Here is a 115,343-nt window from a genome sequence, read left to right as displayed (position 1 = left end):
CATTATTTTATGCACTGCACTTGCTTCTAATGCACCAAAACTCATTGCTCCAGCGATGAATACCAATATGCTTAATGCTCCACAAACACGAGAGAATCTTGCAAAACTCCAAACATTGGGCTTTAACATTATCGAGCCTAGAGATTCTCTCCTAGCGTGTGGGGAATATGGCAAGGGAGCATTAGCTAAACATGATGACATAATCTTTGCTCTAGCCCAACTTTTTGTAGAAATGGGAATGTTTCATAATACGGGCTTTTGGCATGGCAAAGAAGTAATTATCACAGGAGGAGGTAGCAAAGAAAATATCGATAGTGTGCGTGTGTTAAGCAATCTATCAAGTGGCAAGCAAGCCTATTTTCTCGCTCTAGCACTATATGTTTTGGGCGCAAAAGTCTTTTTGATAAGCTCAAGTGTGCCTACCATACTTCCACAAGACTTGCATTTTACCGAAGTCTCAAACTCACTTCAATATTATCAAGCCATCATAGAATCTAAAAAAATGTGCAAGGATAAGCCTATCTTATTTATGGCAGCAGCCATAGCAGACTTCATACCAGAAGTAGTGAGCCAAACCAAAATCAAAAAAGATTCACTAAAAAAACTACAACTCACACTAGAAAAAAATATGGACATCTTAAGCAAACTTCCTACCAGTGAGTTTATCAAAGTCGGATTCAAAGCCGAAGATGATTATCAAAGCGCACTACAAAATGTCAAAGAAATGCTACACAAAAAAGAATGCAAGGTAGTATGCCTCAATGTCTTAGATTCGCTAAAAAACACCTTTGGTGCGGATACCAATCAAATGACACTCATTAGTGCTGATGCGACCCAAGAAACGCCTCTTCTTGATAAATTTAGCTTAAGTTTTGAAATCCTTGCCTTCACACAGCAAGTCCTTCTTAATGATGATCACACGCATTAGTGCCCTACAAAAACTTCTTTTAAAGTCAGATTCTAAAGCCTTGCGCTTTAATGCGAATCTCCCTGTATCACTCAAGGTTTTACAAAAACTTGATATGAGCACATATCTCTTGCAAGTAGGCACAAAAACACTCAAAACAACGAGCTACAAACCGCTGCATATAGGGCAAAAATATTGGGCGCAAATGACAAGCACAAAAGATGGAAATATCGTGCTAAATAACCTTATAGAGCGACCTAAAGTGCTAGATTTTGTCGCACAAAGCCCATTAAAATTCTCTCCAGATACACTCCAAGAAGCCCTAAAAGACTTGCATGGAGAATTCCCCAAAGAAATGGCACAATTTAGTGCAGAGCAAATGGCACAAGCCAAGGATAAATCAGAGTTTGAATATTTTGGTTTTGTGCTTATGGGACTAAAACACGGGGTGCTAAACCTGTGTGTCTCTGATAGAAATTCACAAGATGGGCTTTTACAGCTTACAGGAAGCAAACATCAAATCACCTTTTGTGCAATTATGCCAAATTTGGGGATTATCAAAGGGATAATCACACTACGAGATAACGCGTTACATCTTACACTTACGACAAATTTTGAAAATACGCTAAAGCTTTTGCAATCTTATGCACACAAGCTTGAAGGCTTTCAATCCATAAACTTCGAAAAAGTTGCACAACTCCAGCCACTTTTTACACAAAACACAGAATATTTGCTCAATATCACAGGTTAGGGTTTGTGTTTAAGCCAAAATGACATATAATGCGCAACTTAAAACTTTAAACCTACTCCAAAGGAGCATAGTATGATACTCAAAGGCAAAAAAGGTCTCATCGTAGGTGTAGCAAACAACCGATCTATCGCGTATGGCATAGCAAAAGCTTGTAGAGAGCAAGGCGCAGAGCTTGCTTTTACATTTCTAAATAGTGCGCTTGAAAAGCGTGTGCGTCCAATCGCTGAAGAGCTAGGGGCAAAAGATCGCGTTTATGAGCTTGATGTGAGCAAACCAGAGCATTTCTGTGCACTCGTAGAAAGCCTCAAAAACGATTTTGGAAATCTCGATTTTGTGGTGCATTCTGTGGCATTTGCACCAAAAGATGCGCTTGAGGGTGCATTTGTCGATACAACCAAAGAAGCATTTAACACTGCTATGGAAATTTCTGTGTATTCTTTTATTGAGCTTAGCCGCTATGTCTTGCCACTGCTTAATACCGGCGGATCGATCCTTACGCTTACCTACCTTGGAAGTGTCAAATATGTGACCAATTATAATGTGATGGGTGTTGCCAAAGCAGCGTTAGAATCTAGTGTGCGCTACCTTGCTTATGATTTGGGTAAAAAACATATCCGCGTCAATGCAATCTCTGCGGGTCCTATCAAAACTCTAGCAGCAAGTGGCATAGGCGATTTTAATATTATGCTTAAATGGAATGAGGCAAATGCTCCATTACAAGAAAATGTTAGTATCGAGCAGGTAGGAAATTCTGCAATGTATCTTTTGAGTGATCTTGCAAGTGGCGTTACAGGAGAGGTGCATTATGTGGATTGTGGATACAACATCATGGGTATGTGCGCTACAGAAGAAGTCGATGGCAAGCTTGTGCCACGATGGGATAGCGTGAAAAATAGCTAATGTCCAAGCAACTCCATCTCATCTCACTAGGCTGCACCAAGAATCTTGTAGATTCTGAAGTGATGCTTGGCAAACTCGCCAATTATCAGATCACACAAGATGTGGACAAGGCTGATGTGATTATCATAAATACCTGTGGCTTTATAGAATCTGCCAAACAAGAGAGTATTGCCACAATCCTACAAGCAAGTGCAAATCGTAAAGATGGCGCTTTGCTCGTGGTAAGTGGGTGCTTGAGCGAGCGTTATTATGACGAACTCAAAGAGCAAATCCCAGAGATTGATATTATCACGGGCGTGGGAGATTATGACAAAATAGATTCTATGATTGAATCTAGACAAAGCCGACATTCACGCAAGGTATTTCTTGCTGATGAATATAATGAGCGCGTGATTACTAATTCTTCATTTCATAGCTATATCAAGTTAAGCGAGGGGTGCAACCAAAAATGTAGCTTTTGTGCAATCCCTTCTTTTAAGGGCAAACTCCACTCGCGCACGCTAGATTCTGTCATCAAAGAGCTAGAGATTCTTTATAATAAGGGGTTTAGGGATTTTAGTTTTATCGCCCAAGACTCTAGCTCATTTCTGCGTGATCAAGGTCTCAAAAATGGACTTATTGAGCTTATACATCGCATAGATTCCCTGAAGCTTCCAATAACAGCGCGTATTCTTTATCTCTATCCTAGCACCACAAGCATAGAACTTATAAACACCATAGCCAACTCACGCACATTTTTGCCATATTTTGATATGCCAATCCAACATATCAGCGACTCTATGCTAAAGATTATGAATCGCGGTGCAAATCGTGCCACACACGAAAACCTCATAAACGCTATGAATACAATCCAAGGTCGGTTTATGCGCACAAGTCTTATTATCGGACACCCTGGCGAGAGCGAGGAGGATTTTATGGAGCTTTGTGCGTTTGTCGAGCAAAGCCCATTTGATAGGATTAATATCTTTGAATACTCGCCACAAGAAGATACAAAAAGCTTCACGCTTCCAACAATAGAATCTAAGATAATCACCAAACGCATTAACACAATAAACAAGATTCTACAAAAAAAGCAAAGAGCGTTATTGCGTGCAATGGTAGGACAAACAATCGAAGTGATAGTGGAGGGCGTGAGCGATGTAAGTGAGTATTTTTATAGCGCACGACCAAGGCTTTGGGCAAGAGAAATAGATGGGGAGATTCTCATCAATGATATAGAAGATGGCTTGGGGGAGATTAAGCAAGGTGCGTATGTATGCCAAATCACTCAAGTGCAAGATGATTTTGTCTTTGGCAAACTTTTGGCACTAGCGTGAGATATAATATTTCTATAATCAGCCTTAAGAGTATCTGCAACGCACTGTATGCTACCCTCTGGTGGAAAATAGAAACACTCTTTTAGGATTTTTTCTCGTCTACATAATAATGGCGCTAGAGTTCCATGAAAGTCATTTTGCAACTCAACAATAAGCTCTCTCATAGAATCTAATGCATCAACTATAAAGCAACCTTGCAAAATTTTTACAGCCCAACCATTAAGCTCTCCTCCAACAAGATTTTGCGTATATATCACGGGCTTATTCGCTAAAAATGCATATACGATGGTAGAACTAGCATCAGAAATTATGACATCAGCTTTTTGAAATGAATCATGATAACTTGGATTAGTATCAAGATACAGATTGGAAGCTTCAAATCGTGCTACAAAATCTCGCCACTGAGTTTCATCTAAAATATTATGATTGCCTAACTCGGTATCATACATGTTGGGATGTGGACGATAAATAAAATTAATTTTATCTTCATTGGCAAGCTGAATAAAATACTCAATAAATGTAAAAAAAGTGCCATATGGATCGCCTTTGGCATATCTAGAAGTGTAAAATAAAGTCAATTTTTCGGTATGGGGCTTGGAGAAATCCCCTTGCCTAAAAGTCTCTAGTCTGGGTGATCCTGTTACAATAAAATTTGTATAGGCACTCTTATCTTTGCATGACACCATAATATCCCTATGAAAAGTATCTGGTAGGAATAAAAAATCATAATATCTGTTTGTTCTATGATACCATGGTGCACTTGGATCATCATATAGAAAACCAAGATGTAAGGCCATAAAAAACATACCATATTCCACCCTACACAACTTCATACGTTCAGCAATATCAGCATTGCTCCACCCATGTGGGCGTAGTGAATCATAAGGTCTAGTGGTAAAGCAATAATGTGCTTGTATTGTCTCTGGATAAAGCGTTACCTGCATTTGAGAATCAAAACCCACAATGCATTGCACTCTAGCATTTACATCTAATGTATAGGTAATAGGTGTATGAATTTTTTTAGAAAATTCTTGCAGTGCTTTTGTGGCACCTAGATCATAAAAGTTTCCACTCTGCACCAAAGTAGGCATTGCCAATACTATGACCTCAAAATTTTCATTCTTACTCAGAGCCAAAGCTAATGGCTCCAAAGCTTCCCAACTACCACCCCAATCATTATAAAAAAGAACCTTGATTTTTGATGTTTGCTCAAGATTAGTAAAGTTTTTGATAGCTCGGCTACACCCGACTTTGCGAGTTTGGCAAACCTTTTTAAATCGCTGATCTTCAAGATAGTCATAAATCTTACGTCTTATCCTAAACAAAAATGAAGGAATAAAAGGTTTAATGATTTTTTTCACTCTCTTAAGACTCGATAACTTCTGCACTTAGTATCCTTTTCAAACATATAAGATTTCATATTTTACCTTATTATTTTTTGTTAAAATCTTACAAAATATAAATTTCTGGGGGGATCATGCACACACGCAACGCACTATACCTTATGCTTTTGCAATGTTATATCTTGTTTGCTGAAATCCCTCAAGCGCCAAATGCTCTAGGCGTAGGCTATATCAATTCATTTATGGAAAACAAAGATTTTTGGATACTCTCGCAAGGCATAAGCCTTCAGTATGCACACAAAAATGAGCATTATGGTAGCCTCTATCAGCTAAACCTCTCGCACACCTATCTATCACATACCAACAATACGACACAGCAATCCGATAACATCGGCTTTATGAGTATCTATGACTTCGCGGCACACAAAACATCTCGCGGTTTTCATCTCTTTGGGCTGGAGTTTGGGTTAGGATCTGGCATACCAAGGCAAAAGCATAACCAATTTGATGAAAGCAATTTCTTGCTTAACCTCGATTATGGCTATGTGTTTGACGTTGGCACTATCGCAGTGTATCCATATATGCGTCTTGAACAATATGTCTTTTTCCCACACAAAAGTGGCACTGATCCTAACGATTATGGATTAAATATCTTTGTAGGAATGAAGCTTATACAAGATCGGAGTATATGGCAGTGGTGGGTGAATCTAGGGGTATTTAGTGATTGCAATCTTTCGGGCAATGGGATAGGTGTGCTTGGTGATAATTCCATAGTCTATGATCGTGATGGACTATCTAATGGTGTGCTTGGTGAAGGTGGAATCTGGATCTTCACACACGATACTCTAAGTGTGCAAGCTCGATTTTCCGCATCATACGCACTCTCATATTATGAGATCAATCTCAAAAGTTCACTAGTTGGAATTTGGCATTTTTAACCCAAATACCACTCCATAATGCGCCAAAAAACTCTCGCGCCACACAGAATCTAGCTGCATAAAAAACTCCACTCTTACACCATAATGCCCCAAAGTTTCTAGGCATTGTATATCAAGAGATTCTAAACATTCCTGTGTGCCTATTAGCACAAGTTTTAACACACGCTTATTACTCACGCATTGTTTATGTGCAAACTCTAGGATACTTGCACAATCCCTATCATAACCCACAATCACATAGGGATTATTCCTATAGTGCGCAAAGATACTATCACGCACTTGATCCAACATTGAAATATACTCACAACGCTTCATTGCGTATCATCACTTTTTATCAATAAATCACTAAGCACAAGCGGTATCGATGCTTTGATAGTATCGCCATGCCCTCCATGAAAATACTGAGCATATATATGAGTATTTGGGCATTTCGCATATAAGGCTTTTACAAAATCTGAAAATAAAATGCCACCTTTGTGGGGTTCTTGTGTCCCCTTGGTAAATACTATCTTGCTCTCACATGTATCTAGTGCATCGATATTTATGCCACCCCACCATAAAGAGGGTGAGGCAATCATATAGTAGGTAAACATTTCCTGATGATGTAAAAACACATAAAGACCAAATAATCCTCCAAAGGAATGCCCAAAAAATGCTATATCCGTTGGTTTTGCGCAAGGAGATTCTACTATGCTATCAAGAGTGCTACTAGATTCTGTGCAATAGGCTTGTTGTATAAGTGGCATTATTTGTGTTTGCAAGACTTCATAAAATGCCTTGGCTCCTCCACCCTTTGTATCGCGCACTATAGGAGTGTAGTCGCGCGTCCGCCTTGGCACATCATATGCCAAATCCCCATCATACCCAATGCCCGCGATAAAAAGTGGTTCTTGTGTGGGAGTGTATTGGTGCATAATGTATTGATTAATCACAAAAGGAAAATGGGCATTGCCATCTAAAACAACCAAAATAGGATAAGGCTTAGCGTGTGTAGTCTTTGGTTTGGCAAGAAAAAGTTTATATTCCCCTATGGTTTTTGTCTCTATGACAAAATACGATTGTGCTAGAGGACTTAGAGATTCTATGTCTTGGCTTGGTTCTGTGTGCAATGCCCCACAAAACACCGCACATAACACAACGCTACGAAAAATATTTCTCATCAATAATGGCTTTTATCTCATCTTTGTGTAATCGCTCCTGTTCTAAAAGACTATGGGAGAGTTTTTGGAGCAGTGGTTTAGCGTTGGTGAGAAATTCTTGCATTTCCTTTTTGCACTGCTCCAAAATCTCTGCTACATCGCTAGAATCTGCTATAAGCCTTTTGCCCATACCATAATCTTCACACATTTGCAATGCTATTTGTTTTGCTTTGGCAATGTCGTCCTTAGCATTGCTAAAAACTTGATGATAGAGCATTTCCACCGCGATACTGCCGGCAAGGTGAATTTTTATTTTATTACTCATTTCTGTCTTGCTTACAAGCTCCTTGTCTATCTCTTTAAAACTCTCGCTAATAAGAGAAATTTTATCAAAGTCAATGTCTAGCCAATACGCGCTAAGGGCTTTAGCACTCTGATATGTTGCCATAATCTGTTTTTCTTCCTCGCTAAAACTTAGCATTTTCTTCTTGCCTAAAAGCACCTTGTCTTTGGTATTGAGTATGTCTTCTTTTTGGATTACATTGCTTTGTCGCCTAAGCGCACTAAGCGCTGCTTCATTCACAAGTGAGGCTATGGCTGCCCCACTAAATCCCACACATAATCTTGCAACCTCGCTAATGCTAAAATCATAATGCTTATCGCGCAAATACACCTCAAAGATTTTCTCGCGCTCACTTAAATCTGGTAAATCCACATAGATTCTGCGATCAAATCTCCCACTACGCAAAAGTGCTTCATCTAATACATCGATTTTATTTGTCGCTCCAATCACAATCACACCGCTAGAATCTTCAAACCCGTCCATTTCTGTAAGGAGCTGGTTAAGCGTTGCTTCACGCTCATCATTGCGTGTGCCTCCCCTTGCTTTGCCCACCGCATCAATCTCATCGATAAAAATAATACTTGGACTCTTTGCCTTTGCGCGTAAAAAAAGCTCCCTCACGCGTTTTGCACCCATTCCGACATAGATTTGCACAAAGCTTGAGCCACTTTGATAAAAAAATGGCACTCCTGCTTCCCCTGCAACTGCTTTGGCAATCATTGTTTTACCCACACCCGGAGGTCCTACAAGCAACACGCCCTTAGGAAGTCGAATGCCCAAATCCTGATATTTTTTAGTATTTTTTAGATAATCAATAATTTCAAGCAATTCCTCTTTGACTTCGGTAATTCCAGCGACATCTTTGAAAGTGATAGCACTTTGTAAATGTGGCTCAAACTTCTCTGTTTGTTCAAATGGAAGTGTTATTCCCTGCTGTGTTCGCGCAATAGTGCCACTAAGATTTTGGGCATTGATATCTAAGCCCTTTGGTTGTGGTTTTGGAGATGAAAAAAGCAAAGAAACTGCCTTAATTAGCACCGCTACACCAATAAAAACAATAACAAAAAGCCCAATTTCATCTAGCCAATTGCTACTCTTTTGCTCCACCACCACAGCAATATGAGGATCTAGCTCACTCACATTTATAGAATCTCGCGCTACCTTGTATGTTTGATGATTGGCACTAAAAAAAATTTCATTATCCTTTAGCACAATGCTTTGGGGCTTAGATTCTAAAAGCTTTTTGTGAAATTCATAAGGACTTAGTAAAATACTATTATCACGCAACAACATAAAGACAATAAGCAATCCAGCGATACCTAGCGCTATGAGTGAAAAAACAAGACCCTTAGATTTTGGCATGGTTTCCCTCTTTTTGTATTTGGTATTGTGCTATTTCTAGCCATTGCCCACTTTGGATTGGCGTAGAACTTTGGATAGTAATTTTATTAAAAAATTCATCTAAGCCATGATACACATTAGGCATATGAGAATCTACAGATTCTACTAAAACATGCAGAGGCCTAAGATGAGCTTTACGCATATGATAGTTTTTTTCTTGCGTAAGTGCCTTTAGTGTGTGGAGGCGTTTTTTTGCAACATCGCCTTTTGTGGTATTTTTTAGCTTAGCCGAAGGTGTGCCATTGCGTGGCGAATAGATAAATGGATGCAAATGCGTGATAGGGAATTGCGCAAAAGTTTCCAAAGTTTGCTCCCAAACCTCTTCGCTCTCTCCAGGGTGTCCGACGATAAAATCTGTGCCAAGAAAAAATCCCTGATTATGCAAGCGTGTAAAAAGCTCCAAATCCTTTTGCACACGATTTTGACGATTCATAATCTCTAACATCGTATCGTGTGTATGTTGGAGGGCAATATGAAGGTGCTTTTCAAATAACGAATCTTGGATAAGACCCAAAAACTCTTCGCTTATTTGACTAGGCTCCAAGCTTCCTACACGCAAACGCTTTAAGCCCTGAAGCTTAAAAAGAGATTCTATAAGTGTCGCAATACTCTCGCCCTCCAAATCTTTGCCATAACTCCCAACATTTGTCCCTGTAAGGATAAGCTCACTCACGCCAGAATCCAAAAGTGCTTGGGCTTGGGCGAGAATCTTATCCTTAGGAAAACTCCTTGCTCCACCGCGCACAGAGGGGATAATGCAATAACTACACGCAAAATCACAACCCTCTTGAATCTTGATAAATGCGCGAGTTTTGCCCACAAATTCGCTTACAATCGTGCTATCAATATGCAATGGCTCTTCTTCTGCATAAAAAAATCTCTGCTCTTTTTGCAATAATTCTGTAATCTCTTCTTTGCGGCTATGCGGAAAAACACCAAACGCAAGATTTTTTTCGTAATTTTCCTTACCCTTAGAGCTAGCACCACACCCTGTAAAATAAATTTTTTTTCTAGAATCTTTAAAACGATTGATATAGCCCTGCACACCAGAATCTGCTCCGTTTGTCACGGTGCAAGAATTCACAATAATAATGTCTGCTAGATTCTCATCATTCACAATCTCATAACCTTTGAGATTTGCCATCATCACTTGTGTATCAAAAAGATTGCTTCGACACCCAAAAGTTTTAAAAAATACGCGCATCACATAACTCCAAAATTACCATGATCAAGATCTTTATTATCGGCAAATGGCACATCAGATCCGCCTCGTGGGCGTGTAGGATTTGTGGGTGAGGCAACATTTGAGGGGGTGCTAGGATCTGGCTTATTGCCCCTACCATCACCGCCTGTTGGGACAACTTTGGTTGTTGGGTAGGCAATATATATGTCATCTTCACGCAAAAAGGCTTCAATAAGCTCACCTGAAATCGTGCTACGCAATGCCATAATCGTATAAGAATTGGCATGATACCACAAAGAGATTCTAATCCCATTTGGCTCAAGCATACAAAAAGCGCGTGTCTCAAGATTAATATTGCGGAGTGAAAAGCGATCTTTTAGTCGCTCCATACGCTTACGAGTAAGTTCTGTATAGCCCTTAGAATAGCGCTTACCAATTTCAGTGGCAATGCTAAGAGCCTTTTTGTAGTTGCTATCAAAGGTAATGCTAATATCTATGCCATCCCACACGGTTTGTAATCCAGCGTGTGTGTAGTTTGCCAAAAGCGTCGTAAAAATGTAGTTATTTGGAATAAAAATAATCCTTCCCGCACGCCTATTTTCTGCATATGAAGTAAATGTAATGTCTTCATAAATAGTCATACGCAACACCGAAATATCTAGCACATCTCCTACATATGTCGCACCATCTTTTACAACACGCACTCTATCACCCACATGCACGCTACCACCAAGCACGATGACAAACCACCCAAGCACGCTCATAAACAAGTCTTTCATCGCAATAGCCAAACCTGCCGAAGCAAAACCCACGATTGCCACTAGATAGCTCACATTTTCCAAATACGCAAAAAGCAAGATAATCACAATAAGCGTGATATTAAAAATATTAATGATTTTATTTGCTGTATATACGCGATTGCTATCCAAAATGTATTTACGCAATGCTGTTTTTATAAAAAGTCCGATGACAAAAATCGCACCAAAAGCCACAAGAATGGAAATCATTTTGACAACTTGCGCTTTGATTTCTGATTCTAAAGAAGTGATAATGCTCTCTATTTCTTTGCTATACACATCATAAGAGGTTTGCAAAATCTGTTGGGCAGATTCTAGACTTTGCACCATTTGCAATGCCTCAAGAGTTTGATTCTGATATTCCTTAATCTTTGGGGTATTGTTTTCATCGACATAATAATCATTTAGAATCTGGGCAATTTCATAACATTGCTTTGCCATATCAAGAATTTCTTGTAAGCTTTTGGCATTGCTCTCGATATTGTGCTGACTTTCTTGCAAGGTTTTGATAAAAGAATAACCACTAATAATAAGAATTGGGTTGCTCACATTTGGTATATCTTTGATTTCTGGAAGCTCAAGAAGCTGGGAGTAATTTTTGGCATAAGATTCTAAAATATCGCGCTGTCTTTGGAGTGTTTGCAATGTATTTTTGTATTGCAAAATCTGTGAAGAAACTCGCGAACTTTTCTCCTCAATAGCCTCTAGGCGTTCAAGCTCTTTTTCTGCATATCGTATTTCTTGGAGTAGATTCTCATATGCTTTGATATTGATATATTGCTTATACCACGGATTATTGCTTTGGGCGATAGCTTTGGTTAATGTGGCGAGTTTAGATTCTAAGCTTGGTGCATCTATAGTCTCTGTGGCTCCAAATATACTAGCACATAGCAAGAATACACCTACTATTACTCGCCTCATACCCTTCCTTTTATTTGCTATATTGCTCTAAGACTTGCATGATAGTTTCTTGGGGAATGTCATCACGCATACATACATCACCGATGTGATTAGGCAATATAAATGTGATCTTAGAATCTTTGCTTTTTTTATCTAAAAAAAACTTTTCCCAAAACTCTCTAACATCGGCTATTTTGTAGTAAGTTGGTAAATTATATCGACTCAAAAGGTGCTTGATACATTCTACTTCTTCTTGTGTCATCAACCCAAGTTTATACGCCAAATCATTTGCCATGCACATACCTATTGCCACACATTCTCCATGCAAGTAACCCGTATAATGCGTAAGATTCTCTATCACATGTCCAAAAGTATGTCCATAATTAAGTGCAGCACGCAATCCCTTTTCTTTTTCATCTTGACTAACAACACGCGCTTTTATCTCAATGCTTTTAGCAATCACATACTCAAGAATCTGCCTATCATCTAGTGTGGCATTTTGTAAATATATAAAAAACTCTTTATCAAAGCACACAGCCATTTTAATAATCTCTGCTACACCTGCACTAAATTCCCGAGAATCTAAAGTAACAAGCAAATCTAAGTTTGCATACACGGCTTTTGGCTGATGAAATAATCCAATGAGATTCTTACCAAAGGCATTGTTAATGCCTGTTTTACCACCCACACTTGAATCTACTTGTGCCAAAAGTGTCGTGGGTATTTGGATAAACTCCACACCGCGTTGGTAGATTCCACTCACAAACCCTACAATATCGCCCACAACGCCTCCACCAAGCGCTACAAAGAGCGAATTTCTATCTAGCCGATGTGTAAAGGCACACTCAAGGATATACTCCACGCTTTTAAAATCCTTGTATGCCTCGCCATCTGGTATGATACATACATACACTTCTTTTGCCATAATTTTAGCAATGATTTTGGAGAGGTGAAGTCCTGCAACTTTTGGGTTAGACACTATAAGCACCTTGCCATTATGCACAATAGGTTCAAGATTATGTGTCTCATCAATAAAGACCGAATACTCTTTTGTGGGGGTATGAATGATAATTTCTCTCATAGCAATCCTTTAGTAAGGGATAAAAATTTGAGGGTTTGTATCAAGCCCAAGCGAGAGCTTTTTGGGATCCATTGAGCCCAAAGTCAAAAAGCGTATCGTCGTAAGACTACTATCAAAAGGCACAAACTGCAAATACACATCATGTGAGCGTTGCAAAAATAAAATAGGATTATAAGAATTTGAATATGTGACTTCTGGTTGTTGCGAAAAAATCTTGGCAAGATTCTCGATATTATTTAGTAATGTGCGTTGATATTCTGAATCTGGATTAAAGTCATAGAATCTCGCAGCGATATTAAGCTGCTTAGAAATATCAAACATAACTGAAGCGATATTTTCACCCTTTTGCAATCCCTCATCAACAATCAAAAAGCTTTTTTGCACTTCTTTAAGGCGTTTGTATCCTGTCTTTAATACAGGAGTATTGATCTTATGCAATGCTTGGCGGTTTTTACGCGAGATAAATAACTCATGATTAACCATAATAAGCCCTGGACGCTTTTTGTGATCACTATCAATTTGCGCGCAAAAATCGGTATTATCATACACAAAGTGTATATGCACCTTTGGGGCTTGATGAGAGCGGATAGATTCTAAAAGGGCAAAGTTGCTAGGATTTAGCACAATGATATGAAGCGTGTCAGACTTGATATGTGTATGCAAAAAAAGCGCATCTTGTATGTCATCTAAAATAGCTTGGACGCTTAGGCGCGTAGGATCGACATATAAAAAAATATCCTTACCAAATGGGGCAGGAAATTGACCGATGTCGCTTTTGGCACTCCGATATATTTCACTAAGCACGACATTATCACCAGCCACAAGCATAACATCATTTGGCTGAAGCACAAGCGTATGTGTCGCAAGAATAAATTCTGCACGGCGATAAATCCCCACAATGCGCCATTTTTTTTGTTGGATAGAACCAATATGGCGATATGTAAAAATACTACCCGGAGGAATAGCAATCTCCATAAGCTCACCCTGCTCTAACCCAAACCCACGCGGTATCAGTGGGACATTAGCAAGTCGTTGCGTAAGACGATTTGCCACAAGATGTTCAGAATCTATCACAACAAGATTGGTATCCACCATATCCTTTAAGCGCAAATCCTCACGCAACATCACAACATTATTGCTACCTTCTGTGGTGTGTGTGGTGAATTCGTGGTTATTATATAGCACGATACGCACCTTGGCATTAAAGCCTCGGATAAGCTCATACAGGACAAAACGCTCCTTTGGATCCTCAATCACAATAAACACATCTTGAATATCTCTGCTACATAGAGATTCTAAACGAAATGCTGAAGTATAATCAAAGCAATATGTTTGGATAGAATTTGGAATTTGCTCTGGAAGTATCGTTGCATCTTTGCATACAATGGCATAGGCGTTGTTGCTAAAATATTGCGTGATAATTTTTTGGATAAAAATTTTTGCTACAATGCCATCGGCAAAAACAAGGGTTTTTTTCAAAAATATCCTTCAAATACACAAGGTAAAATTTGGCATATTATAAAGAGCCAAGACTAAAGAGCCTCTGAAATCAGCAATAATTTTATAACTTTATGTTCGTAAGGAGAAAGTATGCAAGTATGTATTGATGCAACAGATCTCCAAGCTAGAGCGCTAACGCTTAAGCTTGCACATGGCGAGATTCAAACGCCTATCTTTATGCCTGTAGGCACACAAGGTTGCATTAAAGCACTAGATAGCTATGATGTTAGCACTCATCTGCGCGCACCTATAATCCTTGCAAACACATACCATATGTATTTGCGTTGTGGCATACAAAAGCTAAAAACTTTTGGCGGTATTCACAAATTTGCAAACTTTGGGGGTAATTATCTTAGTGATAGCGGTGGGTTTCAAGCCTTTAGCTTGGGAAGTAATGTAAAACTCCTAGAAAATGGCGTGGAATTTAAATCCCATATAGATGGGAGCAAGCATATGTTTACTCCACAAAAAGTGCTAGATATTCAATACGCGCTTAATAGCGATATTATGATGGTGCTTGATGATCTTGTAGGGCTTCCCGCACCAAAAGAGAGAATTATAGAATCTATCAAGCGCACGAGTCTTTGGGCAAAACAAAGTCTTACATATCATTTGCACCAAAAATCATTGGGCAATGCAAAAACAAATCATCTCTTTGCAATCGTGCAAGGAGGCACCGATATACAATTACGCAAAGAATCTGCGTTAAGTCTTACGGATATGCAGGATTTTGATGGGTATGCCATAGGCGGATTAGCCGTGGGTGAAAGCGCTCAAGAAATGTATGAGACAATAGAATCTACAACCTCATATTTACCACAAAACAAACCACGATACCTTATGGGTGTGGGAACGCCGCAAAATATCCTTGAATCCATAGAGCGTGGAGTAGATATGTTTGATTGTGTGATGCCTACACGCAATGCACGCAATGCCACGCTATTTACAAACTTTGGCAAGATTCATATCAAAAACACGCGCTTTGGGCTAGATTCTGCACCGCTAGATCCAGAATGCAATTGCTACACCTGCCAAAACTACTCACGCGCCTATCTTCATCATCTCTATAAAAGTGGAGAGATGAGCTATTATCGCTTAGCCTCTATCCACAATCTGCATTTTTATCTAACGCTTGTGCGAGAATCTAGAGAGGCGATTTTAGGCAAAAACTTCCATACTTACAAAGCCAAAAAACTAGAAGCTATGCAAAGAGGTTGCTAGTATCAAAAATGTTTTTGCGCTCGGACACCCACCACGCAATGTGAAAAAATTTGGGGTTTTGCAATATGAAAATCAATGCTTGTAATCATCGCAAATCGCGTATGCAATTCCTCACACACGCCCTCTATGAGATCCTCTAATAAACCATATGCTCTAGTGCGTATGGTTTCTTGGATACAAGATACTACCGATACATAATCCAAATACGCGCTTGTGTATTCATAAAAAATTTTTGCATTCACGCACACTTCTTGCTCATTTGTGCGTTCGGATTCTAAAATGCCTACGATACTAGAAAATCGTAGATTCTCAATCTCCAAACAATATTGCACGCTTTAAAGCACCTTGCCTTCTTGACCGCTTAATAAACGCTTGATATTAGGAATGTGTGTATAAAGAATAAGAAGTCCTATAAGCACTACAGGTGTGTGAGTATGCACTTGTGCAAGGATATTAATTGAATCTGGAATAGGCAACACAAGCGGAATAATAAAAGTCAAGATAATACCGCTTAGCACGCCAAAGAGCGAAGAGAGTGAAGAAATCTTTAGCACCTTACCTACAAAGCCCCAAACGACAAGCCCCAAAGCTCCTTCGATAGGTATAAGCAAAATAGTGGATCCAATCGCAGTTGCTACACCCTTGCCTCCATGAAAGCCTAAAAATGGACTATAGCAATGCCCCAAAATAGAAAGCAACGCAATAAGCCATTGTGCATCAAAGCTCAATCCATAAAGCTTGGCAGCAAGCACAACAAACATTCCCTTGCACGCATCAAGGATAATAGTGCTTAAAGCAAGGATTTTGGCACTTTTGGGATTAATCTCTTTAATAGCGCGATAGACATTTGTAGCGCCTATGCTTCCAGATCCAATAGTGCGTATATCTATTTTATAAAATACCTTTGTCAAAAAAAGCCCAAAAGGTATGCCACCCACAAGATAGGCGATGATATAAAACACGACATTACTATTTGTTAGAATCTCTCCCAATGCCACAAAAAATCCACTCATACACACTCCTTGATGTTATGACTTAGATTCTAAGCATTGACACTATCTAAAAGTGTCACAGCCTGTTGTGAATCTTGCTCAAGTTGTTGTAGGTTTTGGACAATTATACTAGAGGTTTCTTGCGTAACTTCTTGTGTGAGAACCCCAAGCGCAGCCTTCGCACTTGCCTTGAGCTTAGATTCTATGTTTTGAATCTTATCTGTATCTAGCGTTTTAATCTTTTTAATAAGATTTGCATCATCAAGATATTTAGAAATAGGATTAAGTGTATCAAAATCACATACTTCTTGTTTTTTATTGAAGCTCAAATATAGCGAGGATTTGTATAAAATATGATCAAGCTTAGATACGCTAAGCAAGAGACCTTGCGAAAGTCTTTCAAAAACACTAAAGAGATCTTGTGTTGTCGCACTAAGTCCTGCAAAAATCTCATTAAAATGCCCCACATTTTTGTGTGCGGAGCTTGCCACTTGCGTAACACGCGAAGAGTTTTCCAAAATCGTATTGACTTCTTGCTGCATTGTTTGCACAACAATAGCAATATCACTTGTAGCTTTGTGTGTTTTTTCAGCAAGTTTTCGCACCTCATCTGCCACCACTGCAAACCCTCTTCCATGTTCTCCAGCGCGCGCAGCTTCAATAGAAGCATTAAGTGCTAAAAGATTTGTTTGATCCGCAATATCGCGAATAATGCCAATCACAGAACCTATATCTTGAGATTTTTGTGCAAAACTTTCTATCATATTGTTGTTATCATCAATAATCACGATCAAATCATCAATAGATGAAGTAATTTGTGCCACATCAGATTGGGATTGTTGAGAAACTTGGGCAATAGAAGAAACTTGGGAATCTGCTGTATCCATACGCTCCAAATCCGATCCCAAATCCTTAGAAACCTTGCTTAAATCAGTATTTTGATTTTGCAAGCTCATATTCATAAGCTCTTTTGCAAGGGCATTTGAAATATTTTCCTTAGCACCTTCCTCTACTTTATCAAGCGCAGAATTTATAGTCTCAATACTAGTAGCCAAAGATCCTTTGAGTCCTTGTGCCATAGCCTTGCGATAAAATTTGCCTTCTTGTGTGCATTTAACAGCAGTGGCTATCTCACGCATAAATGCTTCAATGTTATCAATTAAGATATTTATATTATTTGCCAAATTATGCAAATCCGCATCACCTTGTATAAATAATACTCTCTCTTCGAATTCCCCTCGTTTGTATTTTTCAGAAACCTTGAGAATCCTCTCAATAAGCTTGGCACGTAAGCCCATCTTGTATTGTGCTATCCCAAGCACTATAACCAAAAGTGCTACAACAACTACACTTGGAGAAAAACCCTGCCATACTAGATCTGTTATAATGCCTACCAATCCAAGAACTATCGCCATCCATAGCAAAATTTTCATCGATATCCTCCTACTTTCCCTTGCTCTTGCAAAGAAACCATAAATTCATTCCAAGTTTGCTTACGCTCTTTAAGAAGCCCAATAATGTAGTCCTGTGCAGCTTGCATACCTGAAGTAGTCTCAATATCAAGGCACTTTTTATAAATCATACTTAGTGCTTCTACACCTGCCTTACTTGCTCGTCTTCTCACAGAATAGTAGCCACAAATCTTACCATTAACATCATAAGATGGGGTAATATTAGCAAAAACCCAATAAAGATCATTAGTTTTTACAGATCTGTTGCATGCAAAAGCAAAAAATTCCTCTCCACTCTTAACCGTATCCCATAAAAGTTTGAAAGCAACCTTTGGCATTGATGGGTGGCGTATAATATTGTGTGGTTTGTTGATAAACTCTTTTTCATCTTTGAATCCACCAAAATGACAAAAATCTTCATTGCCATAAAGAAGTCTTCCTGATGTATCTGTTTTAGAAGTAATAAGTGTATCATCTTGTAAAAATAATTCCATTTTTCCTCCATATGTTATAAAAATGCGCGGAATTGTATCAAAAAAAAAAAAAAGACTCTTAATAAAATATAAGACTACAAAATCTGCCCAATGATTTCAGAAAACACCTCTTGGCTTAGCTTCAAAAATATTGGCGCAAAATCTTGCATATTGAGTATTTCTTTTTCACGCACAATCACGCCATTTTTCAATACCCCTGCATCTTTGGCGCTTAAAAGATCATAATGTATGCTTAATGTGGCATAATCCTTCCCATCTCTTTGAATAATAAGAATCTTATCAATATGAAGCTTTAAAATCTTATCTACCTTCACACTCCCAAATGGCGGCTTAATGAGATTTAGCCCCTGCTCACTCATCATACCACTCAAAGTCGCGATAAGCATTTCTTTTGGTTTGCTTACCCATTGAACATTTGGGATAATGCGCGTGCGAAGACTTTGCAAATCTAGCTTGTATATGTCTGTGCTATCATAGGGCATTGCCGCGCTTATGATCGTGCCATAGCTATGTTTGGGATTTTTGAGAATCTTTTGGGTATGCAAAGAAATGTCATAAAAACTTACATCTGGTATCTCTGTTTTTATATCTACACTCACGCATCCTGCATATAACGCCACAATACAACCTATAACAATATACCTTAGCTTCATATCCACTCCTTATATGTTTGGGGATTACACATTATTCATCACTGCTGCGTTTTTTACCAAAAAGACTATCGTATGGATTTTTTTCAATCTTATCCACCAAATGCGTGGCTTTAGAAAAGAAATGATCAGCTTGCAAAAGTGTTTCTTGAAGTTGCAAAAGACTAGGATTAAGCATAGAGCGAAAATCATATTGACCAGATTGAAGGTTTGTGTCAATATTTGCGGTAATAGAATCTAAGCGCTTCATGATATGCGCCATATCTTGGCTCATTTGAGAGAGATACAAAAGGGTTTTTTGGAGATTCTCAATTGTCTGTGGGCTAGTAAGCTCACTTACACCACTTAGCACACTAAGTCCCTTATCTCCTATGGCTTCGACTTTTTGAAGCAAAATATCAAGTCCGCCTTTTTTGAATTCTATGATATGTGAAGTATTGAGTTGCGGGCTTTGTCCCTGATAAAATGCAAGATAATTTGCTCCGGCAAGACCGCTTGAGGCAATGCTAATATATGAATCTTCACGCACTTCCAAATTAGAATCTATAGACAATGTAATCTTGATGACACCTTGCGCGAGATCCTCAAAGCTTACACTATCGATTTTTCCCACTGCTATGCCCTTAAATTTCACAGGCGTATTTACTCCGACTGCTGAAGTTTCATCTTGTGTCAAAATATAATATGTCTTGTATTTACTCACACCAAAATCAAATCGCCCCAACCACAAGACAAAAACACAAAACCCTATCACAATCCCAAGAAAAACAATACCTATACTGACATATTTGACATTGCGTTCCATTAGATCCAACCTAAACTAAAAAATAATAATTATAAAACCTGTAGATAATGATACCAAAAACTAAGAGAAGCATAGCTTATGTGAAGATGTAAGTGAGAAATGGTGTGCTCGGAGGGATTCAAACCCCCGACCTACAGGACCGCAACCTGTTGCTCTATTCAGCTGAGCTACGAGCACATACAAACATAAAAGGCGGTATTGTATCCAAGTATTCCTTAATATTTGTTTTAGTTTTTTTGCCATACAATGTCGGCTTCATTTTATAAAAGAAAGTGGGTGATGTATATGCCAGGTATCAAGGTGCGTGAAAATGAAAGCTTCGATGAAGCTTACAGAAAATTCAAAAAACAAACTGATAGAAATCTTGTGGTTACAGAAACAAGAGCTAGAAGATTTTTCGAACCACAAACAGAACGCCGTAAAAAGCAAAAGATAAACGCTAAGAAAAAATTACTCAAGCGCTTATATATGCTTCGTCGCTACGAGTCTAGACTCTAAATTTTTTAGTGTCTCCAATATTTTGGAGACATCACACAAAATCTCCTATTACTATTTCATTTTATTCTAGTGTAAAAAATGCCTTGTATGTGTAAAATACATCGCTATACCAAACTCATCACATGCCGCTATTACTTCATCATCGCGTATGCTGCCACCTGGTTGAATCACTGCCGACACACCAACACTATGTGCCATATCGATACTATCTCGGAATGGGAAAAAGGCTTCTGAAGCCAACACACACCCTTGCAAATCTAAGCCCATATCTTGCGCCTTTGCAATAGCCGCTCTAGAAGCATCAACTCTGCTTGTCATACCCATACCAATAGCAACCACAGCACCATCTTTGACATACACAACACAATTAGACTTTGTTAAACTTGCTACCTTATATGCAATCTCTAAATCCTTAAATTGCGAAGGCGTGGCGACTTGTTTTGTCATACATGTTGCTTGTGCCACTTCGTGAGCGCCTACGCTATCGCTTTGCTGATACAAAAATCCACCTTGGATATGCTTGAAATCATAAGAATCTCGCGGTAAATGTAACACATTTTGTCCCTGCAAAGCATAGGTAAAAATCTTTGTGCGTTTTTTAGATTCAAAAACCTTCAATGCTGCATCACTGATACCTGCGCACACAATCACTTCAATAAAAATTTCATTCATTTTTCGCGCCAATGTTTCATCAATAACACCATTAAGCGCTACCACACCTCCATACGCACTCACACTATCACACATAAGCGCACTCACATACGAATCTAGCAAATTCTCTTTGATAGCAAAGCCACAAGGATTCCCGTGTTTTACTATACACACGGCACTACATTCACCAAACGCACTCGCGATACTAATAGCTGCATTAATATCTGTGAGGTTATTAAAACTTGGCTCACCCTTTTTTATACACAAATGTTGGCTAAAAAACTCACTAAACTCATAGAGTGCACCTTTTTGATGAGGGTTTTCCCCATAACGTGTATCAAACACTTTTTTGCCCACGATAAATTGCTTATCACCAAAACCTTGTTTAAATCGCTTATTCATATAATTAGCAATCATAGAATCATAACTTGCTGTATGCTCATAAGCCTTTATCATAAGCTCGGTGCGAAACTCTAGCGTATTGTTTTGGTGTTTTAGATTCTCTATCACGCGCGTATAATCATTGGGATCGGTTACAATAAGCACACTATGAAAATTCTTTGCTGCCGAACGCACCATAGCAGGACCACCAATATCAATATTTTCAATAATCTCGCCAAAATCATCTGTGCGCTCGATTGTCTGCTTAAAAGGATAGAGATTCACACACACAAGACTAATAGAATCTATATTGTATTCTTGAGCGCTTTTTATATGTGCCTCATCATCTCGACGATACAAAATCCCTCCATGAATCTTAGGGTGCAATGTTTTTACCCTACCATCAAACATTTCTGGGCTTTGCGTATAGTTACTTACTTCCTCCGCACACACACCCGATTCTTGCAAAGCTTTTAGCGTGCCGCCTGTGCTTAAAATCTTGTATCCAAGATTCACTAATTCCTTGCCAAATTCTACAATTCCACTTTTATCGCTTACACTAAGCAATGCATACATTTTGTTTCCTTTTATGCGAACTTTGCTACAATAATAAAACTTCGATTGTATCCTATCTCGCGTATAAGGAGGCTTAAATGATTTGTGTCCTTGATATAGAAACTATTCCTGATACCTATTTACTTGCGCAAAATTTTGGTTTTGATGGCGATGAGCTTGCAATATGCACACAAGCATTCGCACACCAAGCCCAAAAAAGCGGATCAGAGTTTTTGCCTATCCCCTTTCATCGTATCATTAGCATTTCAAGTGTGCTATGTGATGATTTTGGGCATTTCATAAAAGTCGGAAACTTCGGACTTAAAGCAAGTGAAGCATATATGCAAAGCACGAGAGACTTACAAGCCCTAAATAATCTAGAATCTGGGATTTTGCGAGATTTTTGGGAATGGTTTAATGCCAAACAACCAAGTATTGTAAGTTTTAATGGTAGGGGATTTGATATGGTGGCTCTTACATTACGCGCTATGCGGTATCATATCCAAGCTGGTGCGTATTTTGAAATCAATAATCCCCAATACAACAAAAATAAATGGGAAAATTACCGCCAACGCTATGCCGAAAATTTTCACACAGACTTACTAGATAGTCTTGGTGGATTTGGTGCTGTGCGCGGACTTACCTTAGATTCTGTGTGCAAAATGTGTGGCATTGTAGGAAAATATGATGTGAGTGGTTCTCAAGTGCATGAGATATTTTTTGACCCACATCTCACAAACAAAGAGGCGCTAGAAAAGATACAAGAATATTGCCAAAGCGATGTGCTAAATACCTATTGGTTATACCTCAAATATTTAGTGCTAAAAGGTGAGCTTTTAGAAAGTGATTATGTGTTAATTCTCCAAGAATTTCAAGCAAAACTACCACAAAATCAGGGCTATTTTGAATCTTTTCATACACAAATCGCACAAGAATTAGCCACATTTACCATATAAGGACAGATATGCAAACTCCACATACGACCAAAAATGGCGAGATAACAACAAAAGGTGCATTGATTGATGAAATCCAAAATCTTCTCAATGCCCTAAGTGTTACATCTCATGAAACAATATTAAGCGCAGAAGTAATGGGTGCGCTTACATGCCAAGACTTAGAATCTCTACGCGATAATCTACTCCAAAAAGATCATATAACACAACATAGCCAATGGCTAAAGGGCTTAAGCACAGCGGACTAAACAACATGCTACAATGCGTGTAATTTTGCATACAAAGGATAAACATATGAAAAAAACAATGCTTGTCGCACCAAGCTTATTGTCAGCAGATTTTTTGAATCTAGGAAAAGAAGTGGAAGCTATTTGCGCAACTACATGTGATTATTTGCACATTGATGTAATGGACGGACATTTTGTGCCAAATCTCACCATAGGACCACTTGTTGTAGAAAAAATTGCCAAAATTGCTACAAAACCACTTGATATTCACCTAATGACACGCAATAGTGAATTTTTTGTCAAACTTTTTGCGCCTCTTAAACCCGCATTTTTGAGTGTGCATATCGAAGAAGTATGTCATCTTGATAGGCTAATAGAAGAGATTAAATCACAGGGTATCAAAGCTGGTGTAGTGCTAAACCCACACACAAGCCTTGAAAATCTCCGCTATATATTGCCAAAAATTGATTTGGTGCTACTTATGAGTGTGAATCCGGGCTTTGGGGGACAAAAATTTATCCCCTATACGCTCCAAAAGCTTCGTGATTTACGAATCTTACGTGATGAACTCAATCCTCAATGCCTTATTGAAATTGATGGCGGTATCAGCGCACAAAATATTGTTTTAGTCAAAGAAAATGGTGCGGATATGGTAGTGGCAGGAAGCTATATCTTTGGCGCAAAAGATTATTATGAGGCTGTAGAAAGTCTAAGGATCTAAACACACTAGAATCTGCCCAACAGATTCTAGTGGATAATGGACTTATTTTGCGATTTCTTGGTGTTTTTGCAAGTAAGTTTGAATTGTTTCTTGACTTGGGTATGTAAAGTTTGTTTTGCGTTTAGCAAAAATGCGATCCTTATCATCAATTGCAAACGAGCGCAACACGATTGGATAGATACTATCACCCCTATCACTTCGAGAAAGATTCTCTCTTGCCCTTATGGTGATCATTTGTGTAATCTTTTGCCCTGCTTTGACAACAAAAGGCTCTTTTGGTTTGATAATCTCAAGTCTTGATGCAATATCAAAATCTTTATTAGGGCTTACAATTTCTACAGAAAATTCATGATCTACACTATCTGTATTATGAAAGACTGCCCTAAAGGTATTATCAACAACCTCTTGTGTGCGAATCTTATACAATTCAGAAGTCGTGTTGATATTCAAAAGCATACCTTCTTTTTTGGTGCTTACCACCAATAATGTAACAAACACGACACTAAGCACAACAATATATGCAATAGTTTTGAATCTAAAATATTGAACTTTTTTGCTATGCTCCATAGCTGTAGGAGAAGTCCAAGAAACAAGTGAAGGCTTATTAAGCTTGCCCATTACACCTGTGCAAGCATCAACACATTCAAGGCAGTTAATACATTCTAATTGCATACCCTTGCGTATATCGATATGTGTAGGACACACCTTGACGCATTGTTCACATTCTATGCATTCAGCATTTGGATCAATAAATTTTAGCTTTTGGGTAATTTTTGTGCCGTGCTTATCATATACAAATCCTCCACGATTGTAATTATAAGTAGGCATAAGCGTATCATTATCATACAACACAGATTGCACACGGCAATATGGGCAGATATAAATACAAAAATTCTCTTGAATAAAGGTAATATCAAAAATAAAAAATATCCCAAAGCCTAACCAAAACACCATAAGCACAGGGTGATCTAAAGGATTTGTAATATATGAGAAAAAATCTTCCGGTGGGACAAAAAACCACATAAGGTTTGCTGCAGCAACAAGGCACAAAAATGCGATAATCACAAAAGCAAGGGTAGCCTTTAGTTTATCAGCAAAACTTTCAAGGCGCATAGGTTGTTGTTTGTTGGAAATTTTTTTACGCAAACCAAAAATAGTAGTTTGTAATAAATCACGATAAATGACACGGAAAATGGTTTGTGGGCACGCCCAGCCACACCAAAGACGACCTGCCAATGTCGTGAGAAAAAAGATTCCCACAAAAAGCAAAATAAGCAAAAATGGCATTAAATACAATTCTTGCATATTAAATCGCGTGCCTAATAAATGTAGCTCTCCATGTTCAAAAGAGAGTAAAAAAAGATGTGTGCCATCAATAGTGATAAAAGGGAAGCTTAGTAATACCACCGCCGCGATAGCATAAACAAGATAGCGTTTTTTGCGATAAAACACCTGCTTTTGTGTAGTGGGTTGCATACAAAATCCTTATGTTGTGATGAGTAAATAATTATACAACTTTTTGCTTCAAAAGATTACATCAAACCTAAGGTTTTGTAGCAAATTTCACAGAGCATAATACGCGTGTTTTAGAACTTCTTCCTCTCCACATCAGCTAATATCTCATCAGCTATAGTATTTACCTTTTGAGTAATCTCATTAGTATTATTAGCTACTTCTACATTCTCTTGAGTAACTCCTTCTAATTGAGCAATAGCCTCATTAATCTGTGATAAACCTTCTGTTTGCTCTCGTATAGATTCACTCATTTCATTGACAGATTGCACTAAGATATTGACATTAGCCTCTATCTCTCCTAGTGATTTAGTCGTTCTCTCTGCTAGCTTTCTTACTTCATCTGCTACTACTGCAAAGCCTCTACCATGCTCTCCTGCTCTTGCTGCTTCTATAGCAGCATTTAAAGCTAAGAGATTGGTTTGGTCTGCTATGTCTTTTATCACTCCTACGATGTTTTTAATATCCTCTGCTTGTTTGGTAGCTTCTATGGTCTTATCACTGACATTTTGCATTGATGAGCTTATCTCTTCTACTGCTGCTGCAGATTGTTCTAGTGAGCTAGCTTGAGATTGAGATCCTTCTGTGAGTTTTTGCATAGAGGTTTTTAACTCTTCACTTTGGGCTGCTAAGTCTTTGGCGAAGTTTGAGGAAGCTTGTAGCATTTGTCTAATTTCTTCACCTAATGTATTAGTAACAACTTCTACTCTACCTTGTGCGTCTTTGACTTGTGTGGAGAAGTCAAGCTTAACAAAGCTATCAAAGACACGATTAAGCTCTGGTAAGTCATTACCAATAGCAGAGGAGAGTAAGTCTAGGAGTTGATTAACAGAATCTTTTAGGGTGTTTAGCTGGGGATTAGCACCTTTTAGTGTAATGCGTCTATCAGCATGACCTTCGCGTGTATAATTAATCACATCAAGAGATTCATTGACAAGAGCGGAGTCTTGGTCTAAGTCTGATTTGGCTTTCTCTATATTTTCATTGATGGCTCTGCCCATAGCTCCTAGTTCATCATTTGCCCTAATGATGATGGGTTTGACCTCTACCTTTTCGTGATTGAGGAGTCTAAAGAAGTTTAGGAGGGTGTTTAGGATAATAGGTAGCCTTGCGCCCACGATTTTCCTCACACAATACCACACGACTATCATCACGACAAGCAAAAACACAACAGCCAACATCGCAATGTGAATCTGCAACGCATACAAAGGCTTTAACACTTCTTTTTTGGGTGCGGTTACGAGGATTGACCAGTGGCTTGTGTCATTGATCGTGCTAAAAGATTCCACACTTGCATAGCTTGCATCGCCCGTAGTCGCGACATAGTCATCAAACACACCGCTGGTGCGTGTCGCGATGGCATTGAGCGTGTTTTTGGCTTCTGGGCGCGGATTGGCTTTGCCCATATTTTCTAAGATCAGTTTGGGGTTGTTGTGAATGGCGATGATACCCGTATCTGTCATAAGGATTCTAAGATTGCCCGCGTATAAGTCTAATTTAGGATCAGTGAGCTTATTAGAAATATCCACTAGGCTAAAGGTATAGCCGACAATCCCCAAAAGCTTCTTGCTTGAATCAAATATAGGATACACAATGTTCAGCCCCAAAAACTCGCCGCTACCGAAGTTTAACATCGCTGGCTGTCCCACATAAGCCTTTTGCTCGCCTTTTTGGGCTTCATCTAGCACTCGGCGGATCACCGGGATATTTACCACTCCATCGCGTGCCTGCTCTAGCTGGGTGCTCTCTCGCTCCTCGCTTAGGCTATGATAGAGGATAGCAAACTTCCCACTCTCTGTAAAATAGCGACTATCAAAGCTCGTCGCATTTGCCGGACGATCTAAGAGATATAAGAAACTATAAGTCGCGTGGCTATTATCAAGCATATTTTTGATGATGCTTGAGACACTCTCGAGATTGACTTGCTCTCTTGGAGTTTTGCGATAGATTTCATTGAGCGCAGAGCCCACGCCTCGTGCAAGCGTGATCGTCTCATCAAAGAGCCCCTTCATCGTCGTGGCGTAGTTTTTAGAAGCCTGCGTGATCGTGTTTTTGGTATTTGCCACGATATCATCACTCACCTCTCTCACGATCGAAGTCGCTAAGATCACAATCCCAAGCACCATAATCACAGCCACAGAAAACAAAAGCTTTGTCGCAATGCGCAAAGAGCTAAACCATTTTTTCATCATTTCCCCCCTTACCTTAAATGACATATATTTCACATTCGTAAAATTTATGGATTCTATCGCAAAAAAAAAAAAACGCATAAATTGCCATAAAATATTAAACAAAAAATCAAAAAAGGGCAAAAAAGTAAAAGTTTTTGAATCTAGATTCAAGAAATGTAAGAAAATTGTGTATGAGGGTTTTTTGGATTTGAGATCTTAGGCATAGCATAAGCCGAGTTCTGTCGTGGGTGGCTATTTATCTAGGTGCGGCATCGCTACCGCACTCTTGCGAAGAGCTAAGAGATTTAAGACTTCTAACCTACTCTTCTTGCTACGGATTGGGTTTGCACGGCACAATGTATTGCTACAATGTCGGTGGGCTCTTACCCCGCCTTTTCACCCTTACCATTTTCTTACGCTGGCGGTTGTTTTCTGTTGCACTTTCCCTTGATTTACATCAGCCATTTGTTAAATGGAATCCTGTCTTAATGTAGCTCGGACTTTCCTCTTTTAGATTCTAAAAGCAACCACCTGCTATGCCCAAGCTGGCATTATACCCCCACTAAGCAAAACAAAAGCTTATAGGGCTTACAATGCCTCAAATTTCACACAAAGGTATTCGTGATGCAAGATTCACAGATGTTAAAAGCCCAAGATCTCGCCCATATTTGGCACCCCTGCACGCAAATGCACGATCACGAGGCGACTTACCCACTCATACCGATAAAGAGCGGCAAAGGCGTGTATGTCTATGATTTTGACGACAAAGCCTATATTGATTGTGTTTCGAGCTGGTGGGTCAATCTCTTTGGGCATTGCAATCCTTATATCAACCAAAAACTTTGCGCCCAAATTGAGAATCTCGAGCATATTATCCTAGCGGGATTCTCACACGAGCCTATCATCACGCTTTCTTCTCGCCTGTGTGGGATTCTCCCTGCGCCACTTAGCAAGTGTTTTTTTGCCGATAATGGCTCAAGCGCCATCGAAGTTGCGCTCAAAATGGCTTACCACGCCAAAGCCATAGAATCTAACACGACTTTTTATGATACTTTTCTTTCACTCCAAAACGCCTATCACGGAGAAACAATTGGTGCGCTTAGCGTAGGTGATGTAGGCTTGTATAAGCAAGTGTATGATCCAATCTTGCTAAAAACACTCACAAGCACCGCACCCACACTCCATAACACAGAACAAGCCCTAAAAGACTTAGAATCTACGCTAGATTCACACCCAAATATCGTGGCATTTATCCTCGAACCACTTGTGCAATGTGCAGGAAATATGGCAATGCACACTCCAGAATTTGTCGCCAAAGCGACAAAAATGTGCCAAGATCGCGGAATCTTTGTTATTTTTGATGAAATTGCAGTGGGGTTTGGGCGTAGTGGCAGTATGTTTGCCTTTGAACAATGTGGAGTAATCCCAGACTTTTTATGCCTTAGCAAAGGGCTAAGTGGTGGATATTTGCCACTATCAGTGGTGGTAACAAGCGATGCAATCTATGAGTATTTTTATGCACCTTATGAAACACATAAGGCATTTTTGCATTCACATTCTTATACCGGAAATCCTCTAGCGTGTGCATGTGCAAACGCGGTGCTTGATATTTTTGACAAAGAAAATGTTATAGAATCTAACAAGCTTTTAAGTGCATATATTTGGGAACAAGCACAATCTCTTAGAGAATTTGGCTTTGTGCAAAATATGCGCCAAAGAGGTATGATACTCGCATTTGATCTCGTAGGATTTGAAGGGCAAAGAAAAGGCATAGAAGTATATAACAAGGCATTGCAAAAAGGCTTACTTTTGCGCCCTTTGGGAAATACAATCTATTTTATGCCACCTTATGTCATCACAAAACAAGAGGTGGCGTATGTCTTTGGCAATCTCAAAGAGATTCTAGCCTCGCTTAGATAAAATTATTGCGCACTCTGAATCTCTCTACCATTGAGTGGTTGGGTATTGCGTGCGTTAGTATGCATAATAGTATGTAGTGAATCTATTTGTGATTTAGAAGCACTAATGGTTTGTCCCAAAACAACCCATTGCACATTTTGGCTACAAGGTGGTGTTGTCAAACTACCGCTAAAGGCATAATAAGAAAGCTTATTAGGAAGAATATTGGCTGGATTTAAGCCCTCAAAATCTCTCACTACACCACTTTGTTCAGGAGCAGCTTCTACAATCTTTTGTAGCTCTGTATTTGCCTCGCCCTCAGTAAATAGCACACCAATCACAAGCAATTTTCCATCTAAACTGCTATGCACAAGATGCATTTCTAAAGGATAGCTTTTGCCATCAATGGTGTTTTCAGATGGGGTATGAAAATGCAATTGCACAAGTGCATATTCTTGACCGCCATATGTTATGGTATTGTTTTTTGCAAAATTAACTTGCACAGAATGCCCGTTGTTGATGATATTTTGAGAATCTGCCTTATACTCTATAGCAAGTGCATTAGCAACAGAAGCTGTATCCTTGCTTACGATATTAATGGGAGATTGCTCCATACCATTACATTCTGGATAATCTTGCCCCCAAGTGCTTGGTCCATTGTCCTCTTCATATCCCCAATGCGCTGCACCTACACTCCCTAAACTTAATAAGCCTACCAATACAACACTATGAAAAAGCCTCATAATAACTCCTCGTATAAAATCTTGAAATAAAACGCAATTCTACACCCCAAAAGATAAATGCACGCTTGTTTTGTATTTGGTAATAATTAATTTGATTGGGTTTGCTCTAGCAATTGTCTATGCGCCTCCTCAAAAACTGCATTAACAGATTCTTCTATCCATTTAGGATTTTCCCATTCAAAGACATTGACAGCATGACCTTGCACAAGCATTTCTAAATGCAAATGATCGCCAAATGCCCAACCACTAGAACCTGTATAACCGATAATATCACCAATGTGCACCCTGTCGCCTACCTTTAGCGTAGAATCTGACATATGCGCATACAAACTCGCAAGACCAAATCCGTGATAGATAATAGCGCTATTGCCGTGAATCCCCAAATATTGTCGCAAAACTACCACACCACCATTACTCGCAATGATAGGTGCATTACGCACACTCGCGTAATCTACGCCCATATGATACGCTATGCCCACAAGCTCTTTATTCAAATAATAGCTACGCTCATCACCAAAATACCCTACAACCATAGCTTTTTGCAATCCTGAAAAAGGCATAACACCATTAGTCATATAGCTCACATTAGAGATCGTAGTGCCTGTGGCTTCTAAAATTTGCTGTGTATCCCGTAATCGCACTTCTTCATTAATAAATACAAACCGCTCCTTATCATCTGCAAAACTTTCATATTCTGCAGAACCCACTTCTTCAAAGAGTGAGCGTAGTTTGGATTCTAAAAATTCTGGTTTTAAGCGCAGATTAGATTTACGAATAGGCGCACTAAGATTTTTTTGGAAATTAAGGGGAATGTTTGTGGTATTGGCTGCCTTATCACGAGCCTTGATACTCCCTTCAAAAAGCTTATTTTCTAAGGGCCATGCGATGATTGCACCATACACTGCCTCATCAGGTGGCAGTGTAACATCATTAAAGGTATGTTTAAAAGCACGAAATTCATTCTTGCCATTACTAAGCACCACAGAATCTAGGGCAAAATCTTTGACTTTAAAGAGAACAAAGGCACTACCAGAGCGCGATATTTTTGGGGATCGTGCAAGAATTTGGATTTGTGGGGCACTCACATCAATGATTAGAGGCAAATTAATACAAGTTTGGTTGCCAGAAAAAAAGTTCGTATTACTCCAATCACGCACACAAATCTTATACTGCAATGTCGTGCCATCTTTGAGCTCTGTAAGAGGTTTTGGGAGTGAAAGCTGAAATTTTTTGGGTTTGTTTAGCACAATTTCTTCATCGCTAAATAGCACTTGAGAATCTAGGCTTACTTCCACGCTATACTTGCGTATGCCACTCTCATCACTAAATGATAAGACTAAGTCATCTTGCAAATTCCAATGAGTGGGTAATGCGGATTGTGATTGAAGAATGGGCTCTTCTCTATCAAAAACAAAAACATTAAAGACTACATACACGATTATAGCTACACACAACGCCATAAAACCAATGACAATATTTTTCACTGCGACCTCTTAAATACCCAAAATACTGAACACACAAAATCGTGGTTTTTTTACAAAAATTAAATACAAGAGAGTTTTTATCATTTTTATGTTAGCATTGCAGATTTTTATCTTGAATTGACAATGATGGTTGTTATAAAAATGTCCAAAAAATCTAAAAAGGTGGCTTAATGAAATCGTATATACTTATATTTTGTATCTCCTTGCAGTGCATTTTTGGCGCGGTAGTAAATAATCAAACTTGGGAGAGTGGTAGCACACTTTTTGGCTTTTTCCAAAAATACAATATTCCTGCGAGTGTGTATTATGACTTACCAGCAGAAGATAGAGAACTCACTAGCGAAATTTATGCAGGAGTGCGATATTACACTGCTCTTGATGATGATAATAACCTCTTACAAGCCCTCATTCCTATCGGTGATGGTATGCAGATTCACATTTTTCGCTACAAAAATGGCTACAAAATGGACTTCACACCCGTTACATATTTTGAAAACGAACAACGCCTTGTAATCTCTGTCCAACGCTCTATCTATCAAGATCTCATGGAAGTTACTGATGATCAAGGACTTGTTAATGAATTGCTTAATGCCTACAAAAATAGCATAAGCTTTAATCGCACGGTGCTAAAAGGGGATAAGGTCGCCCTTATTTATAATCGCAAATATCGCTTAGGCAAACCTCTAGGCAATGCCCAAATTAAAGCGGCTATGGTAGAAACAAACAAAAAACCAAACTATCTTTTTGCATACAATGGACGCTATTACGACATCAAAGGTAAAGAAATCGAGGGATTCTTGCTCTCTTTGCCAATTTCAGGTGCGCGCATTAGCTCAAAATTCTCGCTAGGTCGTAAGCACCCAATCCTTGGATTTGTGCGACCACATTATGGCGTGGATTATGCAGCCCCTAAGGGGACGATTGTGAGTGCGGCAGGAAGCGGAACAATTGTCTTTGCAGGGCAAAAAGGTGGTTATGGAAATGTCATAGAAGTGCGTCATGAAAATGGTATAAAAACCGTATATGCGCACCTCAACTCATTTGCTCCGGGCATGAAAACAGGCAAGTATGTCAAAAAAGGGCAATATATAGCAAAAGTCGGTAGCACAGGTCTTAGCACAGGTCCGCATTTACATTTTGGCGTGTATAAAAATAACCAACCAGTCAATCCTCTTGGCAACATAAAAGCAGCGACAAAAGAACTTGATAAAGAACACAAAGAACAATTTGCAAACCTTAGCGATGATCTCAAGGGACAAATAGGAACAATCCTAGCCCAAGTCCAAGAAGAGCAAAAAGAATCTATTATTGTAAGCCTCCCAATAGATGGATTCACAAAAGGTATGCAATAAATGAAAACCGATATACGCGATATTCAAATCACCCAATGCGTAGATTCTCCCTATATCAAACCCCAAAGAATGCTGTATACAGAAAATGGCTATAAAAAAGCATGGGATTTTGTCCAAAGCCTTGATAGTGTGGCGATTATCCTCCATAGGATTGATGAAGATGCACTAGTGGTCGTAAGACAATTTCGCCCTCCGGTATTTTTGAAAAATAACGATGGCTATACCTACGAACTCTGTGCAGGATTGTTAGACAAAGAAGGCAAAAGCATTCGCCAGATCGCAGTAGAAGAGGTATTAGAGGAATGCGGATATGCGCTAGATTCACAAGATCTACAAGAAGTAGCGGTATTTCATACATCTGTGGGAACAAGTGGCGCAAAACAATATCTCTTTTATGCGCAAGTTACACAAGAACACAAACACACAGAGGGTGGTGGTGTCGATGGGGAAGTGATAGAGAGTATGCTTTTGCCACGAGCAGAGCTAGAAACATTTTTATACGATGATAGTATCGTAAAAACTCCTGGACTTGGATTTGGTATTTTGTGGTTTTTGCGCCACACCAAAGGAATGTGTGCATGAAATGGATTATATGCATAGCGCTTATGCTAAGTTGCGTGTTTGGGATTGATACAAAGGTTATAAAAACGACTATAGATTCTGTGCAAAAAGATATCGTAGTTTTTGATGCATATGATTTGCAAGTGGGTGAAAGTGGCGTGATACTTACCAAAAACACATCACACTCTATCATTATTGCTAAAGCTACTATAGAATCTATCCAAGAAGGAAGAGCTAGTGCAAGAATAGAGCCTTTTGATACCATAGATCAGCGCTATCTCCCAACTCCCATTAACCAACCCCAAGTAGGCGATGAAGTGTTATTTAGGAGTTTTTATAATCGCGCATTTGTTATTGCGCCAAATCAAGAAAGCTATCAATTTGTGATTCGTAACAACCCAAATATTACATTTATGCATATTGATTTATTTGCTGCGTATCTTCAGCAAGAGAGCCTCAATGATCCAAAACCAAAACACTTTAAAGATTTTTGCCCAAAATATAGCATAGGCTTAGTTTTTATCGTAGATTCTCAACATACCAATATTTTTGATTGTCAGTCTTTTGCCCTGCTTGAAACACTGCCACCACCGCCTAATGAAATATTACACGCTACGACAATCACGCCATTTTTTTCACGCATAAGTAACCCAGACAAGCCACTTGGAAGTAAATTTAAATCCTATGATTCAAAAAACTACTTTTTGTATTATGATACATTGACACACGCAAAGGAGTGAGCTTAAGGAAGTCCTATGCCTGCAGATGATGAAGAAAAGACCTTAGCCCCCTCCCAACACAAACTCCAACAAGCACGAGAAGAAGGAAATGTCAGCAAAAGCATAGAGCTCGTGGGCTTTTTTGTGATGCTTAGCGGATTGGCATTGGTTTTTTTTATGATTCCATATTGGGTAGATGGGTGCAAGGGGATTTTTACCTACATAACAAGTTTTTTTACACTCCAAGAATTTAGCGCACAAGAGCTTTTGTGGCTCACACTTGGCATAGGAATTGAAATGCTAAAAATGGTGTTACCGGTATTTTTGGGGCTAATGATTATTGGTGTTGTAGCAAATGTGGGGCAATTTGGGTTTTTGCTTTCAACTAAAGTGCTACAGCCAAAACTCTCTAAAATTAATCCTATTTTGGGGATTAAAAATGTCTTTTCACTTAAAAAACTTCTTGATGGTTTTATGATTACTTTTAAAGTCTTTATCGCGTTTGTCGTGGGCTTTGTGGTGTTTGTAGGATTTTTTGGAGAACTTCCTACCATATCGCGCCTAAGGCTTTATGATCAGATTCTGTGGTTTAGAGAAAAGGCACTTATTTTAATTGGTATTTTATTGATACTATTTTTTATTATGGCAGTGGCAGATTATCTTATCAAACGCTATCAGTATATGAAAAGTTTGCGTATGAGCGTCAAAGAACTCAAAGATGAAACAAAACGCTATGAAGGGAATCCAGAAATAAAAGCGCGTATCCGCCAAACACAGCAAAAAATGGCACGAAGTCGTATGATGCAAGAAATACCAAGTGCTTCTGTCGTGATAACTAACCCCACGCACTATGCCGTGGCAATCCGCTATCAAGATGAAGATGTGGATTTGGGTATGGCGCCTAGAGTCGTGGCAAAGGGTGTCGATGAGTTGGCAATACGCATTAAGGCAGTAGCACGAGAATATGAAATACGCATCATCGAAAACCCACCATTAGCAAGAAGTTTGTATGCGATGACAGAAGTTGGGGGCTTTATCCCACACGATTTGTTTAGAGCTGTGTCAGAAGTGCTTCAGCAAGTAGCGTGGCTTGATCACTTGCAAGGCAAGGATACATTGCTTAATACAACGATCAAAGCGCGCCAAAAAGCACAAGAAGCGTATCAAAAAAGTATACAACAAAACTAATACAGAGACAAAAATAGATTTATTGCTTGATACCAAGTAGCGTTTCAATCATTCTATCAATGGTAGTGATGACTTTGGCATTTGCTGCATACCCACCTTGAAACTTGATAAGATTCACCATTTCTTCATCAACGCTTACTTGCGAAATTGCCAAATGCTCCTTTTTGACAGCAGAAAGCACAGAATCTTTGGTCTCTTTGGTGCGTTGGGTTTGTTCGGTTTGTGTCGCAACACGCCCTGTGAGAAATTGAAAAAACTCTGGAATCCGCATTTGCTTTTGAGTAAATTTATCAATACTAAAATCCACTTCATCATATTGGAGTTGCTGCATCATATTAGCGACATCAAAATTTCCATTAACTGGTGCAAGCCACGGACGTATAAGCGTTGAATCTTTGATATATTCTTGATTTAACTCTATATCCTTAGCGCTATTGCCATCAAAAAATCGATTAAGCCCAAATGCTCCAGTAAAATTGCTACCATTATCCTTGATAGAAACATACAAGCCCTTTGCGGGGTCTTTGGCTTGTATCACAAACTCTTTGGCAACATCATCATAATAAGCGCGGAAATAATCATCAACATCATTGAGCGGATTATTGTCTTTATTATCATCTGTGTTAGCATTAATCGCCTTTACGACATCATAAATTGTTGTGATTCTATCGATGTTAATCGTTTTTCGCACCATTTCTTCGCCTGTGGTGTTATACACAATGACATCAAAACTACCTTCTTTAATATTGTAATTAGAATCTAAAAGCGCATATTTACCCCAAATATCAAGCTTATCGCTTTTAACGAGATTGGTTGCACTCTGGGCATATATCGCATTTGTTGCCTCGATAAAGCCCTTGGCAAAAACATCAAGAAGATTGATATAATCTTGAATCTTGCCTACAGGTGTGCCGTCTACACCGCTACTATATAATGCTATAAGCGATCCTGCCTTGCCTTGTGTAAGCTTTTCGGTAATTTCTACACGCTTAAAATCATCGCCTTGAAAATACACACGGCAAAGATGATTGGCATTATCTTCTTTTTCTAAGACTATGGGGTGATACATCGCACCATCAACGATATTAAATCCACGACCAATATTTAGCACATATTCATCATCAAAATCCGCGCGCATAGGATGCACGGAATAATCACTCTTTAGGTGATTTTTAAACACATTTGCACCAATAAGTGTCTGAAGATTAAATTCTAGCTCATCGCGCCTATCACGCAACTCATTGGCTTGTTTAAGCTCCAAGCCATCTTCCATTTCTTTAAGTTTTTTATTAATTTCTGCAATTTCTTTAGCCGCAAGATTCACTTCCTTGACTACCACTTCTAGCTCATCACTTGCCTTGCGTTGCAAAATCTCAAGACGCCTTCTTGTTTCTTGGATATTGTTCGTAAGCGTCTTGGTATCTTTGGCAAGGTTTTGTTTTTGTGCTGGATCACTAGAATTTTTGGCAAGATCTTTCCACGCATCAAAATAGCGCTCTAAATCATTATAAATCCCCACGCCATCGACTTCAGGAAAAAAGGCACTAGCCTCGCGTAAATAGGTAAAATGCGTATCATAAAATTGTGATTCTTCATTGGCGCGCCTATATCGTGAAAAAACAAACTCATCGTGCGCTCTTGCTATTGTCTCGATACTAACGCCACGACCCAAATTATAATCTTGAAAATAAATAGGCTTCTCGGGGCGCACCACAACTTTTTGACGGCTATAAAACTCATCACTAGCATTAGAAATGTTGTTGCCTGTCACATCAACCATAACTTGATGCGCTTGCAAGCCCGTATAAGAAGTGTTAAGAGAAGAGAGAATGCCACCCATTACACAACCTCGCTAGACTTGAATCTGCACAAGATGGCTTTTTGTTTTACTAGGATTGCTATAACCACCATCTTCACAAGGGACAAGCCTACGCAATAGTGAATCATAAAACTCACTCACTGCAAATACACTCTTTGCATACGCATTATTGAGATCTTTAAGTGATTGGAGTGATTGGCGTAAATCTCCCAACCCTTTATCAATCTCTGGTTCAAGCTGCAAAATTTCTGCAAGAGGCTTATTATCGTGAGATTGTATGAGTTTTTGCATCTCTTGTTCCATAAGAGATTTTTTTTGTTCAAAAGATTTGATGAGGGAATTTTTTTGTGTATTACGAGAGAATATCGCCTCATTATTGGCGACTTGAATATCTGCTATATCTTGATTGGTAAGATCTATAAGGCTATTGACATCTGCAATAGCACCATCTAAATACTGCTGTAACATTCTTCACTCCCTAAAATACCGCCACAAAGGGCGAATGTTTTAGAGATTAAGCAAATCTGATGCCATTTTCCTAGAAGTTTTATCAATATCGATAACGTATGTGCCTTTGGCAATTCTTTCTTTAATATCACTTACTTTATCAAATGCTACTTCTTTTACCATTTCTTTATTCTCTTCATTTCCTTGTGCTTGGATACCGCCATCACGCCTCTGATTACGATTAACACCTAAGGCATTGGTGGCTACGATAGAAGAATTTACACCACTAACCATAATTTTTACACCTCTAGTTTTTTATCTATTGTATCACAAAATCGACTAAAACTTTGATGTCTTAAATCTCAATTTGCGTATTTATTAAGTTCTTTTTGAAAATCCTCAATAGTCGTTACCGAGCTATTTTGCGCACCTTCAAAAAGCGGCATTTTAGAATCTCTGTAAGCAAAAATTGCCAAGAGCACCATCACATACAAAAACAAGAAAAACGCGATACTCGGAATAAGCCAATTTTTGGTCGTAATATCCATATTATTGCCTCCTATTGCAACCACTGCATAATGGTGTGTTTGACCTTATCAACGCTCACAACTTCATTATGCACCACAGGCTTATCAAAAAGCCTTGCAATATGTGGCGTAAGCTTTTGGGTGCTATCTAAGGACAATATAAACTCGATTGCCTCTTTATCATTAAGATTCTTAGTTGCGCCCAATGCCTCTGCCACAGTTGGTGCAAATTTACTCCATTGTGCTGTTGAACAAAGCACAAATTTGGCGCCATTATCTTCTTTTGCTGCGAATTCCTTATATGCCTTTATCCCACATGCTGTGTGAGGATCCAAAAGATACCCATTTGCAAAAGATTCCGCAATCAAGTCCTTGCATTGTGCGTCATTACAAAAACTTGCTGCAAAATACCCTTGCAACGCCTCTAATTCCTTAGAATCTAGCTTATATACTCCAGTATTTTGAAGGGATTGCATACATTCTTTTGTGCGTTGCGCACCAAAAAGCTCAAACAACACTCGTTCCACATTGGAGCTTTTGATAATATCCATAGCGGGTGAAGAAGTCTTTAAAAGCTCTCTGTCGCGTATATCATAAACCCCTGTAGTAATAAAATCATACAAAATATTATTGGCATTTGAAGCACTAATAAGCTTGCCCAATGGCACACCCATTTTTTTAGCATAAAACGCGCCCAAAATATTACCGAAATTCCCACTAGGCACGATAATATTAAGAGGTTGCATATGCTCAAGCACACCATCTTTACAAAGCCGACAATACGCCCAAATATGATAGATAATCTGAAAAACCACACGCCCAATATTCACAGAATTTGCCGCAGAGAGTGCAATGCCCTTGTTATGCAAAAACTCTATAAATTCTGTATCTTGCAATAAAGATTTTAGCGTATGCTGTGCATCATCAAAATTACCCTCAATGCCAAGCACTTTGAGATTTGCAGAATCTGTGGTTACCATCTGCAGGCGTTGGACATCTGAAGTGCCATCTTTGGGATACAGACATACCACATTGATACTACAATCCTCTCCAAGATGTTCTTTGGCAAAACTCTCCAAAGTCGCAGGTCCTGTATCCCCACTTGTAGCTACTAAAATCAAATACTTTTTGCCTTTTCCAAAACTCTGAATCATACGCCCAAATGGCTGAAGTGCCATATCTTTAAACGCCCTTGTAGGTCCGTGATAAAGCTCTAATACAAACAGATTCTCATCATATTGTGCAAGATTCACAGGTGTATGTGGATCATCAAAGCTCGCATAAGTTTGCAGTGCAAAATCCAAAAGCTCATTCTCAACTCCCAAATCCAAAAGCTCAAATACGCGTTTGCAAAGCTCTATATAAGAGAGATTCTCAAATTCTTGCAACATATGTGGTGTAAAATGCGGAAGGCGCGAGAGAGTATACAATCCTCCAAAACTCGCACTTGGGTTAAGCATAGCGTCCGCAAAGCTTACATTATCTTTATCGCCCTTGCCTCTAGTTTGTGTCATCTGTGTCATACATTTCCTTATAATCGCCACCAAACTAAATATTTTGGTATAATTTATGTCCTTTAAGTTAGATAACTTAAATACCATTGTAACATAAAAGGAGATGAGATGAATACAAAAATGTGGCGTGTGATACTCGCAAATTTTAGCATTATGCTAGCTCTGTTTTTAGGTGCTTGTTCAGATTCTAATAAAGGAGAATCTAGCGCGCAAAACGGACTTGAAGTAATCAAAAATCGTGGAACATTAATTGTGGGTGTTTTTGGTGATAAACCACCATTTGGCTACATCAATACACAAGGCGAGAATGCAGGTTTTGACATTGTCATAGCCAAAAGAATTGCCAAAGATTTGCTAGGTGATGAAAACAAAATACAATTTATAAGCGTTGAAGCGGCTAATCGTGTGGAATTTTTGCGATCTAATAAAGTAGATATTATTATGGCAAACTTCACAAAAACGCCACAAAGAGAGGAAGTTGTAGATTTTGCTAAGCCTTATATGAAAGTTGCTTTGGGTGTGGTGAGTAAAGATGGCACAATCACAGATATAGCCCAACTCCAAGATAAGACACTGCTTGTCAATAAAGGGACAACAGCGGATTTTTATTTCACAAAAAACTACCCAAATATCAAACTTTTAAAATTTGAGCAAAATACCGAAACATTTGCTGCCCTCAAAGATGGTAGAGGTGATGCACTCGCACATGATAATACGCTACTTTTTGCATGGGCAAAAGAGAATCCAGAATTTAGCGTTGGTATCAAAGAGTTAGGAGATTCTGATGTTATTGCTCCAGCAGTCAAAAAAGGAAATACAGAACTTTTAGAATGGCTTAACCAAGAAATCCAAACACTCACTGAAGAAAAATTCCTCTTTGAAGCGTATGAGCAAACATTAGCTCCTATATATGGCTCAGATATTCAACCATCTGATGTCGTATTCTAAGCCAAGCGTGGGTTTCCCCACGCCCTTATGCAAAATTCAATAATCCCACCGCTGTTATTATTAAGATTATTCCAATATATCCTATGGACTTAAGACTTTGTCCAAAAAAATAATAACCTCCAGCCACAGAACCAAGCACACCTATAGCCCCCCACAGCGTATATGCAACAGGCAAAACAATATCATACCAAGATATTGCGGCAGAAAGGAGTAGGAATGCTCCATCTACAAGCACTAAAGCCAAAAATCCCCATTTTATATTTCTAAAGCCATTTGACTTTTGTAACGCAAGGTTGGCAAATACATCTAAAATCCCTGACAATACAATACAAGCAAATCCCATATTACGCCTTTATATGAGATATATCATTATGAGAAGATACGCTTGACACACTCTCCTCATCACAAGAATCCTGCATAGATTCACAATCTTCATGCTTTTCACCCATAATTACACACACAATCCCCAAAGACCCCAATACAATCCCTACATATTGGTATGTCGTGAGTTCGGGTTCAAAAAATACAAAACTAACAACTATAATCCCTACAAGCCCCAAAATTTCCCATACAGAATACGCTACGCCAAGCGCAATCCCAAGAAGTGCAAACGCCATCAATACATATGAGAGATTCACAAAAACAATCATAACAATATTGCCCACGATAGGATTAGCAATCACCTTAAGCATACTCACGCCTATGACTTCTAACATAATTGCCCCAATAAGAAAAATCCACGAAACAATTCTTTTTTGTAATATATTTTTATCATTCATATAAACCTCCACTAAAGTCCTAAACAAAGGATTTGCCATAATTTTTGCACCTGTGTGTCTTCTAGGTGCAATGTCGAAGTGTGCGTAAAAAACTCTAGAATCTGTGATTTTTCAAAGACAAATCCTTGCACACAATGAGGGTGAGCAAACAAAAAGGCTCTACCTAAAGCGATGTGAGATTCTAAGATTCCATCACAAATAAAACAACGATTTTCTTCCTGTCGCCCCAAACGCCCCTCATATTCCAACAAACTTGCATACGATTCTAAAAGCACACGAAATGGATTTTGTTTGGCGATTTTTTTGGCACTCATATCCAAAAGCCCAAAATAAAATTCCCCTACCTCATACACTTCATCTAAATGTCGCTCTAATAAACCCAAAAATCGTTGCCATACATACACACGCTCCCATTCACGCTCCCACCCAAAGGATAAATGCAAAATATGGCGGACTTGGGGCAAAAAATGTGTATTAGCTTGTTCCTCAAAATCAATCTTATACCCCAAACCTATGGTGCTATGACGCGCCCCATAAAACCGATAAAAACTCCGAAAGCTTTGTGAAGTGAGAATCTTTACGATTAAATCTTGTGTTTTAGTTGGTATGACTTTTAAGATATAGCCCTGCATAGTATAAATAGTATCTTTCTTTAAGAAAACTCTAGCATAATTATACACCATTTTTAGTGTTTCAAAAGATATAACCGATATAAACGCAAAACTATGTGTATTTATAAGGACTTTGTATGAATCCAGACATTATCAAACCACACACGCCAAATATCCAGCTCACAGAATTTCTAACCGCAAGCATACAAGCTACAAAAGAAATTATCACACTCTTAGATTCCAAAGATAACACACTTTTTGTAAAACACACGCAAGGTGTCGGTGGCGATATTAGCATAGGTGCGGATTTAGAATGCCAAAGAATCTTTATCAAACATCTATCACATCTTGCAGACATAGATTCTGAAGAAAGCGGCATGATTTTATCTCCAAAACCCACAGATTCTCTTATTATTCTTGATCCACTTGATGGAAGTGATAATTTTCTCTCACACATTCCCTATTATGGTGCTTCTGTGGCATTGTGCGATAAACAAGGAAATTGCAAAGAAGCTGTTGTAATAAATTTTTGCACCAAAACGCTCATAGCACGAAGTAATGATCTTCTTTTTACATTAGATCTCAATAACCCAAAACCCATGCCATTAATCCACACCAAAAACTCAAAATGTGGCATTTTTGAAAAAGCCTACTCAAATCCCAGCATTGCAAATCTCTTATTTGCTCATCATCTAAAATTCCGATCTTTGGGGGCAAGTGCGCTCTCTATCAGTATGGCTCACGAAGTAAGTTTTATGCTTTTTGTAGGCAAGATACGCCATTATGATAGCAAAGCAGGGCTATTTCTCGCACAAGGGCTACATATAAACCATAATGAAGATTTTTTGCTTATAAGCAAAGATAAGCAAATTTTTGATACCATTACGCAACTTCTCACACAAAGCAAGGATTAGGTTATGTCATTTAGCGATTTCTTCAAATCCAAAAAAGCTGAGCCACGCGCCCAAAAGAATGAAGCGCCTTCACATTGGGTAAAATGCCCTAATTGTAATGCGCTTATGTATTACAAAGAAGTCTTTTCTCAATCACAAGTATGCCCCAAATGCAATCACCATCTTAGAATCTCTGCACAAGAGAGAATTGAGCTTTTATGCGATACTGGAAGTTTTGAGGAGTATGATAAAGACTTGCGTCCTGTCGATCCCCTAGAGTTTGTGGATAAAAAAAGCTACAAACAACGAATCCAAGAAGGTGAGCAAAAAAGCGGTAGACCAAGCTCTACGATAGCAGGAGAAGCCTTTATTGATGGTATCAGCATACAACTTGTTGTGTTTGATTTCTCCTTTATGGGCGGTTCTTTGGGTTCTGTAGAGGGTGAAAAAATTGTGCGCGCTATCAATCGCGCTATCCAAAAACACCAAGCCCTTGTCATATGCTCTACAAGCGGTGGTGCAAGAATGCAAGAATCCACTTACTCACTTATGCAAATGGCAAAAACATCTGCTGCACTCAACAAACTTTCTGCCGCCAAGCTTCCTTTTATCTCTGTGCTTAGCGATCCGACATTTGGTGGCGTAAGTGCAAGTTTTGCATTTTTGGGAGATGTGATTATTGCCGAACCAGGTGCAATCATCGGTTTTGCTGGTCCTCGCGTTATTAAACAAACTATTGGTGCGGACTTACCACAGGGCTTTCAAACTGCCGAATTTTTGCTAGAACACGGACTTATTGATATGGTTGTTGAGCGCAAAAACTTGAAAAAAACTCTTGCGGATTTGATAAGATACCTTACAAAACATCATGAAGTACAACCTATATTGTATTAACAAGGCAGATTCAGAGACGCTTGTAGAGGATTTTGTGATGAAATGTAAGGCTTTTGGTGCGCGATTACACATACATAATATCTTTAACAATGCCATTGCCAAGGCACAAAAAATCTCTGCCCCAAAAGCACAAGAATCTTACTCTGATGCCTTTATGCCATTTCTAAAAAACACAGCTTCAAGCCTCTGTATCGCGCTACACCCACAAGCAAAAATGCTAGATTCTCATCAATTTGCCAAACTTATTGCAAATCACCAAGAAGTCAATTTTTTTATTGCGGGTGCGTATGGTTTTGAGGAAAAGTTTTTGCACTCTATGCAGAATCTAAGTCTCACACCACTAACCCTAAGTCATAAAATCGCTAAGCTTGTGCTATGTGAGCAAATATATCGAGCGCTAAGTATTATGGCAAATCACCCATATCACAAATAGCAGCCAAAAGAGGGAATATGGATTACGAATTTTTTCACGCATTATTAACACAAAGAAGGCAGACTCTAGCGGATTCTATGATGGAGAAAAAAGAGCTTATGGAGCAATGGTATAACTCTAGACTTTCTGATGATAGTGATGTCGTGGCAGCTGCATTATATGAGACAAAAGTTGCCAATATCGTAGAGCTACAAAAGGCAGAAATTGATGATATAGACTACGCACTTACAAAAATCAAAAATAAAACCTATGGAATCTGTGAAATGTGTGATGATGAAATAGATATTGAGCGTTTGAAATTCAAACCACACGCAAAATATTGCATAGATTGTCGTGAACATGTAGAAAAAACGCAGATTCTCGAGCAGAAATTAAAAACATCAAAAAACAACAAGGAGTAAGAATGCGCTTTAAATACTATATGGCTTTTGTAGTGATATTTTGTGCAGTTTTGGGGATATATGCTTACACGCTTGAGCTTGGAAATTTTACCCTCACACTCCCAAACAATCGAAACCTTGATCTCCCAGTTACACTATGGCTTATTATCATCGTGCTTATTTTTTGTCTTTGTAGCTCTTTGCTTTTTGCGTCATCTTGGGCAAACACCTTGATACAATCCTACCGCACACGCAATGATTTTAATCATCTCTTTTCACAAATAAACGAACAAGCGCTCAACAAACCCATAGAATCTCGAGTATATAAAAATGCCGATATTTCCAAGCTTTCTAAAATTTTAGCGCGCTTTTACCTCAAACCACGCTTAGATTCAAAAGAATGCTTTGAACCAAAGATTGATAAACTCTTTGAAAATTACAAAGATGTGATGAATGGTAAAAATGTGGATTTACGCACCTATAATCTTAGTAAAGAGAATAAATTTTTTATCCAAAACCTAAAAAATAAGATTCAAAGCGATAACAAATTTGCCTTTAATGCGCTTAGCGAAAATAATCCTCAAGAAATTAAAGATTTTGCACTCATTCAAATTTTAAGCAATGGATCAGCTAAAGATTTAGAACGACTCTTTAGTTTGCAAATAACCTATAATGCCTCTATGAAACCTTCACTCATACAAGCCTTTGTCGCTCATAGTGATGTGTTTGATGCACAAAACCTCTCAGATATCTGCAAACAAATGCACTTTTGCGCCCAAGATTATGTCGAACTTGCCCAACAAAGCCAAAATATACTCCAACCCGATGCGTGGTATAAACTTTTTGAATCATTAGCCAATAATGATGAGCACGCCGAAAATGCGCTATTTTATGTAATGTTTGAGCTTGAAATGATTGAAAAAGCCAAAGAACGACGCGCACTGCATGGCAAAGATGAATATCGCCTTATTGATGCTTATCTCGATCTAAAAGAAAGCGGAAAACATTATCCGCTTGATATATTCTTTAATCAATGTAATATTTAGGAGCTACTATGATCGCACCATTAGATTCTGCGCATATACGCGCACTCAAAAATATTGTCGGCGAAGAAAATTGCTATGATGACACCGCACATCGCATAGCATATTGCTATGATGCTACAAGGGAGCGTTATGAACCTCAAGCAGTGGTATATCCAAGAGATGAACGCGATGTAAGTGAAGTGCTCAAATACTGCAACACGCACAAAATAGCTATCATTCCTCGTGGTGCAGGAAGTGGCTTTACAGGTGGTGCGTTACCAGCAAATGGTGGGATTGTCCTAGCACTTGAAAAATACTTCAATCAGATTCTAGAAATTGATGAAAAAAATCTCATCGCGCGCGTGCAACCAGGGGTAGTTAACAAACATTTTCAAAATGAAGTAGAAAAACGAGGACTCTTTTATCCACCAGATCCTGCAAGCCAAGAATATAGCACCTTGGGTGGCAATGTCAGTGAAAATGCTGGTGGTATGCGCGCTGCAAAATATGGTATCACCAAAGATTATGTTATGGCACTACGCGCCGTGCTACCTAATGGCGATATTATCAAAGCCGGTAAAAAAACGATTAAAGATGTGGCGGGATATAATATCGCAGGGATTCTCATTGCTAGTGAAGGAACTCTAGCAGTCATCACAGAAATCACGCTTAAACTCATCGCCAAGCCAAAACTTCGCCAATCTGCTATGGGTGTGTTTGCTACTATCAATGACGCAATGAATGCTGTCTATAAAACAATGGCAAGTGGTATTACACCTGTGGCTATGGAATTTTTGGATAACCTGAGTATTCGTGCAGTTGAAGAACGCTTTTCTAAAGGCTTGCCTACAGACGCTGGTGCTATCCTTATTACACAAGTAGATGGGGATATGCAAGAGGTGCTAGACTATCAGCTTGCCCAACTTGAACAAAAATTTAAAGAAAATGGGTGCATAGATTTCAAAAAAGCCAAAAATACACAAGAAGAGGAAGATCTTTGGTTTGCTAGGCGCAATGCTAGTCAAAGTATCACAATTTATGGCAAAAAGAAACTTAATGAAGATATTACCGTCCCTCGTTCGCGTTTGCCAGAACTTTTGGAACATATCAACCGCTTAAGCCAACAATATAACTTCAAAATTCCGTGTTTTGGACACACAGGCGATGGCAATGTGCATACCAATGTCATGGTGCCAAACCCTGATGATCCAGAGGAATTGGCGCGTGGCTATGCATGTATAGAAGAGATTTTTAAAGTCGCTGTGGATTTAGAAGGGACATTAAGTGGTGAGCACGGCATTGGGCTAGCAAAAGCTCCATTTATGCCACTAGCATTTAGTGAGGAGGAAATGAATCTCTTTAGAGTTATCAAACACGCCTTTGATCCTAATAATATTTTAAATCCAGGAAAAATGGGGCTATAAAGCCCCACACAAACTTTTAAGACATTGTAGATTCTAAGTATTCTTCATAACTTCCGCGAAAATCAACAACCTTTGCTGCACCATTTTCTTGTGGTATAAGCTCAATAATACGATTAGCATAGGCATCAATAAGCTCTCTATCGTGACTTACGCATATCACATTCCCGCCAAATCGATATAATGCCTCGCCAAGTGCTATAATGGATTCAAGGTCAAGATGATTGGTAGGCTCATCAAGCACCAAGAAATTTCCGCCTTCAAGCATAATTTTGCTTAACACCATTCTGTGCTTTTCCCCACCACTTAGGGCGTTGATTGATTTTTCTTGCTCTTCTCCACTAAAAAGCATTCTTCCAAGCGCGTTGCGTATCTCTGTGCTTTCTTTTTTCTTATCAAAACCCCTAAGCCATTCATACAGGCTCTCCTCACCTCGTATCTCTTCGCTCACATTTTGAGGGAAATAGCTACGCTCTATAGTCGCACCCCACTTCACAACGCCAGAATCTGCAGGAAGTTCTTCAACCAAAATCTGTAATAATGTGCTTTTGCCCACACCATTTGCTCCAATGAGCGCGATCTTATCACCGGGCAAAATTTTTAGACTTAGATTTTCTAGTATTTTTTTTGTGCCATAACTTTTGGAGATATTTTCACATTCCAATGCCTCATTACCAATCGTGCGGTTTGGTTTAAAAACAATACTAGGATCGCGTCTTGAGCTTACTGCGAGATTCTGTATATCCAATTTATCAAGCTGTTTTTGGCGACTTGTGGCTTGTTTTGCCTTTGATGCGTTGGCTGAAAACCTACGGATAAAATTCTCTAATTCCTCTTTTTCTTTGAGCTTTTTGTTGCGCTCGGCTTCTTGCTGCTTGGCAATCAAAGTAGAAGCAATATACCAATCATCATAATTCCCACTAAACTCGCGCACACTTCCAAAATCCATATCCAAAATATGTGTGCAAACACTATTAAGAAAATGTCTATCGTGTGAAATCACAACCATTGTGCCCTCATGGCGTTTTAAATTTTCTTCTAGCCACGCAATTGAAGGCAAATCAAGGTTATTTGTTGGTTCATCTAAAAGTAAAATATCAGGCTTAGGAAAAAGCACTTGGGCTAAGAGAATCTTAAATTTATCCCCACCTGTTAATGTGCTCATCAAATCATCATGCATATGTGCTGGGAATCCCAAATCTTCTAGAATCTTTTGTATCACCACATCATATTCATACATAGGATCCTCTTCGGCACAAACCATTTCAAGCTCACCTAATTCATTATTTACTGCTTCATCGCTCAAATCTGCATTTTCATACAAATATTCTTTGCGTTTTATAGCATCATACAATCGCTTATTACCAATAAGCACCGCATCTTTTAGACTTAAATCCTCAAAAGCGTATTGATCCTGCCCCAAAACTCCAAGTCTAGCATTTGGTGAAATAACTACCTCTCCGCCACTAGCCTCATACATACCACTTAAAATTTTTAAAAAAGTTGATTTTCCAGCACCATTAGCCCCAATAAGCCCATAGCGCTTTCCAGAATCTAAAGTAATATTGACATTTTCAAAGAGCTTTTTTGTCGGATAACGCATTGAGAGATTAATAGTCTGTAGCATATGACACCTATATTTTGAAATGCGCTATATGTTGTTTGAGCGTTGCTGAAATTTGCTCCAAGCTCTCGCTTGCACTCGTATTTTGCTCCATAAGCTCGGCTGTTTGCTTAGAAATTTCTGCCATTTCAGAAATAGTCGTATTTACTTGTCCGATAACCTCTACTTGCTCATGTGAAGCTTTTGCCACATCTTTTGCTTTTGTGAGTGAATCTTGGGCTTGTTGGTAAATTTCATTAAGAATATTTGTCGCCTCGTGCGCAAGTTGTAAGCCTTTTTCAGCTTGTGGCACAGCCGCCTCCATAGCCTCAACGCTTGTTTGCGTTTCACTTTGGATAATTTGTATCATTGCTGCGATTTCTGAAGTTGCATCTTGGGTGCGTTCTGCAAGCTGACGCACAGAATCTGCCACCACCGCAAAACCTCTTCCATGCTCACCTGCCCTTGCTGCTTCGATTGCGGCATTGAGCGCCAAGAGGTTTGTTTGATCTGCAATATCTTTGATAAGCTGTGTGCTTGAGCTAATATCTTGTGCGTGTTTTTCGAGTGATTTAATATGCTCATTAGAACTATTTACCGTCTCGGCAATTCTCTCAATCTCACTTACGGTTTGTGTAAGCGCATCGCGACCTTTTTGAGAAAGCTCTGTTGTGCGTGAGGAGTTTTCCTCTGTTTGTGTTGCCACTTGGGCTATGTTATCTGTATTTTGTGCAATTTCATGAATCTTTTGTGCTGAATCTGATGAAGACTGCACTTGTTGGGTTGATGCCCTTGTTGCTTTGTCTGAAGATTCTGCCACACTTTGAGCTTTGAGGTTAAGCTCTTGGGCATTGCTTGTAAGCTCACGCACAATTATTTTAAGTTGCTCTTGCATTTTTGCTGTAGCATCTAGCAAACTATTTGGGACTTTTGTGCTAATGTCTTGCTGGAGGTCGCCCTGTGCAATCTTGCGCATAATCTCTGCCACCACTCTAGGTTCGCCACCAAGAGAAGACATAAGGTTTTTGATAATAAACACAGAAACAAGCACAGCAATAACAACAGCGATAATAGTAAGCCAAATAGCAGTGGTAAGATATGAAGAAACGCTTGCTTGTGCTATATCATTAGCTACCTTGTTTTTAGCTTCCTGATAATCAATAAATTGGTTAATAACTGCAAGCCATTCTACAAAATACCCTCTCACTTTAGAATCTAGCAACGCCGTAGCTTTGGCATTCTCATTAACAAGGGCAAAATCAATAAGCTGTTTTGCCAAAGGCATAGTCTTTGCCTCTACTGCTTTAATGTTATTTAGAATCTCTTTTTCCTTTTCATCTACCATATCAGCATTTTGAAAAATCTCATCAAGTTGTTTGGCATTGGTAGCATAGTTTTCCTCAAGCTTTTGGATACGTTTGTAGGTTTCTTGCATTTCTTTAGATTCTACAAACAAAATAATGTCTCTAATAGCTATAGATCGATCATGGACACTACCGCGGAAATTAATAGCATGCCTTTGTTTGACAGAATTGACTTGATTAATTTCTTCTAATGTTTGAGAAATAAAACTTACTTTCATGTATCCTACGACAACAATAACCAAAATAAGTGCGACAAGAATACCAAAACCTAGACTTAACTGCGAACGAACGGACAAATTCTTCATTAAATTCTCCTACATATGAAAATACTAACGCTATTATATTCGAATTTCTTGCATTTGAGGTAAATTACAACCTAGCATATTCGATTTTTATGCATTTATCCTGCACATTTGGGATATGAGCATCACCAAGGCGGCGTGCCACCTCATCGCTGCGTATGCCTAATTGCATCCAAAATGCCCCAACGCTCCCGTGTGGTAACAACAATATCTCTTCTGCAAGTTCCTCACAAGCCCTTGCATTACGAAAAGCTACAACAATATCAAAATGCTTTTTATCTTGCACCGCTTCGCTTAGGCTACGATACACTTTCTCCCCCAAAATTGTGTCCTCTTTTGGATAAATGGGTGTAATATCAAAATTGTGTTCTTGTAAATATTGTGCTACTTGAAAACTATCTTTTTGTGAATCTGGACTTAATCCACATATGGCTATGCTTTTTGCATTCTTAAGCAATGAAGCTATATCTTGAGTGCTAAGATTCATATCCTTTCTCCTTTAATACTTCTAAGATCTTTTAAAAGGTTTGGTAAGCCAATGATAATACCAGAAAGAATCACAAGCACCATACCAAGTGCCACGCTTATATGTGGCAGTGCATCACCAAGCATAATACCAAAAATAAGCCCAAACACAACGCGTGTATAATCAATGGGCGCAACGATACCAGCTGGTGCCAACATATAGGCTTTTGTCAAAAAATACTGCCCAAATGTCCCAAAAATCCCCATAATTAATACAATAATCCATTCACTTGGGCTAGGATTGCTCCATACTGCACTCCAAGAATGCTCCAAAAATGCTTGTGTAACCAAAATCCCTAAACTAACGACACTCATTGTAATCCCAAATACCAATACCACGACATTATCATCAAAATATCCCTTAAGATTGCGTAGGCTGATAAAAGCAAGTGCCATCATGAATCCACCAATGATCCCCACGATAATATTTAATACAGGAATTGAATTAAAATGAGGATCGCAAATAAGCACAATGCCACCAAAACCAAGTAAAGTCGCAAACAAAACCACAAACCCTACACGCTCTCTAAGAAAAATCATAGACAACAATACAACATAAATAGGCATTGTTTGTGAAAAAGTCGAAGCCACACCAAGTGAAATGTGCGTAATATTATAAAAAAGCGCAAGCATACTCAACCCACCAAAAAGCGAGCGCAAAAATAACAGCCACCAACCGCCTTGCTTTGTCTTCTTTTTTGGTGGTTTAAATGCAAAAAATACGAGCAATAACACCACCATAATAATAGATCGAAAAAAGATACTCTCAACAGCACTCATTGCAGGAGCCAAAATCTTGACACACGCATTCATCATTGCAAAAAAAAGTGCGGAAATAAACATATTGATGATACCAAGGCTAATGTGCGAATAATGTGCTACATGTAAGCGTTTCATAATACTAGATTTTTCCCTTTATATTATGTGTTGTGCGAGAAATTTCCCTTCCATCACGATAGATAATAGTGTATTCAAGCACACCACTTGGCGTATATAGCTTAGATTCTCCATTGGCTAAATCATTGGCATAATTGCCTCTCTCACGCAAAGCCCCATGTCGATAATACCACAGCGACTCTCCATTGGCATCACCATTGACAAAAAACATTTGTGTGCGAACCTGTCCATTATCATAATACCATTTTGTCCAACCATCTTGTTTGCCGTCTTTGAAGCTAATCTCCCACGCAAGAGTGCCATTATTATGATAAAGTCGCACTATGCCTGTATAGTTATAATCCACAGATTCTCCATCGCTGGGTTGCGCGACAAGGTCTTTGTAGTCAAATTTTAATCCTTGTGAATCCTTGGGTTTTTGCTCTTGGGTTGTAGTGCTATCTTGGGTGCCAATAGCATTTTGTGCTTGTGAATCTTGTGTATAAGGAGTGGGCTTTGGCGGTGTTGATTGCACATCTCTTTTGGTCTTTGGAGACTTTGTGTCATTTTTTTGTGTTGCATTATGAGAAGTTTGTGAATTATGTGAATTTGCATTAGGTTTTTGTGAATCTGTGCGCGAGACTTGCGTGCTACTTTCAAGCGCAGAATTTTGGGATATACAACTTTGCAAGCATAGCCCTATGCACAACAAGCCAACATATCCTAAAGTCCCTAAAAAACTTGATTTCAATAAAAGTCCTTATCCCTAAGCGTTCCATAAATGATATGCATAAATCGTAAAATCGTGCAAAGATTTTATCGGCTTTAAATAAATATCCCACTATAATACAAAGATTACATAATCTATCCAAAAACCTCTCTGGTAAAGGATTACTATGAGTTTTACGCACTTGCATTTGCATACAGAGTTCTCCCTTTTAGATGGGCTAAATAAAATCAAAAATCTTGCAAAGCAGATTCGCCAACAAGGTATGACTTCTGTTGCAATTACCGATCATGGCAATATGTTTGGGGCATTAGAATTTTATGTCGCAATGAAAGAAGAGGGTATAAATCCTATCATCGGTTTAGAAGCCTATATCCACAATGGCGATGAACTTAATGATAAAAATATCAAACAACGCTTTCATCTTTGCCTTTTTGCCAAAAATGAAGTTGGATACAAAAACCTTATGTATCTTAGCTCCCAATCTTTTATTAATGGATTTTATTACTATCCAAGAATCAACAAAAAACTACTGCGTGAGAGAAGCGAGGGGCTAATCTGTAGTTCAGCGTGTTTGCAAGGCGAAATAAATTGGCATCTTAATACAAAAAATGAACGCAATGTGCGTTTTGGTGCAAAAGGCTATGAAGTTGCAAAAGACATCGCGCTTGAATACAAAGATATTTTTGGGGAAGATTTCTACCTAGAAATTATGCGTCATGGAATTGGCGATCAATACTTCATCGATGAGCAGATTCTAAGACTTGGCAAAGAGCTTGGCATTAAGGTTATTGCGACAAACGACACGCACTATACTTTCCAAGAGGACGCAGATTCACAAAATATCGCCTTTCGTGTGCTTATGGGAGATTCTAAAGGTCTCAAACATATCGTCAAGGAATTTTATATCAAATCTCCAGAACAAATGCAACAACTCTTTTTGGATATTCCTGAAGTGTTGGAAAATACACAAGAGATTGCCCAAAAATGCCAACTAAACATTAGCCTAAAAAATAAAGAAATAAAAAACAAGCATACGGGTGAAATTATCCTACACAATACCCCAGCCACTCCTCCGACATTTAAAAACACACAAGAATATGCCAAAAACGAAGGGTTAGAAGACATCTTAGGTATGCCATTAGAATCTATCACAGATTCTGTGTATTTTGCTTACAAATGTCGTGAGGGCTTAGCCAAACGCCTCCAAAATGTGCCACAATCTGAGCATGATCGCTACAAAGAGCGGCTAGAGCGTGAGATAGATATTATTACTAATATGAAATTTCCGGGCTATATGCTTATCGTGTGGGATTTTGTCAATTTTGCCAAAACTAATGGAATCCCTGTCGGACCGGGAAGAGGTTCGGCGGCAGGAAGCCTTGTGGCTTATAGTCTTGCTATCACCAATATCGATCCTATCAAATATGATTTGCTTTTTGAGCGATTCTTAAATCCTGAACGCATAAGTATGCCCGATATTGATATGGACTTTTGTCAGCGTCGCCGTGGTGAAATGATCGAATATGTCACGCGTGTGTATGGCAAATACAATGTTGCACAAGTGATCACCTTTGGTTCGCTTTTGGCAAAAGGTGTGATACGCGATGTAGGGCGTGTGCTAGAAATGCCATATTCTGAAGCCGACGCGTTTGCCAAGCTTATTCCAAATGAATTAGGTATAACACTTACCAAACACACAGGCAAAGATGGCAAAGAAAAAGAGGGCGCGTGGGAAAAAGAACCAAAAATCCGCGAACTTGTGCAAACAAATCCCAAAGCAAAAGAAGTGTGGGATCGTGCCTTAGCACTTGAGGGCTTAAAGCGCAATGCCGGTATCCACGCTGCGGCTATTGTCATAGATTCTTCTCAAGAGCTTTGGCACAAAGTCCCGCTATACGCCAATGACAAAACAAAAGGTGTCGTTACGCAATACTCTATGGATTGGCTTGAGCCTGTGGATCTTATCAAGTTTGACTTTTTGGGCTTAAAAACTCTTACTATGATCGATGATGCACTCAAGCTCATAAAAAAGCGCTATGGCAAAGATATAGACTTTTCTACTATGCCTATGGAAGATCCTGCGGTCTTTGAAACAATCCAAAGTGGCAACACGCTTGGATTATTCCAAATAGAATCTGAGGGTATGCAAAACCTAAGCAAGAAGTTAAAACCTAGCACCTTTGAGGACATAATCGCGATGCTTGCGCTCTATCGACCTGGTCCTATGGAATCTGGTATGCTTGATGACTTTATCAAGCGCAAACACGGACAAGCACCTATAACATATGCTTTTGACATACTTGAGCCAATTTTGAAACCTACCTATGGAATCATCGTTTATCAAGAGCAAGTCATGCAAATTGTCCAAGCAGTGGGTGGATTCTCACTTGGCGGTGCGGATTTGGTGCGACGCGCAATGGGAAAAAAGAAAGTCGATGAAATGCTACGCCTCAAAAAAGAGTTTGCCGATGGTGCGCACAACAATGGTTTAGATAGGCAAAAAGCCGAGGATTTATGGGAGCTTATTGTCAAATTTGCAGGATATGGATTTAATAAATCTCACTCCGCAGCTTATGCGATGATTACCTACCAAACCGCCTATCTCAAAACATATTATCAACATGAATTTATGGCTGCAATGCTTACAAGCGAGACAAGCAAAGTAGAATCTGTAGCAAAATACATCAATGAAGTAAAAGCACTCAACCTTGAAGTATTGCCACCACACGTAAATTATTCCGAAAATGATTTTGGCGTAAGTGAAATTAATGGTGTGAAAAAAATTGTCTTTGGGCTTAGTGCTATCAAGGGATTGGGTGATGCACCTATTGAGGATATTATCAACGAACGAGAAAAGAATGGTGAGTTTAAAGACTTGGCTGATTTCATTAGGCGCGTGGATTTTTCCAAACTTACCAAAAGATCGCTTGAGCCCCTCATAAAAAGTGGAAGCTTGGATAATCTAGGATTCTCACGCAAAAGTATGTTTGAAAATGTCGAAAATATTTGCGAAATAGGACGGCAAAAAGACAAAGGCAATGCGCAATTTGGCACCAACTCACTCTTTGCTGAAGAAGATTTTGACACTACGAGCATAAATCTTCACATACACAATACCCCAGAATATAACTCCAATACGCTTTTGCAATATGAGTTTGAATGCCTTGGAATCTACATTGGCGGACATCCACTAGATAGATTTAAACCACAAATAGACACACTTAAGGGTGTGAGTATGATGGCAGATATTGAGGAGCTTGAAATCGGTAGCCAATGTATGCTTGTGGGGAAAATTATTGAAATCAAACGCAAGATTAGCAAAAAAGGTAAGCCCTATGGTATCGTGGGATTGCTAGATTTTGGTGGCAGCTCAAGCTTTACTATTTTTGAAAAACATTTGCTAAAACTCGAGGAGTTACAAACTATAAACTCTGATCCTGATGAACCATTTGTGTTTAAATGCAAGGTAGAGCAGATAAATGACGCAAAAGAGGTGCGTGTGCTAGAAATACTCACCCTAGAGGAAGCCAAAGAACAAAAAGTGCGACTAAAAAAACAAAAAGATGAGCTTGATAAAACACCTGCACCTATTCCGCTTGATCTACGCCCTCAAGTGATAGACACCTGCACACCGCTCACACTTATCGTGGATTGTGAAGATTCCCAATTAGATGACATCTCACACACATTTGCAAAGATTAAAGAATTTTCTCATACACATAAAGGTTCAAGGGAATTGCATATTCTCCTCAAAAACAAGCATAAACAATACACCTTTATAAGCGAGATCTTGGTAGATTCTACAATCAAAGAACACTTTGATACACTGCATTGGGTAGGCTAAATAAGCCAATCACAAATAATATTACGCTAAATCATAGGAGTTATGCAAATAACCCCTATGATACCGCATTATTACAGATACCCTGCAACCATTGCAAGCACATAACCTGCACAACAAGAAGAAAACACCCCTATAAGACCGGGTAAAATAAAGCTATGATTTATCACAAATCGCCCAATTCTTGTCGTCCCTGATCTATCAAACTGAATTGTCGCAAGATCGCTTGGATATGTTGGCAAGATATAATAGCCATAGCACGCTGCGGCAAAAGCTACGATGATACCTGGCTCCACACCAATATTAAGTGCCAATGGCACAAATGCCGCTATAGCTGCGGCTTGAGAATTCACAAATTTTGAAATAAGAAGTAACATCAACGCGTATGTCCAAGGGTAATCTTTTACTACATCGCCAAGCACGGCTTTCATCATTGGAGTATGCACCTCAAACATCGTATCTGCCATCCAAGAGATTCCAAACACTGCCACAAGAGCAATCATGCCCGATCGGAAAATCTCATTTGAGCCTATTTTTTTAACATCTGTATTCGTAAAAATAATAATCAGTGCACCCGCCAACAACATAAAGGCTTGAATCACATTGACCATTGAAATATAGTCATAACTTGGATTGCCTAACTTATCTTTTTGTGGATTTGCTACAAGCACACCAGAATCTAATGCTTCTTTGAAATTGCTTGTTTTTTCGCCATCTTGAGTAGTCTTGCTTGTTTGATCAAGTCCAAGTGTCTTAAGATCAATTGTGCCTTTATTATCACCACTAGGAACCCAAGAAATTGTGCTATCTTGTGAGATTGTATATGTATAACTCATCTTTTGTCCCCAATTTGGCTTAAGCGCATCAAATACACCAATAAGTGCAACAAGCCCTATAGCTGCCAAAAAGATCCACATCGCTACCCAATCTTTTTTTGGCAATTTGACATTAAGCAGTGTTTTTGTATCCCCATAGACATATTTTTTAAATTCTGGATCTTTGAGGTGGTTTTGGAACTCTTCATCTTTGTCAAGATCTTTGCCCCTAAACCAAGAAAAAATCCCTATACAAAGCACCCCAAAAAGTGTGCTAGGAATGGTAATTTGCAAGAGATTAATATATCCATCAAAACCTGCTAATGGATGTTTTGCATTAAGTAATAAAGCAGTAAGGCTTACAACCGCCACAGATACAGGCGAGGCAATAATCCCCATTTGCGAGGATATAGAAGAGGCTGCCATTGGTCGCTCTGGGCGTATATTGTTTTTGATAGCAATATCATAGATAATAGGCATAATTGTATACACTACATGCCCTGTCCCACAAAGAATTGTCAAAAAGCACGTTACAAAAGGCGCAAGGATTGTCAAAAATCTCGGATTTCTGCGCAAGATTCTCTCTGCAATCTGCAACATAACATCTAAACCACCACTTGCTTGCAAAGTCGCTGAAGCAACAACAACCGCAAGAATCGTAAGCATCACATCTACAGCTGGCTTACCTGGCTTAACATGAAATAGGAATATCAACATTAAAATGCCAATACCTCCTAGCAATCCTAATGCTACGCCACCCTTACGCGCACCATAAAACAGACATACAAGCACGACAACAATCTGTATAGCAAATTGCACACCCTCGCTAAGACTAGTAAAAAATTCCATACGACCCCTTTATTGATGTTTTGTGATTGCGATTATAACAAAGTCCCAAGATAAAACATATAAAACCTAAGGCTTTTGCTATAATATAAAACCCTATAAATACGGAGGCGATATGTATCTGAATTTCTCTAGGCTATGGATAATTGCTTTGCTACTTTTTGCACATCTCTATGCGTCTGAAAACGCAATAGATTATTCTCATTTGCAATATCTAGATTCCCAAGAAGATTCTTATGATGATGAATTACAACAACACCTTGAGTTATGGGAAAATTTGAAAGATGAAGATGAGGATATACTAGGCTTAGGAAAGCCCTACAAAAAATACGAATTTATACAAGACTACACCAATTATCTCTCTAAGCCACCTCTATTTTATGAACAATTTCGCAATCGCCCATATGGTCGTATGCCCACGCCATAAACCTTGTAATATGTGCCTTACTCTTGAGGGAGCGTGAATACCAATGTTACACGCAAATCCTTTGTTACCTCATAATGCAAAGGATTAAGCGCCATAATTTGGGGTGCACTGCCCTCTATCATCGCTTGACATTGCAAAAGATTCTCGTTTGTATCTAATGTTTGAATATCAAAAAGCGTTATGCTATCAGATTGTAAATCGTGTAATTCTATGCTTAGCATTTGTTTGATACTCTCTTGCACCTGTGCGTTTTCACAAGTAAAGCTTGTATCTTTACCACACCCACTCACGCCTACAATAACCCATACTATCCACACAGCGTGTAGCCAAAAACTTTTCATTTTGCACCTTGTCTTGAAATAAATCTACATGTGATCACATATTTTAATTGTAGCACTAAATTTCTACCATAGCGCCACTTGCACTTATAATAAAATCATAAGTATTTTATGCTAGAATAAAGGTTTAATTTAGTAGATCTCGAATCTTAGCGGTGGAGTTTGTTATGATTTTTGAAGTCAAATCGCCTATTTTGGGCTTTGAGCGGGTTACTCGTATGGAATTCGAAAAAATTGATGAATTATTTATGAGAGTGAGTAATCCTGATGGCGATGGCGGTGTGCCCACATTTACCCTTGTAAATCCTTTTTTATTGCGTAATTATGAATTTGAAATACCCACTGCATTAAAACTTCTTCTTGATCTTGATAATTGCAAGAATCTCCTTGTTGCTAATATAATGGTGCTCCAAAACCCTATCGAAGATTCTACGATAAATTTTCTTGCTCCACTCGTTTTTAATTTCGATAACCACACAATGGCGCAAGTCGTGCTAGATAGTATTAATTATCCGCAATATTCCATTGCTGAACCTATAAGAGTGTATTGCGACAAAAGCGAAACAAACACCCAAGCCACAAATTAACTTCCATGAGTCTTCACACACAATCCACCAAACAAGCCAAGCTCATATGTGTGGGCTATGGCAATATGGCGCGCGCTATCTTAGAGGGTATGATTAAATCTAAAGCTTTCCAAAAATATGAAATCCTCATAGTCGGACGCGATCTCTCAAAAGCTAAAAATCTTTGTGATACACTCGCACACCCACATATCAAGCCGCTTTTTGCAGATTCTCATACACCGCTAGATATACAAGATGCTGAAGTGTTGTTGTGTGTGAAACCACATGCACTAAGGGCATTTACATATATTGGGGAAGCACATATTGTCTATAGCGTAATGGCTGGAGTGCGTATTGCGACACTTGCAGAAACACTCAAGGCACAAAATATGGTGCGTATTATGCCAAATATCGGAGCACTCTATGGCAAATCCGCAAATTGTGTGTATGTGCAAAGCAATGCAGATGTGGATTCTAAAATCATAGAATCTGCGGTATATAAGCTTGTCAATAGCTTTGGGAATTGTGTAATGGTAAGCAACGAATCACTTATTGACGCTTCTATTGCCACAAGTGGTAGCACACCGGCATTTCTAGCGTTAGTAGCACAAAGTCTCATCGATAGTGGAATCTACCATGGACTAAACTATGAGCAAAGCAAAGAGCTTGTCGCACAAACTTTTGAGGCATTTGCTACACTCTTGCAACACAAAAATCCTGATGACATAAAAATTGCCGTTACATCTCCATCTGGCACGACCGCAAGGGGCTTAGCGACACTTGAAAAATGCGGAGTGCGCGGAGCGTTTATTGAGGCAGGAATTACGGCGGTTAATCGAGCAAAAGAGCTTGGCGACACATAAACACACATTCCTTTCATTTCATAAACTAGAGTATGTATGGGTTGGCTTTTAGTTATCCTTGGTGGTATTGTTGAAATATTTTGGGTAAGCGGTCTTAAATATGCCAATAGCTTTTGGCTGTATTGCCTTACATTTCTTGGGATTCTCATATCGTTTTGCCTTATGATTTTGGCAACCAAAAAACTTGAAGTAAGTGTGGCGTATGCCGTTTTTGTCGGGATTGGATCGGCTGGAATTGTCATAGCCGAAATGTTAGTTTTTGGTGAAAGCATAGATTTTGTGCAAATCATACTCATTGGCACTTTGCTTTTTGGTGTCATAGGGCTAAAACTCACAAGCAAAAGCAAAAGCGAACAGAAAATCACGCAAGATATTTCCGTAGAACTTGGTCTTGATAACCTTATGCGAGACAAAAACGCGCAAGCAAAAGAACATACATGCTAGAACATTTTTCATCTACTATATCGTGGATATGTCTTTTTTTGGCAGGGTTGGCAGAGATAGCAGGTGTCTTTAGTATGAAAAAATTTAGCGATACCAACAATAAACTTTTTTTACTTGTGATTGCTGTGCTATTTATCATAAGCTTTGGGCTTTTGAGTGTGGCAATGCGTGAGATTACGATGTCAAGTGCTTATGCAATATGGACAGGAATTGGTGCGTGTGGTGGCGTGCTTGTGGGGGTTATATTTTTTAAAGAATCTAAAACCCCAAGCAAACTCTTTTTCCTTGCACTTATTGTCGGCTCTAGCGTTGGGCTTAAACTTGTGAGTTAAAGACTCATATCAAGAACCTCTATACATCACAAATCCACAAAATGTCGCCAAAAGGCAGATTCCGACATTGCCGATGATGTTAAGCAACAATTGCCCATACAAGCCGCCTTGCAAAAGCAATACATTGGCATACGAAAAAGTAGAAAATGTCGTAAATGCCCCTAAAAACCCTATGCCAAAAAAATGTGTCCAAATATCTTTGGATAATAGCTTTAAATCTCCGCTTTGGACATACGCAAACAAAAGCCCAAGAGCAAAAGAGCCAACAACATTGACAAAAAATGTCGCAATAAGTGAAGAAACTTGTGTCCCAAAAGCATAGCCAAACATATGAGTAAGCTTAGAAATTATCTCATAAACAAAAAATCGCAACACCGCACCCAAAAAGCCACCCAAACCTACTAACACAATCATATAAAAATTCATTTTGATGTAACTCCATTTGCTATCGCAGATTCTACTTTGGCTTTAGCCTCTTGTAGTAATTTAGAGGACACTTCTTTTAATTCAAAACTTTTTTTGATCGGTTGCAAATACCAAGAATTAAATCTCATATTATCACCCAAATATTCAACTTGATTTAATTGTATAGTCTCCATAGTATCAAAATATTCTTTCTTGAAAAACTCAGAATCTATTCTTTTACTCTCATTATTCTTTTGCACTTCACTAAGTTTTAATACGCTCACTTCTAAATGCGGATATTTCTCTTGTAGGGATTGATTGGGGCTCACAATTCACTCCTTTTATAAATTTTTAAGCAAAGACCATGAAACTTTGCTATAATGTCATTTCTTTCTAGGTGGCACTTGCCACCACCTTTATTTCTCTGCATAATATACCAAGTCCTTATGAAAACGTATAAGCAAATCATTAAGAAAGTCTTTTATGTTATCTAGGTGAATAGCAATATAAATATCTTATATTTATTGGTGATTTCAATATAATTATTTTCATCCTTGATGTAATCTAGCTTATCTCTATGTGATCTCTCGCTTCTTGTGGGAGGGATTTTAGCCAAAAAATCAAAAATATAAACACAACACAAAAAATCCCAAAGGCTATATTACTCCCTCTCTTTTCTCCATAATCTCACTCAAAATAGCCTCTATACGCCCCCTCTCATCACTCCCATTTGTGCGTAATCGGAGTAGGGGTATATGACATTTTTGTAAAATAGCATCTTTTAATGCATCATTTTTGAATTGTGGCGTAGCTGCATTATGGAAAGCAAAGCCATCAACCTCTATGGCACAAACTGGAATCTTGTTCATAATATTATAAATAACAAAATCAATATGCGTGAGAGGATTATATGCGTATTGTTTTTGTTTCTCATCTAAAACACTGCTATCTCCAATAACCCTAGAAAGTGGAATATGCGAAACAACATCTAATGCAGAATAAGACTTAAGGCATTCTTGTATTGCATAAAAAGCGAGATTTTCAGAATCAAATTGTGATATTTTCTTTTTATTTTTAAGATATAGCAGGCGTGCTTGATGGTTTGCCTTATACAGCAAGTCAAATATTGATTTTACTTCACTTTGCACAACTTCACCATTATGATATTGTATGTATTTGATAAAATCACTTATATTATTATTGCTTGTGGCTATATTATGAGACACAACGATTCTTAACGCACTCTTTGCCCTGCTTACTGCCACATTAAGCATGTTTTCATTATCAATAAAATCCCCAATAACATTATTCACCATGGTAAGTATGATAGCTTCCTTCTCCCTACCTTGATATTTATGCACAGTATCAATTTGTAATTCCACAATGTCTTTTTGCAAATGCTCTTTTTGCGTTTTATAAGGAGAGATGATTCCAATTTCATCTTTATCAAAACACTCTTGCAGTGGCGGCAAAATCTCCGTTTTTATCACATCAATTTCTCGTTGATTATAATGCCCTCTAGCATGATTGCCCTTTTGGGTAATATAAACCTTAAGCACATCCTTAAGTTTGGATTCTTCTTGGCTAAGTATAATAAGCTCATTATTATAAAATTTTTTATTACAAAAACCTATAATCTTTGGGTGACAACGATAGTGCTCCCTTAACAATACACGAAAGCCTGAATCTACAATACAATTCATAGAGCTTAAAAGGCTGTGTTTAGAATAATCATAGTATTCTGGAATATTATATTTAGCATTCTTATCTTGAATATCTTTTTGGTATTTTTGTTCAATAATATTTGGTAGCTGCTTTGTATCACCCACGATAACAGCATTTTTTGCACACAATAAGGCAAGTGCCCCACTAACAATATCTACTTGTGATGATTCATCAATAATGACATAATCAAACAATGGATTTTCTGATATTCTTCCAAGAGACGAGAGGATAGAATGGGTGGTGCTAAACACAATAGGGTATTCTTGCAAAAATTCCTTAGCATTATTTACTAAGTCATCTGATGTAAATATTTTCCTCGTGCTATTATTTTTGTATTTCCCTTGAAGATGATATTGCAAAAGCGCTAAAGAATAATCTTGTAGAGTTTTTAAGGGATTTTTAGCATTGAGCTTTTCTAAGGATTGCTGCATAGTATCAATTTTTGTTTGCAATTCCTCAATTTTATGTGTGTAGTAGAAATTTTCAAATATTTTTAGAATCTCTTGCTTGGATTTGGCATATAAATTAAAATCACCTATGCCATACCAATACATCATTTTAAGCTTTAACCATAGAGGAATTTTACTAATATATTTTGATTCCTCTAAAATTATCTTTATCATAAGGATTCTATGAGCGGTTGGTTTTTGAAATAATCGTGTTTTTAAAGATATGGTGTTTTGATATTCTTGCTTTTTAAAGTATTCATATTCTAACTTTAGAGATTCTAATATTTCTTTATTTGTAGCTATCTCATTTTGTAGTTCAAAAATTTTATGCAGATTTTGATAAGACTCATTTATATCGTGTTTCATTTTTTCGATATGCAATTCTTTAGTATCAAACTCTCCATATATTCCACTTTGTTGCTCTATAAATTGTTTTTTATTATCTTTGTTACCTAAATTTGCACAGAGATAGTCAAGCCCATATTTATTAAGTTTTTGGTAAATATTTTGTGTAGCAGCATTATTATTTGATAAGACTGCAATAGTTTTGCCACGATAGATGAGGTTTGCTATGATATTTAAGATAGTCTGTGTTTTTCCTGTGCCAGGTGGTCCCTCAATGATACTTGTTTGACTACATAATGCGTTTTTCAATGCTTTGGATTGCGACATATTTAAACCAAAAGGTGCAAGTATTGGATTAAGATTTGATTGTGTGTCATATACAAAACTAGAGAGATTCAAATAAGCAGATAATACGCAGTCTTTTGGTATATAGGCAATTTCACTATATCTTTTTTTCAAATGGTCTAACTCATTGTCCTCACTTACAATATGAGAGAGTTCTTTAAGATAGCAAAACACCTTTACATTTGTAGCTTTTGGTAGAATCTCAAAACTTGATTTTGCGTAAGTGTAGGTTTTATTATTTTTAAAAGTTACATAAAGTTTTTCATCTTTTATAAAATATTCTTGTATGTCTTTAGTTTTGTCCTCACCTTTTAACAAAACAACATTCATATCTATCCCTATCCTAAAACGCAGAATCTATAAATAAGATTCTAAAATGCCTATGGCTTAGAAATTCACAGCTCTGTTTTTAGCACCGCGCCATTTGCAGCATTGCTAACAAGCAATGAGTAACGCTTAAGCCATTTGCTTGTGATATTTTTGTTAGCCATAATTGCCTTTGCGACACCTTGTTCTTGCCATTTTGCCTTTCTAGATTCTAATTCTTTAGAATCTACAAGCAGATTTAACTCTCCCCTTGCAACAGAAATTTCTATTTCATCGCCATCTTCAATAAGTGCGATAAGCCCTCCTTCTGCTGCTTCTGGGCTTACATGTCCTATACATGCACCACGAGTTGCCCCGCTAAATCGCCCATCAGTGATAAGTGCCACGCATTCGCCTAGTCCCATTCCCATAATCAAGCTTGTAGGGCTTAGCATTTCTTGCATTCCTGGTCCTCCCTTTGGACCCTCATAACGGATAACAACTACATTTCCTGCTTTGACTTTGCCACCTGCTATGCCTTTAATCGCTTCAGCTTGGGAATTAAAACAAATCGCTTTACCCCTAAATTCTTTCATAGATTCTGCCACGGCTGCTACTTTAAGCACTGCACCTTGCTCTGCGAGATTCCCAAAGAGAATCTTTAGCCCACCAACTTGTGAATAAGCATTTTCGTTGGTATGGATAATGTGGGTATCAGTGATTTCTTTGCCCTTAATTCTTTCGCCTAAAGTCTCTCCTGTGATCGTTAGGGCGTCTAAAAATAAAGTTTGTGTATCTCGTTTGGCTACTTCATTCATCACCGCACTTACGCCACCTGCGCGATTAATATCTTCCATATGCACACTGCTAAGTGCTGGAGCAATTTTGGCGATATGAGCGACATTTTTGGCAATCTCATTGATATTTTGGAGGTTAAACTCTACCTCTGCTTCTTTAGCAATAGCAAGCATATGCAACACCGTATTTGTGCTTCCCCCCATTGCCATATCCACAACAAAGGCATTATGCACGGCTTTGTGATTGAGGATATTACGGAATCTAAACTGCTCACTCTTTTGAGAATCTAGGGCAATCTCTACTATGCGTCTTGCAGCCTTTCGCAACAATTCCTCGCGCTCTTTTGTAAGCGCTGGGATTGTTCCATTACCCATCAAAGCTACCCCCATAGCCTCACAAAGCGTATTCATAGAATTTGCCGTAAACATACCGCTACAACTTCCGCCACCAGGACAGGCGTTGCATTCTATTTCGTGCAAGCGTTTTTCATCGATTTTGCCACTTTCAAACGCACCCACTGCCTCAAAAGCAGAATTTAGATCTAGCACACTGCCATCGCTTAGCCTCCCTGCCATCATCGGTCCGCCACTTACAAAAATCGTTGGCACATTGACACGCAATGCCCCCATAAGCATACCAGGCACGATCTTATCGCAATTTGGAATACAAATCATCGCATCTAGGCTATGTGCATTCATCACCGTTTCGATACAATCAGCGATTAATTCACGACTAGGGAGGGAATACAGCATACCATTATGCCCCATAGCAATACCATCATCCACGCCAATAGTATTAAACTCAAATGGCACACCACCAGCCTTGCGGATTTCCTCCTTGATAATCTCTGCGTATTTGTTTAAGAAAAAATGTCCGGGGATAATGTCTATATAACTATTTGCCACACCAATAAAGGGCTTATTAAAATCCTCATCTTTAAGCCCTGTAGCACGCAACAAACTCCTATGCGGAGCCCTTTGATAGCCTTGTTTGATAATATCACTTCGCATCGCATTCTCCTTGTAAAAAATGCGTGTATTATAACGCAAGAGAATGCTAAATGCCCTATTCTTATAGATTATTTGTTAGCAAGTTTTGTTCTTTCATCGCCTCATAAATTGCGTCATATCCGGCAAGTTCTTGTTTGCCCACTTTTACCCACGCATTTAAGCCCTCCATTTGCATCATTTTTGTGATGAGAGGATCGTGTTTTTTGTCATTTTGGCTAAGAAGCATAGCAGAAAATTGCTCTTTAGATTCGCGATCCAAGCTAGGTAGCACACTAAAATTACAATGACAATACCCAGGTGAAGCCCAAAAACTCTCTATTGTTGGGTATTCACCTTGCGTTAAGATTCTAATCCATGTGCTTGATCCTATACTTCCTGCATCAAGCTCGCCTTTTTTGATTGCCTCTAGCACATCAAATTCACTTGTCCCTGTGTCTCCATGTTTGCCAAGATCGCTGTTGTAACGAATAAGCGCTATAGAATCTGCATTTTTACGCCCTTGTCGTGTAAATTCCGCATAAGATTCAAAAATTTCAATCTCTAAGCCAGAATCTCGTTGCAAATAATAAATACTCATAATCGCAGCTTGCGCAGAATCCAAACTCCCCACACCAAAGACTTTACCCTTTAGATCACCTAGGGTGCGGATCGAATCATTTTTGCGACTAACAAAATGTGTTTTAAAATCAATGTCGCTATCACGCATTATCAACGCCTCTGCTGTATTGTTGGTTGCATAGAGGGTGCGAATCCACGCAACATTGGTATTCCACGCTATATCAATATGCCCCCTAAGCAAAGAATCCACTTGTCGCTCATAATTGCTAAAAAGCACATAATCTAGTTTGCAGCCAAACGCATTAGTGTAATCTCTGATAATATCCCAAATTGGCACGACCTTTGGATCATAAGCCACGGCTCCTAAAAGTAATGTTTTCATATTCTCTCCTTATGCTGTAATCGCTGAACCTAGCCAGATTTTTAATACATCAAGGCTTGGCGCCATAACTTGTGAAGCAAACGCATCACGAAAATATCGCTCAAGAGCTAAATGTTTGCTATAAGCCTTTCCTCCGCCAAGTCGCATAGCAAGTGAAGCGATATCCATTACATTATGGATAACATGTATGCGACACGCAAACACTTTGGGTGCAAAATCACTTTCTTTAGCGTCAAAACTTCTTGCCGCCTCCATTGTCAAGCTTATACCACCTTGGACTTTTGTATAAATATCAGCCAAATGGATCTTAACTAACTCAATATCACTTAAGCTACCACCAGTTGTATATTTTCTCTCCTTGGTATGCCCCAAAATACAACGATAAATCGCATCACCCAAACCACTATATACTGCACCAAGCCCAGTAATAAAATACATAATCAAAGCGCCAGAATGTGTCTCTCCATCGCCATCATTTCCTAGCAAAAACTTCTCTGACACACGCACATTATTGTATTGTATTGGTTTAGAATTATTACCACGCATACCAAGCCCATTCCAAGTGCCTTGCTCTGCGACAACTCCAGAAAGCCTAGAATCTACAAGCCAAGAATTGTATGTGCCTTGTTTGTTACACGAATTTGTATATGTAAGATAAAAATCTGCATATTCTGCTGATGTTACAAAGCTTTTGCGACCATTTAGGATTCTACAATCCCCATCTTGCTTTTCTGTAATATCAGGTGCGCCAAAGTGTGTCCCAGACCCACTCTCGCTATAAGCAAGGGCAAAAAGTAACTCGCCCTTTGCTACTCTTGGCAACACATCGGCTTTTAGCTCTTTGCTCCCAAACATACTCACTGCATACACAGCGGTATTGTGCATCATATAACAAAGCGCTGTTGTCGCGCAAAAACGCCCAAGTCCATAGCAAACTTGCACATGTTCTTTTGCACCGCCGCCTAATCCTCCATATTCTTTTGGCACAAGCAAAGCAGTAAAACCCTCTTTTTTCAACGCATCAAAGCTCTCTTGTGGGAATCTTCCTTCTTCATCAGTTCTCTTGGTATAAGGGGTGATATATTTTTCCCCAAATTCTTGACATGCAGTCACAATAGTATCTAGTTGTAGCATTCTTAGCTCCTTAAATATAGAATCTTTTGTAAATCACACGGATTTCTAGGTATCATGAAGCTACCTTTTGAAAATCTTGCTCCATATAGTCAAGCAAAACTTCCAAAAAATAACCTACATAAAATTTGGTGTATGCGCCCTGCTCAAATCTCTTGCTAATTCTTCATCTATACCGCATTCTATAAGTCTTTTGGTGCGATTAGATTCCATTTTTTGTTTGAGATCTTCTACCGCCTCAAAGCCTTGTTTGATTTTGCTCACCTCATCACCCCCACCAGCAAAAATAGCCAATGATTCTAAAAGTAGCGTAGATTCGGTGCTAAATTCATCAAGATAATGTTTGCGTTTAAACACAATGTCTTTTAAAAAATTAATTTTGGCAGGGTTGTGCGTGAGGGCATTTTTGACATTATTAATCCCATAAGCGACATGTCTTTTTTCATCTTTGCGCGCTAAAGAAAGGAGTTTTTTAGTAGGCTCATCTTGTGCAAAGTCTTCTAAGAATCTAAGCAAATCAATAAAAGTCCCCTCGCCCATAATATGCAATAAAAAACTCGATGCAAAATAATCACGCTCTCTAAAAAGCGTATATAGGCTTTGTTGTGTGGCTAAAGTAGAGTATTGCAATCCAAGCCCTGTGGCTTTTGCACGCTTGATAAAGGTCTCTATATGCCTTGCTTCATCACCAATAATACTAGAAAGCAACAAAGGCACTTCGTGAAAATAAGGAGAAATTTGTGGCAAAAATTTTGAAGGCACATACAATGCAGAGAGTTCATTTTCAACCAAATATGTCATAATTTGGGCAATGCTAGATTCCATAATCGGTGAAAAGCGTGGAATCTCGCTCCAGCAAATATCGCGCGTGGCATTCCATTGCGCATTTTTAGAATCTTCATAAATTTTTGTGATATTTTCACTCCAAATAACTTCTTTGGCACTAAGAGAAAAATAATAGTTTGGACTCCCAACTTGTGGCTTACTGCCTCTTGCGCTTAAGCCAAACTCACTAGGTGCAATAGGAGCTAAATCATATGCCTTGTCACAATCTTTATGTGAAAAATCACAAAAACTTGTATTAGAGCATTTTTTGAGATAATACGCAAAGCCCATACTAAGGCTTTGTGATTCACAAAATGCTTCGCCTTTAAACTTACACCAAGCCCCAAGCTCTGCTGATAAATTGCCATAATCACTCAAAATCTCAATCACATCGCCTCTTTCCATAAGGAGCAAAGCATTTTCCAAACGCATAAAAAAGAGCTTGCCAAGCGGAATATCACCCATAATAATAGAATGTTTGTGTTGCATAGGATTCTTTTATTCTAAAATACAGCAGGATCTTTGTTGTAAGGACAAGAAGATTCTAGCTTGTTGGTCTCGCACGGAAACTTTAAATATATGGTATAAAGACAATCCTTAGATTGTGCTAAAGTTTGAAATATCTTAGAAATATAGGATCATCATTATGCCTTATGTGGTGGGTGACCTTTGCCACCAATGTGTGTAATCTCTCCACGCTCATCTATGTCATACGCTTGTCCAAATCCCTTAACAAAACGCCCTTTTTGCAAATGTAATTTGAGGAGATGAAAGTCTTGCATACCGCGCACTACACAAACACCACCATCTTTTCCTACACGAGATTCAAAGCTATCATATACCGCATCAAAAAACGCATCTCTTGGCAAAAACTCTACATGCACATCATATGTTAACCTCGTGCGCGCTAAAAGTATATTTGCCTTACTCTCATCTTCTATAAACATCACTTGGGCAGATTTTGGGTGCATTTGGAGATTGCTAAAATGTTTGGCTACCTCGCTAATATAAAGATAATACCCACCCTCATAACGCAACAAGGGTGAATAACTAAGACAAGGCATAGAATCTTGTGAAAGCGTAGCAAGCACAACAGAATTAAAACTATCTCTAAAACCTTCTATTTCCTTAAGTATCGCATGATTTTCCATTTTCTGCTCTCCTAATATGTGCTTTCATCTTGTATTGTGCTTTCACGCAAATATTTGTAACTTATCCGCGTAATTGCTCCAAACGCTCACGCCTAGAACCTATATCAGTGATTTGAATCCCAAAGTTTCCATCCACAATCACCACTTCCCCACGCGCTATGACTTTATCATCAACAAGAATTTCTAGCGGATCGTTGGCGAGTTGATTAAGCTCAATAACACTTCCTATATCCATAGAAATAACATCTTTAAGGAGCATTCTCTTTTGCCCAATGCGCACCTTGACATTAAGGCGCACATCTAAAATCATATTGATATTTTTAAATTCGGTGGCTGAAAGTGCGTGTGCCTCTGGGGTATGTGCCTCTGTAGCTTGGGGTTTAGACTCAAAAAGCTCTACAAAAGATTCTGAAGCAAGTAGCACAAAATCCGCATTTAAAGAATCTAGCGTAAAATGAAAGATATATGCTTTTTGGAATCTACTTAAATCAATGCTTTGCTCTACAAAATCTATTTGTGTGCATGTAAAACTTAGCTTTGGTAAATCTTTTTGTGATCCTAGATTTGTGGCTATGGCGCCAAAAACATTAGAAACAATCTCTTTAATCGCATCAAGATCATCGCTACTTAGATCTTCCTTGCTCTCGCCATCGCCTCCCAACATCATATCAGCCAACGCACTACCCATAGCCGATGGGATCACCACTGCAAGCTCGCCACTGCCATCACCACCAACTTGAATATATGCTATGCCATATTTTGCAGGAAGCATATCAAGACTTACATTATTATCGCTTGTGTGCTCTACACTTGCATTCCGCCCCATTAATCCTTCAATAGTAGCGATTGTCTCGGTGATAACTAAATCAAGAAACTGCTTCATACGATCTCCTATTCGCTTTCTTCTTCTTCAAGATCAATAACTTTATTTTTACGCTGTGCTTCAAGCATTTCAAGCACTTCTTTGACATAATCTTTTTCTGTTTTGATAACTTCTTTGATACAAATTGTTTTGCGATAGCGTTGCAAACCTATGGTGGCAATATACTTTTCTCTCCCATCTATACACACACGCACGGTATCATCTGCGACAGAATCAAGGCGCACAATATCCCCTACCTGCAAATCCAAAACTTCTCGCAATGTCAAGTCTGTCTCACCAATAAATGCCGAAACAATAACATTTGCTCCAGCGACAAGTGCTTGAAGTTCTTTGTTACGAGATTTTTTGGAGCTTGTATCACTCAACATTAAATCTCGTGTCGCTAGGCGAGAAAGCACGGTTTCAAGGGCAATCACAGGGTAACAAATATTCATCATACCACTAGAATGCCCAATAATAATCTCCATAACCACCATAATCACAATCTCATTTTGTGCCACAATTTGCACAACATTTGGACTAGATTCTTTAGCATCAATGCTTGGAAAAATATCAGTAATCGAAGACCACGCTTCTTTGAGGTTTTGCATCATTTGGCGCAAGATTGTATCAAGCAAATTTAGCTCTATGTCGCTAAATTCTCGCGCATTCTCATATGGATCACCCTTGCCACCCAAGAGCCTATCAATCATAGGAAATGCGATACTAGGATTTATCTCTAGCACACCGCTTCCCTCTAAGGGCTTCATAGAAAAGACGTTAAAGCTTGTAGGGCTTGGCAAACTCATCAAGAATTCCCCATAAGTCATTTGATCCACACTATGGAGCTGAATCTCCACAATCGATCGCATAACCGCAGAAATCTGTGAAGAAAGGGAGCGCGCCATTTTGTCATGAATACTCTTAAATGCTCTAAGTTGCTCCTTACTAACACGATTTGGACGTTTAAAGTCATAAAGTGTTACTTGCTTTTGGTGGAGGACATCTTCTTTTTCTAAACTCTCGGCATCTCCGCCATCATCGACAACCTCTAAGAGCGCGTCTATCTCTTCTTGACTTAGAATATCAGCCATTAGTTTCTCCTAGCGCAAGGCGTATCTTTTTAATAACTTCTTTTGCTATTTGTGAAATGCGAGATTCTGTAATGCCCAAAACTTCACTAATTTCCTTGAGGCTTAATTCTTCAAAATAATACAGCTGGATAATCATTTGTTCTCTTTGGCTTAAATCTCTCAAGATTTTAGAGATAATTTCGATGAGCTCTTCTTGTTGCAAGTCCTCTAAAATATTATCCCCAACAATCGCATTATATTGCTCATCAATTGGCACAAGCGCATAAATATCACTCGCTACACGCGCTTCTTTGATTTTTGCTACCTCTTCATTAAGCACCTTAGCAAGATATTCATCGCTTGGTTCTTCTTGGTATTGGTTAAAATATTTAGAAACCTCAAGATCTATGCTTTTTACAAGTTTTCTATTGGATCGCGATAGCACATCAAGAGATCGCAGATAATCCAACATAGCGCCATTGACACGCGTTTTTGCAAAACCCCAAAATGAATCATTAATCGAGCTATCATAGCGTCTAGCAAGTTTAACAAGCTCTTCTGCACCTATGGATACCAAATCCATTACATCAATCGAGCTTGGCAAGCGTTCTTTTAGGCGAAACGCCATAGCCTTAACTGCCGGAAGATATTGCGTAGCAAGTTCATCTTGTGCGTATTTGAGATTCTGATTATAGGCATTTGTTTGCTTTGGCATACTTGCTACCTTTTGTCTTTATGTGTATATTCTTTAGGCATTAGCACCTTCTTCTTCTTGATCAGATTCTATACTTTTCAAAAACGCACGAATCTTTGCCACCTCGCGCTCCCTTTTATCAAATTCTAGGCGATAATATTCCAAGTTTTGTTCTAGCTTGTCTTTTTTAACGCTTGATCTACTAAAATCCAAAAACCAAAAATACAACGCGATAGATACGGCTATGATGAGGTAGATTCCAATGGTGGTGATGATTGTCCAAATTACTATAAATGCCGGATCTTCAAACTTTACAATAGAAAAAGCAAGTCCTATGAAAAATCCTGAAACAATGCCAAAGCTCATATAATTATCTGGCTTCATCACTCCCTACCTACAAATACCCCAACATTCTTTTGAAAAAAGAGCCTAATGCGCTTTGAGATTGTAAAAGCATATTTTGTTCCACAGAAAAAAGTTTTGATTCTAAAGCAAAAATTTGTTTTAAAATCTCATCAAGCTGAATCTTTGCTGGTGAGAGAGGTTGGACTTTGTAAAATAATTCCCTAGCTCGTGTGGCTTGAGCAATGACATTGCTTTGTGCCAAAAACCCCAAATAATGCAAATGCAATGAAGGAATCTTTTCAAATGCTACATTTCGTATGCGTTCATACACTGCCTTTGCTTCCTTAGCGTTTTGTGCCATATTGATAATAAGCGCGATGTCATTTTTACTTTTGGCATTAAGCTTGATGGTGGCATATGCATCAGTAAGCGCGGAGGGATCACGCATAGTTACCACAATAAGCATATCACTAGCATCTAAAAACTGCTGTGTTACACCGCCTATCCCAGCACCTGTATCAATAATCATATATTCTACAGAATCTAAAATATTGCTTTCTTCCAAAAAGCGCTCTAAAACTCCGGTATTTATGTATTTTAAAATTTCATCACCACTATCACCGGGAATAAGATACAATCCATTTTCAATCGTATGCACCACTTCATTAAACGAGACTTCTCCACGCAACGCATGTAAGATATTGTAGGGCGTTTTTACTCCAAAAATCAAATCAAGATTTGCTAAGCCTATGTCGGCATCAAAAATGGCAACTTTTTTGCCACTTTTCCATAACGCATACGCAAGATTGGCACTTATGCTAGATTTTCCTACGCCACCCTTACCACTAGTAACCGCAATAAAACGCGTCGTGCTGTATTGCACCTTGGAACGCGATCGGACAAGATCTTGTAGGGCACTAGCTTGATGAGTGGGCATACCAAATCCTAAAAGCTCTGCTTTTCTTGAGGTTTTCTAAACCCCTCTAACAAACAATCCACAAGATAATCATTTGTTGCCACAAGCAAGTCATTTGGCACACTTTGTCCTATAGAAAGATAACTTACAGGTTTTTTGGTCTCATAAATAAGCGAAAACATATTGCCAAAATTCCTGCTCTCATCAAGTTTGCTAAAAATCAAAGTATCAAGCTCTAAGCTTCCGCTAAATGCATTGTATGTATCACGCAAATCCTCGTATTTGGCATTAAGTGCAAGGACAAGGGAAACATCAATTTTGTAGTCATTATTGATATAATTTTTTAGTGTTTCAAGCTTTTGTTTGTCGTGCTGGGAATGTCCGGCAGTATCGATAAGAATATAATCACAATGCCTTAGTGAATCTATGGCTTTACCAAACTCATCTGGCTCTACCACCGTATCAATACTTAGGCGCATCATACGTGCATATGCCATTAACTGATCAACTGCGGCAAGTCGATATGTATCAAGTGTGATAATACCCACCTTATGTCGCTTTTCCATCATCAAAGAATACCGCGCCGCAAGCTTAGCCAATGTCGTAGTCTTACCCACGCCTGTAGGACCAACAAACATCATAATGCGTTTTTGCCCTACCTGTAGATTCTCGCTACGACAATAAATCATCTTGCGCAATACTTCACGAAAATACCGCTTGATTGTCGTGGAATTCTCTCGCATTCTTAGAGGCATTAATTCAAGGCTTAGGCGCATAATCATATCTAAATGCTCTTTATTCATACCACTACCTTTAGCGATTCTATAAATCTCTGCAAACTCTTGAGGTATCTGTAGCCCTTCTGGTGCGCGCTCTTCCCAAAACATATTTTGGATAATTTTCATCTTATCATTAATCTTATCAAGCTCTTGGCGAATCTCTTTAAGCTCACCGCGCTCAAGCTGGGCTTGATTGATACGAACGCGTTGCATATCCTCAATTTTAGAATCCACATCTTTTGGTGTGGGCGTTTGGGCGACATCTTTATAAGGATTGGCATTTGTGAGATTACTAACAACTTTTTTGGGTGTCTGTGGTGGGGTGCTTGGGAGCTTTGTAGGGACATTGGCAATCTCTGAAATCTCACGCACCGCATCACTTAATTGCAAACTCACCTCATCAAGCCCCTTATCTTTTTCCTCACGCTTTTTGGCAAGTTGTCTTTGCGCAATTTCCTCTAACCTTTGTTGCACACTATTTTGCACGATATTTTGTGAATCTGTTGTATTTTGAGTGGCTACATCCTCATCAACCATCACCGTCATTTCATACAAACCCGCTTGATTGAGCGTTTTTTTGCGCACTTCTTTTGTCTCGACGACTTGAGCATCTTCTCCAAAACTATCTCGCGCCTTTTTCATTGCTTCTGCGGGAGTTTCCCCCATAAAAGTATGCAATTTTTTTGCCATAACACCCCTTTAGTGAAACTTCATAAAACTCATCGGTACACACACACTCTCTCGGTTTTGCCAATGTGGATGTGGGATTGTAAGATAACCTCGCTTTAAAATCAATGTGTTAAAAAAAATTATGTCAATATCTATGATTCTTGGTGCATTTTTAAACGCGCGTTTTCTAGGGCGACCAAAGCGTCTCTCTAGGTAAAAGACTAAAGCATACAATTCTGTGAGTGTGTATGCTGTGTGCAAAAAAAGTGTAGCATTTATAAACGATGGTTGATGAATAAACCCAAAAGCTGGATTTTCTAAAAGTGGGCTAGATTCTATATGTGAGATATTGGGATTTGCATATAGCACTCTTATAAGATTTCTAAAGGCTTTAGGGGTTTGGGGTTGATTACCGCCTATGCCTAAAAGCACCACATTATGTCTCTTAGAATCTCGATGTGTTTTGCTAAATATTTTTGGATAATACATACTCGCGCTTAGTGTGAGATTCAAGCCAAACCTTTTGTGATTATTTGTAAAAAGCAAATACAATTATAAAGTAATTTTTTTAAAACAAGGATAGATCATGAAAGCCTTTGCTAAAGCCCTTTTTTTACTCTTTGTGTGCCTAAATATAGCCACAAGTGCAAGTTTTGAAAACAAACTCACCGCACTTATTAAACAACGTACCTCTCAAGATGTCAAAGTCCTAAGTGTGCAAAACCTCAAAAGCTCTGAATCTCTAAAACTTGTTATTGTGCAAACAGGTGACCTGAAAGTCCCATTATTTGCGACAAGTGATGCGAGTTTGATTTTTGGTGCAACAAATGTCTTTTTTTCTCAAGATCTCACAGATTCTGCTGATGTCGCAAACTTTATCAAACAAGCACAAGGCAGTAGCCAAAAAGTCGATAACAAAGAAATAGCAAAATTTTTCCAAACACTTAAACCCCACGAGATAGTTTCTCTAGAATCTGCGAAACAATCCTCAAAAATTACCTACATAATAGCAGATCCAAACTGCCCATCATGCCAAAAAGAAATCCGAAATCTCCAGAAATATCTCAAAGAAAGCAATGTGTATATCGTGCTTGTGGGATTTTTGGGCAAAGATTCTGCACTCAAATCCTCTATGTTGCGCCAACGTTTAGCAGAACAACCAAACACACAAGCAAAGGTCGCCTTGCTGCAAGAAGTCTTTAAACACGGATATGAATTGCCCAAAAAATATGCAAATGATGACTTTAGCGACATTATGTCCTTAAGTGAGCGTGTAAGTGCAGCAGGTATAAATTCTGTGCCTTATATTTACGAAAAACACCAAGAACCTTAAAGCCTTTTTTACCTTATACACGCTACAATTATGAGAAAGAATTAAGGAGAGCATTATGCGATTAAAAGCCCAACACGCACCATATATAGCAAATAAAATCGGTTTAGATTTGGTGAATGCGAATTTTATAACACTCGAGGGCTCATTAGAATCGCTTAGTGCAATTGCTCTACAAGTCTTGCAAGAAAACATTCAAGCCGAACGCGCCATTGATGAAAAAGCGCGAGAATTACTCGAAGAATACACAGATGAGATAGAAGTATATCGCATGGATGAAGGCGATATGTTTAGAATGTTTAAGCGCCAAATTGCGCAAGATGAAAACTTTTCTCTTAGGTGGGAAGAGCGCTGTAGTGATCTCTCACACCACATTCTTACAAGGCTTCTCAAAGAAGGTGTGATTACCTTTAAAGTATCTGATATCATCATCAAAAACATTATCCATAAATCTATCAACGAATACTCCAAAATCTATGAAAAAAGCGAAGAGGAAGTCCTCAAAAAACTTGAAAAATACAAAAAGAAGCTTGTATATGGAAGTGAAGAGTATGAGATTGTCTTTGCTAAGCTGTATGAAGAAGAATTACGCAAAAGAGGACTTGCCTAATGCCTGATACATCACCACATCACGATCTTAAGCCAATTTCTTTATATTTTGAAAATGGCGTATTTTTACAAGCCAAAAGTTTTGGTGCAGAGGGTAGCGCAGTAGGTGAAGTAGTCTTTAATACCTCATTAAGTGGCTATGAAGAAATCATCACTGATCCAAGCTATGCAGGGCAGTTTATCACATTTAGTATGCCAGAAATTGGCATAGTGGGTGTGAATCCTCAAGATGAAGAATCTACCAAAACATTTTGCAAAGGCGTGATAGTCGCAAACTATAATGAATTTTACTCAAATTTCCGCGCTACGCAATCTTTGGGAGATTTTCTCAAAGCACAAAATATCATTGGAATCTGTGGTGTTGATACACGCGCGTTAATCAAAATGCTAACTAAACAAGGCTCAATGATGATGATAGCTAGCACACATATCCACGATGCACAATCTTTAGCCACACAATTAGCTTCCGCACCACATATCCAAGACATTAACTACATCAAACAAGTTTCCACGCCTACACCATACACGCACCAAGATTCTGTATTTAGCTTTGAAAGTTTGAGCTATGCCAAACCGCAATGGCATAAAAAAATCCTTGCTATAGATTTTGGTATAAAGCGCAATATCCTTAATGAATTAAACGCCGTAGGGCTAGAAGTGGAAGTGATACCTTATACTTTTAGCGCTGATGAAGTCTTGGAAAGATTTGAGCGCAAAGAAATAGGTGGCGTATTCCTCTCTAATGGACCAGGAGATCCTCTTGTGCTTAAAGATGAAGTCGCGCAAATACAAAAACTTATCAATGCAAATATTCCTATTTTTGGTATTTGTTTAGGACATCAGCTTTTAGCTATCGCGCACGGCTTTGAAACATTTAAATTAAAATTTGGGCACCATGGGGGCAATCACCCAGTCAAAAACCTCATCACACAAGAAGTTGAAATCACCGCACAAAACCACAATTATTCTGTCCCAGATTCTATAGAATCTATTGCACAAGTTACACACAGAAACCTTTTTGATGGGACGATTGAGGGACTTAAATACCACAATAAACCTATTTTCTCTGTCCAACACCACCCAGAAGCAAGTCCGGGACCAAAAGAAGCGCGTAAGCTCTTTGCCGAATTTGCTACTATAGTGCGCGAAACTCTCTAAAATACTCTGCTACACTTCCATAAATCCATAGCAACCCACATGTATAGATATTGCTATACATGTTGCTCTACAATCCTCAAAGCTTGACGAAGTTTTTGTGGCTTTATATAAACGCTTTCTTGTTGTGGATGCATTGAAGTATCGTGCGTCTCACCAACCATATACAAATACTTTTGGTGCTTTAGTAACGCACACATTTGGAGTGCAGCATCATAGTAATACTGAGAAAAAATCTCAAATACCACTGCATCACTTGGTGCAAAAAGCACATTAACTAATCCTGCTCCATGCATACTTGCAATGACTCTAGCTTCTTGCATAAGTGTTATTTGCTCTAAGAGGCTTAAGGTATCTGGTAAAATGATTTCATATCCATACTCTGCAAATATTGCCTCTACCTCTTGTGGATTTTCAAAATTACGATTAGAATTTTCTGGTCGTTTAAGAAAAATCTTGCGTGATGGATGGGATGAGGTAGTATCATAAGCAAGGCGTGTATAAAAATCTAAAATATTGAGTGGTTGTGAAAGTGAACGGCCCCACAATATGCGATCACGGTATTCCACAATCTCTACATCAGCAGTGAGTGTTGGTAATACTATGCGATCTGCATGCATAAGTCGATGTGGAGTAGGAGAGAGAATTTTGTCTGTTGGAATTTGCAAAAGCTCTACCATTGCTTTCGCAAATGGCGTAGAAATATCGAGAATATAATAATCTATCTCTACATTGCTCTCTAAAATCTGGAGCATACTTGAAACACTCTCTACAAGATAATGACCATAATGTCGTGCTTGATGCATGACAGCAACTGTGCCATGTATATTATGAGTCTTGGCAATAAAAAATTTCAACCATTTATATATTTGTCTAAGCACAAACAATGCACGGCGTAGTGTAGTTAATCCTCGTGGCATCGCAAATTCATGAGTAATGTATGAAGTCTGTGAAATAAGCGCTTTTTTGGATTTTGTAATAAGAATTTCGGAACTATCCGAATAACAATATGCATCAGTAAAAACTCTCACCTTTAGAGGCACTAAAGTTCGTGTATATGGGCGGAAAAATCGATGATAACGACCAAAAATATCACGAAAATGAAAATTAGAATACTGCTTTGGAGAAGACTTGCTATTATCTATAGCATGTAAATCCCCCCCCCCCGAGAGTATTTACTAACTCATCTAATTCAGATGTATCTTTGTATGTATAGATTCCATTGCCACACACAAGGATATTTTTACTAGGGTATACCTCTATATCTTGGATAATCTCTCCCTCTGCCTTAGCTTGCTCAAATGTCGTCGTCCTAGATTGCAAAACCTTACATAAAAATTGCAACATAACATACTCCCTATAATATAGATTTAGGTAAAAGTGTGAAGTGCGTGATTTCATTGACACTGCCCACACGCATAGGTGGTCCCCAATACCCCGTGCCTTGATTAATGTATAAATAGCACTCCGCAAAATTTGGCAGTTTTTTTAAGCCCTTGGCATAGGGTTGCTGGAGTGAAACAAGGAGAGAAAATGGAAAAATTTGTCCGCCATGTGTATGCCCACTAAGGATAAGGCGAATATTATCCACCAACGCCGACTCTGCTACAGAAATAGATTCTAAGTCATAGATAACCTTTGGTTGATGAGAGAGCAAAATCATAGGCGCAGATATGAGATTTGTTTCCCTAGCCTTATGCAATGTCTGATATATATCGGGCTTAAGATCATGATACAAAAATGCCTCTCGATCTCCTACAAGATCATCTATCCCTGCTATGATAAGTGGCGTATGAGCGTGTGTGATCACATCTATATCATTAAGCAATACCTTAAAGCCCATTGCGTGCATAGATTCTAAAATATTATGTGCGTCATGAAAATATTCATGATTACCCAACACATAATACACGCCATACTTTGCCTTGAGATTAGCGAGTTCTGACACAGCATCTCGCACAATCTCCAAAGGAGAATCTACAATATCTCCTGTGAGAAATATCACATCTGGATTAAGTGCGTTTGTGCGTTCTACAATATCACGCACACGCGTAGATTCAATTAACCCACCAATATGTATATCGCTCAGCTGCACAACTTCTAGTGGTGCGCTTAAACCATCTATTTCAAGGCGTAATGACACAACTTGAGGCTTTTGTGTGCCTACAAAAATCCCATAGGCTACCATAACAATGCCCATAATCCCTGCAACACGCTTCATATGGAATCTTATGCGTGTGCGTGTGCGCTTATGTTTTATCCACAAGATACCAAAAGAGCAAACTTGGTAGCAAAGTGTGACAACCAAAAAGCTTAGCGCTACACCCATACACACCGAAAGCACAAGATAGAGGCTTTGATTTGGCGGAGCTTTGTGAAGAAACGAAAAATATATTGCAGTGCCTATAAAATTACACCACACCACAACAAGCCAAAACCCTCGAAAAAGTGCGCTACTTGCAAATGATTTAAGCAATGCCTTATAAATATATAGATGAATAAAAGCAAAAAGACATACAGCAAGAAATGGAAAAAATGTGTGTTGCATTTGAAATATACTCAGTGGTGCTTCCATAAAACCCCTCTTTGAAATATGTTTATTATCATATAAGCCCCCTTAAGAAAAAATAGATTCACGCCTAAGATAATAACTTTCGCCCCTTTTTGCTAAAATCCAACAGATTCTGTATAGATTGTATCTCATTTGGGATATACATCATCGCGATTTTAAAGACTTCAAGCGCAGTGAGTGCGTCCGCATACGCACGATGAGAAGCAGGGGTATTAATCCCTAAAAATGCATTTAAAAACCCTAAGGCATAGCGTGGAGAGAGGATTGTTTTACGCGCTAAACCGATAGTGCAAAGCTTTGGTAGCAGCATAGGCACAATCCTATAGCGCAAAAAGGCTTGATTAAGAAAATTATAATCAAAGCTTACATTATGCGCGACAAACACACTATCACGCAAAAAATCCCTAAATTGTGTGAGAATCTCTTGAGGTTGTGGCGCATTAGAGAGATCTTTTGTGCGTATGCCTGTAAGTTTTGTAATCTCCTCTGGCACATATGGAGCAAATACAAAACTTTCAAACCGATCAATTACCTTGCCATTTTGGTATTTCACAGCACCAATTTCGATAATATCGTGCTTTTCTATTTTTGCGCCAGTTGTTTCGATATCTACAAAGCAAAACACCGCCTCTTGTAAGCCCAAGGTCGCGGTGCTAAGCTCGATTGTATTTCCATTTTGTCTAAAAGGAAAATCATAAAGTTTTAAAATCTCTAATTGTGTCGCAATATCTAGGTATTCTCCACTCCCACTCACATCGCGAAAAAACCTATCAAGAGATTCTATACTCATAGAATCTTGACTAAGTTTTTGGAGGAGTTGGGCATACACTCTCATTAAGAAATCTTGCTTCCTGCCTTTTTTGCAACACTAAGAAGTGCTAAGCCTTCATCATCTTGTGCACTCAAAATCATACCCTCGCTAAGAAGTCCCATAAGCTTCACAGGCTTGAGATTGGCAACTACACAGACATGCTTGCCTACAAGCTCATCGGGATTGTAATATTTAGCGATTCCAGAGAGAATCTGTCGTGGCTTAGATTCACCCAAATCAATGAGGAATTGCAAGAGTTTTTCGCTCTTTGGCACTCTTTTGCATTCTAGCACGACACCTACACGCAAATCAAGCTTTTGAAAATCCTCTATGCCTATGGTTTGGAATGTTTGCGTGCTAGGCGTAGGAGATGAATCCTTGGCAGTATTTGATGAAGAAGTTTGCGCAGGGCTTGGCTCTGACATCAATGGCGATTCTATACGCGGAAAAAGCGGAGGAATAGGTTTTAGTGTGCTAGATTCTATAAATGTATTTTGCACGACATAATGCTCAAAATTTTGTGAATCTATCGTGCATTGCAAAACAGAGGCTATGCTTTTGGCAGTTTTTGGCATTATGGGATACAAACACAAAGCGACTTTTAGTAAAATATTACTAATAAGCATTAGCAAGGCTTGGGTAGATTCACTCTTATCTTGTTTCATCATATTCCACGGCTCATATGTGCTAATCGCGCTATTGCCTAATCTCAAAAGTTGCCAAAGTTCCTCAAGGGCGATATGTGGTTGCATATCATTCATCGCAGTTTGAAACTTTTGAAGCAATGGAGCAATCTTTGCCACCTCTTGGGGATAGAATCGTTGTATGTCCGCACTAGAGAGCGTGAGGTCAAAATATTTTTGTGCCATTCCTATGAGGCGGTTTAGGAGATTGCCTATATCATTACTCAAATCAGAATTGATACGCTCAATCAAAGCCCTTTGGCTAAAATCTCCATCTTGTCCAAATGGCACTTCACGCAACAAAAAATATCGAAACGCCTCAATCCCATAACTTTGTGCGACTTCTTGAGGATTGACAACATTTCCTATGCTTTTACTCATCTTGACACCATCGCGAGTCCACCAGCCGTGTGCGTAAATTTTGCGTGGTAATGGCAACTCAAGGCTCATCAAAAATGCAGGCCAATACACCGCATGAAAACGCAAAATATCCTTACCCACAATATGTGTCGCATCTTGCCACAAATCAAGACGCAACACCTCTTTATAGCCTATTCCGCTTATATAGCTTATGAGCGCATCAAGCCACACATACAAAATATGTTTGTGGGTATTTTCAGAATCTATACCTTCAGGCAACGGCACGCCCCAGCTAAAACCTGTGCGTGTGATAGAGAGATCCACAAGTCCAGATTCTACAAAGCGTATCACTTCATTGCGTTTGTGCTTTGGCATAATGACATCAGGGCATTGCTCATACCATTCCAAAAGCCTTTTTTCATATTTGGAGAGGGCAAAAAAGTAACTTTCTTCTTTTATTGTAGTCGTTGGTTTGCCACAATCAGGGCATTTTTGATCGGTTACTTGGTGCTTAGTAAAATGGCTTTCACACGAGATACAATACCACCCCTCGTATATGCCCTTATAAATATCTCCTTTTTTATACATACTCTCAAACGCAGCCTGTGCGCTTTTGGCATGTGCAGAATCTGTAGTGCGTATAAACAAATCAAAATCAATGTCAAACTCTTCCCAAAGCGATCGAAACTTTGCACTAATAGAATCTGCATAGGCTTGGGGGGTTTGATTATGTGCTTTAGCGGATTGCTCAATCTTTTGTCCGTGTTCATCAGTGCCGGTGAGCAAAAACACTTCTTCACCTTGAAGTTGGCGGTATTTTTTTAGCATATCACAAACAATTGTTGTATATGCATGTCCAATGTGTGGCACATCATTGACATAATAGATTGGTGAAGTAATATAGCTTTTTTTCATGCAATTCCTTTAGTTAAAATCAAAATTCCCCTCTTGTCCTTTATTCATGCTTTCATACACTGCCTTGACATAGGCTTTGCGCACTTCGCACTCAAAAAACAATGCACAAGGCATACACGAATGTAGGGTATGAGAAGCTTGGCATTCTTGAAGTTTCTTGCTTTGGTCTTGGAGGTTTTTAACAAAAATATCTTCTTCCATGGCATATCTTTACATAGATTCTAGTATTCATACTTCACATTACGCATTAGCAAGCTTATAAGCCTCTATAACCTGCATAATCTCCTCGCTACTTCCAAAAAAGCATTGTGTCGTATCATGAATTCGCTCCACACCAAGCTCCAAAAGGCGGTTTTTACCATCGATAGCCTTCCCACCTGCACACTCATACACAAATGCCAATGGAAAAACCTCAAAAAGTTTGCGGAGTTTGCCCTTTGGTGCATCTTGTGTCGCTGGATAACTAAAAAGTCCGCCACCCTTGATAAGAATCTGATGTAAATCTGGCACCATACCTCCAGAATACCGCAATCTATAACCTTGTGCAAACAGAGAATCTATCAAGGCTTTATGATAAGGAGCCCAATATTGCTGTGTGCCACCTGGTGCATTAATCTTGCCTTTTTTGCCTAATTGTAGCACTCCTAGATTCTGCCACACACCACCGCAATAACGCCAATGCTCCACTTGCGTATGTGCCAAAACAATCTCTAATCTAGGTCCATACACGATATACCCACTTGCAAGAAGCTTGTTTGCCTCAAAATGCGTATCATAGATTCCAAAAATGGTGCCTATGCTTAGGTTGCTATCCACAAGCGAAGAACCATCGAGCGGATCGTATGCGATGAGTAATTGCCCACTAGATTGTGTCTTGTAAACAGCTTCTTGTTTTTCTTCGCTGCACACACCCTTGACACATTCAAGCGCTAAAAGTTTATCTTCGATAAGCTTATCAGCTTGGACATCGACTTGAAGTTGTGTATCTCCGCTAGAATTTTGTGAAGCTAGATATTGTGTCGATGGGTTTTTCAAAAGCGTATCAATGGCAACTCCACAAGTTTTAAAAGTCTCAAACACAAGGGATATACACGAATCCATTATCTTATCCTTCAAGCAAAATAGAGCACGATTCTAACACGCAAAAGCTTAAAACTTTGTGTTTTGACTAAGAAAATTTTAAGTCAAAGGAATACCAAGCCAAATGCACCCAAATCACAAAAATTATAAACTTCTTAATACAAGTTTTGTTACAATGCGTGGCATTCTAACGCACGAGGTATGAGATGGATTACAAAGATACACTAATTTTACCAAATACAGATTTCCCTATGCGTGGAAATCTCCCACAAAATGAGCCACATGTCTATCAAAAATGGCGAGAAGATAGCATATACACGCGTATGCGAGATCGCGCCACTTCAAAACAAAGCTTTACACTTCATGATGGACCGCCCTATGCAAATGGACATATCCACATCGGACACGCACTTAATAAGATTCTCAAAGATATTGTCATCAAACTACACTATTTTCAAGGGCAAAAAATAGCCTATACGCCAGGTTGGGACTGCCATGGATTGCCAATTGAGCAAAAAGTAGAGGAGAAAATCGGTAAAGAAAAAAAAGATACGCTACCAAAGACACAAATTAGAGAATTATGCCGAGAGTGGGCGCGAGATTTTATTGAGATTCAGAGCAAAGAATTTCAGGATTTGGGTATTTTGGGGGATTTTACACATCCTTACAAAACTATGGATTTTGCCTTTGAGGCAGATATTTATCGCGCACTCTGTGAGATTGCAAAAAAAGGATTGCTAACCGAGCGTAGTAAGCCAGTATTTTGGAGTTGGGCAGCAAAAAGTGCGCTTGCTGAAGCAGAAGTTGAGTATCAAGACAAAGAGGATTATTCGATTTTTGTAGGGTTTGAACTCACACAAGATTCATGCCAAAAACTTGGTGTTGCGCAGGCTAAGGCTGTGATTTGGACGACAACACCTTGGACACTACCAGCAAATCAGGCGATTTGTCTCAATGCCAATGAAGAATATGTCATCACCACAGATCACTACATCATCGCCAAACCTCTTGTGTCTAATCTTAGGGAACTTGGGATTACAAAAGGCGAGATTCTAAAAACCTATAAAGGCAAAGATTTTGAGAATCTCCACGCAATAAATCCACTCAATGACAGAATCTCGACGCTTATTTTAGGTGATCATGTATTGATGAGCGGGGGAAGTGGGCTTGTCCATACTGCACCAGGGCATGGGGAAGATGACTATTATGCCTGTCTCAAATACGACATAGAAGTGCTAATGCCTGTTGATGATAGTGGTTGCTATGATGAAACCCTAAAACTCAAGGCTCTGTTGCGTGATGATGTGGTAGATACATTCATCGGACAACATGTCTTTAAAGCAAATGAAGGTATTTTGGAGCTTTTAGGAAAGAACCTTTTGCATTGCTCTACATTCACGCACTCCTATCCATTTTGTTGGCGCACACATAAACCCGTCATCTATCGTGCTACAAAGCAATGGTTTATCCTCATGGATAAGCCCTTTGGCACAGAATCTAAAACATTACGCGAAGTAGCGCTTGATGAACTTCAAAAGGTGCGATTCTACCCCGAACATGGGCGCAATAGAATCACTTCTATGATACAAAACCGCCCAGATTGGTGTATCTCAAGACAAAGGGATTGGGGTGTGCCTATCGCATTTTTCAAAGACAAACGCACAGATTCTGTCGTGCTAGATCCACAGGTGCTAGATTTTGTCGCACAAATCTTTGATCGCGAGGGCTGTGATGCGTGGTGGAGCAAAGACATAGAGGAACTTTTACCTCCAAGCCACAAACCACAAAGCGCACATTATGAAAAGATTCATCATATTCTTGATGTATGGTTTGATAGCGGTAGCACTTGGAAAGCCGTCCTAGAATCTAAAGCATATAATGCTGGAGAATACCCTGCGGATATGTATCTCGAAGGTAGCGATCAACACAGAGGGTGGTTTCAAAGCTCACTACTCATAAGCTGTGCGATACACCAAAAAGCGCCGTATAAGCATATCCTTACGCACGGATTTACTATGGATGAACGCGGCGAAAAAATGAGTAAATCCAAAGGCAATGTCATCGCACCACAAGAGATTCTTAAAGATTATGGTAGCGATATTTTACGCCTATGGGTAGCCCTTAGCGATTATCAAAACGATCAGAGAATCTCCCAAAATATTCTCAAACAAGTCAGTGAGCAATACAAAAAAATCCGTAATACTATACGCTTTTTGCTTGCAAACACACAGGATTTACAAGCTATCACGCCATTATCTTCAGACATCGATCGCTACATCGTTTCTCTAGCCAATGAAGAGCTAGAACACGCCTTAGAACTCTTTTTGCAATACGACTTCACCAAAGGTTTTAGCGTTATTATGAACTTTGTTAGCACCCACCTTAGCGGCGTGTATATGGATTTGTGCAAAGATAGCCTATATTGCGATAGTCTAGATTCTACGCGACGCCAATCTATCCAAAGCGCAATGGCTTTTATCCTCAAAAAACTACTCTTTGTCATCGCACCAACGCTCACCTACACTGCATATGAAGCATTTGGATATGCCAATGCCCATATTAAAGACCAAGCGCTAGATATTTTTGATCTTTGCAATCCTACACTTCAAAGCGTGGCAGGTATGCAATCTAGTGAAGTGGATTTTGCGCGTTTAATGAAAATTCGTGAAAAATTTGGGGAAATCCTTGATGAACTCAAAAAAGACAAGATCATCAAATCTTCCTTAGAACTTCATCTTATCAGCACCAATGCTTGTGAATTTGGCGAAATTGATAGGTGGCTTATTGTAAGTAGTTGGGGCAAAAGTGATGAAGATTTTGTGATTCTAAAACGCTTTGTGGTTGATATAGATGGCACACAAGAGCATTTTGCCATAGCAAAAGCCAAAGCACATAAATGTCCGCGTTGTTGGCAATTTGTGGCAACTAGCGCAGAGGAGATATGTGCTCGCTGTCAAGAAGCCATAGAAAAACAAAACACCACACACAAAGCATAATTATGGGAGAAGTATTTAATCTCGCCCAACCCTTTGGGTATTTTGAGGCATTTAGCACGATTATTGTTGTGTGTGGCATAGCCTTTGTAAGCTTTTTGGTATTGCGATATTTTAGACCCAAAAAATAACAATGCACGAACTCACGGATATATTTGAACCTATCACGCCTTGGGCTATGCCCCTGATTGTGGTGGGTGTATGCGTTATGGTGGCGTGCATAATCTGTGCGTATGTGATTTTACACAAAAGACAAAACCCTATCATACAACAGCTAAAATCCCTTGACACACAAGATTCTAAAACATTTGCCAAAGAATTTAGCGCACTTGTTGCCAAAGCCAAGGCAAAAGAGATTCTTAATCAACGCGCACTTGCCCAAATCCAAGAATTCCTCCCAAACCTCAACACTTATAAGTTTTCCAAAAACCCTCCTCCTTTAGATTTAGCACTCCTTGCCCAATACCAACACATTTGTGAGAATCTATGAGTTTTGCCTATCCATTTTTTTGGCTTATTTTTGCTCTGTTTGTTCTTGCGTGGTGGTGGCTAAAAAACACACGCACACGAATTTTTGTGCCTCATCTCCCACTTATCCAAAAACAACACAAATCTTCTTGGCTGACATTTTTGCAATTTGTTGGGATTGCGTGCATTGTAGGTGCGCTCTCTAAGCCATTGCTAGAAACAAAACATATCCTTATGCCTATCACGCAAAGCCAAATTGCCCTTGTGCTAGACACAAGCTTTTCTATGGAAGCAGTGGATTTTAGTCATACTGGCGAAAATCGATTAGAAGTGCTTAAGCGACTTAGCAAGGACTTTATCGACAACAATCCATATGATAGCATACTCATTGTAGCATTTGGGGAGCATACGATAATCCTCAATGCCCTAACCCAAGATCGCGAATTCTTGCACCATATCATTGATAGCCTAACACTTGGATTAGCCGGTGGTAAAACAGCCATTAATGACGCACTAGCACGCACAATCTATACACTTATAGAATTTGATGACACGCAAGATTTTCAAAACTTTGTGGATACAACACTTAGTAACGACATAAAACGAAGCATTATTTTGCTAACCGATGGCTTTGATACGCATTCAAAAATGAGCACTGCACAAACAATAGATCTTGCTATTAAAACGGGTGTGAGAATCTATCCTGTCAATATCAGCGATGGAGGCGATAGCCAAAGTCTTGAATTCATCGCCAAAGCAAGTGGTGGCAAAGCCTTTAGTGCCCTAAATGAAACCGATCTTGCAAAAATCTATCAGCAAATTGGTGAAATCACACCACACACGATTTTAAAGCCCTATGGTTATGATATTAGCGTGTTTGTGCTTGGACTTGGAATCTTGCTGCTTGGAATCTGGTGGGTGCGATATTATGGATTACTCATAAAAAGGCGCTAAATGCAACATATCCTTATCTATGGTGGCTTAAGCCTGTGTTTGCTTGTGGTTTTTGCCTTAAGGTATATCTACCACAAAAAATATTTCACTCCACTAAGTCTAAGTATCGGTGCATTTGTGTGCTTTGGCTATGGATTAGTGCAAATGCTCATTTTTGAGCCTATAATGCCTTATGAGAATCCTAAAATAGTCTTTGTGCTTGATGTTTCTAAATCTATGCAAGCAAAAGACCTTTTCCCCTCACGCTTAGCAATGGCTACAAAAAAGGTTCAGATTCTACTAAAAACATATAAGCCATGCTCAAGTATCATTATCTTTGCTCAAAATGCCTATCTTCTTTCGCCATTTAGCTGTGATTATCTCACGCAAATACAACAACTCCAAAAGCTACACACAAATAAACTCCCTTGGCATGATAAGGTCTTTGAAAATGCACTAGATACAGGTGCAAGCAATGGGGATTTGGCACTAGAGAGCGCAAAGCTTTATGGTGATACAATCATCATGCTAAGTGATGGAGAGTTTATCCCTCAAGATTCAAAGTTGTGGGTATTTGCTACGCCACAAGGTAGCGTGATTGAGATAGATTCTGCACTGCTTTATGATGAAAACCACCAAATCGTGCAAAGCACTCCACTACCACAAGCCCTAACTCAAGGGGTTATGTTTTCCTATAACAACAAGGATATACAAAAAATCGCCTCTTTTCTAGGCAATAATCTTCACAATGCACCGCCCACACTACACAAGCTAGATTCAGCGCGCATAAGTCTTGTATTGGGGCTTATATTGTTGTTTATTAGTCTCTATGGGGCTGCATTGCGACACCGCATATATGCACATTAACGTGTCAAGATACAAATAGATTCAATATGATGTGTATAAGGGAATTGCTCAAAAAGTGCTAAAGTATGTATGGTATGTGTGCGTTTTAACACTCGCAAATCATCACAGAGCGTTTGTGGCGCACACGAGATATATACAATAACCCTAAATCGTGTGATAAATTCTAGCATAGCCTCATCACCTACACCACTTCTAGGTGGATCAATCAAAATAGCGCCAAAATCAAAACTGTCCAAATCCACATCTTTGAGCCGAAAAAATTCTCGTTGCCTACACAATGCATCGATGCTTTCTTGTGCATTAAGACGAGCAAGAGTGATATTAGTAATATTATGGCTTTGGATTGTCTCTTGGAGGGTATGGATAGAATCTTTTACAACTTCTGTAGCAAACACACGCCTAAAAATCTGGCTTAGCGGTATAGTAAAATTCCCACTCCCACAATATAATTCCACAAGATCAGTTTGCATACTATTTGGCACAACCTGTGGCAATGTGGTAAGCAAAAAATAAAGCATTTTGGCATTGATAAAGGGGTTTGGTTGAGAAAAAAGACTTTCTTTTTTGCTTATAGTGCATTGTGTGAAATTAATGCCACGCTGCTCAAGCAAATCTTTAGAATCTCTATCAAGATATATGCCAAAGTTATCTATGATACACTCGCTACCAAAAGAGATTTTTTGCCCCCTAGATCGCCCAATAATATGAATCTCAAAATCCGCATAGCTCTCCTGTATGATATGTGTGAGACGCTCTTTAAGCGTATGTATTTCTTCTTGCCATGTAGTATCTAGGCATTTGTGATAGATAAATGTCACAACACACGCTTTGTATGTGGAAAGAAAACTACAACCATAAAGCTTATGTCGCAATGTATGTGTAGCACTTAGCGGAGCAAGAATCTCACGAATATGCTTTATGAGAATCTGTATAGATTCTAGCAATATGGGGCATTGTGTGATTTTAGTGCGCTCATTTTTGCCAAACGCATTAGTCGCAAAATAAAACCCTTCATATGTGCAAAATCTAAAATCCGCCCTTGCCCTAAAGCCCTGTTTTGGGGAAGCAAAAACAATGGGTGTGCTAGATTCTCCACCAAGTATGCGCTCTGCAATTTCTGTAGCATATGTATCAAAGTCATAATTTTTATACGCTCTGCAACCACCACAGATTCCAAAATGTGGACATATCAAGCTATTTAAATCCTGCTACAAGATTCCCTGTGAGGAGATTAAACCCATCAACAAGCACAAAAACAAGAATCTTAAAAGGTAGTGAAATCATCACAGGAGGCAACATCATCATACCCATCGCCATAAGCACGGAGCTTATCACCATATCAATCACCAAAAATGGCAAATACAACAAAAATCCTATCCAAAATGCGGTCTTAAGCTCACTTATCATAAATGCCGGAATGGCAACGGTTAGCGGAACATCATCAATAGTTTGGGGATTATCAAGATTGCGTATGCGGAAAAAGAGTGCGAGATCTTTTTGGCGGGTATTTGCGATCATAAACTCTTTGAAAGGCTTTGTAGCACGCACAAAAGCCTCATCATAAGAAATTTGGCTATCAATATAGGGCTTAATACCATTCTCATAACTTTTGGTTACCACAGGCTCCATAATAAAAAATGTCAGCACAAGCGAGAGAGAAACGAGAATCTGTGTTGGTGGAGATTGCTGGGTGCCAAGTGCGGTGCGCAAAAATGCAAACACAATAAGAATACGCGTAAAGCTTGTCATCACCAAAATAAGCGAAGGAGCAAGCACAAGGAGCGTGATAATGATGACGACATTTAGTGTAGTTACTAATTCTTTTGGCTCTGTTGGTGGCGTTAGGGAGAGATTGAGTTTTGGGATAATCTGCTCTGGAGGCATTTGCACATTTGGTGTGGAAGTAATCTCTTGGGTTTGTTGCTCCGCAGAAGGTGTGCTATCCACTTGTGGGACAAGATTTGGCACCAAAGGTTCTTTTGGTGTATATGGGTTTTGGACTTCTATCATATATGGGTGCTCTTCCTCTGCGCCTAGTAGCACAAAACATGCAGAAACAATGCACAATACACACAAAAGTTTTTTCAAATCTATACCTTAAATACTAAACTTAGGCAGTGATTATAGGCTTTAGTGTGTTAAAATTCCATAAAATGATTTACTCCCTGCCCTAAGGATTTATATGAAAGATTCTCATCTACCTGTTTCTGTTATTATTTTAGCTGCCGGTGCTGGCACACGCATGAAATCCACCACTCCCAAAGTCTTGCACACTCTTTGTGGTAAAAGTATGCTTACGCTCATCACACAACAGGCGCTAGAACTAAGTGATGATATTCACATCGTGCTTCATCACCAAGCCCAAAAAATCACACAAGTATTGCATGAGGAATTCGGAGCATTGTTAGATTCTACTTTACATCTGCATACACAAGATGTAGAAAATTTTCCGGGCACAGGTGGGGCATTGCGCAATATACTCCCAAAACATAAGCGTGTGCTAGTGCTTAATGGAGATATGCCACTTATACAAGCCCAAAGCCTTAAAATCTTGTGTATGCGCCAAGAAGCAATTGTTATGAGCATGCTATGGCTACATAATCCCGATGGCTATGGGCGTGTCATGCTAGATGAGACAATACACAATCCTAGTAACCTCACCACGCACAAAGTCCTAAAAATTATCGAGCAAAAAGATGCTACTAACAAAGAGCTAGAGATTCAAAGTGTAAATGCCGGTGTGTATGTCTTTAGCCAAGAAATTTTGGAATGCTATATCCCAAAACTTAGCAATGCCAATGCACAAAAAGAATACTATCTCACCGATGTTATTTCTCTCGCACAAAATGACGGAGTGGAAATATGTGGTGTTTTTGTTGATGAAAATGAATATATGGGCGTGAATAGCAAAATGCACCTTGCACAAGCTCAAGAAGTCTTGCTTACACGATTACGCGAGCGCGCTATGGCACAAGGGGTAAAAATGGACATGCCCCACACAATCTATATAGAATCTGATGTTGTCTTTAAAGGTGAATGTGTGCTAGAAAATGGTGTGCGTATCAGTGGCAAAAGCCTTGTGCAAGATTCACATATCAAGGCTCATAGCGTTATAGAATCGAGTGTCATTATCCAAAGCGATATAGGACCTATGGCGCATTTGCGCCCAAATTCTCATATCACAGGCACACATATAGGAAACTTTGTCGAACTCAAATCCGCGAAGCTAGAAGGTGTCAAAGCTGGACATTTAAGCTATCTTGGAGATTGTGAAATAGGCACAGGAAGCAACATAGGTGCTGGTGTTATTACATGCAATTATGATGGCAAAGCCAAACACAAAACGCTTATTGGTGAAAATGTCTTTGTAGGAAGTGATTGCCAACTCATCGCTCCTGTGGAGATTCAATCCAATACACTCATTGCTGCAGGTAGCAGTATCACACACAATGTCCCAAGCGGTGCATTAGCCATAGCACGATCCAAACAACATAATAAAGCCGGTTTTTTTGAAAGATTTTTTGGCAAAATCAAACAATAATCACAAAGGAAATCTATGCAAATCATACTTAATGGAGAATCTTACACTACCACAGCACAATCTATTGCCGAACTCATCAAAGAAGTAGGCGTCAAAGAAAAAATGATTGCCTTAGCACAAAACACAGCTGTGATACAAGCAAAAGATTGGGATAGCACGCCACTATGTGAAAATGATGAAATCGAAATATTGCAATTTATGGGCGGAGGGTGAATGAGCAAGGGTTTAAAAAACACTCAAAAACTCGTGCTACAAGCCTTGCTTGTTTGTTCTCTTGTGCAAATTGCCTTGGCATATGATAGTTTCAAAATAGGCTGGAGCAATGCCAATCTCAGCGAACAAAAAGGAAGCTATGGAAGTAAAAATATCTCTGGGATTCTCTTTGGACTTGAGCGTGGGTGGCTATATGATAATCTAGTAGTGGCTGCATATCTTGAAGGTAATGTGTGGCCCCTTAGTGCTCTTAGCGATGGAGGATACTATAGCATAGGCACTGGTGGCAAAATAGGCTATAACTTCGCACATACATTGCCTTATATAGCTTTGGGAGCGGAATATATGAGTTTGTATTATACGGATAAAAGCGATAATCAAAAAAATATCGGTGGCTTAGTGGCGCAAATAGGAGCAGATTTTAGGTTAGCAGATGAATTTGGGTTGGGAATTGCGCTTAAATCATCTGTGCCAGATATGTATCGAAACGATGGGCGTTATAGGCTTTTTGGCGTGATAGTGTATTTTGTATATCAAGGGTTTTAGGCAAGGAGATAAGATGCGAAGTGTATGGTTATTGCTATGTTTTGTAGGCGTAATATGGGCTACTTGCTCTGGAGATTGTGCTACATGTCATTTTACATTGGATTATGCTAAAGATAAGCGTCATATGCCTATGCGTGAGTGCAAAACATGCCATACCGAAGAAAAAATGACGCAAATAGATATGGGTGGAGGCTGTGGAAAAGACTGCTTTGCGTGTCATGATGTCCAAAAAGTGCGCACTCCTGCCCTTATGAATGCTCATAAAGTCATTGATAATTGTATGGATTGCCACACCAAGCTTTCACAATCACTCTTTAATCCCGCCTCGCCAACACAAAATATCTTTCAGCAAAGCATTCAAGACTTTAGCCATTCTCTTACACCACAACAAGATTCTAAGGAATAAGGACGCTCATTAATCCTTGCCACTTAGAGAATCTAATAATTCTAAAAAGCTTTGTGTGCCTATCTTTTCTCGCACAAAATCTAGGATTTCACGCTCCAAAAGGCTATGGGCGCGCACTGCCTCTATGGATTGACTTTGCAAAAGCTCTAGGGCTTTATGCTCATATTCTTGTATATCAAATGCCACATACATACATTCGCACAAAAGTGTTTTTATATCTGCAAGACTTGTAAGCACAATAGTCTGAATCTGCGATATATTGGCACTAGGCGTATTATAAAGCGTTAAAAACTCTGATAAAATCTCTGCATATTGATCTACCCAGCGTGAGATTCTACTAATACGCTCTTGCTTACTCTCACGAGAAAGCACCAATGCTACACCGCCTTTAGCCACATATTCTATGCGGCTCTCTCCTTGCTCTAGCGGAAAACTATCAAGCCATATATCAATAATATGTCCATATAACGCACTATCAACATATCCGACAAAATAAAAGCGATCCAAAAGATCCAATCCACCCTCGCGTATGATCTTCTCTCGTATTGCAGATTCATTGCCTCCGCCACAAGCCAAATAAATACTTTGTGGATAATGGCGCATGATATATAACACGCTTCGCAAATATTGTGAGGAATCAATTTTTACTAATCGCCCAATCGTGCCTAAAATCTTAGATTCACTTGGATATTGCAACCTTAGAGCATTTATAATGTGTGAATCTATAGGGGGATTATAAAAACGCTTATCCATTTTTACAGGCACACCGACAAACTCAAATCCACAATGTTGTATGCGCTTTTGGGCATTGCAAATATGCGTGAGGCGTTGTGTCAAAAAAGGAATGTCATAGACAAAGTTTCCGTGTGAATAATACATCTGTATAGGCGCTACACGCACACTAAGCAAAAAATCACTAATCCCATAACCATTATTTGGGGAGATGAGATAACGCACACTATCAGCGCGTATCGCCTCCCAAAGTAATAACACTTTGTTAAGATGAGAATTATAAAAGCCCTTTATGTTTTCCCTCTTTGCAACATCACAAATTTCTATACCAAGATTTTCTAATTCTTTACGCAAACTCTCATCATCAGCACTCTTTTCAATAAATGCCATATTATAGATTTTGATACAAAAACGAGAAGAAAAAGCCTGTGTGCGCAAAAGATTCTGAAATAAAGAAAATTCGACCTTATATGGAGAATTCCCCACAATGCGATCTTTTATAATACCAATAATTTCTTTTGTGTGTTTATGTGGCGTGATAGGCACACATTCACGCATATATGGTGCAAACATCTCATACACAGCCACTGCTTTGCGATCTATCTTTTCACAAAATTCCTGCCACTGCTCTTGAGTATGAAAACTATTGCCACATATATGATAAATAAAAAACTGCATATATAGTGCTTCATCAAGATAGCCTAATGCGCACTCCTTGTCGTGCAAAAATGTATCCCTAACGCGATCTAAAAGTGCATAAAACACAGCCTCATAGGAGGGATAAAGCTCAAGCCAACGAGTGGTATTAAAATATCCTTGGATATTCCACAAACAATGCAATTGCCAGTTTAAAAGGCTTCGTCGTCGCCTTGGTGTAAGATTCATAGCAGAATCAAGGGCTTTCATCAATGCCCTTAAACACACATCAAAATCCACACCAAGCAAAGGAAAATACTTGATACAAAATTCCGCTATACCCTCACTCTGCGCCAAATCCATATCAAGCAAACACATATGCGCGATAAAAAACTCCATACCAGAATCTGCACCATGCACAAACATATGTGCCACGCTACATACTTGCAGAAACAAAATATTTTCTAACTCACTAAGCCCATCACCAAAAAGTAGTGGCTGCATTTGCTCCAAAAACACCAAAAAGCGTGTATCTACAAATGGGGTATCTATATGTTTTAACACCCAAAATATCCCTATGTATTCTAGCTCACATATTGTGCCACTCTCCAAAAGCTCAAAGATTCGCTGTGCAAGGATTTTTGCCAAATCGTGTAGAATCTGTGGATTAGGTATTTGTTTTGTATGGATATGAGATTGTTTATCAGGGAGGTTTTCTGCATCTTTAGAAGCTTTAGAATCTTGGATAAAAGGATTGCACACACAAAGCTGTAAAATCGCTTCATCAAGCGTGTGTTTATTGCATGGAGAGCGTAGCATTTCTAGAATTTTTGTGATACTAGAATATCCGTTATTATCTATAGCGTGGGGCATTGATGATTATGACATTAGAGTTCGGATATGCTTGTATCCACCACCCACACATACCCAAGATCTTGTGTCTGTGCATAGGGCAACACACTCACGCGCAAAAAATTTGATTCTTCATAGACTTCCATTACCTTGCCAACCAAAACATTTTCTATAAAAATCCCATCTAAGCCGTTTGTATACACTTCATCACCAACCTCAACGCTTGTCCATTTAGGGATATAACTCACATTGATATATGCATCATTCTTGCTTTTTATCGTATTATCTACAATGCCCATTGCCTTATTTTTCCCAATAAACACACCATAGCTACATTCTTTAGCATTATTCAAAAACCCTTGCAATCTTGTATGTTCAAATTTTGCGATACCAAATGCTACATTATCGCGCACAAGACCCAAAATTCGTAATTCTTGGGTAGATTCTAACTTTTGGCGCACATGAGAATCTAGCGCAAGCCAAACCTTATCGTATTGCCCCATTTGCACATACGCACTCATTCGTGCAAGATAAAATTCAGGTTCATTGTGCAAATCACTATGAATAAGGGATTTTAGCTCGGTATTTTGATTTATAAGTTCGGTATTTTGAAGAAGAATCTTGTCATAATCGGCGACTTTTTGACGCAAAGTCCTAATTTCATCAGCTTGGCTAAAATGTGTCCTATACCACAACCACACCTGATCCCAGCCAGAAATAAAAAATAAGCGCACCTTATCGCCAACATTTAGCACACGCGCTTCAAAGCCCTTATTAACCTCCATAGTCACGATAATTGTGACAAAAAACAAGACGAGAAAAATAAGAGTCTTATAACGCATATTAGTTGATTGCTAACTCTTGGAGAAGTTTTTCATCTTCCATAGCTTTGCTTGTGCCTCGAGCGACACATAGCAATGGTTCTTCAGCTACCCACACAGGTAAGCGCACGATTTCAGAAATGTATTTATCAAGCCCTCGTATAAGCGCACCACCACCAGTAAGCACAATACCATTTTCGATGATATCTCCAGAAAGATCAGGTGGAAGTTTTTCTAACACATCTTTTAGGGCATTGACAATAGCTTTGAGCTGATCTTTGATGGCTTCTCGCACATCTTCACTTGTGAGATCAATAGTGTTAAGTAAACCACTCACATTATCACGCCCACGCACTTGATACACCAACATTTCATTTAAAGAATATGCCGATCCAATCTCAATCTTAATCGTCTCTGCAGTGCGCTCACCAATAAGGAGATTATACTTTTTGCGCACATATTCTGAAATTGCTGTATCAAACTTATCTCCAGCTACTCTAATACTTTTGCTAATCACCAAGCCACCATAGGATACAACACCTATTTCTGTAGTCCCACCACCGATATCTATGACAAGATTACCTTTTGCTTCTTCTGTGCGCAATCCAGCACCAATAGCTGCCGCCATAGGCTCTTCGATCAAATATACTTCGCGCGCACCTGCCGCAAGCGCTGATTCTTTGACTGCCTTTTTTTCCACACCTGTAAGTCCATATGGCACGCACACCATAATTCTTGGACGAATAAGGCTTTTTCGTTTATAAGCTTTTTCAATAAAAAATCTTATCATTCTTTCAGTCATCTCAAAATCCGCGATGATACCATCTCTCATAGGGCGGATAATCTCAATCTTATGCGGAGTTTTACCTTCCATATCCTTGGCTTCTCTCCCTATAGCGAGAATCTCTCCATACCCATGTTTATCGCTATGCACCGCGACTACCGAAGGCTCATTAATGACAATCCCCTCACCTTTAATAGATACAATGGTGTTTGCCGTTCCCAAATCTATGGCAACATCTTTAGAAAACGATCCTATTAATCTATCTATTAGCATACTGCACACTCCTTAGAATCTTTAAAGTATTATAACATGTATCACGACGTTTTTTTCGTTTTTGACTGCTTGATGATAATTGGCTTTTTATTGCCTTCTATGCAATCTTTGGTAATTGTAACCTCACAGCCTCGCAAATCTGGGAGATTATACATTAAATCATTGATATGCTCCTCAATGATTGATCGTAAGCCTCTCGCGCCAATTTTGCGCGCTATAGCAAGTTCAGCAATTTTTTCCAACGCATCTTGCTCAAAGTTTAGTGTCGCACCATCCATAGCAAAAAGCTTTTGATATTGCTTAATAAGTGCATTTTTGGGTTTAGTGAGAATCTGTATCATTGCGTTTTTGTCTATAGGATTTAGTGTTGTAATAACATGCAAACGCCCTATAAGCTCTGGAATAAGTCCATAACTCACAAGGTCATCAGGCTCCACAAGACTTAAAAGATATTGCTCATCGCTTTTGCCGTGTTTTTTGCCATGGAATCCTAGCACATTGCCCCCAACACGCCTTTTTATAATCTCTCCTAAGCCATCAAACGCACCACCACAAATAAACAAAATATGACTTGTATCAAGCTGCACAAATTCTTGATTTGGGTGCTTTCTGCCACCTTTTGGAGGAATATTGACCACACTGCCTTCAATAATCTTTAGCAACGCTTGTTGAACACCCTCTCCGCTTACATCACGCGTGATTGATCGATTTTCGGATAAGCGCGAAATTTTATCAATCTCATCAATAAATACAATGCCTCTTTGTGCTTTTTGTATATCGCCATCTGCGGCTTGATATAAGCGTGTAAGGATATTTTCTACATCTTCGCCTACATATCCAGCCTCCGTGAGACTTGTCGCATCAGAAATAGCAATAGGCACATCTAAAAACTTCGCTAAAGTCTGTGCCATAAGTGTTTTGCCACTTCCTGTAGGACCGATGAGCAAAACATTGGATTTAGCAATCTCCACATCCGCAAGTTCTGGACTTAGGGAATACTCATCATCGCTAATGCGCTTATAATGATTATACACAGCAACACTAAAGACTTTTTTTGCTTCATCTTGTCCTACGACATATTCATCGAGTTTTGCATTTAATTCTTTTGGTGTTGGGATACGAAATGTATGAGCAGATTCTATCTCGTGTGGCTCTTTATAACCTCTTAGAATCTCTTCGCCTACCGTGATGCAATTTTTGCAAATATACACATCAACAGAATTGCCTTTGTTGCCTGTTATACAGGGATTGCCCTGAGTTTCTCTCCTACCACAAAAACTACAATATTTTGGTTCCATCATTATTCATTCCCTTTGTGTCCTAAAGCTATGCCCCTAGTTGCTGATAAAATAAAATCACAAATGTATTGTTGTGTTTGCGAGAGATGACCAGAATCTAACTCTCTTTGGACCAATTCTTTTATCGGTGCTTCTCGTGAATAAAGGCGCTTATACATTGAGGCAATAGAATCTATTTCTTCACGATTAAAAAGTTTGCGCATACGATGTTTATTAAGCCCAACAACACGAGCATGATTACCATGCGCAATAGAATAAGGTGGCAAATCCTGCACAAGCGCAGAAAGCCCCCCAATCATACATCCATCGCCCACTTGCACAAATTGATGCACAGCACTTAAACCACCAAAATTCACATAATTGCCTACATGCACATGTCCACCCAATGTAGCGACATTTGCAAAGATACAACCATTGCCGACATGACAATCATGGGCTATATGCACATATGCCATAAATAAATTTTCATCACCTATGCGCGTTACGCCACCACCACCAATAGTGCCGGTATTAAGTGTCGTGTATTCCCTAATGATATTGCCATTGCCCACAATAAGCTGTGTATCTTCACCAGCATATTTGAGATCTTGTGGTGGCACACCCACGCATGCACCTGTAAAAATTTTATTATTCTCACCCAAAGTTGTATGCCCAGCAATAGTAACGCGATCGCCAATTTCACAATTATCACCAATAACGACATTTTTACCAATCACACAAAAATGTCCAATTTTGACATTTTTACCAATTTTGGCGCCAGATTCTATAATGCTTGTTGGTGCGATATTTTCTGTTGCCATAGCTTATCCTTTGTGTGCATCTGCTATCATCGCTTTAAGCTCTGCTTGAGATACAACCTTATCATCAACAAATGCCTTACCACCCAATGACCAAACACTACCTTTATGTGCAAGAACTTCAAGTCTATACACAAGCTTATCTCCTGGCACAACTGGCACACGAAATTTAGCATTATCAATCGTCATAAAATACACAATCTTATCTTTTGCTTGTGCTGTATCATCACCAAACATACTGCTAAAAGCAAGTAGTCCTCCAGCCTGTGCCATTCCCTCGATTTGCATAACACCCGGATAAATAGGCTGATTAGGAAAATGCCCCATAAATACTTCTTCATTGATTGTAACATTTTTGTATGCTTCAATCCTTTCATTTGGCACCAACGACACAACCCTATCGACAAGCAACATCGGATAACGATGTGGTAAAATCTCGCGTATTTTATTAACATCCATCATAATGGGCTCCTTTTAATATCTTAAAAATACAATGTAATTCCTGCCATAGTAACAAAAAAAGGCTTTAAAATACTTTATTATCTTCGTGCGTCCTTTTTCCCTCTATAAGACGAAAGACATTTTCCTCTTGAAAGAGACTATGAATAAAAATCGTGAGAGAAGATTCTACACGAGAATCTAAGACAATGATAGGATTAATACTCCCCAATCCACAGAGGCAAATCCGCAATGCGTTTTCTAACTCATAAGGCAATGGATTTGCATTTAGTTCCCTAATACTTTGGTATTGTGTATTACACAGAGTGTTTATGTCTTGCAGACACAAAAATATACTATCATCTTTACTTGCTACACCTATAGTAATCTCACAAGATGAATTCTTACTTATGTGATTGTTGTCTTGAATGTATTTCATATCCTTTGGATATAGCAACTTATAAAAAGAATATGGTGATAGCACATCAGTGTGTATCCACTGAATCTCTCCGGTTTTGGCATTATGTTTTTCCTTTGAATCTGCAAGCACATACATATCAATAGATTGCCCTGCTCGTTTGGCAGTGCTGCGTAAATTTCTCCATGCCATAATGGAGCGTTTAGTAAGGATATATGGCACATGCTCTTCTTCGAGAGCATTGCGCCGACTAAAAACTTGGATTCTCTCCTCATTGCTTGCGGGCATAACTTGTCTTCCAAGATTTTCCACAAGCTCAAGAGAAAGTTTGCCTTGTGCGTTTCTTTGTTTTATCAATGCAAATTTGCAACCGCAATATGTTTGCCTATACAAATTATCTTTTTTAGCAAGTTGGGCTTGTGCTTGAGTGCCACCATTGCTACGCACATCGATTTTGATAAATGCGAGATTATGCATACGCGCTATTTTTTCTCCTTGCGCAAAAAGTATATCACGCTCTTTCATCGGACTAGAAAGCAAAGTCGTTGTAAAAGTCCCTATACCCTTTTGCTTAGCAAAACTTGCTGTGCGTATCAACCGACTATCAAAGCACGCTACACACCGCTCCCCTTTTTCTGGTTCCTCCTCTAGTCCTCGCACATCCTCAAGCCAATGCAATGTATCATACTCACCTTCATATAATTCTATACCAAGCATTTTACAGCTTCGCTCCACATCAAGCAAACGCAAATCGTATTCTGTCTTTGGGTGGATATTTGGATTATAAAAATATCCCACAAGTTTAGAATCTGGATATTGCTCACGCAATCGTTGCAAAAAATAATGACTATCCACAGAACAGCAAATATGCACAAGTATTACATTCATTGTTTTACCTCACTACTAATAATTTATGAATCTCTTTTTTTGGAATCTTGGTTATATGCATAATACAAAAACCAAATGCTTCCACCGACACACACAAGCACCAAAAATACCACCAAAACCCAATCTAATATATCCATACTACTTCCTTTATGTTTCATATGAAACATGTTGTAATTTTTCTTTTTCACGCAGTTGCCCACATGCTGCACTAATATCAAGCCCCTTAGATTCTCGAATCGTGCAAAGCAATCCTTTTTGTGTGAGAAAATCTGCAAATGCCTTTGCTCTTTCTTCACTAGGTCGCAAAAACTCACTCCCTTCATGAGGATTAAACAAAATAAGATTCACCTTAGCGCGTATGCCATCAAGCAATGAAAGTAATTTTTTTGCTTCTTTGAGGCTATCATTGAGATCTTTTATCATCAAATACTCAAACATCACTCTTTTTCGTGCATCTACAGGGAAATCCCGCACTTCATCGAGCACCTGTGCGATATTATATGCCTTATTCATCGGAATAAGCCTACTACGCAATGTATCATCAACCGCATGTAGAGAAATGGCTAACTGCACACCCAAATCAAGCATACCAAGTTTTTTTATTCTGGGGGCTATGCCACTTGTAGAAATAGTTTGTCGACGTGCTGAAATGCTCAAGCCATCTTTTTCACTCAAGATTCTAATTGCTTTGGTAACATTTTCAAAATTATCAAGTGGTTCACCCATACCCATATACACAATATTTACACGCTTATGTGGTGGGATAGCATTATCTCGTTTGATTTGCACGACTTGTTCCACTATTTCTCCAGCTTCTAGGTTACGATAAAAGCCACCTTTTGCAGTAAAACAAAATGCACATCCGACCTTGCAGCCAATTTGCGAAGAAAGACAGATTGTCCATTTCTCACTACTCACAATCTTGCCATTGGCATCGCGTTGCTTATCACGCATTTGGATTAGCACAGATTCAAATGTATGTCCATCGTGTGTGCGAAAAAGATATTTCTTGCTCCCATCGCGACTTTGCTCACATTTGAGAATCTCTAGATTCTGTGCGCTATATTCTTGGGATAGCTCTTCGCGCAAATGTTTTGGAAGATTGGACATAGATTCAAAATCTATCTTGTATTCTATATACAACCACTTATAAATTTGTTGTGCGCGAAACTTTGGTGTAATACTTTCTGATAATTCGCTAAGTGTATAACTAAAAATATTTTTTTTCTTTGGTGTGTCAATCATTATGATGTCCTATGTATGCTTAGATTCATTACGCGTTGCCAAAATAGGCGCGAGAGATTCTAGACGCTCCTTAACGCGTGTATGATTATCCAAAAAATCTCGATGTGCATTAGCATTGCAATAATTGCTCACACAAAAAATCCCCAGACAACCAATCCCAAAATGTTGAGCCACTTCCATGACGGAAAAAAACTCCATATTTTCCAACCTCAATCCTTGCTCTAAAAATCTCTGTGCTACACGAGAATCTGTGGTGATATAGTTTGAGCTATTGACGCACAATGTTTCATATGAAACATTACATACCACAGGCTTTGGTGATATTTTGTGAGTAACTATGGGCGTGTAAGCACCTTGTGTCAAAAAGGCAGATTCAATATGCGTCGCCTCTGAAGCACAAAACATATCCAAAATCTTAATCTTTTCATCATATGCCCCAGCACTTCCTACAAAGATAAGCTCATCAACCTTTTCTGTAAGGCAAATTTTTGTGAGGTTTATCGCACTCTCTATAAGACCTACGCCAATAACTCTCGCAAAACTAAATTCCTCTCCGCGTCCAGCACACACAACCATTATAAATCCCTTAGATTCTCACGCTAATTCCATGGGCTTGGAGATATGATTTTAATTCGGCAATGCCAATTTCACCATAATGAAACACGCTCGCTGCAAGTGCTGCGTCAGCCCCATACGCAAACACATCTACAAAATCTTGCATACATCCAGCGCCACCACTTGCAATAAGTGGCAAAGGTGCTACTGCATTAACCGCCTCGATACCTGCCTTGTCATACCCCTGCTTTGTCCCATCGCAATCCATACTTGTTAGCAAAATTTCTCCAGCACCACGATCATAAATTTCCTTGCACCATTGAAGTAAATCCCTACCTGTATCTATTCTGCCACCATTGATAAACACATGCCATAAATGAGATGAGCTAGATGAATGAAAAGCCTTGTAATCTACTGCCACTACAATACATTGCGAACCAAAGCGCTTAGCACTCTCTTCGATAAGTGCAGGATTTTTGAGAGCCGAACTATTAATGCTTATCTTATCACACCCAGCATTGAGGAGGTTATACATATCATCTAATGATCCAATGCCTCCACCTACACTAAAAGGGATAAAAACCTCCTTGGCAACTTGCTTTACCATTTCAAGAGTCGTGCTACGACCCTCTGCACTTGCAGTAATATCCAAAAACACTAATTCATCAGCGCCCTTGTCATTATATTTTTTGGCTATTTCTACCGGATCTCCGGCATCTTGCAAACCCACAAAATTTACGCCCTTAACAACACGACCATCTTTTACATCAAGACAAGGAATAATCCGCTTTGCAAAATTCATAATGCACCTTTAGTATATTTTTGAAAAAATGTTTCTTTATCAAGGATTTACAATTCTAAAGCAATTTTATTAGCTAGGATTTTAAGAACTTCTGCTACAATTATAACATTTTTCAAGGATATTTATGGAAAACTACAAAACCAAAAAACGCTTAGGGCAGAATTTTTTGAAAAATTTTTCCTATATCCAGCAAATCATCGAATCTATTCCCAAACTCCCCTATCAACTTATAGAGATTGGGATTGGCTTGGGTGATTTGACACAAGAGTTAGCCAAGAGAGATTCTCTAAAAGCCTATGAAGTCGATCCTGACTTATGTTCTTTGTTTTATAAAAATTTTGCCCCCCTTATTGCTAGTAAGAGGGTGGAGCTGATACAAAAAGATGTGCTAGAAATCCAGCAAGACAAAGGGTGGTTACACCCCAGTGATTATGTGCTTGTTTCAAACCTTCCTTATTATATCGCTACACCCATTATCTTGCGTTTGTTGCGAGATAGTGTATGCAAATATCTTGTTGTGATGACTCAAAAAGAAGTTGCACAAAAATTTTGCGCACACACGCAAGAAAGTGCATTTTGTGCATTGAGCGTATTAGCACAGACCTTTGGTAAGCCACAAATGCTTTTTGATGTGCCAAATACCGCCTTTGAGCCTGCACCAAAAGTCACTTCTAGTGTATTTTGTATTGATAAAACGCAAAATACTGCACAAGGGGATTATAAATTTGAAGAGTTTTTAAAAATAGCATTTTGCGCACCGCGTAAAAAACTAGCCAAAAATTTACAAAAAGCTTTTGCGGATACCGCCTCTCTCTTGCATACTCTCCGGATTCAAAGCGATGCTAGACCACATGAAGTCAGCACGCAAGACTATCACCGCATATACCAACACATTACAAAAGGAGTTTAATTATGGAAGATAACAACACACCTCAACAAACACCACAGGATCAAGAAGCACAAGCACCAAAAGAAAGTAGATTCAAATCTTTTACAAAAAAATTCCGTCGCAAGATTAGTGATGAGACAAATGATAGCACACAAGAATCTAGTGCCAAATATCCTACGCACACAGATTCTATCCAAAACGCAATTCCCACAAATGAATCTTCACAAAAGTCCTTTACTCATAATAAATTTGGATCGACACAAGGTAGCCAAGCTAGAGATTCACACTATGCACAAAAGGATAAAAACTTCAAGGGGCGACAATGGAGTGGAAAAAACCCACACGCCAAAAATCGCACAGATGATAAAGATGTCGTAGAAAATGGTGTCCGAAGCGTCAAAAATCCACACGAAAAAGATAATCTTAGTCTACACAAAGATTTGCGCCGTGGTGTAGAAGCAAACACAAAAATCCAGCGCGAAAGCCTCAATGCCCACGCAAAACTCAATCTCAATACAAAAGCAAGTGTGCGTATAACGCCTCTTGGGGGATTGGGAGAAATTGGAGGCAATATCACCGTGCTAGAAACACAAAATAGTGCGATTATCATCGATGTGGGTATGAGTTTCCCTGATGAAACAATGCACGGAGTAGATATTCTTATTCCAGATTTTAGCTATATCCATGCGATTAAAGATAAAATTGCAGGGGTAATCATCACCCATGCGCATGAAGATCATATCGGTGCAGTGCCTTATCTCTATAAACAACTACAATTCCCACTCTATGGGACACCATTACCACTTGGTATGATTGGTAGCAAATTTGATGAGCACGGACTTAAAAAATACCGCTCATACTTCAAGATAGTGCAAAAACGCCAACCTATCAAAATTGGCGAATTTGAAATTGAGTGGATTAACATCACACACTCCATTATTGATGCTTCAGCGCTTGCTATCAAAACAGAAGCTGGGACAATCATTCATACAGGAGACTTTAAAATCGATCATACTCCAATTGACAATATGCCTACAGACTTACACAGACTAGCACACTATGGTGAAGAGGGCGTAATGTTGCTCCTTAGTGATTCAACAAACTCTCATCGCAGTGGCACTACGCCAAGTGAAGCGAGTGTAGGACCGACATTTGACACACTTTTCAAGCAAGCCAAAGGACGCGTGATTATGAGCACCTTTAGCTCAAATATTCATCGCGTATATCAAGCAATCAACTATGGTCGCCTTTATAATCGCAAAGTCGCGGTGATTGGAAGATCTATGGAAAAAAACTTAGAGATAGCGCGTGAGCTTGGCTATATTGAGATTCCCCAAAATATCTTTATCGAAGCACATGAGGTAGAAAAATATCCAGACAATGAGGTGCTTATTGTTACCACAGGTTCTCAAGGTGAGACAATGAGTGCGCTCTATCGTATGGCAACAGATGAACATCGCCATGTTAAAATCAAGCCTAGCGATATGGTTATTATCTCTGCCAAAGCCATTCCGGGTAATGAAGGATCTGTTTCAACCGTGCTAAATTTCCTTATGAAAGCAGGAGCAAGAGTCGCCTACCAAGATTTTAGCGAGATTCATGTTAGCGGACACGCAGCGCAAGAAGAACAAAAGCTTATGTTGCGCCTTATTAAGCCAAAATTCTTCCTCCCAGTCCATGGAGAATACAATCACATCGCCAAGCACAAAGAAACCGCTATTAAATGTGGTGTGCTAGAGAAAAATATACTGCTTATGGAAGATGGCGATCAAATCGAAGTCAATCCAAACTATATGCGCAAAGTCCGCAGTGTCAAAAATGGTAAAATCTTTATTGATAACCAAATCAATCGACAAGTGGATACAGATATAGTCGATGATAGACAAACACTTGCTAATGAAGGGATTGTCATCGTGTCTATGCAAGTAAGCAAAGATCGCAAAATCATTGATTCTAAAATCGCGAGCTATGGACTAGTAGCCAACAAAGAGGATAAGGGGTTTGAGAAAGAGATGAATGAAATCTTGGAGCTTGTTGTCAAAAATTACAAAAAAGAGCATTTTAATGCCAAAACCATAGAACAAGAAATCCAAGGAGCATTTAAAAAGCATATATTCAAAAAGGTCAAAAAATATCCAACCATAGAAGCTATGGTGTATGTCTTATAGGAAAGCAATATGTCAGAAGTAAATCAATATCTACAAATCGCCACGGAGGTTTTGCACACAGAATCTCAAGCATTGCTAGATTCTATTAGTCGACTAGATTCACAAAAACTCTACCAGATTATCCGCACTATTGCAGAATCTAAAGGAAAGCTAGTGGTTATGGGCGTGGGCAAAAGCGGACATATCGGAGCAAAAATTGCCGCTACTCTCTCTAGCACAGGCACTCCTAGCTTTTTTCTCCACCCTACGGAGGCTATGCATGGCGATCTAGGTGTGATACAACACGATGATGTTATTCTTGCAATAAGCTATAGTGGCGAGAGCGAGGAGCTACTCAATGTCTTGCCTCACATTAAGCGCTTTGGTAATACCCTCATCACTATGAGCAAAAACGCACAATCTAGTCTTTCAAAAATGAGTGATTTGTTTCTTGATATTTTTGTGCAAAAAGAAGCTTGCCCACTCAATGCCGCACCCACAAGCTCAACCACTCTTACACTTGCGCTTGGTGATGTATTGGCGGTGTGTCTTATGCACTATAGAGGCTTCACACACGAAAATTTTGCATCATTCCACCCCGGTGGTAGCTTGGGAAAAAGACTTTTTGTTAAACTCAAAGACTTAATGCAAACCACAAACCTCCCCATTGTAGATTCACACACAGCACTCAAAGAATGTATCCCGCTTATGAGTGAAGCGAGACTAGGCAATCTCCTTATCACGCAGGAAAATAAGCTTATAGCGATTTTGAGTGATGGTGACTTACGAAGGGCGTTGCTAAGAGAAGATTTTAGCCTAGAAGATGCGGTGCTAAAATATGCTACCAAAAATCCAAAAACCTGCAATAACCCTGATATGCTTGCCTTTGATGCTCTAAAGCTCATTGAAGAAAATAAGATTCAAATTCTTGTCATCACAGATAAGCAGGATTCAATACAAGGTGTTATACACTTACATACATTAATCACCGCCGGAATCAAATCATAAAGGAGCAGGCTATGTTTGAACGCATTGATAGTATCTTTAGAAATATCGAGGATATACGAGATGACATCAATATCTTGCTAGGCATGGCAAAAATCTCCATGCTTGATTATATTATGATTAAGCGTGGATCACAGGATATGCCAGAAACCCTAAACTTTACCCTACTCTCACAAATCGATGCAGAAGTCGAAAAACTTAAAGCAGAAATAGATTCTCTTAATAAACTTAAGCGTGAAATGCTAATCTTTTAGAACACAAAAGCACAATGTAAATTAAGTAAGGCAACTTCAATACAAGACAAGCACAAAAATATACAAAAGGCTATCGAACAGATTACATCTCGCATAATTGATGAAATTAAAGGGAGTAATACACGATGAAAAAACTATCTATAATCTTTATTTTATTTATAAGTTTAGGATACACACAAGAAGCCAAACTAACACAAGTATATTTTGATGAGAATCTTACCAATTTTCAGTGCGTCAAGATTTTTGTCAATCTTGTAAGAAGCAGTGATTTTGATTTTGAATCTTGGCGTAGAGATAGAAGCATAGAATGGACAAAGAATCATATCTCATTTGAATTTGACACTTGGGATAAGCATACAATCCTTGCGAGATTATTCTTTGATTGGCAAGACTCTGCAAACGATGAATTTCAAGGCACAGGGACAATAGGCTTTGTAAAATATGATAGACAAACGCAAAAACTGCAAGATGCTAATCTAGAAACATCATTACGCTTTGATACAAACTTAGCAAAACAGCTAGAATCTTGTGAATGAAAATATGATGAAAAAGAAAAATTGTATTATTTATTTTATAAAGTTGGCACAAGATATAAAGATAAGGGAGTGAGCGATGAGAATAAATTGTATATAGATAATGATATGCTACAAGGAAAACCTGCACACAAACTAGAAAGAAATTATCGTGTAACGCAAATTAGAAAAAATAAAACTTACAAGGAGAAGAAATGAAAAAGCTCTTAATCATCGTATTCGGTTTGCAATGTGTATTATTCTGTATTGATTTACAGGAAATTGAGAATAGAAAGTTTTATGAAGTAAGCATATTTAGCGAAGAAAATAATATTCTCGCAAAAGATTCTAGTATCAAAAATGGAAGTCTTGCCATATATGTATTTTTTACCCCTAATCTTGTTTTTGAACCAAATTATTTCATTATTAATACAAAAGAAAAAGTATTAGAAAAGGCACATTTTGCCGATGGTGATGCTCATAGCAAAATCAATATTAAACAGAATGAGTTTAAGAAAGTAGGCGACACTCTCATACTTGCTAATTACATGAAATTCAAATGGAAAGATAAAAGCATGGGCAAGCAAATAATTGCCCATTTTTAAATGACATTAGCGATTTAGATAAGATTTAATACGCTAGTGGAAAAGGAGCAAAATGAAATTTTTACTTTGCATAGGTTTGGTATTTGGGTTTATAAGCACTCTTAACGCACAAAATGTGGCATTAGAGACTGATAAAGAATTAGGGCTACAATATCATAATGTCCCTTGTAAAAAAATTCTTGATGGGCATAGCTTTGTCAAGGATAGTAGCATTTCTACTTGTGCGGACAAGATACTTAAGGAATATGTCATAGAGGCTAATTTGGAAAATGCGTATAAGGAGTTTATTTCTAAGCAGCCTGATAAAAAGGCTTTTAAGGAAAGCTTACCTACACAGAATCTACAATATGAATATAATAATCTTGAGCTATATAGTGATACAATCAATATTGTCTATGAATTTGTCAATCCTAAATTTATGGTCTTAAGCATAGGATATGAAAATGGTGTGGTATATTATAGCTTTAGGCAAGTAGATTCTACACAGACACGCATTGAGGTAAGGAATTTTTATTTTAATGATTAGTCTCTAATTGCAAGATAAAAACGCAAGAATAACAAAAAAGTGGGAGTAAGCCAATGAAGTGGATTGTATTATTTCTATTGTGTTTGGGAAATGTTTATGCAGGAGTTGTGAATCTAAGTCAAGATAAAGCCAATGAGATTATAGGACAGAGAGAAAAATTTTTTACCCAAGTCTTTTTAGTGCCTTATGATACATCAAAGCTTTCACTAGATTCTGATAAGAAACTAGCTTTTATAGATTTATGTAAATATCCAGCTAAAGGCTATGAATTTCCTTGTGGTAAGGTAAATGGCGAAGAAGTAGGGATAAGAAAATATTTTATCAAAGCTACAAGTATAGAAGAAGCATACAAGATATTTGAGGCAAAAGAGCAAAAACTGCCAAAAAATGTCAATATGTATGACTATGGAGAGGAAGAAAGCAGCAAAGATGATGAAGTAGGAAGCTACTATGTTTGGGATAATATGGGAAGATTTTGGGTTATTAATATGGGGTATGATAGTGGCAGTATCACGATTTATACACAAACAAAAGATTATATTGAGGTTATACATCAATGGAGTGTAGATTGGTAGATACTTGATCAATTTTGCAGTAATCATAGGTAGGGGCTATGATACCAAAGGTTTATTTTATAGATTCTATAAAGTTGGCACGAGCTATAAAGATAAGGGAGTGAGCGATGAGAATAAATTGCATAAAAAATGGTATGCCACAAGGAAAACCTGCACACAATACTAATAGGCACTATGTCGCAACTCAAATACGCAGAAACTTATCTTACAAAAAGGATTAAAAATGAAAAAATTAGTATTTTGTCTTTTGGTTTCTTTACTTATAAACCTTACTTTTGGCAAGGAATATATATGGCAATGGCATAGGGTGGATTGCACATATAAACACAATATAGAATCATTATTTGAACATTGTAGTCCTATGGAGCAAGAATTTATAGAAGAGGCAAGAAAAGAATGTGGTGAAGATAATTGGATAAAATTGCAACAATGGATTGCTTGTGGCGCTCCACAAAGAATGACTATAAAGGCTAAAGATATACAAGAAGCATATAAGGCTTATACGCAATATGTGGGTGAAGAATGGTTGTTGGAGAAACTCCCATTACAAAATTTTAAACAAGATATAGACGATAATCTTGTTATCCAGTACATATGGAAAGGCGATACATATTTGGAAATATACTATGGTTTTGATATGAAAACTCAATGTGATTATGTGCATTTTTTCGATATGGGTGATGGCAACATTGCTATCGTAAAAGGCAGTGATACTACTTGTGAAAGAAATTTGTCATAACTCAAATTTAGAAGGAATATACGATGAAAACAATGGTTTTACTCTGTATTTACTTATGCGGATTGTATGCAAATAATTTGGATATAGTAGATTCTAAAGGTAGGAGTTTTTGGGATAAAAGATTTGTTGTGTATGACACAAATCCATCATTGATAATAAAAACCTGCAAGAATAAAGAATGGTTTGAGGAGCAGGGATTGCAGTTTGATAGAGAAAGTAGAAGTATAATAGCTTATACCCCTATGGAACGCATAGTTTTGGAAATACAAGATTCTAAAGATAATATAATACTTCAGGGAAATAAATTTATTTTTCTGTTTGCTGATTCTATAAAATATAATCCTCAAGATAAATATAGTTTGGAGTTTTTAGACGATAATTTAATTCAATGGTGTATGTTTGAGGAGTGCGAAAAATATGTGCTATGTCCAAAATAATGATAAACAAAGTGGCATAAGAGAATATAATAATGCTTGGCATTCTTTCTCAAGAAGTAAAGAGGGAGAGAAGCAATGGGGGAAGTATAATATCCCTATCTATACAGATAAAGACTGCACTAACACTACAGAATCTAGGACAAAAAGACAAGGTTTCTATATTCATGGAGAAGAAAGCTATGGAAATAATGGAGGGATAGATTTAAGCAAAGAAGATACTAGATTTTTTAAAGTCTTAGAATCTTTAAAGCAAGAATATAAAGAAGTTTTAAAATCTATTCAAGATGATAGAGATAGTAGGACAAAATAAAATAGATATAAGCTTGGTTTCTGAATATTCTAAAAATATACTAAGACAAATAGCAAAAAATTCTAATTACACAAGAGTTGTAATTAGTAGCACAGCAAGAACGCCTAGACGGCAAGCTGAAATTATGTATAACAGCATCTAAAATCAATGAGCTTGGAGCTTCTAAAGTTTCAAGACATTGTGCAGATTTTAATATTGTCAATGTGGTTGATATTCCGCATTCCTCTTTAGGTGTCAACAAGACTGATTTTAATCTCAAGCACAAAAACTTCAACGTGAGGGTAAAATCACACAAATTCTTGATGAAAACGGCTGTTATCACATTATAATACCGCAACTACAAAATTAAAGGACTTAAAAATGAAATATATCCTTGTATTGCTAGTAGTACTGCATATTGCCTATACTAAAGAGTTTCCAAGTTATGTAAAAGAGTGGCGAGGCATTTATGAATCTATACAAAAGACAGGCAAACAATCTTTCAAAATAAGTGATAATTGCTTTGATGATGAGGCTATGGGCGGTTTTGTATGCGAGATTGGATACTCTAAAAACAAGAGTGCCTTTAATGATTTTGCTATCAATTTTTATACAGAAAAACCAAATGATATGAATTATTCAACAGTAAGAATAATAGCTATTCAATCTCCCACTAAAGCCACTATAAAAGTGTTTTCTATGGAGTATAATAATGACTTTTGCAATATAGATGTGATCAGGCAAGGACAAATGATTACTCTTGTTTCTGGTAATTGCAAAATAGAGGATTTTACTTTGCATAAGGATATTTTTAATAACTATCTTAAAAATCATTACACTTCCAACACAAGCCCAAATAGAAATACAAGAGGAAAATAGTATGTATAAATATATAAAAAATATTGCAATAATTATGGCTCTATGCTTGAGTTTGGAAGCTAAAGACTTTGTGGTGAATTGTGATAAATGTGTAATTGAAATAGGTTTTAGCGATGAGGAAGTGGAGTATTTTAAAAAAGAAATGGGAGAAGAGGATTTTTATGTCGCAGCGGATGATGCAAATTATTATGCTTACACATTAAGCAAATATCTTGAAACAAATGGCATAGAATTTAAACATGTTGCGCGTCTTGATTCACATCGCACAAAGCTTGTGTTTCCAAATGAAAGTATAGATATTGCAAATCTCAAGTGGTTATATGAATATTATTTGTATCAAAAAGGCAAAAAGCCTTATAAACTTATGGATATTTCCGCTCCAGAAGATGAAATCAACAAGTATTTTA

At 38.6% G+C, this 115,343-nt stretch carries 120 protein-coding genes, 1 tRNA gene, 1 other RNA gene and 2 pseudogenes (1 of these 124 running past the window's edge); 54 read left to right on the top strand and 70 right to left on the bottom strand.

Annotated elements, in window-relative coordinates:
* The 4 genes from coaBC to rimO form a co-directional block, all read left to right on the top strand.
* On the top strand, positions 1–928 hold the 3' portion of the coding sequence (gene coaBC, locus B9T66_RS01675) for a bifunctional phosphopantothenoylcysteine decarboxylase/phosphopantothenate--cysteine ligase CoaBC (RefSeq protein WP_095627260.1). It extends 341 nt beyond the left edge of the window; the window shows 928 of its 1,269 coding nt (coding positions 342–1,269); its start codon lies beyond the left edge, outside the window; it ends in the stop codon at positions 926–928.
* Positions 909–1,658, top strand: a complete 750-nt coding sequence (locus B9T66_RS01670) for a hypothetical protein (protein ID WP_095627259.1) — start codon at positions 909–911, stop codon at positions 1,656–1,658. The genes coaBC and B9T66_RS01670 overlap by 20 nt, the downstream gene beginning before the upstream one ends.
* 72 nt (positions 1,659–1,730) lie before the next feature.
* Positions 1,731–2,558: an enoyl-ACP reductase FabI gene (fabI, locus tag B9T66_RS01665; RefSeq protein WP_095627258.1), complete on the top strand. Its 828-nt coding sequence runs from the start codon at positions 1,731–1,733 to the stop codon at positions 2,556–2,558.
* A complete protein-coding gene (gene rimO / locus B9T66_RS01660) occupies positions 2,558–3,874 on the top strand; it encodes a 30S ribosomal protein S12 methylthiotransferase RimO (RefSeq protein WP_095627257.1) in 1,317 nt (438 codons plus the stop codon). The genes fabI and rimO overlap by 1 nt, the downstream gene beginning before the upstream one ends.
* Here the strand turns inward: rimO and B9T66_RS01655 are convergent.
* On the bottom strand, positions 3,826–5,262 hold the full coding sequence (locus tag B9T66_RS01655; RefSeq protein ID WP_143429081.1) for a hypothetical protein: 1,437 nt from the start codon (positions 5,260–5,262) through the stop codon (positions 3,826–3,828). The genes rimO and B9T66_RS01655 overlap by 49 nt on opposite strands.
* A gap of 89 nt (positions 5,263–5,351) precedes the next feature.
* On the opposite strand from B9T66_RS01655, the gene B9T66_RS01650 reads away from it, so the two are divergent.
* Positions 5,352–6,155 (top strand): hypothetical protein, encoded by an 804-nt coding sequence (locus B9T66_RS01650; protein ID WP_095627255.1) that lies wholly within the window; start codon positions 5,352–5,354, stop codon positions 6,153–6,155.
* Here B9T66_RS01650 and B9T66_RS01645 read toward each other — a convergent pair.
* Genes B9T66_RS01645 through B9T66_RS01615 form a run of 7 tightly spaced genes read right to left on the bottom strand, consistent with a single transcriptional unit; the run spans position 6,132 to position 14,478 of the window.
* Positions 6,132–6,470 carry a hypothetical protein gene (locus B9T66_RS01645; protein WP_095627254.1) on the bottom strand — a complete coding sequence of 113 codons (339 nt, stop codon included), beginning with the start codon at positions 6,468–6,470 and terminating at the stop codon, positions 6,132–6,134. The two genes, B9T66_RS01650 and B9T66_RS01645, sit on opposite strands and share 24 nt — an antisense overlap.
* Complete coding sequence (locus B9T66_RS01640; RefSeq protein WP_095627253.1) at positions 6,467–7,315, bottom strand: alpha/beta hydrolase; 849 nt, start codon at positions 7,313–7,315, stop codon at positions 6,467–6,469. The genes B9T66_RS01645 and B9T66_RS01640 overlap by 4 nt, the downstream gene beginning before the upstream one ends.
* Complete coding sequence (locus B9T66_RS01635) at positions 7,296–8,999, bottom strand: AAA family ATPase (protein ID WP_095627252.1); 1,704 nt, start codon at positions 8,997–8,999, stop codon at positions 7,296–7,298. The genes B9T66_RS01640 and B9T66_RS01635 overlap by 20 nt, the downstream gene beginning before the upstream one ends.
* The gene (gene mtaB / locus B9T66_RS01630; protein WP_095627251.1) at positions 8,986–10,242 is read right to left on the bottom strand and encodes a tRNA (N(6)-L-threonylcarbamoyladenosine(37)-C(2))-methylthiotransferase MtaB; all 1,257 of its coding nucleotides are present in this window, start codon (positions 10,240–10,242) and stop codon (positions 8,986–8,988) included. The genes B9T66_RS01635 and mtaB overlap by 14 nt, the downstream gene beginning before the upstream one ends.
* Entirely contained in the window at positions 10,242–11,939 is a 1,698-nt protein-coding gene (locus B9T66_RS01625; protein ID WP_095627250.1) for a mechanosensitive ion channel domain-containing protein, read from the bottom strand. The genes mtaB and B9T66_RS01625 overlap by 1 nt, the downstream gene beginning before the upstream one ends.
* Before the next feature lie 10 nt (positions 11,940–11,949).
* Entirely contained in the window at positions 11,950–12,999 is a 1,050-nt protein-coding gene (gene aroB, locus B9T66_RS01620; protein WP_095627249.1) for a 3-dehydroquinate synthase, read from the bottom strand.
* Between the two features lie 9 nt (positions 13,000–13,008).
* Positions 13,009–14,478: a TrkA C-terminal domain-containing protein gene (locus B9T66_RS01615; RefSeq protein ID WP_095627248.1), complete on the bottom strand. Its 1,470-nt coding sequence runs from the start codon at positions 14,476–14,478 to the stop codon at positions 13,009–13,011.
* 111 nt (positions 14,479–14,589) lie between these two features.
* On the opposite strand from B9T66_RS01615, the gene tgt reads away from it, so the two are divergent.
* A complete protein-coding gene (gene tgt / locus B9T66_RS01610; RefSeq protein WP_095627247.1) occupies positions 14,590–15,720 on the top strand; it encodes a tRNA guanosine(34) transglycosylase Tgt in 1,131 nt (376 codons plus the stop codon).
* A gap of 2 nt (positions 15,721–15,722) precedes the next feature.
* On the opposite strand, the gene B9T66_RS01605 is transcribed toward tgt, so the two are convergent.
* The 7 genes from B9T66_RS01605 to B9T66_RS01575 all read right to left on the bottom strand — a co-directional run bounded on the left by B9T66_RS01605 (position 15,723) and on the right by B9T66_RS01575 (position 20,289).
* Complete coding sequence (locus B9T66_RS01605; RefSeq protein ID WP_095627246.1) at positions 15,723–16,052, bottom strand: dihydroneopterin aldolase; 330 nt, start codon at positions 16,050–16,052, stop codon at positions 15,723–15,725.
* A 3-nt stretch (positions 16,053–16,055) separates the two neighbouring features.
* Positions 16,056–16,733 (bottom strand): glycerol-3-phosphate 1-O-acyltransferase PlsY, encoded by a 678-nt coding sequence (gene plsY / locus B9T66_RS01600; protein WP_095627245.1) that lies wholly within the window; start codon positions 16,731–16,733, stop codon positions 16,056–16,058.
* 29 nt (positions 16,734–16,762) lie between these two features.
* A complete protein-coding gene (locus B9T66_RS01595; RefSeq protein WP_095627244.1) occupies positions 16,763–18,145 on the bottom strand; it encodes a methyl-accepting chemotaxis protein in 1,383 nt (460 codons plus the stop codon).
* The gene (locus B9T66_RS01590) at positions 18,142–18,657 is read right to left on the bottom strand and encodes a PAS domain-containing protein (RefSeq protein ID WP_095627243.1); all 516 of its coding nucleotides are present in this window, start codon (positions 18,655–18,657) and stop codon (positions 18,142–18,144) included. The genes B9T66_RS01595 and B9T66_RS01590 overlap by 4 nt, the downstream gene beginning before the upstream one ends.
* Before the next feature lie 74 nt (positions 18,658–18,731).
* Positions 18,732–19,310 carry a hypothetical protein gene (locus tag B9T66_RS01585; protein WP_095627242.1) on the bottom strand — a complete coding sequence of 193 codons (579 nt, stop codon included), beginning with the start codon at positions 19,308–19,310 and terminating at the stop codon, positions 18,732–18,734.
* 31 nt (positions 19,311–19,341) lie between these two features.
* A complete protein-coding gene (locus B9T66_RS01580; RefSeq protein ID WP_095627241.1) occupies positions 19,342–20,112 on the bottom strand; it encodes an MlaD family protein in 771 nt (256 codons plus the stop codon).
* 100 nt (positions 20,113–20,212) lie between these two features.
* Positions 20,213–20,289, bottom strand: a tRNA-Arg gene (locus B9T66_RS01575).
* A gap of 108 nt (positions 20,290–20,397) precedes the next feature.
* Here B9T66_RS01575 and rpsU point away from each other — a divergent pair.
* Complete coding sequence (gene rpsU / locus B9T66_RS01570; protein ID WP_095627347.1) at positions 20,398–20,610, top strand: 30S ribosomal protein S21; 213 nt, start codon at positions 20,398–20,400, stop codon at positions 20,608–20,610.
* 66 nt (positions 20,611–20,676) lie between these two features.
* Here rpsU and purH read toward each other — a convergent pair whose 3' ends face one another.
* The gene (gene purH / locus B9T66_RS01565) at positions 20,677–22,218 is read right to left on the bottom strand and encodes a bifunctional phosphoribosylaminoimidazolecarboxamide formyltransferase/IMP cyclohydrolase (RefSeq protein ID WP_095627240.1); all 1,542 of its coding nucleotides are present in this window, start codon (positions 22,216–22,218) and stop codon (positions 20,677–20,679) included.
* A 77-nt stretch (positions 22,219–22,295) separates the two neighbouring features.
* Here purH and B9T66_RS01560 point away from each other — a divergent pair, with 77 nt between their 5' ends.
* From B9T66_RS01560 to rpe, 3 genes are read left to right on the top strand one after another with little or no spacing between them, the layout of a single operon-like run.
* A complete protein-coding gene (locus tag B9T66_RS01560; RefSeq protein ID WP_095627239.1) occupies positions 22,296–23,153 on the top strand; it encodes a 3'-5' exonuclease in 858 nt (285 codons plus the stop codon).
* An 8-nt stretch (positions 23,154–23,161) separates the two neighbouring features.
* Positions 23,162–23,398: a hypothetical protein gene (locus tag B9T66_RS01555; protein WP_095627238.1), complete on the top strand. Its 237-nt coding sequence runs from the start codon at positions 23,162–23,164 to the stop codon at positions 23,396–23,398.
* A gap of 58 nt (positions 23,399–23,456) precedes the next feature.
* Positions 23,457–24,098, top strand: coding sequence for a ribulose-phosphate 3-epimerase (gene rpe, locus B9T66_RS01550; RefSeq protein ID WP_095627346.1), 642 nt, complete (start codon positions 23,457–23,459; stop codon positions 24,096–24,098).
* Between the two features lie 42 nt (positions 24,099–24,140).
* On the opposite strand, the gene ccoG is transcribed toward rpe, so the two are convergent.
* The 3 genes from ccoG to rnpB all read right to left on the bottom strand — a co-directional run bounded on the left by ccoG (position 24,141) and on the right by rnpB (position 28,324).
* Positions 24,141–25,574, bottom strand: coding sequence for a cytochrome c oxidase accessory protein CcoG (gene ccoG / locus B9T66_RS01545; protein WP_095627237.1), 1,434 nt, complete (start codon positions 25,572–25,574; stop codon positions 24,141–24,143).
* A gap of 110 nt (positions 25,575–25,684) precedes the next feature.
* Complete coding sequence (locus tag B9T66_RS01540; RefSeq protein WP_308201191.1) at positions 25,685–27,802, bottom strand: methyl-accepting chemotaxis protein; 2,118 nt, start codon at positions 27,800–27,802, stop codon at positions 25,685–25,687.
* Between the two features lie 192 nt (positions 27,803–27,994).
* Positions 27,995–28,324, bottom strand: an RNA gene (gene rnpB, locus B9T66_RS01530) — RNase P RNA component class A.
* An 81-nt stretch (positions 28,325–28,405) separates the two neighbouring features.
* On the opposite strand from rnpB, the gene B9T66_RS01525 reads away from it, so the two are divergent.
* Positions 28,406–29,701 carry an adenosylmethionine--8-amino-7-oxononanoate transaminase gene (locus B9T66_RS01525; protein ID WP_095627234.1) on the top strand — a complete coding sequence of 432 codons (1,296 nt, stop codon included), beginning with the start codon at positions 28,406–28,408 and terminating at the stop codon, positions 29,699–29,701.
* Positions 29,702–29,703: 2 nt separating this feature from the next.
* Here the strand turns inward: B9T66_RS01525 and B9T66_RS01520 are convergent, their stop codons facing one another.
* Both B9T66_RS01520 and B9T66_RS01515 read right to left on the bottom strand, forming a co-directional pair.
* Positions 29,704–30,423 carry a carbonic anhydrase gene (locus B9T66_RS01520; RefSeq protein ID WP_095627233.1) on the bottom strand — a complete coding sequence of 240 codons (720 nt, stop codon included), beginning with the start codon at positions 30,421–30,423 and terminating at the stop codon, positions 29,704–29,706.
* 86 nt (positions 30,424–30,509) lie between these two features.
* Positions 30,510–31,907 (bottom strand): M23 family metallopeptidase, encoded by a 1,398-nt coding sequence (locus B9T66_RS01515; protein WP_095627232.1) that lies wholly within the window; start codon positions 31,905–31,907, stop codon positions 30,510–30,512.
* A 170-nt stretch (positions 31,908–32,077) separates the two neighbouring features.
* On the opposite strand from B9T66_RS01515, the gene B9T66_RS01510 reads away from it, so the two are divergent.
* Genes B9T66_RS01510 through flhB form a run of 4 tightly spaced genes read left to right on the top strand, consistent with a single transcriptional unit; the run spans position 32,078 to position 35,727 of the window.
* Complete coding sequence (locus B9T66_RS01510) at positions 32,078–33,259, top strand: peptidoglycan DD-metalloendopeptidase family protein (RefSeq protein ID WP_095627231.1); 1,182 nt, start codon at positions 32,078–32,080, stop codon at positions 33,257–33,259.
* A complete protein-coding gene (locus B9T66_RS01505) occupies positions 33,260–33,841 on the top strand; it encodes an NUDIX hydrolase (RefSeq protein WP_095627230.1) in 582 nt (193 codons plus the stop codon).
* Entirely contained in the window at positions 33,838–34,560 is a 723-nt protein-coding gene (locus tag B9T66_RS01500) for a plasminogen-binding N-terminal domain-containing protein (protein ID WP_095627229.1), read from the top strand. Before B9T66_RS01505 ends, B9T66_RS01500 begins: the two co-directional genes overlap by 4 nt.
* Before the next feature lie 15 nt (positions 34,561–34,575).
* The gene (gene flhB, locus B9T66_RS01495) at positions 34,576–35,727 is read left to right on the top strand and encodes a flagellar biosynthesis protein FlhB (RefSeq protein ID WP_095627228.1); all 1,152 of its coding nucleotides are present in this window, start codon (positions 34,576–34,578) and stop codon (positions 35,725–35,727) included.
* 19 nt (positions 35,728–35,746) lie between these two features.
* On the opposite strand, the gene flgK is transcribed toward flhB, so the two are convergent.
* The 5 genes from flgK to thrC all read right to left on the bottom strand — a co-directional run bounded on the left by flgK (position 35,747) and on the right by thrC (position 40,043).
* Complete coding sequence (flgK, locus tag B9T66_RS01490) at positions 35,747–37,567, bottom strand: flagellar hook-associated protein FlgK (RefSeq protein WP_095627227.1); 1,821 nt, start codon at positions 37,565–37,567, stop codon at positions 35,747–35,749.
* A 12-nt stretch (positions 37,568–37,579) separates the two neighbouring features.
* Positions 37,580–38,014, bottom strand: coding sequence for a hypothetical protein (locus B9T66_RS01485; RefSeq protein ID WP_095627226.1), 435 nt, complete (start codon positions 38,012–38,014; stop codon positions 37,580–37,582).
* 39 nt (positions 38,015–38,053) lie between these two features.
* Positions 38,054–38,287 carry a flagellar biosynthesis anti-sigma factor FlgM gene (locus B9T66_RS01480; RefSeq protein ID WP_095627225.1) on the bottom strand — a complete coding sequence of 78 codons (234 nt, stop codon included), beginning with the start codon at positions 38,285–38,287 and terminating at the stop codon, positions 38,054–38,056.
* A gap of 68 nt (positions 38,288–38,355) precedes the next feature.
* On the bottom strand, positions 38,356–38,541 hold the full coding sequence (locus B9T66_RS01475; RefSeq protein ID WP_095627224.1) for a hypothetical protein: 186 nt from the start codon (positions 38,539–38,541) through the stop codon (positions 38,356–38,358).
* An 11-nt stretch (positions 38,542–38,552) separates the two neighbouring features.
* Positions 38,553–40,043, bottom strand: a complete 1,491-nt coding sequence (gene thrC / locus B9T66_RS01470) for a threonine synthase (protein WP_095627223.1) — start codon at positions 40,041–40,043, stop codon at positions 38,553–38,555.
* Positions 40,044–40,142: 99 nt separating this feature from the next.
* Between thrC and B9T66_RS01465 the strand changes: the two genes are divergently transcribed.
* The gene (locus B9T66_RS01465) at positions 40,143–40,982 is read left to right on the top strand and encodes a cysteine ABC transporter substrate-binding protein (protein ID WP_095627222.1); all 840 of its coding nucleotides are present in this window, start codon (positions 40,143–40,145) and stop codon (positions 40,980–40,982) included.
* A gap of 25 nt (positions 40,983–41,007) precedes the next feature.
* Here B9T66_RS01465 and B9T66_RS01460 read toward each other — a convergent pair whose 3' ends face one another.
* Genes B9T66_RS01460 through recO form a run of 3 tightly spaced genes read right to left on the bottom strand, consistent with a single transcriptional unit; the run spans position 41,008 to position 42,393 of the window.
* A complete protein-coding gene (locus tag B9T66_RS01460) occupies positions 41,008–41,325 on the bottom strand; it encodes an SMR family transporter (protein WP_095627221.1) in 318 nt (105 codons plus the stop codon).
* 1 nt (position 41,326) lies between these two features.
* Complete coding sequence (locus B9T66_RS01455) at positions 41,327–41,761, bottom strand: DMT family transporter (protein WP_095627220.1); 435 nt, start codon at positions 41,759–41,761, stop codon at positions 41,327–41,329.
* A gap of 11 nt (positions 41,762–41,772) precedes the next feature.
* Entirely contained in the window at positions 41,773–42,393 is a 621-nt protein-coding gene (recO, locus tag B9T66_RS01450; protein WP_095627219.1) for a recombination protein RecO, read from the bottom strand.
* A 116-nt stretch (positions 42,394–42,509) separates the two neighbouring features.
* Here recO and B9T66_RS01445 point away from each other — a divergent pair, with 116 nt between their 5' ends.
* Genes B9T66_RS01445 through B9T66_RS01420 form a run of 6 tightly spaced genes read left to right on the top strand, consistent with a single transcriptional unit; the run spans position 42,510 to position 47,421 of the window.
* Positions 42,510–43,286: an inositol monophosphatase family protein gene (locus B9T66_RS01445; protein ID WP_095627218.1), complete on the top strand. Its 777-nt coding sequence runs from the start codon at positions 42,510–42,512 to the stop codon at positions 43,284–43,286.
* Between the two features lie 3 nt (positions 43,287–43,289).
* On the top strand, positions 43,290–44,159 hold the full coding sequence (gene accD, locus B9T66_RS01440) for an acetyl-CoA carboxylase, carboxyltransferase subunit beta (protein ID WP_095627217.1): 870 nt from the start codon (positions 43,290–43,292) through the stop codon (positions 44,157–44,159).
* Positions 44,134–44,592: a 23S rRNA (pseudouridine(1915)-N(3))-methyltransferase RlmH gene (locus B9T66_RS01435; protein ID WP_095627216.1), complete on the top strand. Its 459-nt coding sequence runs from the start codon at positions 44,134–44,136 to the stop codon at positions 44,590–44,592. Before accD ends, B9T66_RS01435 begins: the two co-directional genes overlap by 26 nt.
* Positions 44,593–44,609: 17 nt before the next feature.
* Complete coding sequence (gene dksA, locus B9T66_RS01430) at positions 44,610–44,993, top strand: RNA polymerase-binding protein DksA (protein ID WP_095627215.1); 384 nt, start codon at positions 44,610–44,612, stop codon at positions 44,991–44,993.
* 2 nt (positions 44,994–44,995) lie between these two features.
* Positions 44,996–46,018, top strand: coding sequence for a hypothetical protein (locus tag B9T66_RS01425; protein ID WP_095627214.1), 1,023 nt, complete (start codon positions 44,996–44,998; stop codon positions 46,016–46,018).
* An 8-nt stretch (positions 46,019–46,026) separates the two neighbouring features.
* A complete protein-coding gene (locus B9T66_RS01420) occupies positions 46,027–47,421 on the top strand; it encodes an FAD-linked oxidase C-terminal domain-containing protein (protein WP_095627213.1) in 1,395 nt (464 codons plus the stop codon).
* 16 nt (positions 47,422–47,437) lie between these two features.
* Here the strand turns inward: B9T66_RS01420 and B9T66_RS01415 are convergent, their stop codons facing one another.
* From B9T66_RS01415 to B9T66_RS01395, 5 genes are all read right to left on the bottom strand, one after another.
* Positions 47,438–49,045, bottom strand: coding sequence for an ABC-F family ATP-binding cassette domain-containing protein (locus B9T66_RS01415; protein ID WP_095627212.1), 1,608 nt, complete (start codon positions 49,043–49,045; stop codon positions 47,438–47,440).
* Positions 49,046–49,052: 7 nt separating this feature from the next.
* On the bottom strand, positions 49,053–50,690 hold the full coding sequence (locus B9T66_RS01410; protein WP_095627211.1) for a methyl-accepting chemotaxis protein: 1,638 nt from the start codon (positions 50,688–50,690) through the stop codon (positions 49,053–49,055).
* 64 nt (positions 50,691–50,754) lie between these two features.
* The gene (locus tag B9T66_RS01405; RefSeq protein ID WP_095627210.1) at positions 50,755–51,174 is read right to left on the bottom strand and encodes a CoA-binding protein; all 420 of its coding nucleotides are present in this window, start codon (positions 51,172–51,174) and stop codon (positions 50,755–50,757) included.
* A complete protein-coding gene (locus tag B9T66_RS01400) occupies positions 51,171–52,109 on the bottom strand; it encodes a DMT family transporter (protein ID WP_095627209.1) in 939 nt (312 codons plus the stop codon). Before B9T66_RS01400 ends, B9T66_RS01405 begins: the two co-directional genes overlap by 4 nt.
* A gap of 4 nt (positions 52,110–52,113) precedes the next feature.
* Complete coding sequence (locus B9T66_RS01395; protein ID WP_095627208.1) at positions 52,114–52,839, bottom strand: hypothetical protein; 726 nt, start codon at positions 52,837–52,839, stop codon at positions 52,114–52,116.
* A gap of 145 nt (positions 52,840–52,984) precedes the next feature.
* Between B9T66_RS01395 and dnaE the strand changes: the two genes are divergently transcribed.
* The gene (dnaE, locus tag B9T66_RS01390) at positions 52,985–56,662 is read left to right on the top strand and encodes a DNA polymerase III subunit alpha (protein WP_095627207.1); all 3,678 of its coding nucleotides are present in this window, start codon (positions 52,985–52,987) and stop codon (positions 56,660–56,662) included.
* A 71-nt stretch (positions 56,663–56,733) separates the two neighbouring features.
* Here dnaE and B9T66_RS01385 read toward each other — a convergent pair whose 3' ends face one another.
* The gene (locus B9T66_RS01385; protein WP_095627206.1) at positions 56,734–58,323 is read right to left on the bottom strand and encodes an anaerobic C4-dicarboxylate transporter; all 1,590 of its coding nucleotides are present in this window, start codon (positions 58,321–58,323) and stop codon (positions 56,734–56,736) included.
* A gap of 112 nt (positions 58,324–58,435) precedes the next feature.
* On the opposite strand from B9T66_RS01385, the gene B9T66_RS01380 reads away from it, so the two are divergent.
* On the top strand, positions 58,436–58,747 hold the full coding sequence (locus B9T66_RS01380; protein ID WP_143429080.1) for a hypothetical protein: 312 nt from the start codon (positions 58,436–58,438) through the stop codon (positions 58,745–58,747).
* A 17-nt stretch (positions 58,748–58,764) separates the two neighbouring features.
* Here B9T66_RS01380 and B9T66_RS01375 read toward each other — a convergent pair whose 3' ends face one another.
* Positions 58,765–59,088, bottom strand: coding sequence for a hypothetical protein (locus B9T66_RS01375; protein ID WP_095627204.1), 324 nt, complete (start codon positions 59,086–59,088; stop codon positions 58,765–58,767).
* A gap of 164 nt (positions 59,089–59,252) precedes the next feature.
* Here B9T66_RS01375 and fliW point away from each other — a divergent pair, with 164 nt between their 5' ends.
* From fliW to B9T66_RS01355, 4 genes are read left to right on the top strand one after another with little or no spacing between them, the layout of a single operon-like run.
* Positions 59,253–59,672 (top strand): flagellar assembly protein FliW, encoded by a 420-nt coding sequence (gene fliW / locus B9T66_RS01370; protein WP_095627203.1) that lies wholly within the window; start codon positions 59,253–59,255, stop codon positions 59,670–59,672.
* On the top strand, positions 59,633–60,514 hold the full coding sequence (gene proC / locus B9T66_RS01365) for a pyrroline-5-carboxylate reductase (RefSeq protein ID WP_257874563.1): 882 nt from the start codon (positions 59,633–59,635) through the stop codon (positions 60,512–60,514). Before fliW ends, proC begins: the two co-directional genes overlap by 40 nt.
* A gap of 36 nt (positions 60,515–60,550) precedes the next feature.
* A complete protein-coding gene (locus tag B9T66_RS01360; protein ID WP_095627201.1) occupies positions 60,551–60,958 on the top strand; it encodes a DMT family transporter in 408 nt (135 codons plus the stop codon).
* A gap of 17 nt (positions 60,959–60,975) precedes the next feature.
* Positions 60,976–61,290: a DMT family transporter gene (locus B9T66_RS01355; RefSeq protein ID WP_095627345.1), complete on the top strand. Its 315-nt coding sequence runs from the start codon at positions 60,976–60,978 to the stop codon at positions 61,288–61,290.
* A 9-nt stretch (positions 61,291–61,299) separates the two neighbouring features.
* On the opposite strand, the gene B9T66_RS01350 is transcribed toward B9T66_RS01355, so the two are convergent.
* The 15 genes and pseudogenes from B9T66_RS01350 to folK all read right to left on the bottom strand — a co-directional run bounded on the left by B9T66_RS01350 (position 61,300) and on the right by folK (position 76,571).
* Positions 61,300–61,716, bottom strand: a complete 417-nt coding sequence (locus B9T66_RS01350; protein ID WP_095627200.1) for a fluoride efflux transporter FluC — start codon at positions 61,714–61,716, stop codon at positions 61,300–61,302.
* 140 nt (positions 61,717–61,856) lie between these two features.
* Positions 61,857–62,024: pseudogene (locus B9T66_RS09315) on the bottom strand (restriction endonuclease subunit S); the annotation flags it as partial.
* A 327-nt stretch (positions 62,025–62,351) separates the two neighbouring features.
* Positions 62,352–64,889, bottom strand: coding sequence for an AAA domain-containing protein (locus tag B9T66_RS01340; RefSeq protein ID WP_095627198.1), 2,538 nt, complete (start codon positions 64,887–64,889; stop codon positions 62,352–62,354).
* Positions 64,890–64,954: 65 nt separating this feature from the next.
* Entirely contained in the window at positions 64,955–66,673 is a 1,719-nt protein-coding gene (gene ilvD, locus B9T66_RS01335; protein ID WP_095627197.1) for a dihydroxy-acid dehydratase, read from the bottom strand.
* 61 nt (positions 66,674–66,734) lie between these two features.
* On the bottom strand, positions 66,735–67,613 hold the full coding sequence (locus B9T66_RS01330) for a phosphate/phosphite/phosphonate ABC transporter substrate-binding protein (RefSeq protein ID WP_095627196.1): 879 nt from the start codon (positions 67,611–67,613) through the stop codon (positions 66,735–66,737).
* A 9-nt stretch (positions 67,614–67,622) separates the two neighbouring features.
* Complete coding sequence (locus B9T66_RS01325) at positions 67,623–68,747, bottom strand: acyl-CoA dehydrogenase family protein (protein ID WP_095627195.1); 1,125 nt, start codon at positions 68,745–68,747, stop codon at positions 67,623–67,625.
* A 114-nt stretch (positions 68,748–68,861) separates the two neighbouring features.
* Entirely contained in the window at positions 68,862–70,058 is a 1,197-nt protein-coding gene (locus B9T66_RS01320; RefSeq protein WP_095627194.1) for a ferritin-like domain-containing protein, read from the bottom strand.
* 155 nt (positions 70,059–70,213) lie between these two features.
* Positions 70,214–70,720 carry a pyridoxamine 5'-phosphate oxidase family protein gene (locus B9T66_RS01315; RefSeq protein WP_095627193.1) on the bottom strand — a complete coding sequence of 169 codons (507 nt, stop codon included), beginning with the start codon at positions 70,718–70,720 and terminating at the stop codon, positions 70,214–70,216.
* 61 nt (positions 70,721–70,781) lie between these two features.
* Positions 70,782–71,603, bottom strand: a complete 822-nt coding sequence (gene fliY / locus B9T66_RS01310; RefSeq protein WP_095627192.1) for a flagellar motor switch protein FliY — start codon at positions 71,601–71,603, stop codon at positions 70,782–70,784.
* Between the two features lie 8 nt (positions 71,604–71,611).
* Complete coding sequence (gene fliM / locus B9T66_RS01305) at positions 71,612–72,676, bottom strand: flagellar motor switch protein FliM (protein WP_095627191.1); 1,065 nt, start codon at positions 72,674–72,676, stop codon at positions 71,612–71,614.
* Positions 72,669–73,370: an RNA polymerase sigma factor FliA gene (locus B9T66_RS01300; RefSeq protein WP_095627190.1), complete on the bottom strand. Its 702-nt coding sequence runs from the start codon at positions 73,368–73,370 to the stop codon at positions 72,669–72,671. The genes fliM and B9T66_RS01300 overlap by 8 nt, the downstream gene beginning before the upstream one ends.
* 33 nt (positions 73,371–73,403) lie before the next feature.
* Positions 73,404–73,733, bottom strand: coding sequence for a hypothetical protein (locus B9T66_RS01295; protein ID WP_095627189.1), 330 nt, complete (start codon positions 73,731–73,733; stop codon positions 73,404–73,406).
* A gap of 10 nt (positions 73,734–73,743) precedes the next feature.
* Positions 73,744–74,631, bottom strand: a complete 888-nt coding sequence (locus B9T66_RS01290) for a MinD/ParA family protein (protein ID WP_095627188.1) — start codon at positions 74,629–74,631, stop codon at positions 73,744–73,746.
* A gap of 8 nt (positions 74,632–74,639) precedes the next feature.
* A complete protein-coding gene (flhF, locus tag B9T66_RS01285) occupies positions 74,640–76,079 on the bottom strand; it encodes a flagellar biosynthesis protein FlhF (protein WP_095627187.1) in 1,440 nt (479 codons plus the stop codon).
* A 9-nt stretch (positions 76,080–76,088) separates the two neighbouring features.
* Positions 76,089–76,571, bottom strand: coding sequence for a 2-amino-4-hydroxy-6-hydroxymethyldihydropteridine diphosphokinase (gene folK, locus B9T66_RS01280; protein WP_095627186.1), 483 nt, complete (start codon positions 76,569–76,571; stop codon positions 76,089–76,091).
* Between the two features lie 73 nt (positions 76,572–76,644).
* Between folK and B9T66_RS01275 the strand changes: the two genes are divergently transcribed.
* The 3 genes from B9T66_RS01275 to carA are packed head-to-tail and all read left to right on the top strand — an operon-like array spanning position 76,645 to position 79,155.
* A complete protein-coding gene (locus tag B9T66_RS01275; protein ID WP_095627185.1) occupies positions 76,645–77,391 on the top strand; it encodes a protein-disulfide isomerase in 747 nt (248 codons plus the stop codon).
* A 55-nt stretch (positions 77,392–77,446) separates the two neighbouring features.
* On the top strand, positions 77,447–77,998 hold the full coding sequence (locus B9T66_RS01270) for a DUF507 family protein (protein ID WP_095627184.1): 552 nt from the start codon (positions 77,447–77,449) through the stop codon (positions 77,996–77,998).
* Positions 77,998–79,155, top strand: a complete 1,158-nt coding sequence (gene carA / locus B9T66_RS01265) for a glutamine-hydrolyzing carbamoyl-phosphate synthase small subunit (protein ID WP_095627183.1) — start codon at positions 77,998–78,000, stop codon at positions 79,153–79,155. The genes B9T66_RS01270 and carA overlap by 1 nt, the downstream gene beginning before the upstream one ends.
* A 53-nt stretch (positions 79,156–79,208) precedes the next feature.
* Here the strand turns inward: carA and B9T66_RS01260 are convergent, their stop codons facing one another.
* From B9T66_RS01260 to B9T66_RS01230, 7 genes are all read right to left on the bottom strand, one after another.
* Entirely contained in the window at positions 79,209–80,072 is an 864-nt protein-coding gene (locus B9T66_RS01260; RefSeq protein ID WP_095627182.1) for a glycosyltransferase family 61 protein, read from the bottom strand.
* Positions 80,073–80,289: 217 nt separating this feature from the next.
* Positions 80,290–80,499, bottom strand: coding sequence for a hypothetical protein (locus B9T66_RS01255; protein ID WP_095627181.1), 210 nt, complete (start codon positions 80,497–80,499; stop codon positions 80,290–80,292).
* A gap of 10 nt (positions 80,500–80,509) precedes the next feature.
* Positions 80,510–81,727 (bottom strand): metallophosphoesterase, encoded by a 1,218-nt coding sequence (locus B9T66_RS01250; protein WP_095627180.1) that lies wholly within the window; start codon positions 81,725–81,727, stop codon positions 80,510–80,512.
* A gap of 64 nt (positions 81,728–81,791) precedes the next feature.
* Complete coding sequence (locus tag B9T66_RS01245) at positions 81,792–82,559, bottom strand: 3'-5' exonuclease (RefSeq protein WP_095627179.1); 768 nt, start codon at positions 82,557–82,559, stop codon at positions 81,792–81,794.
* Positions 82,559–84,493 carry a methionine--tRNA ligase gene (gene metG, locus B9T66_RS01240; protein ID WP_095627178.1) on the bottom strand — a complete coding sequence of 645 codons (1,935 nt, stop codon included), beginning with the start codon at positions 84,491–84,493 and terminating at the stop codon, positions 82,559–82,561. Before metG ends, B9T66_RS01245 begins: the two co-directional genes overlap by 1 nt.
* Before the next feature lie 9 nt (positions 84,494–84,502).
* On the bottom strand, positions 84,503–84,694 hold the full coding sequence (locus tag B9T66_RS01235) for a hypothetical protein (protein ID WP_095627177.1): 192 nt from the start codon (positions 84,692–84,694) through the stop codon (positions 84,503–84,505).
* A 39-nt stretch (positions 84,695–84,733) separates the two neighbouring features.
* Positions 84,734–85,582 carry a class 1 fructose-bisphosphatase gene (locus B9T66_RS01230; RefSeq protein ID WP_374220119.1) on the bottom strand — a complete coding sequence of 283 codons (849 nt, stop codon included), beginning with the start codon at positions 85,580–85,582 and terminating at the stop codon, positions 84,734–84,736.
* Between the two features lie 197 nt (positions 85,583–85,779).
* Between B9T66_RS01230 and ileS the strand changes: the two genes are divergently transcribed.
* Genes ileS through B9T66_RS01210 form a run of 5 tightly spaced genes read left to right on the top strand, consistent with a single transcriptional unit; the run spans position 85,780 to position 90,834 of the window.
* Positions 85,780–88,569, top strand: a complete 2,790-nt coding sequence (ileS, locus tag B9T66_RS01225) for an isoleucine--tRNA ligase (protein ID WP_095627175.1) — start codon at positions 85,780–85,782, stop codon at positions 88,567–88,569.
* A 2-nt stretch (positions 88,570–88,571) separates the two neighbouring features.
* Entirely contained in the window at positions 88,572–88,697 is a 126-nt protein-coding gene (locus tag B9T66_RS09090; RefSeq protein WP_257874562.1) for a hypothetical protein, read from the top strand.
* A gap of 2 nt (positions 88,698–88,699) precedes the next feature.
* A complete protein-coding gene (locus B9T66_RS01220; RefSeq protein ID WP_095627174.1) occupies positions 88,700–89,056 on the top strand; it encodes a hypothetical protein in 357 nt (118 codons plus the stop codon).
* On the top strand, positions 89,053–89,988 hold the full coding sequence (locus tag B9T66_RS01215) for a vWA domain-containing protein (RefSeq protein ID WP_095627173.1): 936 nt from the start codon (positions 89,053–89,055) through the stop codon (positions 89,986–89,988). Before B9T66_RS01220 ends, B9T66_RS01215 begins: the two co-directional genes overlap by 4 nt.
* Positions 89,989–90,834, top strand: a complete 846-nt coding sequence (locus B9T66_RS01210; RefSeq protein WP_095627172.1) for a vWA domain-containing protein — start codon at positions 89,989–89,991, stop codon at positions 90,832–90,834.
* Here the strand turns inward: B9T66_RS01210 and B9T66_RS01205 are convergent.
* Positions 90,831–92,027 (bottom strand): tRNA (uridine(54)-C5)-methyltransferase TrmA, encoded by a 1,197-nt coding sequence (locus B9T66_RS01205; protein WP_095627171.1) that lies wholly within the window; start codon positions 92,025–92,027, stop codon positions 90,831–90,833. The genes B9T66_RS01210 and B9T66_RS01205 overlap by 4 nt on opposite strands.
* A gap of 1 nt (position 92,028) precedes the next feature.
* Positions 92,029–92,697 (bottom strand): annotated as a pseudogene (gene fliP, locus B9T66_RS01200) (flagellar type III secretion system pore protein FliP); the annotation flags it as partial.
* A gap of 319 nt (positions 92,698–93,016) precedes the next feature.
* Here fliP and glmU point away from each other — a divergent pair.
* From glmU to B9T66_RS01180, 4 genes are read left to right on the top strand one after another with little or no spacing between them, the layout of a single operon-like run.
* Positions 93,017–94,375 (top strand): bifunctional UDP-N-acetylglucosamine diphosphorylase/glucosamine-1-phosphate N-acetyltransferase GlmU, encoded by a 1,359-nt coding sequence (gene glmU, locus B9T66_RS01195; protein ID WP_095627170.1) that lies wholly within the window; start codon positions 93,017–93,019, stop codon positions 94,373–94,375.
* A gap of 15 nt (positions 94,376–94,390) precedes the next feature.
* Positions 94,391–94,588 (top strand): sulfur carrier protein ThiS, encoded by a 198-nt coding sequence (gene thiS, locus B9T66_RS01190; protein ID WP_095627169.1) that lies wholly within the window; start codon positions 94,391–94,393, stop codon positions 94,586–94,588.
* Complete coding sequence (locus tag B9T66_RS01185; protein WP_095627168.1) at positions 94,589–95,134, top strand: hypothetical protein; 546 nt, start codon at positions 94,589–94,591, stop codon at positions 95,132–95,134.
* A gap of 13 nt (positions 95,135–95,147) precedes the next feature.
* Entirely contained in the window at positions 95,148–95,540 is a 393-nt protein-coding gene (locus B9T66_RS01180; RefSeq protein ID WP_095627167.1) for a cytochrome c3 family protein, read from the top strand.
* A gap of 9 nt (positions 95,541–95,549) precedes the next feature.
* Here the strand turns inward: B9T66_RS01180 and B9T66_RS01175 are convergent, their stop codons facing one another.
* The 10 genes from B9T66_RS01175 to hisF form a co-directional block, all read right to left on the bottom strand.
* Positions 95,550–97,781, bottom strand: a complete 2,232-nt coding sequence (locus tag B9T66_RS01175; RefSeq protein ID WP_095627166.1) for a hypothetical protein — start codon at positions 97,779–97,781, stop codon at positions 95,550–95,552.
* 14 nt (positions 97,782–97,795) lie between these two features.
* A complete protein-coding gene (mreC, locus tag B9T66_RS01170) occupies positions 97,796–98,602 on the bottom strand; it encodes a rod shape-determining protein MreC (protein WP_095627165.1) in 807 nt (268 codons plus the stop codon).
* 1 nt (position 98,603) lies between these two features.
* Complete coding sequence (locus B9T66_RS01165) at positions 98,604–99,638, bottom strand: rod shape-determining protein (protein ID WP_095627164.1); 1,035 nt, start codon at positions 99,636–99,638, stop codon at positions 98,604–98,606.
* Positions 99,639–99,679: 41 nt separating this feature from the next.
* On the bottom strand, positions 99,680–100,936 hold the full coding sequence (gene clpX / locus B9T66_RS01160) for an ATP-dependent protease ATP-binding subunit ClpX (protein WP_095627343.1): 1,257 nt from the start codon (positions 100,934–100,936) through the stop codon (positions 99,680–99,682).
* Between the two features lie 2 nt (positions 100,937–100,938).
* Positions 100,939–101,736, bottom strand: coding sequence for an acyl-ACP--UDP-N-acetylglucosamine O-acyltransferase (gene lpxA, locus B9T66_RS01155; protein ID WP_095627163.1), 798 nt, complete (start codon positions 101,734–101,736; stop codon positions 100,939–100,941).
* 3 nt (positions 101,737–101,739) lie between these two features.
* The gene (fabZ, locus tag B9T66_RS01150) at positions 101,740–102,195 is read right to left on the bottom strand and encodes a 3-hydroxyacyl-ACP dehydratase FabZ (protein ID WP_095627162.1); all 456 of its coding nucleotides are present in this window, start codon (positions 102,193–102,195) and stop codon (positions 101,740–101,742) included.
* A gap of 64 nt (positions 102,196–102,259) precedes the next feature.
* Positions 102,260–103,477: an epoxyqueuosine reductase QueH gene (locus B9T66_RS01145; RefSeq protein ID WP_095627161.1), complete on the bottom strand. Its 1,218-nt coding sequence runs from the start codon at positions 103,475–103,477 to the stop codon at positions 102,260–102,262.
* Positions 103,478–103,624: 147 nt separating this feature from the next.
* Positions 103,625–104,722, bottom strand: a complete 1,098-nt coding sequence (gene rlmN, locus B9T66_RS01140; RefSeq protein ID WP_095627160.1) for a 23S rRNA (adenine(2503)-C(2))-methyltransferase RlmN — start codon at positions 104,720–104,722, stop codon at positions 103,625–103,627.
* A gap of 9 nt (positions 104,723–104,731) precedes the next feature.
* Complete coding sequence (locus B9T66_RS01135) at positions 104,732–105,298, bottom strand: phosphorylase family protein (RefSeq protein ID WP_095627159.1); 567 nt, start codon at positions 105,296–105,298, stop codon at positions 104,732–104,734.
* A gap of 10 nt (positions 105,299–105,308) precedes the next feature.
* Positions 105,309–106,079, bottom strand: coding sequence for an imidazole glycerol phosphate synthase subunit HisF (hisF, locus tag B9T66_RS01130; RefSeq protein ID WP_095627158.1), 771 nt, complete (start codon positions 106,077–106,079; stop codon positions 105,309–105,311).
* A 124-nt stretch (positions 106,080–106,203) separates the two neighbouring features.
* On the opposite strand from hisF, the gene rsmA reads away from it, so the two are divergent.
* The 14 genes from rsmA to B9T66_RS01060 form a co-directional block, all read left to right on the top strand.
* Positions 106,204–106,989, top strand: a complete 786-nt coding sequence (gene rsmA / locus B9T66_RS01125) for a 16S rRNA (adenine(1518)-N(6)/adenine(1519)-N(6))-dimethyltransferase RsmA (RefSeq protein ID WP_095627157.1) — start codon at positions 106,204–106,206, stop codon at positions 106,987–106,989.
* Between the two features lie 2 nt (positions 106,990–106,991).
* Positions 106,992–109,136 (top strand): ribonuclease J, encoded by a 2,145-nt coding sequence (locus B9T66_RS01120; protein WP_095627156.1) that lies wholly within the window; start codon positions 106,992–106,994, stop codon positions 109,134–109,136.
* 9 nt (positions 109,137–109,145) lie between these two features.
* Entirely contained in the window at positions 109,146–110,123 is a 978-nt protein-coding gene (locus B9T66_RS01115) for a KpsF/GutQ family sugar-phosphate isomerase (RefSeq protein ID WP_095627155.1), read from the top strand.
* A gap of 11 nt (positions 110,124–110,134) precedes the next feature.
* On the top strand, positions 110,135–110,374 hold the full coding sequence (locus B9T66_RS01110) for a DUF2443 family protein (RefSeq protein WP_095627154.1): 240 nt from the start codon (positions 110,135–110,137) through the stop codon (positions 110,372–110,374).
* 125 nt (positions 110,375–110,499) lie between these two features.
* Positions 110,500–110,910 carry a hypothetical protein gene (locus B9T66_RS01105; RefSeq protein ID WP_095627153.1) on the top strand — a complete coding sequence of 137 codons (411 nt, stop codon included), beginning with the start codon at positions 110,500–110,502 and terminating at the stop codon, positions 110,908–110,910.
* A gap of 191 nt (positions 110,911–111,101) precedes the next feature.
* Positions 111,102–111,491, top strand: a complete 390-nt coding sequence (locus B9T66_RS01100) for a hypothetical protein (protein WP_095627152.1) — start codon at positions 111,102–111,104, stop codon at positions 111,489–111,491.
* Positions 111,492–111,543: 52 nt separating this feature from the next.
* Positions 111,544–112,017 (top strand): hypothetical protein, encoded by a 474-nt coding sequence (locus tag B9T66_RS01095; RefSeq protein WP_095627151.1) that lies wholly within the window; start codon positions 111,544–111,546, stop codon positions 112,015–112,017.
* Positions 112,018–112,070: 53 nt separating this feature from the next.
* Positions 112,071–112,592 carry a hypothetical protein gene (locus B9T66_RS01090; RefSeq protein WP_095627150.1) on the top strand — a complete coding sequence of 174 codons (522 nt, stop codon included), beginning with the start codon at positions 112,071–112,073 and terminating at the stop codon, positions 112,590–112,592.
* 4 nt (positions 112,593–112,596) lie between these two features.
* Complete coding sequence (locus B9T66_RS08810) at positions 112,597–112,758, top strand: hypothetical protein (protein ID WP_180763306.1); 162 nt, start codon at positions 112,597–112,599, stop codon at positions 112,756–112,758.
* A gap of 57 nt (positions 112,759–112,815) precedes the next feature.
* Positions 112,816–113,331: a hypothetical protein gene (locus B9T66_RS01085; protein WP_095627149.1), complete on the top strand. Its 516-nt coding sequence runs from the start codon at positions 112,816–112,818 to the stop codon at positions 113,329–113,331.
* Between the two features lie 23 nt (positions 113,332–113,354).
* Positions 113,355–113,768 carry a hypothetical protein gene (locus B9T66_RS01080; protein ID WP_095627148.1) on the top strand — a complete coding sequence of 138 codons (414 nt, stop codon included), beginning with the start codon at positions 113,355–113,357 and terminating at the stop codon, positions 113,766–113,768.
* Positions 113,749–114,078, top strand: a complete 330-nt coding sequence (locus B9T66_RS01075; protein WP_095627147.1) for a hypothetical protein — start codon at positions 113,749–113,751, stop codon at positions 114,076–114,078. The genes B9T66_RS01080 and B9T66_RS01075 overlap by 20 nt, the downstream gene beginning before the upstream one ends.
* Before the next feature lie 360 nt (positions 114,079–114,438).
* Positions 114,439–114,936, top strand: coding sequence for a hypothetical protein (locus B9T66_RS01065; protein ID WP_095627146.1), 498 nt, complete (start codon positions 114,439–114,441; stop codon positions 114,934–114,936).
* A gap of 1 nt (position 114,937) precedes the next feature.
* Positions 114,938–115,343: hypothetical protein (locus tag B9T66_RS01060; RefSeq protein WP_180763305.1), on the top strand; the 406-nt coding region annotated here is incomplete at its 3' end.

This window comes from Helicobacter sp. TUL, assembly GCF_002287135.1.
Taxonomy (GTDB): domain Bacteria; phylum Campylobacterota; class Campylobacteria; order Campylobacterales; family Helicobacteraceae; genus Helicobacter_F.
Note: the sequence above shows the minus strand (reverse complement) of the source record. Positions and strands in the feature narration are given on the sequence as shown.

Excerpts from the sequence above, each read along its gene's own strand:
- B9T66_RS01670 (WP_095627259.1), top strand. The coding sequence starts at position 909 with ATGATGATCACACGCATTAGTGCCCTACAAAAACTTCTTTTAAAGTCA.
- fabI (WP_095627258.1), top strand. The coding sequence starts at position 1,731 with ATGATACTCAAAGGCAAAAAAGGTCTCATCGTAGGTGTAGCAAACAAC.
- rimO (WP_095627257.1), top strand. The coding sequence starts at position 2,558 with ATGTCCAAGCAACTCCATCTCATCTCACTAGGCTGCACCAAGAATCTT.
- B9T66_RS01650 (WP_095627255.1), top strand. The coding sequence starts at position 5,352 with ATGCACACACGCAACGCACTATACCTTATGCTTTTGCAATGTTATATC.
- B9T66_RS01645 (WP_095627254.1), bottom strand. The coding sequence starts at position 6,470 with ATGAAGCGTTGTGAGTATATTTCAATGTTGGATCAAGTGCGTGATAGT.
- B9T66_RS01640 (WP_095627253.1), bottom strand. The coding sequence starts at position 7,315 with ATGAGAAATATTTTTCGTAGCGTTGTGTTATGTGCGGTGTTTTGTGGG.
- B9T66_RS01635 (WP_095627252.1), bottom strand. The coding sequence starts at position 8,999 with ATGCCAAAATCTAAGGGTCTTGTTTTTTCACTCATAGCGCTAGGTATC.
- mtaB (WP_095627251.1), bottom strand. The coding sequence starts at position 10,242 with ATGCGCGTATTTTTTAAAACTTTTGGGTGTCGAAGCAATCTTTTTGAT.
- B9T66_RS01625 (WP_095627250.1), bottom strand. The coding sequence starts at position 11,939 with ATGAGGCGAGTAATAGTAGGTGTATTCTTGCTATGTGCTAGTATATTT.
- aroB (WP_095627249.1), bottom strand. The coding sequence starts at position 12,999 with ATGAGAGAAATTATCATTCATACCCCCACAAAAGAGTATTCGGTCTTT.
- tgt (WP_095627247.1), top strand. The coding sequence starts at position 14,590 with ATGCAAGTATGTATTGATGCAACAGATCTCCAAGCTAGAGCGCTAACG.
- plsY (WP_095627245.1), bottom strand. The coding sequence starts at position 16,733 with ATGAGTGGATTTTTTGTGGCATTGGGAGAGATTCTAACAAATAGTAAT.
- B9T66_RS01595 (WP_095627244.1), bottom strand. The coding sequence starts at position 18,145 with ATGAAAATTTTGCTATGGATGGCGATAGTTCTTGGATTGGTAGGCATT.
- B9T66_RS01590 (WP_095627243.1), bottom strand. The coding sequence starts at position 18,657 with ATGGAATTATTTTTACAAGATGATACACTTATTACTTCTAAAACAGAT.
- B9T66_RS01585 (WP_095627242.1), bottom strand. The coding sequence starts at position 19,310 with ATGAAGCTAAGGTATATTGTTATAGGTTGTATTGTGGCGTTATATGCA.
- B9T66_RS01580 (WP_095627241.1), bottom strand. The coding sequence starts at position 20,112 with ATGGAACGCAATGTCAAATATGTCAGTATAGGTATTGTTTTTCTTGGG.
- rpsU (WP_095627347.1), top strand. The coding sequence starts at position 20,398 with ATGCCAGGTATCAAGGTGCGTGAAAATGAAAGCTTCGATGAAGCTTAC.
- purH (WP_095627240.1), bottom strand. The coding sequence starts at position 22,218 with ATGTATGCATTGCTTAGTGTAAGCGATAAAAGTGGAATTGTAGAATTT.
- B9T66_RS01560 (WP_095627239.1), top strand. The coding sequence starts at position 22,296 with ATGATTTGTGTCCTTGATATAGAAACTATTCCTGATACCTATTTACTT.
- B9T66_RS01555 (WP_095627238.1), top strand. The coding sequence starts at position 23,162 with ATGCAAACTCCACATACGACCAAAAATGGCGAGATAACAACAAAAGGT.
- rpe (WP_095627346.1), top strand. The coding sequence starts at position 23,457 with ATGCTTGTCGCACCAAGCTTATTGTCAGCAGATTTTTTGAATCTAGGA.
- ccoG (WP_095627237.1), bottom strand. The coding sequence starts at position 25,574 with ATGCAACCCACTACACAAAAGCAGGTGTTTTATCGCAAAAAACGCTAT.
- B9T66_RS01540 (WP_308201191.1), bottom strand. The coding sequence starts at position 27,802 with ATGATGAAAAAATGGTTTAGCTCTTTGCGCATTGCGACAAAGCTTTTG.
- B9T66_RS01525 (WP_095627234.1), top strand. The coding sequence starts at position 28,406 with ATGCAAGATTCACAGATGTTAAAAGCCCAAGATCTCGCCCATATTTGG.
- B9T66_RS01520 (WP_095627233.1), bottom strand. The coding sequence starts at position 30,423 with ATGAGGCTTTTTCATAGTGTTGTATTGGTAGGCTTATTAAGTTTAGGG.
- B9T66_RS01510 (WP_095627231.1), top strand. The coding sequence starts at position 32,078 with ATGAAATCGTATATACTTATATTTTGTATCTCCTTGCAGTGCATTTTT.
- B9T66_RS01505 (WP_095627230.1), top strand. The coding sequence starts at position 33,260 with ATGAAAACCGATATACGCGATATTCAAATCACCCAATGCGTAGATTCT.
- B9T66_RS01500 (WP_095627229.1), top strand. The coding sequence starts at position 33,838 with ATGAAATGGATTATATGCATAGCGCTTATGCTAAGTTGCGTGTTTGGG.
- flhB (WP_095627228.1), top strand. The coding sequence starts at position 34,576 with ATGCCTGCAGATGATGAAGAAAAGACCTTAGCCCCCTCCCAACACAAA.
- flgK (WP_095627227.1), bottom strand. The coding sequence starts at position 37,567 with ATGGGTGGCATTCTCTCTTCTCTTAACACTTCTTATACGGGCTTGCAA.
- B9T66_RS01485 (WP_095627226.1), bottom strand. The coding sequence starts at position 38,014 with ATGTTACAGCAGTATTTAGATGGTGCTATTGCAGATGTCAATAGCCTT.
- B9T66_RS01480 (WP_095627225.1), bottom strand. The coding sequence starts at position 38,287 with ATGGTTAGTGGTGTAAATTCTTCTATCGTAGCCACCAATGCCTTAGGT.
- B9T66_RS01475 (WP_095627224.1), bottom strand. The coding sequence starts at position 38,541 with ATGGATATTACGACCAAAAATTGGCTTATTCCGAGTATCGCGTTTTTC.
- thrC (WP_095627223.1), bottom strand. The coding sequence starts at position 40,043 with ATGACACAGATGACACAAACTAGAGGCAAGGGCGATAAAGATAATGTA.
- B9T66_RS01465 (WP_095627222.1), top strand. The coding sequence starts at position 40,143 with ATGAATACAAAAATGTGGCGTGTGATACTCGCAAATTTTAGCATTATG.
- B9T66_RS01460 (WP_095627221.1), bottom strand. The coding sequence starts at position 41,325 with ATGGGATTTGCTTGTATTGTATTGTCAGGGATTTTAGATGTATTTGCC.
- B9T66_RS01455 (WP_095627220.1), bottom strand. The coding sequence starts at position 41,761 with ATGAATGATAAAAATATATTACAAAAAAGAATTGTTTCGTGGATTTTT.
- recO (WP_095627219.1), bottom strand. The coding sequence starts at position 42,393 with ATGCAGGGCTATATCTTAAAAGTCATACCAACTAAAACACAAGATTTA.
- B9T66_RS01445 (WP_095627218.1), top strand. The coding sequence starts at position 42,510 with ATGAATCCAGACATTATCAAACCACACACGCCAAATATCCAGCTCACA.
- accD (WP_095627217.1), top strand. The coding sequence starts at position 43,290 with ATGTCATTTAGCGATTTCTTCAAATCCAAAAAAGCTGAGCCACGCGCC.
- B9T66_RS01435 (WP_095627216.1), top strand. The coding sequence starts at position 44,134 with ATGAAGTACAACCTATATTGTATTAACAAGGCAGATTCAGAGACGCTT.
- dksA (WP_095627215.1), top strand. The coding sequence starts at position 44,610 with ATGGATTACGAATTTTTTCACGCATTATTAACACAAAGAAGGCAGACT.
- B9T66_RS01425 (WP_095627214.1), top strand. The coding sequence starts at position 44,996 with ATGCGCTTTAAATACTATATGGCTTTTGTAGTGATATTTTGTGCAGTT.
- B9T66_RS01420 (WP_095627213.1), top strand. The coding sequence starts at position 46,027 with ATGATCGCACCATTAGATTCTGCGCATATACGCGCACTCAAAAATATT.
- B9T66_RS01415 (WP_095627212.1), bottom strand. The coding sequence starts at position 49,045 with ATGCTACAGACTATTAATCTCTCAATGCGTTATCCGACAAAAAAGCTC.
- B9T66_RS01410 (WP_095627211.1), bottom strand. The coding sequence starts at position 50,690 with ATGAAGAATTTGTCCGTTCGTTCGCAGTTAAGTCTAGGTTTTGGTATT.
- B9T66_RS01405 (WP_095627210.1), bottom strand. The coding sequence starts at position 51,174 with ATGAATCTTAGCACTCAAGATATAGCTTCATTGCTTAAGAATGCAAAA.
- B9T66_RS01400 (WP_095627209.1), bottom strand. The coding sequence starts at position 52,109 with ATGAAACGCTTACATGTAGCACATTATTCGCACATTAGCCTTGGTATC.
- dnaE (WP_095627207.1), top strand. The coding sequence starts at position 52,985 with ATGAGTTTTACGCACTTGCATTTGCATACAGAGTTCTCCCTTTTAGAT.
- B9T66_RS01385 (WP_095627206.1), bottom strand. The coding sequence starts at position 58,323 with ATGGAATTTTTTACTAGTCTTAGCGAGGGTGTGCAATTTGCTATACAG.
- B9T66_RS01380 (WP_143429080.1), top strand. The coding sequence starts at position 58,436 with ATGTATCTGAATTTCTCTAGGCTATGGATAATTGCTTTGCTACTTTTT.
- B9T66_RS01375 (WP_095627204.1), bottom strand. The coding sequence starts at position 59,088 with ATGAAAAGTTTTTGGCTACACGCTGTGTGGATAGTATGGGTTATTGTA.
- fliW (WP_095627203.1), top strand. The coding sequence starts at position 59,253 with ATGATTTTTGAAGTCAAATCGCCTATTTTGGGCTTTGAGCGGGTTACT.
- B9T66_RS01360 (WP_095627201.1), top strand. The coding sequence starts at position 60,551 with ATGGGTTGGCTTTTAGTTATCCTTGGTGGTATTGTTGAAATATTTTGG.
- B9T66_RS01350 (WP_095627200.1), bottom strand. The coding sequence starts at position 61,716 with ATGAATTTTTATATGATTGTGTTAGTAGGTTTGGGTGGCTTTTTGGGT.
- B9T66_RS01340 (WP_095627198.1), bottom strand. The coding sequence starts at position 64,889 with ATGAATGTTGTTTTGTTAAAAGGTGAGGACAAAACTAAAGACATACAA.
- ilvD (WP_095627197.1), bottom strand. The coding sequence starts at position 66,673 with ATGCGAAGTGATATTATCAAACAAGGCTATCAAAGGGCTCCGCATAGG.
- B9T66_RS01330 (WP_095627196.1), bottom strand. The coding sequence starts at position 67,613 with ATGAAAACATTACTTTTAGGAGCCGTGGCTTATGATCCAAAGGTCGTG.
- B9T66_RS01325 (WP_095627195.1), bottom strand. The coding sequence starts at position 68,747 with ATGCTACAACTAGATACTATTGTGACTGCATGTCAAGAATTTGGGGAA.
- B9T66_RS01320 (WP_095627194.1), bottom strand. The coding sequence starts at position 70,058 with ATGCAACACAAACATTCTATTATTATGGGTGATATTCCGCTTGGCAAG.
- B9T66_RS01315 (WP_095627193.1), bottom strand. The coding sequence starts at position 70,720 with ATGGAAAATCATGCGATACTTAAGGAAATAGAAGGTTTTAGAGATAGT.
- fliY (WP_095627192.1), bottom strand. The coding sequence starts at position 71,603 with ATGAAGCAGTTTCTTGATTTAGTTATCACCGAGACAATCGCTACTATT.
- fliM (WP_095627191.1), bottom strand. The coding sequence starts at position 72,676 with ATGGCTGATATTCTAAGTCAAGAAGAGATAGACGCGCTCTTAGAGGTT.
- B9T66_RS01300 (WP_095627190.1), bottom strand. The coding sequence starts at position 73,370 with ATGCCAAAGCAAACAAATGCCTATAATCAGAATCTCAAATACGCACAA.
- B9T66_RS01295 (WP_095627189.1), bottom strand. The coding sequence starts at position 73,733 with ATGAAGCCAGATAATTATATGAGCTTTGGCATTGTTTCAGGATTTTTC.
- B9T66_RS01290 (WP_095627188.1), bottom strand. The coding sequence starts at position 74,631 with ATGCCCACTCATCAAGCTAGTGCCCTACAAGATCTTGTCCGATCGCGT.
- flhF (WP_095627187.1), bottom strand. The coding sequence starts at position 76,079 with ATGGCAAAAAAATTGCATACTTTTATGGGGGAAACTCCCGCAGAAGCA.
- B9T66_RS01275 (WP_095627185.1), top strand. The coding sequence starts at position 76,645 with ATGAAAGCCTTTGCTAAAGCCCTTTTTTTACTCTTTGTGTGCCTAAAT.
- B9T66_RS01270 (WP_095627184.1), top strand. The coding sequence starts at position 77,447 with ATGCGATTAAAAGCCCAACACGCACCATATATAGCAAATAAAATCGGT.
- carA (WP_095627183.1), top strand. The coding sequence starts at position 77,998 with ATGCCTGATACATCACCACATCACGATCTTAAGCCAATTTCTTTATAT.
- B9T66_RS01260 (WP_095627182.1), bottom strand. The coding sequence starts at position 80,072 with ATGCCACGAGGATTAACTACACTACGCCGTGCATTGTTTGTGCTTAGA.
- B9T66_RS01255 (WP_095627181.1), bottom strand. The coding sequence starts at position 80,499 with ATGTTGCAATTTTTATGTAAGGTTTTGCAATCTAGGACGACGACATTT.
- B9T66_RS01250 (WP_095627180.1), bottom strand. The coding sequence starts at position 81,727 with ATGGAAGCACCACTGAGTATATTTCAAATGCAACACACATTTTTTCCA.
- B9T66_RS01245 (WP_095627179.1), bottom strand. The coding sequence starts at position 82,559 with ATGAGAGTGTATGCCCAACTCCTCCAAAAACTTAGTCAAGATTCTATG.
- metG (WP_095627178.1), bottom strand. The coding sequence starts at position 84,493 with ATGAAAAAAAGCTATATTACTTCACCAATCTATTATGTCAATGATGTG.
- B9T66_RS01235 (WP_095627177.1), bottom strand. The coding sequence starts at position 84,694 with ATGGAAGAAGATATTTTTGTTAAAAACCTCCAAGACCAAAGCAAGAAA.
- ileS (WP_095627175.1), top strand. The coding sequence starts at position 85,780 with ATGGATTACAAAGATACACTAATTTTACCAAATACAGATTTCCCTATG.
- B9T66_RS09090 (WP_257874562.1), top strand. The coding sequence starts at position 88,572 with ATGGGAGAAGTATTTAATCTCGCCCAACCCTTTGGGTATTTTGAGGCA.
- B9T66_RS01220 (WP_095627174.1), top strand. The coding sequence starts at position 88,700 with ATGCACGAACTCACGGATATATTTGAACCTATCACGCCTTGGGCTATG.
- B9T66_RS01215 (WP_095627173.1), top strand. The coding sequence starts at position 89,053 with ATGAGTTTTGCCTATCCATTTTTTTGGCTTATTTTTGCTCTGTTTGTT.
- B9T66_RS01210 (WP_095627172.1), top strand. The coding sequence starts at position 89,989 with ATGCAACATATCCTTATCTATGGTGGCTTAAGCCTGTGTTTGCTTGTG.
- glmU (WP_095627170.1), top strand. The coding sequence starts at position 93,017 with ATGAAAGATTCTCATCTACCTGTTTCTGTTATTATTTTAGCTGCCGGT.
- thiS (WP_095627169.1), top strand. The coding sequence starts at position 94,391 with ATGCAAATCATACTTAATGGAGAATCTTACACTACCACAGCACAATCT.
- B9T66_RS01185 (WP_095627168.1), top strand. The coding sequence starts at position 94,589 with ATGAGCAAGGGTTTAAAAAACACTCAAAAACTCGTGCTACAAGCCTTG.
- B9T66_RS01180 (WP_095627167.1), top strand. The coding sequence starts at position 95,148 with ATGCGAAGTGTATGGTTATTGCTATGTTTTGTAGGCGTAATATGGGCT.
- B9T66_RS01175 (WP_095627166.1), bottom strand. The coding sequence starts at position 97,781 with ATGCCCCACGCTATAGATAATAACGGATATTCTAGTATCACAAAAATT.
- mreC (WP_095627165.1), bottom strand. The coding sequence starts at position 98,602 with ATGCGTTATAAGACTCTTATTTTTCTCGTCTTGTTTTTTGTCACAATT.
- B9T66_RS01165 (WP_095627164.1), bottom strand. The coding sequence starts at position 99,638 with ATGCTAATAGATAGATTAATAGGATCGTTTTCTAAAGATGTTGCCATA.
- clpX (WP_095627343.1), bottom strand. The coding sequence starts at position 100,936 with ATGGAACCAAAATATTGTAGTTTTTGTGGTAGGAGAGAAACTCAGGGC.
- lpxA (WP_095627163.1), bottom strand. The coding sequence starts at position 101,736 with ATGGCAACAGAAAATATCGCACCAACAAGCATTATAGAATCTGGCGCC.
- fabZ (WP_095627162.1), bottom strand. The coding sequence starts at position 102,195 with ATGATGGATGTTAATAAAATACGCGAGATTTTACCACATCGTTATCCG.
- B9T66_RS01145 (WP_095627161.1), bottom strand. The coding sequence starts at position 103,477 with ATGAATGTAATACTTGTGCATATTTGCTGTTCTGTGGATAGTCATTAT.
- rlmN (WP_095627160.1), bottom strand. The coding sequence starts at position 104,722 with ATGATTGACACACCAAAGAAAAAAAATATTTTTAGTTATACACTTAGC.
- B9T66_RS01135 (WP_095627159.1), bottom strand. The coding sequence starts at position 105,298 with ATGGTTGTGTGTGCTGGACGCGGAGAGGAATTTAGTTTTGCGAGAGTT.
- hisF (WP_095627158.1), bottom strand. The coding sequence starts at position 106,079 with ATGAATTTTGCAAAGCGGATTATTCCTTGTCTTGATGTAAAAGATGGT.
- rsmA (WP_095627157.1), top strand. The coding sequence starts at position 106,204 with ATGGAAAACTACAAAACCAAAAAACGCTTAGGGCAGAATTTTTTGAAA.
- B9T66_RS01120 (WP_095627156.1), top strand. The coding sequence starts at position 106,992 with ATGGAAGATAACAACACACCTCAACAAACACCACAGGATCAAGAAGCA.
- B9T66_RS01115 (WP_095627155.1), top strand. The coding sequence starts at position 109,146 with ATGTCAGAAGTAAATCAATATCTACAAATCGCCACGGAGGTTTTGCAC.
- B9T66_RS01110 (WP_095627154.1), top strand. The coding sequence starts at position 110,135 with ATGTTTGAACGCATTGATAGTATCTTTAGAAATATCGAGGATATACGA.
- B9T66_RS01105 (WP_095627153.1), top strand. The coding sequence starts at position 110,500 with ATGAAAAAACTATCTATAATCTTTATTTTATTTATAAGTTTAGGATAC.
- B9T66_RS01100 (WP_095627152.1), top strand. The coding sequence starts at position 111,102 with ATGAAAAAGCTCTTAATCATCGTATTCGGTTTGCAATGTGTATTATTC.
- B9T66_RS01095 (WP_095627151.1), top strand. The coding sequence starts at position 111,544 with ATGAAATTTTTACTTTGCATAGGTTTGGTATTTGGGTTTATAAGCACT.
- B9T66_RS01090 (WP_095627150.1), top strand. The coding sequence starts at position 112,071 with ATGAAGTGGATTGTATTATTTCTATTGTGTTTGGGAAATGTTTATGCA.
- B9T66_RS01085 (WP_095627149.1), top strand. The coding sequence starts at position 112,816 with ATGAAAAAATTAGTATTTTGTCTTTTGGTTTCTTTACTTATAAACCTT.
- B9T66_RS01080 (WP_095627148.1), top strand. The coding sequence starts at position 113,355 with ATGAAAACAATGGTTTTACTCTGTATTTACTTATGCGGATTGTATGCA.
- B9T66_RS01075 (WP_095627147.1), top strand. The coding sequence starts at position 113,749 with ATGTGCTATGTCCAAAATAATGATAAACAAAGTGGCATAAGAGAATAT.
- B9T66_RS01065 (WP_095627146.1), top strand. The coding sequence starts at position 114,439 with ATGAAATATATCCTTGTATTGCTAGTAGTACTGCATATTGCCTATACT.